Origin of the sequence: Christiangramia flava JLT2011, assembly GCF_001951155.1 — a bacterium.
GTDB classification, from domain to species: Bacteria; Bacteroidota; Bacteroidia; order Flavobacteriales; family Flavobacteriaceae; genus Christiangramia; species Christiangramia flava.
This window is the reverse complement of the sequence record NZ_CP016359.1, coordinates 3,561,522-3,676,864: the sequence shown is the minus strand read 5'-3', so window position 1 is coordinate 3,676,864 and position 115,343 is coordinate 3,561,522. Positions and strand designations below refer to the sequence as shown.

Sequence of the window (115,343 nt, the reverse complement as noted above, 5' to 3'; positions counted from 1 at the left end):
ACTCGAAAAACCAACCGTCATTGATCGACTTTCGGCTATCGATTATTCCAGATTTCGGGCGGCATTGGGAATGCTGATGCTGTTATTCCTGGTAAGCCTGTTCTTTTTTCAGAAAGTAGAATTCAATGAGGACCTGGCCGAATTGAATTATTCTACGGAAGAGATTCGGAATCGGGAAAAACAGGTACAACAACTGGCCGAAAGGGATGGAAAAACCATTTACCTGGTAAGTTATGCCGGCTCGGTAGATGAAGCGCTGACCTATAATAACCAATTATACCACCAGTTGCAATCGCTGAAACAGGAGCAGAAAATCACCAATTTCAGCAGTATTGGCGGTGTGGTACTTTCTACATCCGTTCAAAACGAGCGAATTAAGCACTGGTCTGATTTCTGGACCGATCCTAAAAAAGATACGCTACAGTCGCTTTTACTCAGCGAATCGGCTAAATATGGTTTCAAAGCCCAGAGTTTTGACCGGTTTTATGCCGAGTTAGCTTCTGATTTTGAGCCTATCGGGCTGCAGGAATACAAACAGGCAGGAACCTTATATCTCAGCGATTTTATTTCCGAAGGAAACAATTTTGCGACCGTGACCAGCACCGTAAACCTTCCGGAAGAAAATTCCGAAGATTTCATACAATTATTCCAGGATGACCCCAATATTTACCCGATAGACCGGAAGGCGATCAACCAGAATTTCCTGGGTAGCCTTAAGGATAATTTCAATTTACTGATCGGTTTTTCCGTACTGGCGGTGTTCCTGATCTTACTGGCTTTTTACCGCAATATCGAGATCAGTATCCTCACCTTACTGCCTATTGCCATAACCTGGGTTTGTGCGCTGGGAATAATGGGTATATTGGGCCTGCACTTCAATATTTTAAATATCATCATTTCCACGTTTATTTTTGGTTTGGGCCTCGATTACAGCATTTTTATGACCAACGCCTGCCTGAAAGAATATGAAACCGGCAAATTTGCGCTGCCAACCTATCAAACTTCCATTTTACTATCGGTCATCACCACCTTATTGGGAATGGGCGCGCTCATCTTTGCTCGTCATCCGGCTTTGCGTTCAGTGGCCAGTATTTCGATTATCGGGGTGTTGCTGGCCATGCTGATCTCCTTTGTGTTGCAGCGTTTCATTTTCAGGAAGTTATTGCTAAATGCTTCGGAAAAGGGCAAACCTGCCTTTGCATTTCTTCGTTTTTATCAAACCGATTCCAAAGCGGAAAAATTATATCGAAAAAATGCAGTTTTGAACAATTATCGGTACAAAACGGTTTATTCCGAAGCGAAAAAAGAATACCGTAACGACCGCGAAAAGTATCTGCGTATTAGTCAGAATCTGGAAGGGGAGCGGTCCCTGGCGATCATCAATGCCGGGATTGGCGTGTTGGCTTTATTCCTAAAAATGAAACAGGCTGATCGCGAGATCACTGCTTTGGAACAGGATACAGGTAAGTTACAGGTATGCAGGGAACTGCCTGCAAAAGGTACGATTCAGTTCACCAGTGACCTGGAGGAGCTTTCAGGAAAGCAGGCGTATATTCTGCAAGGCGATTTTGAACCCGAAGAATCCCTGAAACTATTGCTTCGGAAAAATGCTTCCAAAGTGATCTTCCTGGATTCTGAATTTCCCAACAGGTGGTTGCTGGATCTGAATTTTGAGATTTCCTACCGCCAGAACGGGATATTAATCTTCCGAAAAATAAGTTGATGAGCAGGCTGCTGAAAATAGTATTATTGGGGATGTTGTTCCAGTTTTCAAGCTGTGGCGTTAAAAAATCCCTTCAGCAACGTCCTGATATTACAGGGATCGAGGCGATCGATACCAACCGGGTAAAACACAATGATCATTTTTATACACTGGGGAAAAACAGCCTCTTTCAAAATGACTATGGTGTCTGGGAGTTGTATCTGGAAGGCGATGCTTTGGAAAGAGGAGTGGCGAATGGAAACCTGACGCGGGAACTGATTCACCACCAGGAAATCGCCTTTATGGATAAGCTGGAGGAAATGGTGCCATCTGAGTCCTATCGCGGTTTTCTGAAAAAGATCGTTTCCTATTTCAACCGCAAAATGTACCTGTATGTTCCGGAAGAATACCAACAGGAGATTTATGGTGTTTCGAGATATGGCCTTGCACGTTATGACGATTTTGCGCCGGGATATATACGAATGCTATATTTTCACGGCGCGCACGATATTGGGCATGCACTGCACGACCTCATGCTGGTGGGTTGCACTTCTTTTGCGGCCTGGGGTGATAAGACGGCTGATGGGAATTTGCTGGTGGGAAGAAATTTTGACTTTTATGCCGGGGATGAGTTTGGGAGTCAGAAAATAGTAGCTTTTATCAATCCCGATTCCGGTCACAAATTTATGATGTACACCTGGGGCGGTATGATTGGTGCTGTGAGCGGGATGAATGAAAAAGGCTTAAGCGTAACCATTAATGCCGGGAAATCAAAGATCCCATTTAAGGCGAAAGACCCGATCACGCTGGTTTCCCGGGAGATCCTGCAATATGCTTCCACTATCCGGGAGGCGATCGAGATTGCTAAAAAAAGGGAAGTTTTTGTGTCTGAATCGATCATGGTGAGCAGCGGTGACGAAAACAGGGCTGTTTTGATCGAAGTTTCTCCGAAGAACTTTGGCGTGTATGAAGTGCCAAATTCCGATGAACTTATTTGCAGCAACCATTTTCAGAGCGATGCGTACCAGGACGATAGAAGAAATCAGAAAACCATAGAAGAAAGTCATTCCAAATATCGTTATGATCGCATGAAACAACTGGTGGAACAGGATCAAAAACTGGATGTTCCGGGCGCTGTTGCCATTCTCAGGGATATGAAAGGAGTTGATGATGAAGCTCTTGGTTATGGAAATGAAAAAGCCGTGAACCAGTTGCTGGCCCATCACGGGATTGTTTTTCAGCCTAAAGATCGCAAAGTCTGGGTTTCTGCCAACCCATACCAGATGGGGGCTTTTGTGGCTTATGATCTGAAGGAGGTTTTTAAAAAGTTTGAAAATGGAAATGTTTCTCAAAGCCTGGTAAGTGCTGCGGAAACCCTTCCTAAAAGCCCATTTTTGGAAACCGAAGAATTTCAGGATTATGAACATTATCGAAAACTGGAGCAGCAGGTGAAAATACAGCTTGAAAATGAGGAAACTATTTCTGAAGGAACCGGTGAAAAACTAATTGCTCTAAATCCTGAATTTTGGGAAGCATATTTTCTGGCTGGCAAGATGGCTTACGAACAGAAAAATTTCAATCAGGCGCTGCAATATTTCGAGCAGGCCCGAACAAAGGTCGTGACGACCAAACCCGACCTGGAACAGTTGGATAAAATGATCAGGAAAACAAAACGCCGACTCTGATGCACTCTGAATATTTTCTGAAAAAACACGAGATAGAAGCTAAGCAGTGGGATTTGCTACTTGATCAATTGCAGTATGCCGCGAGTTACTCGCCTTTTTATAAAGATCTTTTCGAAAAGAATCAGTTGGATCTGAAGGCAGTCAAGGATTATTCTGATTTTCAGAAAATCCCGATAACCGGCAAAAAAGACCTGGAAACCGATAATGGTCAATTCCTGGCAGTTCTTTCGAAAGAGGTGATCGATCATGTCACGACTTCCGGAACTATTGGAAAACCGGTGAGTTTTTTCCTGAATGAAGCTGATCTGCAGCGACTGGCACAGAACGAATACCATTCTTTTTTAATGACGGGGATGACGGCAGACGATGTGGTGCAGATCACCACTACTCTGGATCGCCGATTTATGGCCGGAATGGCCTATTTCCTGGGTTTGCGCCAGCTGGGTGCCGGTATTGTTCGAACCGGTGCAGGATTACCACAGCTGCAATGGGATTCCATTGAAAGATTTCAGCCAACCTATCTTATCGCGGTACCTTCCTTTTTGTTGAAAATGATCGAATTTGCAGAACAAAACGGAATTGCTGTCAATCAAACTTCGATAAAAGCAGTCATCTGTATTGGGGAGCCGATTCGGTATAAAAATGGGGAGCTGAATGCGCTGGGATCCCGGATTACATCAGCATGGAATATCGAACTTTTCAGCACTTATGCCTCGACCGAGATGTCTACTGCTTTTACTGAATGCCAGCAACATCGAGGAGTTCATGAATTAAGTGATCTTATTTTTACCGAAATTCTGGATGATGATGGAAATCCGGTTGCCGCAGGGCAAATTGGGGAACTGGTTGTGACGCCCTTAAGAACCCGAACCATGCCGCTTATTCGCTATGCCACCGGAGATATGCTTACGTGGCATGACGACATTTGTACTTGTGGACGAAATACGAAACGCCTTGGGCCTGTGGTTGGGCGAAAGCAGCAGCGCCTGAAGTTCAAAGGAACCAGTCTTTTCCCGCAGCATATCCAGGAAAGTCTGAATAGTATTGAAAACCTGGATTTGTATCTCATCGAAGCCACCAGCGATGAATTTGGGAATGACATTGTAACAATTCTGATACCGGAAGATCAAAAAAATGAAGCGGATGATCTTAAAGAGCTTTTACAGGCGAGTTTATATGTAACGCCAAACATTCAGACGGTGGAAAGAAAGGAGCTGGAAAAACTAAAATCTCCGAAGAATGCTCGTAAGCCAATTAGTTTTTTAGATCGTCGTTCAGCTTTTCACAAAAGATAACCAGTTTCTGTTCCCCAGGCCCGGTAGTAAAAAACAAGTAAGTTTTTCCGCCTTCTTTTATTTTGAATTTTTTCCGAATATTTTCTACAGATTCCGGGAAATTACGTGTGGTAACGTTCGCCTTAATTCCCTTTAATTTTTTCTTCAGATCATTACTGTTAAAAGCCATTGAATCAATAATTTGAAATTTCCTGCCAGGGAAAGAAACAATATCTTCAGAAGTAAAAATATGAGAATTTGGGTGTAGTTTTTTGGTTTGGGTCTGATGAGCCAATTGCGCAAATAATCCGCTTTTCTGGATGGCAGCATTGGGTTCAAAAAGATAGGTTTGTGGCGCACTAAATTCCATTTCCCACACTTCAGAAGAGGAAGCTTCAAAACTCTGCACAGCCTTTTTTTCAAAATTGATCGTCTTGATCTTCGGCTTTCCAGAGAAGTTTTCGTGAAGGATCCAAAGCAGCTCTTTTACCTCATTTTCAACTGCTACGATATGAACTTCTGCCACCGAATCTAATTCTTTAATTCCTGCCGAAATATCCATCATCGGAGAGGATTTTATCAGGATATTGTTCGTTCTCTGGAAAAGCAACTTAAGGTTCGCCGGAATATCGGGTGTGCAATCTGAAAAGCGGAATACTTTCCCACCATGTTCATCCCTGCGGGCAGGATCAGTATAGATCCAGTCATAAGTTTCAGCGATTTCAGCCAAAAAATGCAGTCCGTTTTCAGTATGAACCTCTATGGGAGTTTGTAGCGTTTTAAAATTATGAGCGGCTAGTTGGGCCAGTTCGCTATTGATCTCACAATAATCGAATTGCTGGAATTGCTTGGAAAGGAAATAGCTGTCGATCCCCATCCCTCCGGTCATATCAATTGCATTTTGACCCGAAACCAGTTCTGCTTTGTACTTCGCCGTGACTTCGGAAGAAGTTTGTTCCAGGTTCAATTTTGGAGGATACAGGATTCCGCTGGTTTGAAATAATTCCGGAAATTTTTTACGCGCGATCTGTAATCCGTTAAGCTGTGTACCGAGTTCCTGTATAGAAATTTCCGGAAAAGGAGAACCTTTCAGTAGCAGCGATGGCAGGTCTTTCTGAAGATTCTTCCGAAGAAAATCTTCCACTTCATCTTTTAGAAGTGCCTGGTTCCACATATTACAGGTCTCGGGTAAGTCGTTTTACGATCTTGTATTCGCTCAGGGTTTCCTTTGCAACCACTTTTAAAGCCGTGTAAAAAGGAACGGCCACGACCATCCCGATAATTCCGAATAACAGCCCTGCTATCAAAATGATCAGAAAAATTTCCAGCGGGTGCGAACGAACGCTGGCACCAAAGATCATGGGCTGAGAAATGAAGTTATCGATCAGCTGGCAAATTCCGTAGCCCAGCATCACGTAGATGACACGCGGGAGAATGATCGTACTAAAATCGGCTCCCAGGTTGCTGGAAATCACGAAAAGTGCCATGAGAATTCCTGCAACCAGTGGCCCCAGGTAAGGGATCAGGTTTAAAAATGCGCAGATAAAAGCGATGGCTATAGGGTTATTGACTTCAAAAACCGAAAGCAAAATGGAGTAAAGGATGAATAGTACGATGATCTGCATCGTTAACCCTACAAAATATCGTGAAAGTAAAATCTTGATCTTGTTAAAAACGCGCTGGAACTTCTGTTCTTCCCCGCGATTGGCAAAAACCAGGATGCTGTGGAGCATTAATTTGCTGTCTTTCAAAAAGAAAAAAGAGATGAAAAGTACAGAAAATACGGCCACCAGTGTTGCCCCCAGAATACTAAAAACATTGTTCAGAAATTCCGGGATCAGGGAAAGATCGAAGCTCTGAACAAATTCGCTGCGTTCCAGGCCTTCAATAATATTGATCTCGGTTACGCCTAAATAACTATTTATCTGGTCGTTGAGATCGTTCAGGTCGCTTTTAAATGCCTCAATATCAATTTGCCCCAGGTTCCTGCTTTGCTCGATAATGATCGGCACAAAAACGTAGATCAGTCCGGCGAAAGCCGAAAGAACAAGTAGTAGCACGGAGATTACCGCGATGGTGTTCGGAAAATGCAGTCTTTGACGCAGAAAAATTACCGCCGGCCTGCCAATAAGTGCAATGACAGCCGCGATAATCACATATGCGATGACCGATTGTATTTCGTACAAAAAGAATAAAAGCAGGCAAATACCAATGATTATACCCAGTGCTTTAAGAATTCCGGTACTTATTTCCTCTGCTTTCACAGCGTAAATATATTATTTCTCATTTAAAACGGCGGTAGCTTTTATGATTTCATAAAGACCAATTCCTACAGAATTAGCGACATTCATACTACTGTTCTCGCCAAACATCTCGATGTGGTAGCTCACATCGCAGGCAGCCAGCACTTCAGGCGAAACCCCGGAACGCTCATTCCCGGCAATAAGAACAATTTTCGCATTCTTTGCTTCGGAAATTTGGTGTATCGGGCTGCTATTTTCAGTGATTTCCAGCGCGGCAATATGAAAACCGGAATTTCTGAAATGCTCGATTTCGGAAATAATGTCTTCAGAAAAACGATGTTCTACCGTCTTGAAAGTGTTCCGGGCCGTGCGTTTTAGCCTGTTACTGCCCAGATTGGGCGGCGAACCGGTAAAAATGATCTCGCTGATCCCAAATGCATCGGCCAGGCGAAAAATACTGCCAATGTTCGCGTCACCGGTTATATTGTCCAGCAACAGGATGACCGGAAATTTCCTGTTTTTAAACTGGGTTTCGGCATGAGCTAATTGTCGGTTCAATGTTCAAAAGCGTATTGGATGATATTGGCTCCCATTTTCAGGGCTTTAAGACGAGTTTCTTCCGGGTCGTGATGAACTTCCTCACTTTCCCAGCCGTCACCCAGGTCACTTTCAAAAGTAAAAAGCAGCACCAGGCGATCTTCTTCAAAGATACCGAAAGCCTGTGGTCTTAAACCGTCGTGTTCATGGATCTTCGGCAATCCGTTTGGAAAATCAAAAGTTTCGGAAAAAATTTCGTGGTTTGCGGGGATTTCTGTTAAGGTTTTCTCCGGAAATACTTTCGCGATCTCTTTGCGGATGTATTCGTTCATTCCGTAGTTGTCATCAATGTGCAAAAAACCACCGCTTAAAAGGTATTTCCGAAGATTTTCGGCTTCCTGATTACTGAAAATCACATTTCCGTGGCCGGTCATATGCAGGAAAGGATACTGGAAAATATCGGTACTACCAGGTTCTACGGTCGCTGGTTTTGTATTAATGGCCGTATGGATATTGGAATTGCAGAATTTGATCAGGTTGGGCAGAGAGGTGGGATTGGCATACCAGTCACCGCCGCCATTATATTTCAAAAGTGCGATCTCCTGCGCGTTTCCGTTCAGAAAAAAGAGAATAGGCAGGATGAAAATCAGCTTTTTCATGTGCTGAATTTACGAAGACTGGTTCACAAGTGCAACGGTATGACAGGCAACAATTGCGGCAGTTTCAGTTCGAAGGCGGCTGTCGCCCAGGCTCACCGGCAGCCAGTTATTTTCCAGGGCGGCAGCAATCTCTGCCGGGCTGAAATCTCCTTCCGGGCCTATAAGAATATGAATGTTTTCACCCTTTTTCAGTTCGTGTTGCAGTAATTTCCGTGGCTGATCGTCCTCGCAGTGTGCGATCAATTTCCGGCCTTCCGCCTGCTTTTTTATAAATTCTGAAAAATTGACGGGTTCGTTCAGAATTGGCATTCGTGAATGCAGCGATTGTTTCATCGCGCTCTGTAAGATCCTTTCGTAACGTTCCAGTTTGACCGTTTTTCTTTCCGAATTTTCACAAATGATAGGAGTGACTTCGTGAACGCCAATTTCCATGGCTTTTTCTAAAAACCATTCATAACGGTCGTTCATTTTTGTAGGGGCTACAATCATGTGCAAATGGTAGAGAGGGGCAGGTTGTTTTTCCGAAGAAATGATTCTGGCGATGCATTGTTTCATGTCATCCTGAATGATCTCAGCGATAAAAAGCAACCCTTTGCCGTTTGTGATGGTGAGCGTATCCCCAGTTTTTTTCCGAAGCACCCGCGTAATATGCTTGCTTTCGTCCCGCGGAAATATCAGTTCCTGGTCATTTTCAGAAATATGGGGATGGTAGAATAACTGCATTTAGATCTTGTATCTGGATTGTGCGGTAACCGAATAATCTGAAAAAATCTCCTGGAGAAATTTATGATAACCGGCAATCCCGATCATTGCGGCATTATCGGTCGTATATTCAAATTTCGGGATAAAGCATTTCCAGCCCCATTTCTTTTCGGCATCGACCAGCGCCTTCCTGATACCGCTGTTGGCTGAAACTCCGCCACCAATCGCCACTTGCGTAATCCCGGTCTCTTTAACCGCTTTTTTCAGTTTATCCATTAAAATACCGATAATCGTGTATTGAATAGAGGCACAGATATCTTTCAGGTTATTTTCAATGAAATCGGGATCATTTTTGGTCTCCCGTTGGATGAAATAGAGAACTGCGGTTTTAAATCCGCTAAAGCTGAAATCGAGTCCGCCTACTTTTGGCTTCGGAAATTTAAAGGCTTTTGGATTTCCTTCTTTTGAATATTTATCGATAAGCGGGCCACCCGGGTAAGGCAGTCCTAAAATTTTGGCACTTTTATCGAAGGCTTCTCCAACGGCATCATCAGTGGTTTCGCCAATCACTTCCATCTCAAAATAGTCAGAAACCTTTACAATTTGGGTGTGGCCACCGCTAATGGTCATGGCCAGGAATGGGAACTTTGGCTTGTCAAAACCTTCTTCATCAATGAAATGTGCCAGGATATGAGCCTGCATGTGATTAACCTCGATTAGGGGCACATGAAGTCCCATTGCGAGAGACTTGGCAAAAGACGTTCCCACGAGTAAAGAACCCATGAGGCCGGGACCGCGGGTAAAGGCGATTGCAGAAACATCTTTTTTATCGATATTTGCCTTCGCCAAAGCCTGATGGATCACCGGAACGATGTTCTGCTGGTGGGCTCTGGAAGCCAGTTCGGGAACCACACCGCCATATTGCCGGTGAACTTCCTGAGTTGCTACAATATTTGAAAGTATTTTTCCGTTGCAAAGTACAGCAGCAGCAGTATCATCGCAGGATGACTCAATGGCCAGGATATTTATTTTTTGATCGTTCATCAGGAATTCTTGGTCATAGAAATTGTAAATTAGGAGCAAAGTTAAAACATAAAAACGTATCAAAAAATTCTGGAAAATACTAACTAAAACCATCATCGCGCTGGTTTTGTTATTCATTATTTTACTGATCGTATTTTCCATACCTGCGGTCCAGACTTCTGTTGCTCGCAGGCTTACGCGTTCGCTTCAGGAGAAAAATGACGTGGTTCTGCGAATAGGGCGGGTTTCCATTGGATATTTTGGCGATGTGGAACTGAGCGAAATCTACATTGAAGATCATCATCAGGACACGCTGCTTACCGCAAGGGAAGTCAATACTTCCATCCTGAGCATTCCTAAATTACTGAATAATTCACCCAGTCTAGGAGATACCAGGATCGATGGTCTCCACATGAAAATGCGCCGTTATGCCAACGAAGATCGCGATAACCTGGGCATGTTCATTCAGAAACTCAAGAAGGAACCTACCGGTGACCCCGCACATTTTGAGCTGCATACCGGTAACGTGGAGATCATCAACAGCCATTACAGCTATTACGATGAAAACCTGGATAAGCAGGATGTACTGGATATTTCGAACCTGAACATTTTCGCTATTGAACTGGTGATCAATGATGAAAATATCGAGGTAGCGATTGAAAATCTTAGTGGTTACGAACATCGCGACATCCAGATCGAGAACCTGGCAACGCAGTTCCACTATGACCCTACGAGCATGCGATTGGAAAATATGAAGCTGAAAACGCCAAATTCTTTCATTGATGCTGATCTTTTCTTTAATTACGAAACCGGCGATTTTTCTGATTTTGAGAACCTGGTGCAGGTGGAAGCCGATTTTAGGGAAAGTACGATCTCCAGTACCGACTTGCTTTCTTTTTACGATGGCTTCGGAAAAGGTGAAAAAGTGAATTTCACCACCCGTTTAACAGGTACGCTGAATGATTTTCACCTGGAAAATTTCCGTATGAGCGGGATGGATCGGAGCTCGGTTGATGGGGATGTACAAATCAGGGGTTCTTTTTCCGATAATGGGGAGAACTTCAGCCTGGACGGTAATTTCAAAGAACTGAATACCAATTATTATGACCTGGTGAATTTGCTGCCTGGCCCTTTGAAAGGAAACCTTCCGGAGACCCTACGGGATTTTGGCAATTTGCAATTGACCGGCAGGACGCAGGTAACCAATTCTTCGCTGGTGGCAGATGTGGTGGTAAATACCCAACTGGGTTCTGCGGAAGGGGATTTTGCCCTGCGCAATTTCAATAGCCGCGTGAATTCAAGCTACAACGGGAAACTGATCTTTAAAAATTTCAATATTGGCCGACTGATCAAAAATGATAAACTGGGAAAAACGAGTTTCAACCTGGATTTTTCAGGGAAAGGTTTTGGCCGCGAAAACCTGAATTCTGAACTAAAAGGAAGTATTTCCAGGCTAACCTTCAATAATTACACGTACAAGAACATCCAGGTGATCGGGAATTTGAGGAATCCGGTGTTCAACGGGTATTTCATTTCGCGGGATGAAAATCTTCAGATGGAATTCAACGGTCTTGCAGATCTTTCCGAAGACATCAATAATTATGATTTTGAGGCATCCGTCCAGTATGCCGATTTGAATAAGCTGAATTTTGTGAGCCGTGACAGCGTTTCGGTCTTCAAGGGCGACGTGATTATGAATATGCGCGGCACCAGTGTTGATGATGCCGTGGGGCAGATCATGCTGCTGAATACGTCTTACAAAAACCAGAACGACCTGTATTATTTTGATGATTTAACCATCGCTTCGAGCTTTGACGAGGAAAGCGTAAGGACCATCAGGATCAATTCTCCAGATGTGATCAGCGGGCAGGTTACCGGGATCTTTAAAGTGAACGAAGTTGGTGCGCTTTTTCAAAATTCCATTGGAAGCATTTATACCAATTACCAGCCGCGAACGATCACAACGAACCAGTATATGGAGTTCGATTTTGATATTTATAACCAGATCGTGGAAGTTTTCTATCCCGATATTGAGCTGGCACCGAATACCTTTATCCGCGGAAGGGTGGAATCTGACGAGAAGGAATTTAAACTGACGTTTCGTTCGCCCAGAATCGATCTTTTCGACAATATGCTTGAAAATATCAATTTGCAGGTAGATAATACAAACCCGATCTATAACACGTATTTTGAGGCTGATAGCATTGCGACCGATTATTATAATTTTTCTGAATTCAGCTTTATCAACGTAACTCAACGGGATACACTGTTTATCCGTTCGGAGATCAGGGGAGGTCCCAAAAATGACGATATCTACAACCTGAACCTTTATCATACCATCAACGAAGACAATAAATCGGTGGTTGGGATCCAGAAATCTGATCTGAAATTCAAAGAAAAGGTCTGGTACCTGAACGAACCCGGAAATCGGGATAACAGGATCATCTTTGATAATAAATTCCGGGATTTTACGATCGATTCGCTGGTGATGAGCCATGAAAATGAAGAGATCAGGCTCAGTGGCTCTAAGCGGGATTCCACGTATAAGAATTTTAAAATGCAGTTCGATAATGTGGATATTGCCAAAATCACCCCGGAAATTGACAGTCTCGACCTAAAAGGAACCCTGGATGGTCACCTGGATTTGATACAGGAAAACGGCGCTTATTACCCGGTGAGCGATCTAACGATCGATTCGCTTAAGGTCAACGATAATTATTTGGGAGACCTGGACCTGAACGTCGAAGGGAATGAGAATCTTACGCGCTATTCGGTAAACGCGAGGCTTCACAACAAAGATGTCGAGTCGATGAGCGCTCTGGGATATATCAACGTACCGGGAGATGAACCGGTGATCGATCTGGAAGTGAATATGAACCGGCTGAATATGGCCATTTTTAGTCCGTTGGGTGGAGATGTATTGTCGAATATTCGAGGTTTTGCCTCGGGACGGGCCTTTGTTAACGGCAATTACCGGAATCCGGATTTTTCAGGAAGCCTGACGCTGAACCAGGCCGGGCTGCGGATTCCGTATTTGAACGTCGACCTGGATTTTATGAATGAGGCCCGCGTGAACCTTACCAAACAACAGTTCGAATTCAATAATATCACGATCGTTGATACAAAATACAATACCCGCGGAAAGTTGGACGGAAACATCAGGCACAAGAATTTCAAAGAATGGTTCCTGGATCTCTCTATTTCTTCAGACAGGATGCTGGTACTGGATACGGAAGCGGAGCGTGATGCGCTATACTACGGAACAGCTTTTATAGATGGAGAAGCAACGATCAAAGGCCCTACAGATCAATTAGAAATCGATGTAACGGCCGCTACCGAAAGGGGAACGGTCTTTAAAATTCCACTCAGCGATACCGAAGGTGTGGGCGATAATTCATTCATTCACTTTATTAGTCCGGAAGAAAAAGCCGCCAGGCTTGCCGGGGCTGAAATTGAAATTCCCGAGGTAAAAGGTATCGAATTGTTTTTTGACCTGGACATCACCAATGATGCAGAAGTCGAAGTAGTGGTAGACCAGACCAGCGGCAGTACCCTTCGAGGTCGTGGAGCGGGAAGTTTGCTTCTCGAAATCAACACCAACGGGAAATTCAATATGTGGGGAGATTTTATCGTCTATGAAGGAGTGTATAACTTCAAATATGCCGGGCTTGTTCAGAAGACTTTTAAAGTGGAATCTGGCGGAAGTATCAACTGGGATGGAAACCCCATGCAGGCACAGCTTGACGTCAGCGCGGTGTATTCCCTAAACGCCAATCCCGCGGTCTTACTGGAAAACCCATCGGTTAACCGCAAGATACCGGTAGACGTGGTAATCAATCTTCAGGGACAGGTGGAACAGCCGGATATTTCCTTTGATATCGATTTTCCAAATGCCAGTTCTACGGTTAAATCGGAATTGCAGTACCGTATTGATGACCGGCAGAGTAAGGAATTGCAGGCCTTGTTTCTCGTGACACAGGGAAGTTTCTACAGTGAATTCGGTCTCCGTGGTGCCGCGATCTACGGAACACTGGCCGAACGGGCTTCCAGTATCGTAAATGATATTTTTGCAGCTGATGACGGGAAGTTTCAGGTTGGAGTAAATTATGTCCAGGGTGACCGAACGCCAGATCAGCAAACGGTAGACCGGTTTGGACTCACGCTTTCCACACAGATCTCCGATCGCGTGATCATTAACGGGGAAGTTGGGGTACCCGTTGCGGGAGTGACTGAAACCGTGATCATTGGCGACCTCCAGATCGATTTTCTGCTGAATGATGACGGCTCTCTTCGTGCCAAAGTTTTCAATAGGGAAAGTAACATCCAGTTCATCGGGGAGAAAATTGGCTTTACTCAAGGTGTGGGCCTCAGCTATAATGTAGATTTTGATACCTTTAAAGAACTTATTCAGAAAATTGCCAATATCGAGCTTTCCCGAACCGAAGACCCCGTAGAAACCGATGAAAGTGCCAGGACTTTCGCTCCTTCCTATATCAATTTCCCGGAAGGAAACTGATTCGCAAAAAATTAATGTTTTCTTTACCTTTATCTTTCGGCTAAAATGGCAGCATATCATTTTAGTTCGTAGTTTTAAATGACCAATTGAAATTATATGGCTAAAAAAGTTAGAAAAATAGGCGTGATGACTTCAGGAGGGGATTCTCCGGGAATGAACGCAGCGATCAGGGCGGTCGTTCGAACCTGTGCTTATTATCATACAGATTGTGTAGGTTACTTCCGTGGTTACCAGGGAATGATCAACGGGGAATCTATGGATATGAATGCGCGAAGTGTTCGGAATATTGTGAATATGGGCGGCACGATCCTGCAATCTGCCCGTTCCAAGGAGTTTATGACAAAAGAAGGAAGGGCGAAAGCGGCGGAAAATCTTAGAGAAAATGAAGTAGATGCTATGATCCTGATTGGTGGGGACGGTACTTTTCGCGGCGGGAAAGCTTTTAGTGATGAGCACGGCATCCCTGTAATTGGCGTGCCAGGTACGATAGATAATGATATTTACGGGACTCATTATACCATTGGCTACGACACCGCGCTCAATACGGTGGTGGAAGCGATCGATAAGATCAGGGATACCGCAAGCTCGCACAATCGGTTGTTCTTTGTGGAAGTAATGGGCCGTGACGCTGGTTTTATTGCTTTGAACAGCGGAATTGGCGCCGGTGCTGAAGAAATTTTGATTCCTGAAGAAGACCTGGGGCTGGAAAGATTGCTGGATTCTCTGGAGCGCAGCCGGCGCGCTGGCAAAACTTCCAGTATCGTGGTGGTTTCCGAAGGTGATAAAATTGGGAAAAACGTGTTCGAACTAGCCGAATATGTGAAAAAGAATCTACCAGATTATGATGCCCGGGTGACCGTTCTTGGACATATACAGCGTGGTGGAAGACCTTCCTGTTTTGATCGTGTGCTGGCCAGCCGACTTTCTGTAAAAGCGGTGGAATTATTATTGGATGGGAAAAAAGACCTGATGGTGGGAATGGTGAATAACGAGATCGAATCCTGCAGCCTCGACCAGGCATTAAAAGGAAAACACACGATCAATAAAGACCTTCTCAGAATTTCTGAAATACTTTCAACTTAATGAAGACAATCGCAATAATTGCCCATGATGGGAAAAAGCCGGAAATGGTTCAATTCCTAAACGAAAACAGGGATATTTTACATGCCAAGAACATCCGGCTTATAGCCACAGGGACTACGGGGACTAAAACGGAAGCTGCGGGCTACGAGGTCGAGAAATTGCTTTCTGGCCCTTTGGGCGGTGATGCCCAGATAGCTGCAAGGATCGCGGAAGGCCAGGTGCAAATGGTCATTTTCTTTCGGGATCCCCTGGATAAGCATCCGCATGAGCCGGATATTTTTATGCTGATGCGGCTGTGCGATGTGCACAATGTACCACTGGCCACCAACCCGGCTACTGCCGAATTGCTGGTAAGAGGATTGTAAAACCTAGAATTTTACCGCGATCGCGCTGATCTCCACATTTACAAATTTCGGGAGATTGGCGACTTCCACGGTCTCTCTCGCCGGAGCATTTTCAGACTCGAAATAGCGGGAGTATACTTCGTTTATTTTTCCGAAGTTATTCATGTCACTTATGAAAATAGACGTTTTGACCACATGGTCCAGGCTGAGCCCGGCTTCGGTTAGAATAGCTTTCAGGTTTTCCAGAACCTGCAGCGTTTCGGTTTCCAAATCACCGGTTTTTAGTTCACCGCTTCCTGGATCTAGCGCGATCTGTCCTGAAATGTACAAAGTGTTTCCTGCGAAGATCGCCTGGTTGTATGGGCCGATTGGTGCAGGTGCCTGGTTGGTTTGAATGATCTTTTTCATAATCTTATAATGAGAAGTTTCGGTCTCTACGTTTTTCGTATTTGATATCGCTTAAGGCGCTGGATTTGATCCTGATCAGGAAATTCCATGATTTGTATGGCCCGAAAGGCGTCCAGCTGAAGTTCATGACCCAACTGTCCAGGTCACGGGAAAATCGCAACTGGGTAGGAGTGAAGCCGTTGTTCACGAGGTCATAACCGGAGCTGTAGCCAATTTGCCATTTTGGGGAAAGTTCCACATTTCCACTGAACATGATCGAATGAGAGGAAATATCGTTCTGCCTCCTGTTATTGGTATAATTCATTGAGTAAGCCAGCCTGATATCCCACGGAATTTCAAAATTATACCAGTCATTCTCCGCTTTGGCCTTTTTCTCTTCATTCCCTTCGAAGGGATCTTCATCGTTCATATCGTCGATGCTTTTTCCGAAGAGGTCATCAGGTCGACCACCATTTCTGAACGTTTCATTTTCCAGTTCATCGGTATTCTCCTGGCCGTCGCCTTTAAAGTCTTTACTGGAAAAGGAATACCCAAAATTCACACTTCCGTTGGTAAGCCTGAAAAGGCTTCCACCATTCTCGATATTTAGTTTGTCAATCTTTCGATTGTTATTATCCAGAGCATAGATATCCAGGTTTCCACCAAAATTGATATCCAGTTTGTTATCCAGGATCGGGATGGAACCACGCATGGATATTGGGGCCAATCTCAGGGAGTCGCCGGCCAGGTTGTAACTGGTGCTTACGCTGAAGTTATTCAGGAGTTTGATCTTCTTGGGTTCAGTCGCGGTACTGTCTTTATCGCGAACTTTCGCTTCAATGGTGTTGCTGATGCTCAGCCCTATGGAACTGGAAAAATTCTGACCCGGTGCTCCGTACAACGTTCCGTCGAACCTAGAATAATCCACCAGTTCGATCTGGTCTTCAGGATCTGTCGCACCCAGGTTTTGTCTCTCATACGTATCATAAAACTGGTCAAAACCGGGATTGATGCTGTAGCTTATCGAAGGCCTCATCGTGTGCCTGATCGCCTGGATTTTTTTATCTTTTCCGAAGTCTTTTTGCCCATAAACGGTTGTCCCGATACTGGCATTGAAATTATAGGTACGATAGGAATCGAAGCCATTCACGGTATCGATCACTTCATCGTCTAAAACCGGGTCATAAGACTTCCTGAAGGTACGGGAAACCCAGGTTTCTTCATAGCTCGTCCCGGTACTCACACTCAGGTATTTGAACAGCTTAAAGTTGGTGCTAACCGGTATGGAGTGTTGAGCGCCCAGTTTAGCATCCCTGAACATCTGCGGTTTGAAGAAAAGGGAATCATAGGTCTGGATCTGGTTTTCTGCCCGAACCTGGTACTGGAAATTGATATTTTCGAATAAGCCTTTTTTGGTTCCGCCTTTTGGAGCGAATGGGAAGATACGATCCATGCTGAGCTGCAGTGTGGGCAGGCTCATATTGATGCTCTGTGTTTGCGTATTCTGAGAATGCCTGGCCGCAAGACTCAAATTCACCTGTGGTTCTCCACTGAAAGTTTTACTATAGGAAACCGAGGAGCTGAGTGTGTTATTCAGGCGGTTACCAATATTAGACTGGTTGATGGATTCCCGGTAATATTCGCTGCTTCCCAGGTTTACAGAAGCTGAAAATCGGGAGCTTGGATTGGCCTTGGAATCCTGCGAATGCGACCACCTGATGTTGTAACTGGACTGTTCGCTGAAATCTGGGAAACCACGCTGACTATTATAGCGTTTTTCGTAACGAAAGCTTAAATTTCCTCGGAACTTATAGCGAAGGGCATAGTTGGAAGCCAGTTCAAAATTATAGGTCCCGTTGGTGTAATAACTTCCGGTAGTTAAAAGATCAGCGTAATCGCTGATCGCAAAATAATATCCTCCATTTTGCAGGTTGTAACCGTACTGGCTATCCCCAAAAGACGGAATGATAAAACCGGAGGTTTGCTCATCGGTCATAGGGAAATATCCGAAAGGCAGTCCCAATGGAGTCGGTACATCGGCGATATACATATTGACGAGTCCGGAAACAATCTTCTTGTCTGGGACGAATTTAATCTTTCTTGCATAGAAATAATATTCGGGATTATCTACGTCTTCAGAAGTGGTAAAACGCACATTCTTCATGAAATATACCGAATCGTTTTCTCTCTTGGTGACCTGTCCCTTTACATTGAATTCATTTTCCTGAGTTCGTGAATTATAGACCAGCGCCCTTTCCGTATCAAAATTGAAACGAAGTGAATCTGGTTCAATGGTTCGCTGGGCTTGTGTAAAGACAGGTTTTTGTGTGTAAACGCCTGTAGAATCCTTAATTCCGTAGGCGTAGACTTCGTTGGTGCGGTTGTCTATGACGATGAGTCCTGCCTGCATGGTCATATCGCCGTAGACCACTTTGGCTTCGTTATACAGGTACATCCGGTCTTCCACCGGGCTTAACCGCATGTAATCCTTCGCGGAATAAACTACCTTGGAGGTTAAAAATTGTGGTTTTCGAACAGAATCTACTTTGACACTATCCTGCTGCTGCAGTTCCCGGATGATCTCGTCTGAAGTTACCGCAGGGGCAACCGTATCCTGTTCAGCCTCTACAGGAATCGACTCATTTCCTGTTTCCTGAGCCTGTAAAACCAGGTTGAAGAACAGCATAAAAACTAAGCAAAAAAGAGTATTCGGGATATTTGTTTGCAATGCTTTAAGTGCTATTTTTGTCAGGGTTGGCTTGCTTTTTGTAAAGCCAAAAGTACATATATTTTTTTAGCCGACTTTTAAAGCGAAGCAAAAAATAAGTGCAAAATATTTACCCCACTAAAGCGTTAGCCTTTTATGAGAACGAACTTACTTAAACTTTTCGTATTTTCTTTCATCACAATACTTTTCAGCGGTGTTTCCCATGCTTCGGAAATGTCTCCAAACCTTGATCCCTTTGTAGTGGTGCTCGATGCCGGTCATGGAGGGAAAGACCCCGGGAATATGGGAAACGGTTATAAGGAAAAAGACATTGCCCTGAGCATTGTTTTAAAGATCGGGAAAGAACTTGAAAAATATCAGAATATTAAAGTGGTGTACACCCGTGACAGCGATGTGTTCATCCCCCTGGAAAAACGCGGAAAAATTGCCAACGATGCCCACGCAGACCTCTTTGTGTCTGTACATTGTAATTCTCATAGCTCACAGGCTCAGGGAACCGAAACTTTCGTGCTTGGACTGCACCGCAACCCCACGAATTTTGAAGTGGCCAAAAAGGAGAACTCGGTGATCTACCTGGAGGAAAACTACGAAGTGACCTATGAAGGCTTTGACCCGAATTCCCCGGAATCTTTTATAGGGTTAACGATCATGCAGGAAGAATACCTGGATCAAAGCATCCTGCTGGCAGACCTTATTCAGAAGCGTTTTACCAATGATCTCCATAAAGTCAATCGCGGTGTGAAGCAGGCCGGGCTCATCGTGTTGCACCAAACTTACATGCCAAGCGTTTTGGTGGAAACCGGTTTCCTTACCAATAACCAGGAAGGAGCTTATTTAAATAGTAGTTCCGGGCAACAAAAGATGGCAGGTTCCATTACCAAAGCGATTATCGATTACAGTCATGAGATCAATTTAAATGTTTTAAGCGATATTCAGCAGAGCCATCCGGTAGCTCAAACCGCTGATAATACCGCCCCAGATTCCCAAATTTATAAGGATATCACTTTTATGGTTCAACTGGCCGCAGGTTCTAAAAAGCTGGATACCAAGCCTTATAATTTTAAAGGATTACAGGGGGTAAGCCGTGAAAAAGAAGGTAAACTTTATAAATATTACTACGGAAAGACTTCAGATTACCTTCGAATCCAGGAATTGCATCGAGAAGCAGTTAAAAAAGGTTTTGCCACCAGTTACATCGTGGCATTTAAAAACAATGAAAAGATCTCAGTTAATGAGGCGTTAAAATCTAAGCTCAATTAGAATTGCATTTCTATTTTTATTTCTAAATTTGTGCTTATCCTTTAAAAAATTTGCTTTTGAAATATTCCAGAGAGGTTAAAACGGCCGTACTAGCTATTCTAGCAATAGTGATCCTCATATTCGGTTACAGTTTTCTCAAAGGTGAAAACCTCCTTGACGACAGTAGGACTTTTTATGCCGTATATGATGATGTGGAAGGTTTATCTCCCTCTTCGGAAGTGACCATTAATGGTCTTAAAGTAGGGCAGATCACGAATATCGACTTTTTAGACCAAACAGGTAAACTGGTTGTAACCTTTACTGTCAAGAACGATTTTCCATTTTCCAAAAACAGTACCGCTGAAATTTATGGTGGTAATATCATCGGCGGAAAGTCGCTTGCCATTATTCCAAAGTATGGTGAGCAGGCTGCAATGGCTGAATCTGGGGATACGCTTCCTGGAGGAAAAGAAGAAGGAATTATGGAACTGGTGAACGATAGACTCACTCCGCTTCAGAAGAAACTGGAAAATACCATTACGAGCGCCGATTCGATGTTGACTGCCATCACTGAAATACTGGATGATTCCACAAGAAATAATATTCGTGGTACTTTCAGAAACCTGGACGCGACCGTTTCCTCTTTCCGGGTTACCGCTACCGAGCTGGAAGGAATTGTTTCCGGGAATCATGATAAACTGGACAGAACTTTTACCAATCTGGATGAAATGTCCACAAAGTTCAACCAGTTTTCAGATACGCTTACGAGAATGAACATCAGCGAAATTACGACCAATCTCGAAAATGTGATCGCTGATTTTGAACAGATCTCCAACGATCTTAATAATGGAAAAGGTACTGCCGGCAAGCTGCTGAATGATGATGGAGTCTATAATAACCTGTACCGCGCGACCAAACAGCTCGAACAACTGCTACAAGACATTAAACTGAATCCTAAACGATACGTTCACTTTTCGGTATTCGGAAAAAAAACCGGAGATTACGAAGAACCTCAGGATTCTCTTAAATAACCGGCATGCACATCATTGCTCAGATTTTATTTGTTATCGCGCTGCTTGCGGGAGTAGGTTTCTTTGCCCGCAATATCAAAAGGCTAATTCGTAATATCAAACTCGGAAGGGAGATTGATCGAAATGACCGCGCCGGGGAACGCTTTGCGAAAATGGCAAGAATAGCCTTTGGTCAAAGTAAAATGGTTCGTAAGCCGGTGGCCGGATTTCTACATGTGGTGGTGTATCTGGGATTCATCATCATCAATATTGAAGTCCTGGAAATTGTTATAGATGGCGTTTTTGGAACACATCGAATTTTCTCTTTTATGGGAGGGTTCTATAACGTTTTGATTGCCGCTTTTGAAATCCTGGCTTTCCTAGTGTTGGTGGGGGTGATCATCTTCTGGATTCGCCGCAACCTGATGAATATTTATCGTTTTTTGAGCCGGGAACTGAAAGGCTGGCCCAAGAATGACGCGAATTATATCCTGTACTTCGAAATGGTGCTGATGTTGTTGTTCTTAACCATGAATGCAGCAGATCACCAATTGCAGCTCAATGGAGCCGAGCATTATGCTTTAGGGCACAGCATGCAAGCCGCTTTCCCGATTAGTAATTTCATTCTTCCCATTTTTGACGGAATGACGAACGCCTCTTTGGTTATTGTAGAAAGGACAGCCTGGTGGCTTCACATTTTAGGAATTCTCTTTTTTCTGAATTATCTGTATTACTCCAAGCATTTGCATATCCTATTGGCTTTTCCGAATGTATATTATTCCAAATTGCAGCCAAAAGGGGAATTTGATAACCTGGAAGCAGTTAAAAAAGAAGTGGCCTTGATGATGGATCCTGATGCCGATCCTTTTGCGGCACCCGCGGAAGATGCCGAAGAAGAACCGGAAAAATTCGGAGCATCAGATATCTTTGATCTCAATCAGGTTCAGTTATTAAATTCTTATACCTGTACCGAGTGTGGTAGGTGTACCGCGGAATGTCCTGCCAATCAAACCGGTAAAAAATTATCTCCTCGTAAGATCATGATGGATACCCGTGACAGGGTAGAAGAAGTAGGAGCGATCATCAATCAAAAAGGAAAATTTGAAGATGATGGCAAGCAATTGCTAGACGATTATATTCTGCGCGAAGAATTGTGGGCCTGTACGACCTGTAATGCCTGTGTGGAAGCCTGTCCTGTGGGGATAGATCCGCTTTCAATTATCCTGGATATGAGACGTTACCTGGTGATGGAACAAAGTGCAGCACCACAGGAACTGGCCATCGCGATGACCAATATCGAGAATAATGGCGCGCCCTGGCCTTATAACCAAATGGATCGCCTGAATTGGGCAGAAGAAAATAAATAAACTATTCAGCAAAAAACATAATTATGGCAGAAGCATTGAAAGTTCCAACTATGGCAGAATATATGGCAGCAGGAAAACAACCTGAGGTCTTGTTCTGGGTAGGATGCGCCGGAAGTTTTGATGACCGCGCGAAAAAGATCACGAAGGCTTTTGTGAAACTGCTCCAGAAGGCCGATGTAGATTTTGCCGTTTTAGGCACGGAAGAGAGCTGTACCGGTGATCCTGCTAAACGTGCCGGGAATGAATTTCTTTTCCAAATGCAGGCAGCAACGAACATAGAAGTGCTGAATGGTTACGAAATCAAAAAGATCGTGACGGCCTGTCCGCATTGCTTTAACACCATTAAGAATGAATATCCCGGTCTTGGCGGCAGTTACGAGGTTATGCACCATACGCAGTTTTTGAAATCGCTGCTGAATGAAGGCCGATTGAAAGTGGAAGGTGGAAAATTCAAAGGCAAAAAGATCACTTTCCATGATCCATGTTATCTGGGAAGAGCAAATAATGAATATGAGGCACCGCGCGATCTTCTTCGGAAACTGGAAGTGGAGCTCGTGGAAATGAAAAAATGCAAGCGCAACGGTCTTTGTTGCGGAGCCGGAGGCGCTCAGATGTTCAAAGAGCCAGAACCTGGAAATAAGGATGTGAACATCAAAAGAACCGAACAGGCCCTAGAAGTGAATCCTGAAATTATTGCCGCAGGATGCCCCTTCTGTAATACCATGATGACCGATGGTGTCAAGAATAAGGAAAAAGAAGGTGACATAGCCGTGATGGATGTAGCTGAAATGATCGCCAACGCAGAAGAACTCTAAATTTCCTAAGTTAAAACCCGGTACTAAATTTGAGTAGATTACTAAAACAATTAAGTTTGTAGTAACTCAATTTAAATTACCCATGTTAGTACCATTTAAAAGTTTACCCGATTCTTCACGGGTATGGATATATCAGGCAAATCGCTCATTTACAGATGAGGAATTACAGGAAATCAGAAGTAAATTAGACGCCTTTATTACCAAATGGACCGTTCACGGCTCTGAGCTTCAGGCTTCCTACGACATCAAATACAATCGTTTTATTACAATTGGCCTGGACCAGTCGGTCAATTCGGCGTCTGGTTGCTCGATCGATGCATCTGTGCAATTCATTCAGCAATTGGAAAAAGAATACGGAGTAGACTTATTGGATAAAATGAACGTTTCTTATAAACAGGGAGAGTTCATCGCCTATAAAAGCCTGGCCGATTTCCGAAAAATGGCCAAACAAAAGGCCGTTTCAGCCAATACTGTGGTCTTTAATAATCTTGTAAATAACAAAGCCGAATATCTTTCAGACTGGGAAGTTCCGGCATCAGAAAGCTGGCACAAACGTTTTATGAATTAATGAAGGTGAGAAAAGCCCCTAACTTTCTATTTTTTTTCGGTCTTCTTTTTAGTATTTCGCTTCAGGCCCAGGTCATGGATCCTTTGCAGACGAGCGATGCTACTGCCCAGCAAAAGTGGGTAGACAGTGTCTACAATTCGCTTTCCCTGGAAGAAAGGATCGGGCAGCTATATATGGCCAGTATCTGGTCGCAAAATGATCGGGAAGCTGATAGCGTTCGAAAATGGATCGATAAATACCATATTGGTGGACTCATTTTTTCCAAAGGAGGCCCCGTAAAACAGGCAAAACTTACCAACGAATTTCAGCAAAAAAGCAAAGTTCCTTTACTGGTAGGCATGGATGCTGAATGGGGATTGGCTATGAGACTGGACAGCACCTTTGCCATTCCGTGGAATATGACACTAGGCGCGGTGCAGGATGACCAGCTCGTCAGGCAGGCTGGAGCGGCTATTTCACGGCATGCTCGCAGACTTGGAGTGCATTTTAACTTTGCACCGGTGGTAGACATCAATACCAATCCTGATAATCCAATTATTGGCAATAGGTCTTTTGGGGAAACCCGGGAAATTGTAACTAAAAAAGCCCTGGCTTTTATGGTTGGAATGCACCAGGAAAAAGTGCTTAGCACAGCCAAGCATTTTCCGGGGCATGGTGATACGGAATCAGATTCTCATAAAACTTTGCCAAGCATTGGGTTTGACCGGGAACGAATCGATACGATCGAACTTTATCCTTATAAAAAGCTGATTTCAGCGGGATTGAGCAGCGTGATGGTCGCTCACCTCGATGTGCCGGCCCTGGAAGAACGGAGAGGCCTGCCAGCATCACTTTCCAAAGATATTATTACCGGAATTCTGAAAAAAAATATGGGTTTCCAGGGGCTGATATTTACTGATGCTCTTGGAATGAAAGGTGTTTCTCGCGACAATAAACCCGGCGAAGTAGACCTGAATGCTTTCCTGGCTGGAAATGATGTGCTGCTGATGAGCGAAGATATTGCCAAAAGTTCGGCAAACCTGGTGGAAGCCTACAATAATGGAATTATTACTGAAGACAGGCTGGCACTTTCCGTTAAAAAGATTCTTAGGGCGAAATTCAAGGTTGGTCTTCAGCATTTCAAGCCTATTGAAACCGAAAGCCTGGTGCATGACCTGAACATGCCTCGTGATTTTGCGTTGAACGAAAATCTTTTCCAAAGCGCGATCACTCTGGTGAAAAACAATAAAGCGATAGTTCCAATTAAAAAGATCACCAACAAAAAGATCGCCTATGTCAATTTAGGGAACGATGACGGCAGTGTTTTCCTGAATGAACTGAAGAAATACACCAAGGTGGATTGGGTGAAATCTGCCAGTCTTTCTGGATTATTAGAAAAACTGAAATCTTATGATGAAGTTGTGGTGGGCTTTCACAAACCGGATAACAGCCCGTGGGCTTCGTATAAATTCAGCAGTCAGGAATTGGTCTGGTTACATGAAATTGCCAGGGAAAACCGCGTAATCCTGTCAGTCTTCACCAAACCTTATGCGTTGCTGGATGTGAAGAGTTTTTCCAATATCGAAAGTATTATAGTAGGTTACCAGAATCACACGATGGCCCAGCAAAAAGTGGCACAGTTGATCTTTGGTGCTACGGAAGCAAAAGGAAAATTACCTGTTAGTATTCGCAATGAATTTCCAGTCGGGACAGGATTTCAGACTAAAACTGTTAATCGACTGGCCTATGGGATTCCTGAAAATGTGGGAATGAATTCAGAAAAACTTCAGGAAATAGATAGTATCATGAAAGTGGCCATCGATGAAAAGATGACCCCCGGCGCCCAGATCATTGTGGCCCGTCGAGGAAAAGTAATCTTTCAGAAAAATTACGGGTATCAAACCTATGAAAAAGACATTCCCGTTACAGATACTACGATCTACGACCTGGCATCGATGACCAAGATCCTGGCTACTTTACCAATCGTAATGCAACTGGATGAAGAAGGCGTTTTGAGCTTTGATACCACTATTGGTGAAATGTTTCCCGAGTATTCCAATTCCAACAAGAAAAATATCAGGTTGCAGGATATGTTGATGCATTATGCACGGCTTTCACCCTGGATACCTTTTTATATTTCGACTATTGACCGTAAAACAAACACGCTGCTGCCAGATTATTACCAGGAAAGCGCTTCGGCCGATTTTAATACGCAGGTGGCCATTAATATGTTCATCAGGAAAGATATAGGTGATACCATCGTCAAGACGATTATGGATAGTGATCTTCGGAAAAAGAGGGAATATTTGTACAGTGATCTCCCGTACTATTTACTGAAATATTACCTGGAACGTCATTTTCAGGCCAGCCTGCAAAGCCTTACACAACAGCGTCTCTACCAAAAACTCGGTGCGAACAATACAGGGTATTTACCTTTAACCAAATTTGATACACTTCAGATCGCTCCCACAGAAGATGATAAACTGTGGAGACACCAGTTGGTGCGTGGTTTTGTTCACGATCAGGGCGCTGCGATGCAGGGCGGAATTGGTGGTCATGCCGGTCTCTTCAGCAATGCCAATGATGTGGCCAAGATCATGCAGATGTACCTGGATGGGGGTGCTTATGGCGGCGAAAAATTGCTGAAGCCGGAAACGATCGAAAAATACAATACCTGTTATTATTGCGAGCAGCATGTAAGGCGTGGCGTGGGGTTCGACAAACCACAACTCGGAGAGGCTGGACCCACCTGTAATTGTGCATCAAAAAGCAGTTTTGGTCATTCCGGTTTTACCGGTACTTTTACCTGGGCCGATCCTGAGGAAGAAATAGTTTATGTATTTTTATCGAACCGGGTGTATCCCGATTCGAATAACCGTAAGCTCATTCGTGAAGATATTCGATCGAATATCCAGCAGGTGATCTACGATGCAATTGAAAATTAAAGCATGAAAATCGCAATAGTGTGCTATCCTACCTTTGGTGGTAGCGGTGTAGTGGCCACAGAACTGGGCCTGGCCCTTTCGAGAAGGGGGCATGAAGTCCATTTCATAACCTATAAACAACCGGTAAGGTTGGATCAGCTTTCTGAAAATATTCATTTCCACGAGGTGAACGTTCCGGAATATCCACTTTTTCATTACCAGCCATATGAGCTGGCATTGAGCAGTAAGCTGGTAAATGTGGTCAAGCGTTTCGGGATAGAAGTTTTGCACGTGCATTATGCCATTCCGCATGCGTATGCCGGTTATATGGCGAAGAAGATGCTGGAAGAAGAAGGAATCAGTTTGCCAATGGTGACCACGTTACACGGTACAGATATCACTTTGGTGGGAAATCATCCGTTTTATAAGCCCGCGGTGAGATTCAGTATTAATAAAAGCGATTTTGTAACGTCGGTTTCTGAAAACCTGAAACAGGACACCCTGCGATTCTTTAATATTGAAAAAGAGATCGAAGTAATTCCGAATTTTATCGATGTTTCGAAATACCAGGCTAAAGCTTTTACAGATTGCCAACGGGAGCTGATGGCTCATAATGACGAAAAGATCGTCACACACATCAGTAACTTCCGGAAGGTGAAACGCATCAAGGATGTTATTAAGATTTTTTACCGAATTCAGAAAAAGATCAAAGCCAGGCTCATGATGGTTGGTGAAGGACCAGAGCGTAAGAAAGCGGAAAAGACGGTAAAGGAATTGGGTATCCAGGATAAGGTGATTTTTCTGGGTGAAAGCAATGAAATTGATAAGATCCTTTGTTTTTCAGATCTGTTCCTGCTGCCATCTGAAACAGAAAGTTTTGGATTGGCTGCTCTTGAAGCAATGGTCAACTCTGTTCCCGTAATAAGCTCTAATTCAGGAGGTTTACCGGAAGTCAACAAACACGGTCAAAGCGGTTACTTATACGAGGTTGGCGATGTGAAGTCGATGGCTAACGGCGCCATCTCTATTTTGGAAAATAATGATACTCTTGCCCGTTTTAAGCAACAGGCCAGGATAGCTTCGGAAAGATTTGACATCCACCAGGTCGTTCCGATGTACGAGGAATTATATCAGAAAGCTTTAATACTAGCATAAAAAAAGGTGAAGTTTTAAACTTCACCTTTTTCATTTTTCTGATAAATTATTGTTCCTAGAACTGGTATCTAATACCCAGAGCGATATCCGGACTGAAGTCATTGTGATCTACATAATCAGAAAACCCGATTTCCGGTCTAAAGTCAAGTGATAACAACAATGGGAAGTCGAAATTGTATTCAATTCCCACATCGCCGGCGATCAAACCAAATGCACCATCCCGGTAATCATTGTCGTTATGACGGTTGTCGTCATAATTCCCAAGACCGGCACCGGCACCTAGGTACCAGTTAAAACCACCTTCAATGTTCCAAATCCACTGGTAAAGACCTACGAGTTTGATGGCATCGTAATGGCTGTCGTTTCTCCAGCCAAGGTCAAATTCCAAACGGTTGTTATCCATTCCAACAGCTCTTTGATACGAAACTTCAGCACCATATCCATTTCCGCCTCCAACTCTCAGACCTAAAGCATTGTCTGAAATTTCTTGGGCTGTTACACTGTTAAAAGTCGCAGCTCCAAAAATGAATGCTGCCATTAACGCTAGTTTTTTCATATTCGATTGAATTTTTTATTAAGCAAATTTAGACTGATTAACGTTCTCACAACGCAAGACCTAGCAAATCTATTGTTAATATTATTTAAAAAACTGTTAAGCGCAGTCCGTGAAAACTGCTAAATTTGGGTACATGAAGCAGAATTTTCAATCCCTGAAGAAGCAATTTAAAGGAGAATTCCATACCGATCTCCTTCGAAAATCTATTTACGCCACCGATGCTTCGGTATATCGGGAAATCCCCGAGGCCGTTTGTTACCCAAAAGACGATAGTGACCTACAGTCTCTGATCCTGTTCGCTTCGGAAAATGCAATTTCACTTATTCCCAGAACCGCGGGAACCTCGCTTGCAGGGCAATGTACCGGGAATGGAATCGTGGTAGATGTTTCCAGGTATTTTACAGATGTGATCAAAATTGACACCAACCAAAATCGGGTTAGAGTACAACCAGGTGTCATTCGGGATGATTTGAATCGAAAACTTCTGAAGCACGAGCTTTTTTTTGGACCCAATACCTCAACTTCCAACAGGTGCATGATTGGGGGGATGGTTGGGAATAATTCGAGCGGAACGACCTCTATTAAATATGGTACCACCCGTGATAAGGTCGTTTCAATCAAAGGATTTTTAAGCGACGGATCGTTGGTGGAATTTGGGGAAATAAGCCGGAAAGATTTTGAAGCTAAAATGGAACTGTCTTCACTGGAAGGGTCTGTTTACCGAAAGATCTATGAGATTTTAAACAACCCGGTGAACCGCGAGGAGATTCAGAAACAATTTCCTCCGCGCAGTTTACACCGCCGCAATACAGGATATGCGCTGGATGAGTTACTGTATAACGAAGTTTTTTCGGAAGAAGATTCGAGGTTCAATATGTGCAGGCTTATCGCCGGAAGCGAGGGGACTTTGCTATTTATGACTGAAATTGAACTGCAATTAGACCCGCTGCCGCCAAAATTTTCAGCCATGATCGCCTCTCACTATCCCAGCATTAATTCCTGTATGCTGGACGTGGTTCCTGCCATGGAGCACCCGCTGTACACTTGTGAGATGATGGATAAGGTGATCTTGGATTGCACCAAGCAGAACCTGAAATATCGCGAAAACAGGTTTTTTATACAGGCAGACCCGGAAGCGATTCTCATGCTGGAATTGCGCGCAGATTCAGAAGTGGAACTCCAGAATATGGTAAGCCGCTTGCAGGAGACCTTGAAAAAATCAGGATTATCTTATGCGGCTCCGGTGTTATATGCCGAGGAGATCGAAATGGCTCTGGATCTTCGGAAGGCGGGACTTGGATTGCTAGGAAATATTGTGGGTGATAAGAAAGCCGTGGCCTGTATCGAAGATACGGCTGTCGCGCTGCCAGTGCTGGCGAATTATATTGAAGAGTTCAGCGAGATCATGAAAAAATATGATCAGAAGGCGGTTTATTATGCACACGCCGGGGCGGGAGAATTGCATCTACGTCCAATTTTGAATCTCAAGAAGGCTGAGGAAGTACAGCTTTTCCGAAAGATCACGGAAGATGTAGCGCATCTGGTTAAAAAATATAACGGCTCTCTCAGCGGGGAGCATGGTGATGGGCGTTTGCGGGCTGAGTTCATTGAAAAGATGATCGGTTCGCATAATTACAGTCTTCTGAAGGATCTTAAATTCACGTTCGACCCCAAGAATATTTTCAACGCCGGAAAGATCGTTAATGCCGACGCGATGGATACCTTTTTGCGGTACACTCCGGATAGAAAAGAACCTGAGATCCAGACATTGATGGATTTTTCAGATTCTGAAGGGATCTTGAGGCTGGCGGAAAAATGTAACGGAAGTGGAGATTGCAGGAAATCAGTGGAAGCTGGTGGTACTATGTGCCCCAGTTATCGCGCAACCAAAGACGAAAAAGACACCACGCGGGCACGTGCCAATGCTTTACGGGAATTCCTGACTAACTCCGATAAACCGAATAAATTCGATCACCATGAACTCAAAGAGGTACTGGATCTGTGCATTAGTTGTAAAGGTTGTAAGAGCGAGTGCCCTTCTAACGTGGATATGGCCGCTCTCAAAGCTGAATTTCAGCACCAATATCATCAGACTCATAAGCCAAATCTCAGGGATAAGACCTTTGCGAATATTTCGGCATATAATGCAAAAGCGGCAAAAATTCCGAAGCTTTCCCGTTTTATTTTCAGCAATAAGCTCACATCTGGAGTAGCCAAAAAAGTTATGGGTGTTGCACCGGAAAGGGAATTACCAAAAGTGGGCAAACAAACGCTAGCGGCTTATTTTAAAAAACATCAGCAGGAATTAAAGGTTGGAAACCCTATTAAAACGGTGTATCTTTTTAATGATGAATTCACGAATTACCTCGATGTTTCCGTAGGAAAAGATGCGCTGCAGCTGCTTAAAAAACTGAATTACCAGGTGGAGATGATCGATCACCCGGAGAGCGGGCGCAGTTTTCTTTCAAAAGGTTTTTTGACAGAAGCTAAAAAACTGGCTAACCAGAACATCGAGATTTTTAAAGACCTGATTACTTCTGAAAGTCCGTTGATCGGGATCGAACCCTCTGCAATACTAAGTTTCAGGGATGAATATCTTCGATTGGCTGAAGACAGAACTGCAGCTGAAAAGCTGGCCAAAAACAGTTTCATTATCGAGGAATTTCTGAAAATGGAGATTTCAGCAGGAAATATTTTGGCTTCCCAGTTTACGGCTAAAAAAGCCCAGATTAAGATTCATGCGCACTGTCATCAGAAAGCACTTTCCAATAGTTCCAGGACCTTTGATATTTTGAACCTTCCGAAGAATTATAAGGTGACAATTATTCCTTCTGGCTGTTGCGGGATGGCCGGATCGTTCGGTTACGAGAAGGAACATTACGAGATTTCCATGCGTATTGGGGAAAATTCGCTATTTCCGGCTGTTCGAAAAGCGGAAAAAACCACGATCATCTCGGCTAACGGAACCAGTTGTCGCCATCAGATCTTTGACGGCACGGGAAGAAAGGCGCAGCACCCGGTAAGTATCCTTCGGAAAGCAATTCTATAAATATTCGTTAATTAATAAGCCTTGAACCCACTAGGCTTCTAATAATTAATACATTTAGAATTGAGAATCTGAAGCCTACCGAATGACCAAAGACGCGCATATTTCTGACCTGGAAAAAGAATTGCAGGAGACCAAAAAGCAGCTGGCGTTCTATAAAGACCGGTGTAAAAAGTCTGAATCAAATGAAAGAAGGCTTTTTCATGAAGTTTATCAATACAAGGAATTGATTCATTCTTCGACGGCTCTGATCACTCTTTTACTGGGACCAGATTTCGTTATTGATTTCGCCAACGATGCCATTCGGAAAGTTTGGGGAAAAGGAGACCAGGTGACGGGGAAGCCGCTTTTGGAAGTGTTGCCGGAGCTAAAGGGAAAAGAGATAGAAGATTACCTCAATTTTGTATACCAGACCGGTGAAACCTTTGAAGCTTTTGAAGAGCCGGTCGAGCACATCATTGACGGCGAGAAGGTGTTGTACTATTTCGATTTCACGTATCAGGCACAATATGATCTTAATGGAGAGCTCGTGGGAATTGGCGTTTTTGCCCAGGATGTGACAGAAAGAGCCATTCTGAACCAGAAGATCAAAAAGAATGAAAAGGAGTTTCGGGAACTTGTAAACCTCATGCCGCATAAGATCAGTGTAGCAAACAGTTTGGGCGAGACCATTTTTTATAACCAGGCCTGGCTGGATTATGTAGGCAAATCCATGAACCAATTTCTCGATACGAACTGGACGGAAGTGGTTCATCCTGATCATACCGCTGAAATTGAGCATATTTTCTCAGATTTTCTTCCGAAAGGTGAGGACTTCAAGATCGAACTGAAACTCAAAAGTAAAACCGGGGATTACCTGTGGCATCTTTGCCAGGTCACCGCGATCAAAGATGAACATGGTCAGGTGAATTCCTGGATCAGCAGTAGTACCGAAATTCAGCAACTGAAGGAAGAAGAGGAGAAGCAGGAAGCCTTTTTGAAACTGGTAAGCCATGAACTGAAAACACCTGTTACTTCAATCAAGGGTTATATTCAGCTTATTCAAAGTATGACCGGGAAGGAAAACGAGCAGAATAAGACGCTCAAACCTTACTTGAAAAGAGTGGAAGACCAGGTGGAAAGACTCATTCATCTTATTTCTGAGATGCTCGATCTTTCCAGGATCGAGCAAAATGAACTGGAACTCAATAAAACCGAATTCGATTTGAACCGTCTTGTGGAAGAAGCAGTTGAGGATATCTGCTACACCAATCAGGAAGTTCGCATCAATATTCACCACGAAGATGAATTCCAGGTTTTGGCAGATCGCAACAGGATCGAGCAGGTGATGCTTAATTTTCTAACCAATGCTATCAAATATTCCCCCGAAAATAAGCATATTGATATTCGTATTTTCAAGCGGGATAAAAATTCGGTAGGCGTTAAAATTAAAGACCATGGGCTTGGAATTTCCCGCAAAGACCGGCAGCATATCTTCCGACGATTTTTTCGGGTAGAAGGCAAAAACCAGGACACCTATTCAGGCTTTGGAATTGGCCTGTATCTTTCCAATGAAATCATTGAACGTCACAACGGCAAAATTTTTGTAAAAAGTAAGGTGGGAGAGGGTTCTGAATTTATTTTCACCCTACCTTTAAACCAAAATTAAATTATGGCAAGAATCCTGATCGTAGATGATGATCAAACTATCGGCTTAATGCTTAAAGATATTCTTGAATTCAACGGTCATGAGGTGAAGGTATCTCAGGAACCTCGACGCACCAAGGAGATTCTTGCGGAATATGATGCGGAACTGATCCTGCTGGATAAACTGATTTCAGGAGTGGATGGTACCGATGTGTGTGCCGATCTCAAAAGAGATGATCGATTTGAGCAAATTCCGGTTATTATGATGTCTGCGCTGCACAATGTGAACGATATTTGCAAAGAAGCCGGTGCCACCGAATTTCTGGCGAAACCCTTTGATATGAGCAGCCTTACCGATCTCATCGACCGGGTTTTGAGCACTAAGGCCTAATTTTGCTGAAAATGGTCATTGCAGATATAGCCGTATTGGGTTGGATAAGTTTTTTCTCCTTCTGATGATCGTAAATTCGCCATTTTCGCTTATCGTACTCCAGGGCAGTTAGGTTTTCCACCCAGTCGCCTGAGTTCAGGTAAAGACAGGTTTCATTCTTCACGATTTTTCGGATCATTTTTGGCTGATGTATGTGACCGCAAATCACGTATTTATATCCCTGTTCCACAGCTAGTTCAGTAGCTGTTTTTTCAAAATCTGAAATAAATTTCACCGCTTTTTTAACGCTGTTTTTGATGCGTTTGGATAAAGAATACTTTTTGTGGCCGGTTTGTACCAGGATCCAGTTTAGAAATCGATTGATCAGAATCAGCAAATCGTAGCCCCAACCGCCGAGTTTGGCGATCCATTTGGCATTGTGTACCGAAACGTCAAAAACATCTCCATGGAAAAACCAGGCTTTTTTTCCGTCGAGTTCCAGAATGAGCTTGTTAACAATCTGGAAATCGCCCATCACACTTCCGCTGAATTTCCTGAGCATCTCATCATGGTTTCCGGTAATATAAATGACCTGGGTGCCGCTGGTATGGAATTCGATGATCTTATGGATCACATCCAGGTGGGCCTTTGGAAAATAACTTTTCCGAAATTGCCAGATATCGATGATATCCCCATTCAGAATAAGTTTTTGGGGCTTGATGGAATTCAGATATTCCAGGAGTTCCCTGGCGTGGCAGCCGAATGTTCCAAGGTGAACATCTGATATGACAACTATTTCCGGTTTTCGTTTTTCGGGCAATGCAGAATGGTTTTTTCAAAATTCCCGAAAAAATTGTTCTTCAAGCTTAAAGCAGAATTATATCAAAATTATCAGAGTATTAAATTCTTCAGGCTATGTAAGGACAAGATTAAGTGATATTCCATTTTTAAATATTCTCTTAAAAAATTACATTTGTTCAAAATCCTTCAGATGCCCGGAAATTCCTTCGGAAAAATTTTCAGACTTACGACATTCGGCGAATCGCACGGAGTTGCGATTGGCGGAATCATTGACGGCTGTCCCGCCGGTATACCATTAGATTTAGAAATGATCCAGCAGGAACTGGACAGGCGCCGTCCAGGGCAGTCGGCTATCGTGACTCAGCGAAAAGAGCCCGATACGGTAGAGTTTCTTTCAGGAATTTTTGAAGGGAAGACTACGGGTACGCCTATTGGTTTTGAGATCAGGAACGCCAACCAGAAGTCTAAAGACTATTCGCATATCAAAGATACGTACAGGCCTTCGCATGCCGATTATACGTATGACGAAAAATATGGTGTACGGGACTACCGCGGCGGCGGAAGATCTTCTGCGAGGGAAACCGCATCCAGGGTCGTTGCCGGAAGTATTGCCAAACAGCTACTGAAGGATGTAAAGATCACTGCTTTTGTGACTTCAGTTGGAGATATGGCACTAAAAAAACCAATTTCTGAGCTGGACTTTTCAGAAATTGAAAAAAACCCGGTACGCTGTCCAGATGCTGAAATGGCTGCGAAAATGGAACAATTCATCAAAGAAATTCGTTCCGAAGGAGATACGGTTGGCGGAGTAGTGGAATGCGTGATCAGTAATGTTCCAAAAGGATTGGGCGAGCCGGTATTTGATAAACTTCATGCAGAGCTCGGAAAAGCGATGCTTTCGATTAACGCTGTAAAAGGTTTTGAATACGGAAGTGGGTTTGAAGGTACAACCATGAGAGGCAGCGAACATAACGACCAGTTTAACCCGGATGGAACCACCAAAACCAACCTTAGCGGTGGAATTCAGGGTGGTATATCCAATGGAATGGATATATATTTCAAGGTTGCTTTTAAACCGGTGGCCACTTTGATGCAAAAACAACAAACGATTAATAGCAGTGGGGAAGAAGTAGAGATGATGGGGAAAGGAAGACATGATCCCTGCGTGGTGCCGCGCGCCGTACCTATTGTGGAAGCCATGGCTGCATTGGTCCTGGCCGATTATTTTTTGCAGAACAAAACTTCTAAAATCTAAACATTCAGAAATCAGGATATGAAAAAATTAGCACTGCATTGGCAAATATTACTGGGCATGGTTGCCGGAGTTGTATTTGCATTGATTTTGACCAATTTTAGCTGGGGCCCTGAATTTGTGAGCGACTGGATCAAGCCTTTCGGGAACATTTTCATCAATGCCCTTAAATTGATCGCAGTGCCACTGATCCTGGCGTCACTCATCAAAGGGATTTCAGACCTTAAAGACATCTCGAAACTCTCAAAAATGGGATTTCGAACTATCGCAACTTATATAATAACCACGGTCATCGCAGTTTCAATTGGCTTGGTGCTGGTGAACGTGATTGGGCCAGGAAGAACCATCAGTCAGGATACCCGGGAAGACCTGATTGCCAGTTATGAAGGTGATGCCTCTGTGCGAATTACTGATGCGGAAAAACAAAAAGATGCCGGGCCGTTACAAGCCCTGGAAGACCTGGTACCGAGTAATATTTTTGGCGCTGCCAGCGATAATGGAAATATGCTTCAGGTTATTTTCTTCGCGATTTTCTTCGGAATTGGATTGATCTTAATTCCGGAACAAACAGCCAAACCGGTAAAAGACTTTTTTGATGGCTTCAACGAAGTGATCCTGAAATTGATCGATCTCATTATGCTTACCGCTCCTTATGGAGTATTTGCCCTCCTGGCTGCACTGGTTGTGGAATCACCCAGTACCGATCTTTTTGCTGCCCTGGCCATGTACGCTTTGACAGTTTTGATAGGCCTGGCATTGATGATAGGTGTTTACGTTCTCTTAGTATGGATATTTACAGGAAACAAGCCTTCATTTTTCATCAACGGAATTGCTCCGGCACAATTGCTGGCTTTTTCTACCAGTTCAAGTGCGGCTACGCTTCCTGTAACCATGGAGCGGGTAGAAGAGCATATGGGCGTTCATAAAGAAGTTACCAGTTTCGTTCTGCCAATCGGAGCTACTATCAATATGGATGGAACCAGCCTGTACCAGGCTGTGGCAGCAGTGTTTATCGCCCAGGCTTTTGGAATGGATCTGAGTCTTGGTACCCAAATGGGCATTATCGCGACGGCTACTTTAGCTTCCATAGGTTCAGCTGCAGTCCCGGGAGCGGGAATGGTCATGCTGGTGATCGTGTTGGCACAGGCAGGTATTCCTGAAGCCGGTCTAGCTTTGATCTTTGCGGTAGACAGGCCTTTGGATATGTGCCGTACCACTGTAAATGTGACGGGTGATGCAGCGGTTTCGCTGATGGTCGCCAAATCAGTTGATATGATGGGGCCACCAAACGTGAAGGAATGGGATGATGAATACCATCCAGAATCTGAAGATACTACCGAAACCAAATAATCAGTCCAGACTTAGTCCAGGAATTTGGATTGTAATTCTGGAGTAGGGATCATGCACTGATCTTTTTTTCCAAACCATCTGTACCTGTAATGTCCAATAAGGTTATAAACCGGGTCTCTCAGAAATTCCGGTAAGTGTATAAACAGGTATAAAAAGGAATAACCTCCGGATAGATGCTTGGCAATTTCCAGTGCTGCCGTGGATTTTCGATAATAAGCCACCCCCGGATCGATCAGGATTACGGACTCCAGCTTTTCAGGATCAAGACCACGTTCCATCAGAAGTTTTCGGCCGGTTTCACTCTGCAGAGAAGCAAACCGAAAAAGATCATTTTTATCATGCTTAATGATCAACTGAATAGCCGAATTACACAGGTTGCAAACACCGTCAAACAGGACAATTTTTTTATTTTCTGCTAACTGTTTCATTTCTTCTTTGCCGCCTGTACCAGTTCCAGTTGATCTACTGAAACAGAGGTTGTGAACATCCCGTAATTCACCAGAGCTTTACCTTTTTCGATAGTATCGATTGATCCCACAGCTTTCCCATCCTGCAATCGCACACGGTCGCCCACCTTGAGCTTCGCTTTGGGTTTATTCTGTTCCTGTTTTTTCAGGACCTGTTCTTTCTTTTTTTCTTCCTGTTTTTTCTCGCGAATCGGAGCTATCTCTTTCTGGGCAGCTTTCTGAATTTGTTGTTCTTTGGCTTTTTGAGCCTGTTGCTGCTTTTTAGATTCCTTCTTCCGCTTGGAATTCTCGATCTCCACGATCTTCAGCATTTCTCCAATAAGTTCTCGTTTTTTCTTATCGTTAAAATATTTCTTACTGAGATCATCGAGTTTTTGACCCAGGTAGATCAGGCGCTGGTTGGAATCGTACAATTCCTGATAGTCTTCCAGTTTCTGCTGGATCCTGGAGTTGATCTCTTCCAGTTTTCCCTGTTGAGCCGCTGTCTTCTGTTCCTTCTGTTTTAGAGAATCGGTTGTTTTGCGTAATTCGGAACGTTCTTTCTGAAGTTTGGCAATACTTCTGTCAAAACGTATCTTACCTCTTTCGACCTTCTTTTTGGAACGGTTGATAAGGCTATACGGGATTCCATTTTTTTGAGCGACTTCAAAAGTAAAACTACTACCGGCCTCTCCAACCTGCAATTTATAAACAGGCTCCAGCGTGCGACTGTCAAACATCATATTCGCGTTGCTCATATCTGGCAATTCATTGGCCAGCTTCTTGAGATTCGCGTAATGCGTTGTGAGGATTCCGTAGGAGCCTTTTTCATAAAAGTCCTCTAAAAAAGTTTCAGCCAGTGCACCGCCGAGCTCAGGATCACTTCCGGTTCCAAATTCATCGATTAGGAAAAGGGTTTTGTCATCACATTTCCGAAGGAAATAATTCATGTTTTTGAGTCGGTAACTGTAGGTGCTCAAATGATTTTCTATCGACTGGTTGTCGCCAATATCGGTGAGTATTTTTCTGAAAAGGCACACGCGGCTGTATTCGTGAACCGGAATAAGCATGCCGCTTTGCAGCATCACTTGCAATAATCCCACGGTTTTCAAAGTGATACTTTTTCCACCGGCATTAGGTCCTGAAATAACAATAATTCGGTTATCAGGACTCAGTTCTATAGACTGCGGAAAAGTTTTTTCACCTTTGCGTTTGTTATTCAGATAAAGAAGCGGATGGTATGCTTCCTGCAAATGCAATTCCCGATCTTTCGAGACCTTTGGAAGCACCCCGTTTATTTTCTCTGCAAATTTAGACTTTGCCGCGATCACATCAATATCACTCAGTAATTCCTGGTATTCTATAAGGTGTTCACGGTAGGGTCTCATGAACTCTGTAAGTTCCTTCAGAATTCGTTTAATTTCCTCTTTTTCCTCATACTCCAGGTTATTCAACTCCCGGGTGTATTGATAGGTTGTTTCAGGTTGAATATAGACGATGCTCCCGGTCTTGGAGTTTCCCATGATGCCACCTTTCACCTTGCGGCGATACATGGCTTTAACCGCCAGAACCCGAACATTTTCGACTACACTTTCCCGGATATCGTCTAAATAACCGTAAGAATTGTAAGTAGACAGAGCAGAAGCAAAACTGGAATTGATCTGCCCTTTTACAGAATTAATCGAGCGCCTCAGGTTTTGTAAGAGGGTAGAGGCATCATCTTTCATTTCCCCAAAACGGTCTATTACCGAGTTGATCTTTTCCGGGATATCCTGGTTGAATTCAACAGTTGAAACAGTTTCAGAAAGACTCGGGTAAATTTCTGCGTATTTCTGGAAATACTTCAGATGGGTGTTGACCGTTTCGGCAATAGAAGCGATCTTCCGAAAACCACCAATTTCAATGACTGCTCCCTCGATATTCAGCAATTTGATCTCCTGTGCTACGGAATCAAATCCGTGATTGGGAATTGGCTTTTCCTGGTGTTTGGAACCCACATATTCATTGGTCTGGTTCAGACCGAAAATGGTTTTTTGGTAAGTTGGATAAGGTGTGATTTCTAAAGCCTTTTCTTTTCCAAGCCCGGTCACGCAAAGTTCACTGATGTGTTGCCTGATTACCGGGAACTCCAGATCATCCAGACTTCTCGAACTAATTTTTATCATATCAATTTTTCCCTACTTTTGAGGACTCGCAAAGTTACTCAATTCTCATGAACGTAAGAATACACCCAAGCTGGAAAAAGGAACTGGAAATAGAATTTGAAAAGGATTACTTCAAGAATTTAACCTATTTCGTCAAAAATGAATATAGCGAGCATAAAATTTTTCCACCGGGTAAGGAGATTTTCGCTGCGTTTGACCATTCTGCATTTGAGGATACCCGCGTGGTGATCCTGGGCCAGGATCCTTACCATGGGCCAGGGCAGGCGAATGGCTTGTGCTTTTCGGTTCATGACGGAATTGCTTTCCCTCCTTCCCTGATAAACATTTTTAAAGAAATCGAAAATGACCTTGGAAAAGATCTTCCGAAAACCGGAAATCTGGAGCGGTGGGCAGACCAGGGTGTATTATTGTTAAATGCCACGCTTACCGTTCGTGCGCACCAGGCAGGTTCTCACCAGAATAAAGGTTGGGAAATATTTACTGACCGGGTTATTGAGATCATTTCCCAGGAGAAGGAAAATGTAGTTTTTATGCTTTGGGGCGGATATGCAAAGAAAAAAGCCAAATTGATCGATGCTTCCAAACACCTGATACTCACCAGCGGTCATCCTTCCCCCTTAAGTGCGAACCGGGGATACTGGTTTGGAAATTCTCATTTTAGCCAAGCAAATAAGTACTTGGAAAATCATGGCAAAAAGCCCATTAATTGGTAATAATATTTTAAAATATAAGGTTGTTACTATTGAAAAAAGCCGACTCTAAACAGTCGGCTTTTGTATCTAAAATTGGCAGTATTAGAATCTATATCCAAGATTAACCATGACCTGTCCAACTATGGTTGGGGAATTGTCATTCAGAAGGTTTCTTCCAATTCCTCCGCTAAAATCGGCTTTAAAACCTCCGGATGAAATTAGTTTGCCTCCAATACCGAAACCGAGAGCAAAGTCAGTAAAACTTTCATCCTCTTCCATAGAAATATCATTTTCGTAATCGTAGTTATAGTCATAGTTTTTTCCAGAGCTGATCATGGAAAAAGCATGAACGTAAAATCCTCTGGCATAATTGGAGCTAAAAAAATGTTTATACTTTCCAGTGATCGCGAAATCCCTCACAAAATCGTCATTAATCTCATCGCTCAACTGAAACCATAGTTCTGTACTCCAGCTAGAGTCTTCGTTGATATTTCGTTCATAACTAAGATCGAGTGCTCCTATGGCAATAAGTGATAGCGCGTTAATGCTTAATTCGTTCTTTCCTAAATTTTCATTTTGAAGTAAACCAGTTTCTTCATTCCGTATTCCATCTTCATCCTCCTGTTGGGATTGTGCATGGAAACAAAAAATGATGAGGAAAAGGGGTAATAGTAATTTTTTCACGATAGGCGTTTTTTGATTTGTAACCAAAAATAGAATTATTCCTGTGAAATACTATCGTTTAGGTCTAAAAAAAGTGAAGTAATTTATCTCTCGAAACCTTCTGATCTATCAGCCCGAGATTAAAGAGTTGATTTACAACATTTTCAGTTTCTTCATCTGAAATTTGTTGCTGGCTCCATCTTGTAAGATCCAGCCATTTCCTAATGTCTTCCAGCTTTTGCTGATGACGTTCAGCTAATAAAACATCAACTTTTGGCTTCAGCTTAAAATTAGCAGTTTCTGCATTCAATACTTTTAGCATTTTCTGAAGAGCATCTGGTTTTTCAGCAATAGCTTTTTCCGTAGCGGCAATCACAAAACAGGGCCAAGGAGTAGGGCAATCGGCAATCAATCGAAAGGTTTTGTTATCTACCAGCGGTTTGGTGGTGAAATGTTCCCACATGAAATACTGCGCTTCATCGTTTTTCAATGCTTTAATTGCACCATCTACATTATTGATCACTTCAAACTGCAGTTCATCAACATCCCAGTCGTGGTGCTGGGCGTTGACATAAGCCATTAGATGACTTCCGCTGCCAAACCTGCTGATAGCCGCTGTAGTGCCTTCAAGATCCTGAATATCGTGATATTTCGATTCACAGGCTACGTGGATACCCCAAATCAGCGGACTTCCAATATAATTCTGAATGATTTTGGAAGGATTTCCGGCTATAATATCCTTAATAATGCCTTCAGTTAGTATTACCGCCACATCAATTTCTTCATTTCTAAGCGATTTACACATGGCACCGGTTCCTTCGGGATACTCGCGCCATGCTACGTCCAGGCCGGCAGCTTCAAATTTACCTTCCTCGATACATAGATGCCAGGGCAAGTTGAAATGTTCCGGAACTCCGCCTACTCGTATTGTTGTCATGATGTATGTCTTTCTTTGAGATATTCGTATATCTGGTATTGTGAGCGAATCTCAGGTTCTCCCGAAGCTCTTTGAACGTATTCATTTTTTTCTTCGGAATCCTGAATTCGTGCTTTTACATTATCGTTCAGCTGAATTGTAAGAATATCCTTGAATTCCTGCCTGATCTCTTCATCCAGAATTGGGGAAATCACTTCAATTCTTCTGTTCAGGTTGCGATTCATCCAGTCCGCGCTTCCGTAGAACATGAGTTCTTCGCCACCATTTTCAAAAATATAGATGCGCCCGTGTTCCAGAAAACGATCTACGATACTCGTGATATAGATATTTTCGCTCAAGCCTTTGACACCGGGGATGAGACTGGTAAATCCTCGAATGAGCATCCTGATCTCGACACCGGCCTGGCTGGCTTTATATAAAAGATCGATCATTTCTTCATCCTCGAGACTGTTCATTTTTGCCACAATCCGTGCTTTCTTACCTTCCCGGGCGTTCTCGATCTCGTTGTAGATCATCCTGGAAAATTCCTGTCTGGTGCTGAAGGGGGAAATCAGTAAATTCTTCTCCCGCGGAATGATCAACTCTCCTTCCAGCACTTTAAAAAGCCGGTCCATTTCTTTAGTGATATCCTTGTTGGCCGTAAATATGGCATGATCACAATAGATCTTAGAGGTTTCCGCGTTGAAATTCCCGGTGCCGATATAAGAATACCTTTGAGTTTCCTCACCTTCTTCGCGGCAAACCAGCATGATCTTGGAATGTACCTTGACTTTCGGGTAGCTGTAGATCACATGAGCGCCTTTTTCCTCGAATTTTCTTCCCCAGGTAATATTATTTTCTTCATCGAACCTGGCTTTGGCCTCCACAAAAACGGTCACTTCTTTTCCATTTTCGAGAGCCTGCATCAGCGAGGATGTAAGCTGGGATTCATCAGCAACCCGATAAAGTGATATTTTGATATGCGTGACCTGTTCGTCATTCGCCGCCTGGTCCAGAAACTTTTCCAGATATGCAAAAGACATAAACGGAAAATGTATCGATTGATCTTTTTCAGCTATGGTTTTAAAATAATTGGTGCTTTTCTCGAAATTTTTATGTGGCAGGGGAGGTAATTCCTCGAAATGTAGTTTGGGATTATTGGTGGGATCTGGAAAAGACATGAAATCTTTAAAATTGTGGTATTTCCCCCCGGGCATCATATCTATTTTACCCAATCCCAGTAATTTCCTGATCTTCTTCTGAACTTCCTTCGGCATACTCGCATCGTATAACAGCCTGGTTGGTTGCCCGTCTGTACGTTGCTTTAGTGATTCGTAGATCTTTTCAGCCAGCACGCCGCTGTAGATATCATCTATATAGAGTTCGGCGTCGCGGGAGAGCTTAATTTCAAAAATCCCGGTGATCTCATCCTCAGAAAATAAATGATGCATCTCATGCCTGATGATTTCGTCCAGGTAGGTGATATGATGAATTTCTTCGGTGTCTTTGATCATTACAAACCTTCCGCAGTCATTTACCGGGATATTTACTACCGCAAGATGATCTTCATTTTGAAAGGTCACCAAAAAATACAGGATCGAGTTTTCCAGGAAAAGTTCATTTTCCTTCTGTAAATCCAGGCGGATAGGGCGTAACTTTTCCTGCACCTTATTCTGAAAAAATGAGGCTACAAATTCTTTCTGCTGCGTATTGTAATGTTCAGAATCGAGAATGTGAATACCATTTTCAGCCAGTTCCGGAACAATTTCGTCATGGTAAACCTTTCCGAAGCGGTCCTGTTGTTTTTTAACTTCTTCGATGATCTGTTTCGTGATCTTTGAAGGGCGAAGAGCCAGTTTCTTACGAATACTTTTTTTTACACGCTTCATTTGCCGAAGTTGCGACACTCGAACCCTGAAATACTCATCAAGATTGGAAGAAAAAATAGCCAGGAATTTCATCCGCTCAAATAACGGATTGAGATGATCTTCGGCTTCCTGAAGTACACGTTCGTTAAAACTTAGCCAGTTGAGATCCCTGTGCCTGAAACGCTCTTCATTTGGTTGCTGCATGGACGATAGGTTGTTTGATCAAAAATACAAAGTACCTCCTGCTTTGCTGATAATTAATTGTTAAATGAGGTTTAGGAAACGATTCGATCCAGGGTATATTCAATAAGGCCATCGGCAAGTGCAGAAGGATCTTTTGTGAATTCACCTGTGGCGCGGTTGGCCAGAACGGCGTTCATCGAAATGGCCTTGTGCCCCAACAATTTAGACATTCCGTAGATACCGGAAGTTTCCATTTCCAGGTTGGTGATGCGTCTACCTTCATAATTGAATTTAGCGATCTTCTCATTCATTTTTTCATCTGGAATCGGCAATCGCAATACGCGTCCCTGTGGTCCGTAAAAGCCAATGTTTGTCGCGGTAAACCCGGCAACGGTTTCTTCCGAATGCATTTTTTCAAAAAGTTCCGGACTGCCTTCCACTACATACGGAAAAGCTTTTTTGGAAGACCATCCTGTTTGTTTGACGAATTCTTCGGAAATCGCCTCCTTCAGGAACTGTTCACTTTGATAAAAATGAAGAAGTCCGTCAAAACCCATTACCAGTTCGCTTACCAGAAAAGCGTCTACCGGGATATCCTCCTGGATGGAACCGGTGGTCCCTATCCTGATAATGTCAAGACTAGTTAAATTCTCTTTTACTTTTCTTTTCTGAAAATCGATGTTGACCAGGGCATCCAGTTCCGTAAAGGCAATGTCGATATTGTCAGTTCCCATACCGGTAGACATCACGGTGATACGTTTGCCTTTGTAAATTCCCGTATGGATGTTGAATTCGCGTTTATGCTTTTGAACTTCAATTTTGCTAAAATGCCGGGTGATTTTCGGAACTCTCTCCGGGTCACCCACCGTTATAACCGTTTGTGCCAGATCCTCCGGCAGTAAATTCAAATGATATATAGACCCGTCAGCATTGAGGATCAATTCAGAAGCTTGTATACTCATTTTAAAGTTTTAGTAATCTGTGAGATTCAGAATCGTATAGAAAATCAAAAATCCGTGCGCCACCGTAGAACTCGTTATTCTGAAGGTCACGGTAAAAGTTCTTTTTACCTTCCAACGCCTGGTAACCATCCCTGGTTAGACGAATTTGATCTTCTGTTTGCTCATAGAAAATTTTTAATTTATCCAGAAGCCGTTGCATTTGCGAATCGCTGTATCCATAATATCCCTGGTACTGAAGCGCATAGCCTAAAAGGTGATTTTCATTTTTGATCTCATGAGAATCAATCAACCGAAGCACATTGCGTTCCAGGGTGTTGATCCCGGTCACACTATTGGGAAAACGTTCAATGTGAGCCCTGATACTGCTGGATAAATATTCAAAATTGGAATTTGTCTTGATCTTTGGCTTTAACTTCATGGGGTCATTGCCGCAATAAAGTTCCCAGATAAGGTTTGCAATCTCGAGATCGTCATCGCCCAGTTCGATACGCTGATCGTAGTGATTTTGAAGTTCCTTAAGGTTCAAATGGGAAAGTGGCTGTAATTCTTTCTCGCCTTTCAATTTCTTACTGCATACGAGCGACACCGGCTTTTTTGCTTTGTTCTCTGTAAGAAAGCTGATGGCCGCCAGCATATTGATATGGCAAAAAAGATCAAATTCAAACCACAGCACCACGTTATCATAATCCTCGAAATCCTTCAGTTTTTCGACTTCAGAAATAAAACGATCTTCATAATTCTCTGCGCTGATGCCGTAGGTGTCCTGCAGAAATTGTTTCCGGATTTTAAAAAAACTGGCGTTGATCTCTTTTTCCGTAGGACCTTCACACAACAATTCCCGCCAGATAATCGTCTTACCGGGAAGCTGAAGCTGCAACATCTGTTCTGCCAGGCTGTCGCCATTAACTATGTGAAGGGAGTTTTTCATATTTAAAAAAAGCGTGCGGGATTAACCACCCACACGCTTAATATTGTAACCTTCTTTTTTCAAAATTTGCATGATCTTTTCACGATCATCACCCTGAATGATAATTTCACCATCTTTGGTAGAACCTCCAACGCCACATTTTTTCTTCAGCATCTTTCCCAGGGCGGTAAGTTCCTCATCAGGACCTTGAAATCCTTTGATGATAGTTACGGTCTTGCCGCCACGTCCTTTATTACTAAAGTGAGCTTCCAGTTGCTGTTCGCCGGGGCTTAGATCTTCCTGATCGTCTTCAGGGAGGTACTCTTTCTCGTTAAAATCATCACTGGTGGAAAAAACGAAACCGCCAAGATCCTCCAGCCCCATTTTTTTCTTTGCCATATTTATTTTTTAGCAAGTCCTATTTCTACCAGGCGCTGGTGCAAAAATTCTCCAGCGGTGATGTCTTCATATTGTTTAGGGTGATCTTCATCAATACATTCCTCCAGGCAATCCAGGCGCATATCGCTGCGTGGGTGCATGAAGAAAGGAATGGAATATCGTGGTTTGTGCCATTCTTCTTTCGGCGGATTGATCACACGGTGAATGGTAGAGCGCAATTTATTGTTGGTGTGTCTTTCGAGCATATCACCAACGTTGATCACCAATTCATCTTCCTGCGGAATGGCATCGATCCATTCTCCATCTTTTCGAAGTACCTGCAACCCACCTGTAGAAGCTCCCATCAAAAGGGTGATCAGGTTGATATCACCATGTTCACCGGCACGAACGGCACCTTTAGGTTCCGTTTCAATAGGAGGGTAGTGAATTGGTCTTAAAATACTGTTTCCATTACTGGCCCAGTGATCGAAATAATGCTCTTCCAGCCCGATGTAAATAGCAAGGGCTCTTAAGACGTAAATACCGGTTTTTTCCAGCATTCTATAGGCTTCCATACCCACATGGTTGAAATCTTTCAATTCTTCAACCTGTACGTTCGGAGGATACTCTTCAATGAGATTGGCGTCTTCAGAAGGTTCCTGCCCAAAATGCCAGAATTCCTTTAGATCACCTTCTTTTTTACCTTTTGCATGTTCTTTTCCGAAGGAAATGTAACCTCGTTGACCCGCAAGGCCTTCGATCTCATACTTTTGCTTGATATCTACCGGAAGATCAAAGAAAGATTTGACTTCTTTATAAAGTTCTTCAACCAGTTCGTCGCTTAAGAAATGATTTTTCAGCGCCACGAAGCCAATTTCTTCGTAGGCCTTACCAATTTCATTAACGAATTTTTCTTTGCGTTTAGGGTCATCTGACAGAAAATCGGCCAGATCTACGCTGGGAATATTGTTCATTGCCATTTTAGCCGTTTTATTAGGTTTTTGGTCAACAAACAAAGGTAAGTAAAATATAGGTTTTAACGCTTTGTTTATATTTTTCTTAGCATATATAAAATTAATTACATTTGAAATACAAACCTTTTTCTATGCCTGAACACTTCACTCGAGACCTTGCTTTTGATTATAAAAAGTATGACTTTCCTAACCAGCAATTACTGGAACTTTTTCAAGCTTTGTTAAAGCCCAGAATGATCGAGGAAAAAATGCTGATTTTATTGCGGCAGGGTAAAATTTCCAAGTGGTTCAGCGGAATAGGTCAGGAAGCGATTTCGGTAGGAGTGACCATGGCGATGCAGGAAAAAGAATATATCCTCCCAATGCATAGGAACCTTGGTGTTTTTACGTCACGAAATATCCCTCTTTACCGGCTTTTTTCGCAATGGCAGGGAAAAGCTTCTGGGTTTACCAAGGGACGCGATCGTAGTTTTCATTTCGGGACACAGGAATATAAGATAGTTGGGATGATCTCTCACCTGGGGCCACAGCTTGGAGTGGCCGATGGTATTGCCCTGGCACACAAAATTCGGAATGAAAAGCAAGTTACGGCGGTATTTACCGGGGAAGGAGGAACCAGCGAGGGTGATTTCCATGAGGCTCTGAACATAGCTTCTGTATGGGATCTGCCGGTGATCTTTTGCATCGAAAATAATGGCTATGGGCTTTCTACGCCTACTACGGAACAATATCGCTGTGAACACCTGGCAGATCGAGCTGCCGGTTACGGAATGGAGAGCCACATAATCGATGGTAATAATATTTTGGAAGTTTACGCTAAAGTCTCGGAAATTGCCAGTAGTGTTAGAGAGAATCCCCGGCCGGTTTTACTCGAGTTTAAAACCTTCAGAAGGAGGGGGCACGAGGAAGCAAGCGGCACTAAATATGTTCCAGAAGACCTGATGCAAGCCTGGGAAAAAAAAGACCCTGTCACCAATTTCAGGGAATATCTTGTTTCTGAAAATATCTTAACTGAAAATCAGCTTCAGGAAATTACTGATGAAATTTCTTCGGAAATTGAGGCACATCTTCAACTGGCTTTTTCTGAAGCTCCGGTGGAAGCCAATTTAAAGAATGAACTTCAGGATGTGTACGAGACAGCGGAAGAAACTAAAAATTTTCCTTCAGAAGACACCCAGGAAATTCGATTTGTGGATGCCATCGCACAGTCCATAGATGAATCGATGCAACGACATCCAGACCTGGTTTTAATGGGCCAGGATATTGCAGAATACGGTGGTGTATTTAAAATCACTGAAGGAATGCTCGAGCGCTACGGTAAAGACCGAGTTCGAAATACCCCAATTTGTGAATCGGCAATTGTATCTACTGCGGTCGGCCTGGCCATAAATGGTATGAAAGCGATGGTGGAAATGCAGTTTGGTGATTTTGTAAGTTCAGGATTCAATCCTATTGTAAATTATCTTGCAAAATTAAAATATCGCTGGGATCAGTCGGCGAACGTCGTGATCAGGATGCCGTGTGGAGCGGGAGTAGAAGCCGGACCTTTTCACAGCCAGTCTAATGAAGCCTGGTTTACAAAGGTCCCGGGTCTGAAAGTTATATATCCGGCCTTTCCTTATGATGCCAAAGGTTTGCTGAACGCCGCGTTCAACGATCCCAACCCCGTACTTTTCTTCGAGCATAAGGCTTTATACCGAAGCATCCGCCAGGAAGTGCCTAAAGATTATTATACCCTGGAACTAGGGAAGGCTGCTGTCATACAGGAAGGAGAAAAAGTTTCGGTGGTTACGTACGGAGCTGGAGTTCACTGGGCTTTAGAAAGTCTTCAGGAAGAAAAAATAGAGGATATCGAGTTGATCGACCTTCGATGTTTACAACCCCTGGATGTGGATATGATCTGTGAGTCGGTTTCTAAAACCGGTAAAGTCCTTATCCTAACCGAAGATTCTTTGTTTGGCAGCCTGGCTTCGGAAATTTCAGCCATTATCACTGAAAATTGTTTTGAAAATTTAGACGCTCCGGTCTTACGGGTGGGCAGTCTTGAAACTCCCGTTCCTTTTGCGGCAGCCCTCGAAAAACAATATCTTCCGAAGCAGCGCTTTAAAGAAAAACTACAATATTTAATAGAATATTAGGAATAATCAAATTTGATCGAAGTTTCATTAAGAATCTTTAACAACGGCCTTGTTAAAGTAATAATAATCTTTTGCTGAAACTTAGGCGTAGCAGTAATTTAGAATTGACTAATCAATAAAACTTTAAATTATGATACGTTTGATCGTTATTTTTCTGATTATCGCCATCATCGCTGCAATCTTTGGTTTTGGTGGTGTAGCTGAAGGAGCTGCAGACATTGCTAAAATTATCTTCTACATCTTTTTGGTATTATTAGTGATCTCTCTTTTAAGCAGGTTATTCAGAAGATAATCAATAATTGAAAATATAATCCAATGTCTAAATGCAACCACATTTTACATTGGATTTTTGTTTTAAAACTAAACTACTATGAAAAAGTTTTTAATACTTTTTACCATGGCCGCTCTGGTATTTAGCTGCGGGCCAAGTAAAGTCGCTAAAGAAGCGCGCAAGACATTTGATGGAAGCTGGACCTTAAACAGCGTAACATATCCTAACAATCCCGGGGAATTCAATGTAACTCTTTTCAATACCGCTTCGGCATCTTGTTTTGAGAACAGCAACTGGGATTTCGTTTCTAACAATAACCGAGGAACCTATACGGTGAACGGTGTGGGTTGTGATGGGGGCAGTAATTATTTCATCTGGTCTATAGATGAAGAAAACACTCCTTCCGGAGTATATGATTTTCTATTGAAACCCACGAATGAAGACTACAAGTCTACCACCGGAAATCAGGGTTTTCGTCTAAATCTGAAAAGTCTTTCTGATACCAATATGGTTTGGGAACAAACGGTAAGCCTGGATGGTTCACCGTTCACTATCAGAATGAATTTCACCAAAAATTAATTTTAAATACTGAAAGCTATGAAAACCATTTTTAATAAAATGTTTGTGGTACTGGCCGCGTCTGCTATGTTAATGAGCTGTGATGCGGTACAGAATGCCAATAATAAACAAAAAGGAGCCGTAATTGGCGCAACGGGAGGAGCTGTTGTGGGCGGCGTTATCGGGAATAATACCGGTGACGGAAATTCTGCTCTTGGAGCCATTATAGGCGGAGTAGTGGGAGGAACTGCCGGAGCCATTATTGGAGATCGAATGGACAAGCAGGCCAAGAAGATCGAAGAAGAAATTCCTGGAGCTGAAGTTGAAAGAGTTGGAGAAGGTATCAATGTGACTTTTGATGAAAACAGTGGTGTTTATTTCGCGACTGATAAGTATAATATCAACGCAGATTCTCAGGCAACTTTGAACAAACTGATCGATATTTTTAAGGAATATCCTCAAACCAATGTATTGGTAGAAGGTCATACCGATAATACCGGTAGCGAAAGTTATAATCTTACACTTTCTAAGAACAGAGCTCAGGCAGTGACCAGTTATTTGGTTGATGGAGGAATTAGTTCCGGAAGATTTACCACTAAATGGTATGGAGAATCTCAGCCAAAATATGATAATAGTACCGTAGAGGGTCGTGCTAAAAACAGAAGAGTGGAATTAGCTATTGTGGCTAATGATGAACTGAAGGAGCAGGCCAAACAACAGGCAGAACAACAGGATAGCGATCAAAATTAAAATCGCTTGAATGCTCAAACTAAAAATCCCGGTTTTAACCGGGATTTTTTTTGATGAATACTGAAAATTATCATGAAGTAGCTTCCGTTAATTAACTCCTAAAAGCAGTTAAACATTCTCAAAGGAGATTGTTGATGCCTTGGTCATTTTGTATCTTCAAAAGAGAAATTAAAAATTCAAATTTTTATGAAGACAGTAGATAAAATGGAGGTGTTACATAGCCAGACTCCGGAATTCATTCAGCAGGGGGAAACTGGAAAATTTCTAAAACTGATTCCCGATACGTTTATTATCAAGGGGGACGAGGTAGATGGAACATTCAATCAGGCCTATGCCATCAGGCACCTGAACAGACGCGATATGCTTTTGATCGATACCGTGGAAGCGTTAACTAAATCTGCGGTTAAAAAGCTGGTCGAAGAAGGTTATAATATTAAAGGAATTCTTATCACCTGCGACGGAATATTGAAGACGGCTTACGCAGATCTTGCCACTATTTCTAAAGACGCTGGAGATGCTCCAATATACGCCCACCCAAGAAATAATTTTAAAGATTCTTTTAAGACAAAAGATCTGACCGCTAAAGACAAAAACCTGGATGCTTTCGGGATCAATATTTTCGACCTGCCTGGAAGCGAAGGAGCTTCAGTAGTTGTTTATTCTGACATTAATGACGGAATGCTCTTCCCAGGTGAGGATGCGGTTGGTTCCGCTTATGATTCAGAATTAAACACTTTCAGCAGACCGGAAAAGAAAAATGAAAATAATGATTATGGTCTAGCCGAAAGTTGGGCCGCATTCAATACACCATTTACCTATTTATTTCCGCGGAAAGGAAAACCGGGATTCAACCTGGAAGAAGGTCACCAGATTGATATCTTAAACAGTTTGGGAAAAAGTTAAACTAGCGTTCCATAAAAGGTATTGATGATAAAACCGTTCAAAAATGAGCGGTTTTTTTATTCCTGTTCTTTTCGCTTTTCAGCTTCCTCCTCATCTTCTTTTGAGAGTATGGGGTGATCTGTAACGCCCAGTCCAACGATCAGGATAACATTGGCGATCGTTCCGTAGAGCATCATGACCACCGCAATGAGACCTCCACCTAGAATGGAAGCCATACCGAGGCTGGAATAATAAATGATCTGGTACCAAGAAGGATCTACCTGTTGTGACTCACTAATAGGGAGGTTCAGCATTAGAAAAGTGATGACCGCAACGACAATTAAAACAGTATCGCTTTTGGCAATTATGAGCACATCTTTGTAATGTCTTTTAGTTAGGCTCGTTTTTGAGGCACGGCTAATACTGAGTAAGGTAAGCATGAGCGCCAGGATTGTCACCGCACCCAAGATCACGGTATTACACAGCATGTTTATTCCAGACATGGAATCTACCAGTAACTCCCGTGCTTTATAACCTGATAGCTTTCCGAGAATAAAAGTTCCCGTACCCATGACGATTGTGGAAACAACCCCGCCAACGATGGCTCTTTTTATAATCGCATTCATCAATAGGAAATTTAAATCATCTGTAGTTTGAAATTACACTTATCTCACCAAATTTAAATCTAAGATATTGTTAAATGGCCCGGCTGTTCCTCGGAAACATAGTAATTTAAAGGAAAAACTTGCCATATGTCAAAACTCAATGTCACTCAAAAATTAATCAAAGAACATCTTCTCGAAGGCGAAATGACTCCTGGAAAGGAAATCGGAATTAAGATTGACCAGGCGCTTCTTCAGGATGCTACGGGAACGCTGGTTCAGCTGGAACTGGAAGCTATGGGACTCAAAAAAGCCCAAACCGAAGTCGCTGTTCAGTATGTAGATCATAACCTGTTGCAAACCGATTATAAAAATGCTGATGATCATTTGTTCCTGCATTCTGCTGCGCAACGTTTCGGTTTATGGTACAGCAGGCCGGGAAATGGTGTTAGCCACCCGGTTCATATGCAGCGATTCGGAAAGCCTGGTAAAACCATGGTGGGATCAGATAGTCACACCCCGGCGGCGGGTTCCCTTGGAATGTTGGCCATTGGTACGGGCGGTCTGGATGTGGCTGCCGCTATCGCCGGACAGGCCTATTTTGTCAAAATGCCAAAAGTGATGGGAGTCAAACTCACCGGAAAACTTCCCGACTGGGTGAGTGCCAAAGATGTGATCCTGGAAATGTTGAGAAGATATGATGTTAAAGGAGGCGTTGGAAAAGTGATAGAATATTATGGTGAAGGTCTTCAGTATCTGAGCGCGATGGATCGTCATGTAATTGCCAATATGGGGGCGGAACTTGGCGCTACTACTACCGTTTTCCCAAGCGACCAGGAAACTAAAAGGTTTTTGAAATCACAGGGACGTGAAGAAGATTGGACCGAATTACTGGCAGATGAAGGCTGCGAATATGATCTTAATGATGAAATTGTGCTGGATGATCTTATCCCGCTTATTGCTTTGCCAACAAGTCCCGGGAATGTTGTCCCGGTTCGGGAGGTGGAAGGAAAAGACATCAGCCAGGTGGTAATAGGATCTTCGGCAAATCCGGGATTACGGGATTTCTGGATCGCCGGAGCCATAGTTGACGGAAAATCGGTGAATAATGACGTTTCTTTTGATATCAATCCTACTTCGCGACAGATGATCCAGAATATGATTGATAATAAGGCTTTTGCCAATCTCATCAAGGCCGGTGCACGTTTTCACCAGTCCGGCTGTATGGGTTGTATCGGTATGGGACAGGCTCCGGCTTCCGGAACCATCAGTTTAAGAACAATGCCACGGAATTTCCCAGACAGATCAGGAACAAAAGATGACCAAGTACATTTGTGCAGCCCGGAAACCGCGGCAGCTTCCGCATTGACCGGAAAAATTACCGATCCTCGTGACCTGGGAAAAATCTACGGAATGAGTTACCCCCAGTTCATCCATCCGGAAACTGAAATTATCAATACCGAAATGCTGGTGGCACCGCCCGAAGACGGAACCAACGTAGAATTGAAAAAAGGACCGAACATCAAATCTCTTCCACATATCGAACCAATGAAGGATCAATATGACGTTCCGGTTCTGCTGAAAATGGGCGACAATATATCTACTGATGAAATTCTAAAAGCGGGTGCAGAAGTCCTGCCTTTCAGAAGTAACCTCCCGGAAATCAGCAAATATTCTTATACCGTTATAGATGAAACATTTTATGACCGGGCGATGGAAGCCAAGGATCAATTTGGTGGTCATATTGTGGTAGCCAAAGATAATTACGCACAGGGTTCTAGTAGAGAACATGCTGCCTTAGCCCCGAAATACCTGGGACAGGCCGCTGTAATTGCCAATTCTTACGCGCGAATCGCCTGGCAGAACCTTGTAAACTTCGGAATTTTACCTTTGGAATTCATTGATATCGCTGATTATGATAAGATCGAACAGGGAGACGAGGTTAGTTTCAGAAATTTGCGGGAAGATGTGCAAAATCGAAAAGAAATTGAAGTAGTGGTGAAAAAGAAGAGTGGAGGAGAGGCCAGTTTTAAAACACGTCATAGCCTGAGTGATCGCCAGATCAATATTCTTTTAAAAGGAGGAATTATTAATGAATTTAAAGATAAGCTGGAAGAACAGGATCTTAAAGCTTAGCATTTAAATAATAGCATTAAAAAAGCCCTTCCGAAGAAGGGCTTTATTTTTTTTAATGTGATATCATTTTTGCTTTCTTTTTCTCGCATTGCCTTTCGAGATCCTTAACGGTTGCGGCAGCGGCAGCTTCAAACGAATCCTCATTAGATTCGGCAAAAATCTCCGGGCCGGGTACGCTCAGGCGAATCTCACAGATGTACCCATTCGGTTTTTGATTTTCATCTCTTTTAAAAAAGACATTGGCTCTAATGACCCAATTATATTTATTTTCTAATTTCTCTAATTTTTTCTGCGTGAACTCCTCTAAACGTTCACTTTTAGTAAGCTGTACAAATTCAAATATTGCTTCCATAGTTTGATTTAATTTTACTTAAAGGAACCGAATTTCTGATTTTAGCCCAAACCTCTTATGCCTTATTTGGCAATATTTTAGGACTATTTTTGCAATTGAAACGAATTACCTTAAAATAGCCTTTAAATCAGCCTAAAATCTGCTAAAGTCCCGTAATTATTGACTTTTCTGAAGTACCTTTAAAAGAAAAGCAGTTGAAGGTGATGGAAAGTTTTGATTTTCAGAAAAAGATGATGGCAAGGGCCTTACAACTTGCCAGGCAAGGAGGAGAAATGGATAATGGCGGGCCATTTGGTGCTGTCGTAACCCAGGGGGAAGAAATTATTGCTGAAGCGCGGAACGAGGTTCTTTGTAACGGTGATTGCACCCAGCATGCAGAACTACGGGCTATACAACGTGCCTGTACCAAGCTGAACAAAAATGACCTGAGTGGTTGTGTGCTTTTTACGAGCTGTGAGCCATGCATGATGTGCCTGGGTGCCGCATATTGGGCGAAATTCGATTATATTTATTTTGCTGCTTCAGCAGAAGATGCACGGGATTTCGGGTTTCTGTACAGTAATATGTATTATGCTTCAGATCCAGAAAAACGACGACTCAAATTTAAAATGATTCAAATTTGTAGAGAGGAAGCGGTAAGTATTTGGCAAAAACTGAAAAGAGAGGAGAAGCTCATTAGCTAAATACTTTTAAAATAGTTTAGTTCCAAATCCGAAGATTCCATTCTTCGGATTTTATAATTCTATATATGAATAAGAACAACGAAGAAGAAGAAAAAAAGAAAAAACAGGAAAAAGTAGACCAGGAAATTGATGGTTCTGACCAGCAGCAGGACGGAACCAAAACTAAAAGCCATGGGGAAATTCTAAAGCAGCAGATCATTGAAGGTTGTGAAACTTATGATCGCAGTTGGAGCAGTATTCTTCTAAGTTCGTTTACGGCAGGCCTGGAGATCGGCTTCAGTTTTTTAATGTTGGCCACTTTGCATCATTTCGCATCCGGTTATTTTGCCGAAGAGGTTGTATTTAAACTCATGGCTTTCGTGTACCCACTCGGTTTTATTTTGGTGATTATGGGGCAGTCTATTCTTTTTACAGAGCAAACTTCACTTTTAACGCTGCCAGTTCTGAGTAATAAAAGAAGCCTGGGAAGTTTATTCCGAATCTGGGGCCTGGTAATTCTAGGAAATCTGGTAGGCGGACTCTTAATTGCATTGACACTGGTATGGGTAGGTCCAAAATTGGCAATTTTCACCGAACTGGATATTGAAAAGATAGGGCTTCATATGGTAGAATATGAAGTTTTTACCATTTTGGTAAGCGCCATTCTCGCCGGCTGGTTAATGGGCCTGCTATCCTGGCTGGTTACATCTTCCAAGGAAACGGTAGGGGAAATTATCGTGATATATTTGATAACAGCGTTAATGGGGTTTACCGGGCTGCATCATAGTATCATTGGGAATATCGAAATATTTTCAGCTATGCTGGTATCGCCGGAAATTACTATTTTGGAATATATTCAAACGCTGGTGGTAATACTGGCGGGAAATGCGATTGGAGCGGTATTTTTTGTCGCGTTATTAAAGTACCGTGCTTTTGTATTTAATGTAAAAATGCCTTAAATTCTGAAAATGAAAAAGTTATCATTGAAACTGTCGGACATTTTTAAACTGCTAAGTTTTGGAGTTCTATTGAGCATTTTTTTGAATAGTTGCGGTTCTTCGGAAAAATTAAATGATCAGCAGGTTGCCGAATTGATTTCCAGTAAGGAATTTGAAATTGAAAATGACTGGGCGATGCCTATGCGCGCAGGAAATATCAATTTGATAGGCAATCCTAATTTCATTCGGTTTCAAACTGATTCAGTATCTATATTCTTGCCATATTTTGGCGTGAGGCAAACCGGTGGCGGCTATGGTAATGCCAATGGAATTGAATATGAAGGCCCGGTTAAGAATTTAAAAATTTCCGAAAACGTCAATTCGGCTTACGGGCAAATCCAGTTTGAAGGAAATAACGGTACGGAAAATTTAAAATTCAGCATATTAATATTTGAAAATGGTAAGACGAATACAAATGTTACCAGCAGCCAGCGGGATGCTATTAGTTACCGTGGAAGAATTAGTCATTTGCCAGAAACAGAATAAGAAAGGATTAAAAAAATCTATTTTACATAATATAAATTATAGTGCAAATGTATTTTTTTTAAATGAGGAAAGATATTCAGACTATTATTGACAAACTGCAATTACAGCCACATCCTGAAGGCGGTTACTTTCGCGAGATCTATAGAAGTCCTGAGATCATTCCGAAGAAAGCTCTCAAAAATAATTATTCTGGAGATCGCAATGTTTGTACAAGTATTTATTTTCTTTTGACTTCAGAAAGTTTTTCAGCATTTCATAAAATTTACCAGGATGAAATCTGGCATTTTTATCAAGGCTCAGGAATCAGTCTGCAAATCATTTCCGCATCTGGTGAACATTCAGAAATAATGATTGGAAATAATCTTCAGAAAAATGAGCATTTGCAATATGTTATTCCGGGAGGAAATTATTTTGCGGCCAGCGTCCAGGAACCAGATTCCTTTGCTTTGGTTGGTTGTACCGTAGCTCCAGGTTTTGATTTTGATGATTTTTACATACCTAAACGTGAAGAATTATTAAAAAAATTTCCCCGGCATGCCAATGTCATCCATCAATATACCAGGGAAAATTAAAGCTACCACTAAGCGTTCTAGTCCTTACGATTTTCAACTTTTATGATACTTCCGTCTTTACGAAATTCCACGTCCATGTTTTTTCCTTTTTGCTTGAATTCCACATCATAGAATTCACCTTCCTTCGCATTCATCACATGTTCCACTTCAGTGATTTCACGGTCAGCATATTTTTCTTCAATAATTTGTTTCACCACTTCTGGAAGTTCCTCTTTATCAATACTATTTTCTGTCTCGACCCAACTTCCATCAGCATTAAAATCGGCCCGGTATTTGATCCCGTCTTTTTTGAAATGAGCTTCCCAGTAATCGTGGTCATCCTGTTTCCAGTCGGGATCGTCTTCTCCCGGATATTTCTTTTGGAAATTTTCTTGAACCGCTAACGGAGCTCCATCTTTTTCACTTTTTTGGTCCTTTTTCTTTTCCTGGCAGCTCAGCAGGCTTACTGAAAAAATGGCCAGGATTAAAAAACTAAATCTTTTCATAATTATTGGTTTTATCCAAATTTACGATAGCTTTGAAGGGCAAATCGCTAAGATTCTGCTAAAAGTCACGGTGATAAAAAGTTATTTTATTCCTAAAATCTCCAAGATGATCCAACTTCAACAAACCAATTCTGAAAATGCCGATTTTCGCAAACTCGTTCAGGATTTAGATAAGTACCTGGCAGTTTGTGATGGCGATGAGCATGGTTTTTACGATCAGTTCAACAAACTGGACCAGTTAGACCATGTGATTGTGGCTTATGCGGAAAATGTTCCTGTGGGCTGTGGGGCTTTTAAGAAATTCGGAAGCGATTCCGTAGAGATCAAGCGGATGTATGTAAAACCGGAATATCGAAACCAGGGTTTGGCTTCTATGATTCTTCGGGAATTGGAGAATTGGGCTGAATCATTAGGTTTTGCTGAAGTTTATCTTGAAACCGGAAAGCGCCAGACTGAAGCGGTGGCATTTTATCAAAAATTAGCATATCAGGTTATTCCAAATTATCCGCCGTATGAAAATATGGAAAACAGCCTGTGTTTTCAGAAGAAATTTTAGGCCTCTTCCCCTTCCCTTTCATGCGCTTCCACATCTTTTTGCAAATCCAGTTTTCTGAAAGAGGGGAAAATACCGCCCATACCAAGAACTGTTAGTAAGGTCATACTTCCACCAAATACTACTGCAGGGACTGTTCCCATTAACCTGGCGGTAAGTCCGCTCTCGAAAGCTCCCAGTTCATTGGAAGATCCTACGAAAATAGAATTCACTGAAGAAACCCTGCCCCGCATATGATCGGGTGTTTTTAGTTGCAGAATGGTTTGCCTGATGACCATGGAAACCCCATCAGTAATACCGCTTAAGAATAGTGCGAAAACCGAGAGCCAGAAATATTCAGAAATTCCGAAGAGGATGATACTGAGACCAAAACCGAAAACGGCTAGAAGCAATTTCATCCCGGCTCGTTTATTCAGCGGGTAGTAGGCCGAAGTGAACATGATGATGACCGCACCCACTGCCGGAGCTGCCCGTAAAATGCCAAATCCCTGGGCTCCTACTTTCAGAATATCCTGTGCGAAAACCGGTAATAGCGCCACTGCTCCGCCAAAGAGCACGGCGACCATATCCAGGGCAATGGCACCAAAAATGACTTTTTTACGAAAGACAAAATAAATACCTTCTTTTAAACTTTTGAAAACTGGCTCCCCAATTTTTGGATTCAGAATCGGTTTTTTTGAAATGGCCGTTAGACACAATAACGCAATGATCACAAAACCGAAAATCAGCAGCATGGACCAGTGTACCCCAATCCAGTGAATACTGAAACCTGCCAGAGCCGGGCCTAATACAGATGCGAGCTGCCACACGGAACTGTTCCAGGTTGCCGCGTTGGGATAGATCTTTTTAGGAACGATGAGCCCGAATAACGAGAAGTTGACAGGCCCAAGAAATGCCCTTACGATACCGCCGATGAAAATGAGGAAGTATATGGCATAAAGGGTGAATTTGGTACTCAGTCCATCAGTTACCGTTGGCCAGGTTAACAGGAATAATCCAATGCTGATCACTGAAAATCCCAGTAAACACTTCAGTAATAAGCCTTTTTTTTCTTTTTGATCCACGATATGACCGGCAAAAAGCGCTAAGGAAACTGCGGGAATTACCTCCATAAGTCCAATAATCCCCAATGAAAACGGATCTTTCGTAAGATTATACACTTCCCATTCAATCACGATGAACTGCATGGTACGTGCGAAAACAAAAGCGAATCGCAACAGCAAAAACATTCGGAATTCACCGTAACGCAGCGCCGCATAAGGATCGGTTTTAGGCATGGGATATTGGGATAAACTTATTGACTTTCAAATGTAACCATTCAGCAGAATTCTGTTTTCTGAAAAAAGCAAAAAAAAAGCACAAACTCAAAGAGCTGTGCTTTTTAATATCACTAATGTAAACCTTAGATTTTGTTTCCGTGGATATCCAGCTCCACAACCGGTTTTCCAAGTTTTTTCACTTCTTCCAATTGCGTGGCCTTATCACCAACCACCACATAAATCATTTCATATTCTGAAAGATATTCATTGATCACCTCCTTAAAATCTTCTTCTTTCATCTCCATCAACTCTTCCTGCATATCTTCAATATAAGAAGGATCTTTGCCATATTTACTGATTTCTCTTAAAATGCCCAGCTTTGCACCGAGGCTTTCATAAGCGCGGGTGTTTTCTTTGAGCAGTTTGTTCTGGGTAAGTTTTACTTCTTCCGCCCCAAAATCGGCTGCGTAATTCTGAACCATTTCCTCAATAATTTCCAGAGAAGATAGCGTTGCATTGGCTCTTACGCTGGTACGGATATAAAATGGAGAAACTTCCAGGTTATCTGAAATGCCGGAATACGCACCGTAAGTATAGCCTTTTTCGATCCGCAGGGTTTGAAACAATTTCCCGCTGGAGCCGCCACCAAGAATTTCATTGGCAAAATTCAGTTTTGCCGCATCGCTGTCTTCTCCGGAAAGCACGAGCTTCCCAATGAGGATAACCGATTGCTTGGCATCTGGCACATCGATAAAATAGAGCTTCCCTCCTTCTCCTTCCGGCTGAATCTCATCATTGGCTATCTCAGGCGATGCATTTTTCCAACTGGCAGAAAAATCCTGGAGTGTTTGCTGAACTTCGGGTTTGGTAATTGACCCAACCACATGAAAACTCGCATTTTCTGGAGCTAATTGGGAATAATAGGCCTGTAAGTCCGCTATTGTAATAGCCTGAGCAGATTCCATAGTTCCCATTCCCGGCACGCCAAAACTGTTATCTTTTCCATAGAGCAGTCTATAAAAAACAGTCTGAGCGATCGCCTGCGGATTGGCTTCCATACCTTTCAGATTGGTTTGCAGCGCGCTTTTCAATCGGTCGAACTCCTTTTCATCCCATCGTGGTTCCAGCATGATCTCCTGAACCAGTTCCATGGTAGGTTCAAAATTTTTGGCCAGACAGGTTCCAGTAATATGAAGGTCTTCGTTGGAACTATACATATAAATACTAGCTCCCAAAAGACCTATTGCTTCCTCCAGTTCGGCCGGCGTTTTAGACGCGGTTCCCTGCATCATCAAATCGGTTAATAGGGACGCGACACCCGGTTTGTTTTCAGGATCCAGTAGCTGTCCTCCGGGAATACTAATGTCGAATTGGACCAGTGGTACTTCCCGATTCTCAATTCCATAGATTTCCATACCATTAGAGAGTTCGGCTGTCCACACCTCAGGAGATTGAAACAGTGGCAACTCCCCAAAATCAGGCTCGCTGCGGTCATATTTTGACTCTGTTTTCTGATAATCGGCTTCTTCACCCTGGCTAACTTCTTCGCTTGCAACATCGCTTTTTACTTCCTCAATCCATACTTCAGCTTCTTCGGAACCCGATACAGCCAGATCCACGTTTCCTTTTGGCACAAAACTGGTCATGACATAGGCTTTATCCTGAATGTATTTCTGGTAGACATTCATCACATCTGCTGCTGAAACTGCATTGGTCAATTCCGCAGTTTTACTGATGTAACCAGGATCATTGTTGAATTCATTATCCTGTACCAACTGGAATGCTTTATTCAGAATGGTGCTTACACCCTGGTATAACTGAGTTTCGAGTTCAGCCTTGATGCGTTTTAATTCCTGATGGTCAACGCCATTCTTTTCAAAATCTGAAAGACCTTTTTCGATTGCCAGCTTCACGCTATCCAGATCGGTATTTGCATTGGCTCGAACGCGGAAGATGAATTCACCGGCCAGCTCATTGCTGCTTTGATAAGTTCCCACATTGGGAGCCAATTTTGCCTCTTCTACCACGCTTTTGTACAAGGGTGATTTTTTGCTTCCACTCAACAGCTGTCCCAGAATTTGCAAGGCATACATGTCTTTGTTGTAATCTTCTACCGTTGGGAATACCATTCTTAGTTCCGGTAATTTGGCAAAATTATCTTCAAAATAGAGCGATTTTGTTTCTTGCAGTTGTACGGGTTTTGCTTCTATTGGAGCCACTTCAGGGCCGCCGGGGATTTCTCCAAACCATCTCTTCACTAGCTCCTTGGTCTTTTCCACATCGATATCCCCGGCAATGACTAGTGAGGCATTACTGGCTCCATAATATTGGTTATAAAATTCCTTGACATCTTCCAGGGTGGCCGATTGAAGATCTGGTAGTTGACCAATAACCGTCCAGTTGTAAGGATGGTCTTTCGGATAGAGATTTTTCCTGATTACTTCATCAGTATAACCGTAAGGAGAGTTATCCACGCGTTCCCGTTTTTCATTTTTCACGACCTGTTTTTCACGCTCTAGCGCTGCCTGCGTTACCGTGTTGATCATGTATCCAAATCGATCAGAGTCGATCCACAGGATCTTTTCAAAAGCATCTTTCGGGACTACTTCATAATATACGGTTCCATCGCTCCAGGTTCCACCATTTCGACTTCCACCCCACTCCGGGATCATCTTACGGTTAGCACCGCGAGGCACATTTTCCGAATCATTAAAGCTCATGTGCTCAAAGAAATGGGCAAAGCCGGTCTTACCAGGTTTTTCTCTATTGGAACCTACGTGCATCATGGTAGCTACTGCCACAATTGGGTCGCTATGATCCTCATGCAGAATCACTTCGAGACCGTTATCTAAAGTGAATTTTTCATAATCTATTTTAAAGTCGCTTGCAGTATTTGTTGCGTTTTGTGACTGACTGAATAGTATATTTCCGGCAACAACCGTTACCAGGAACAAAAGGTATTTGTTTCTCATAAATGTAAATTTTGTTGGATGATTTCTAAAAATAAACAATTCAGGTTAAAACCTGGGAAAGTTTATCTATTAAAGAAATCCAAAAGACCGTGGTCGTGTTTCTTCAGAATTGTACATTCACTAAAAATCTACCCATGGCAGCAGGAGGATCGAACATCGCTATTTACGGAGCGATCGCAGCAAATATTCTAATCGCAATCAGCAAATTCATAGCTTCATTTTTCACCGGAAGTTCAGCGATGCTGGCGGAAGGAATTCATTCGCTGGTTGATACGGGTAATGGTTTACTATTGTTACTCGGCATTAAAAAATCCAAACAGAAACCAGATAAACAACATCCATTTGGATACGGGAAGGAAGTATATTTCTGGAGTTTTGTGGTGAGTATCCTGATTTTTGCGCTCGGTGGTGGTTTTGCGATCTATGAAGGTGTACACGCCCTTCAGGATCCTCATACCATGGAAGATCCTACCTGGAATTATATCGTGCTGGTCGCTGCGATCTTATTCGAAGGAACTTCTTTAGTAATTGCTGTGCGGACCTTCAATAAATCGAGGAAGACGAAATCCAAGAACCTGATCAAAAATATCATCCGTAGTAAAGACGCCTCCACGTTTGCGGTAATTATTGAAGATACCGCTGCAGTCACTGGCCTATTTATCGCTCTTCTGGGGGTGTTCCTGGCTCAGGAACTGGATAACCCACTAATAGACGGTGGCGCTTCCATAGTTATCGGTGCGATTCTATTAACGGTGGCAACTTTTCTGGCCCATGAAAGCAAAGGCCTGTTACTGGGAGAAAGTGCCCAGCCGGAAGTGATCGAAGATGTGGATAGGATCATCAATTCTAACCCGCATATCTTGAATTCGAATATTCCGCAGACGATGCATTTTAGTCCGGATCAAATTTTACTTATTGTTGAAGTAGATATTACAGATGATTTGCAGCTGGTGGAAGCGGAAGAGATCATTGACAAGCTTCGGAAAGAGATCAAGGAAAAACATCCCAAAATTAGGGAAGTCTATATTCAAACAACCAATCATTTGGAACCGAAAATTGCATAAAAAAAGCCATCAAATGATGGCTTTAGTTCTGTATATCAGGTTATCGCTTAGTCGATTAGCTCAACATTAATAGCATTAATTCCTTTTCTACCTTGTTCTGTCTCGAATCTCACTCGGTCATTTTCACGAATATCGTCGATAAGACCACTTTGGTGTACAAAGATATCTTCCTGTGAATCGTCTGAATTAATAAAACCAAATCCTTTGGTATTATTGAAAAATTTTACTTTACCTTCTTGCATTATATTGCATATTAAATATTACTATGTTGCCATGCTCGTTTATAGATTGTATGGCTTCCAATCTTCAATGATAATTAAATAGAGAAGTAAACTTACTAGAAAGAATTCCGTTGGGAATTTAAAAAGTGGAGAAAACTAAAATATTTACGGTGCAAACCTAGCGCAAATATTTGGATAAGTTTGCATGATTATCAAAATCTTGTAAAAATATATTCTTTACTGGTTTACAGCTTTTTAACTCTTACAGCATTCAGGCCGCGCATTCCCTGTTCCAGTTCAAAAGAAACCTTATCATTTTCCATGATCTCTTCCTCGAGTCCGCTAACGTGAACAAAGTATTTTTCACCGGTAGTTTTACCAATGATGAATCCAAAACCTTTAGAATGATCGAAAAATGAGACTTTTCCTTCGGTGTCCAGAATAACTTCCTCCTCCTCGCGATCTTCTTTCTTGGGTACTGAAATTTCAATGTCTTCTGCCTGTACCTCCACTTTTTCCGATGAATCTGGTGGTGTATCAGTGAGATTACCATTGGCATCCACGTAGGCAATCATATCTTCGAAGGAACCGCCTTTATTGGAGTTTTCTTTGCGCTCCAGCCTTCTGGCTTCTTTTTCCTTCTTCTTTTTAAGCTTCTTTTTTTCTTTTTCGCGTTTGTTTTGAGTTTGTCCGGATCTTGCCATTCACAAATTTTATGTTACTATTCGCCTTGCAATTTCAATGCGTTGAACCACTAAACGAATACCAGAAAATGTAATGTGTAAGATTATCTTTTGAAGAATTTATTCAGCGAGAGCAATGGTTTTTCAACCTGCACCGAAATTTTTTCAAAGGTACGCGAAAAAAAGGGTTTTCAATAATTTATGCGGAAAATCTCTGGTTTCAAATCGTTAATTCTTTGATCAGGAGTCTTTTTCATTAAGATATTTAAAAACTGCGGAAAAATCCAGGTCGGCCATATTCTTATGTTTTGCCAGCCCATACACTTCTTTCGCGGCATTGGTAAGCGGGCTTGGCTGGCCATATTCGTATGCGGTTTCCGTAAATAAATGCAAATCTTTCTGAAGATGCTTCAGTGGGAAATTAGGCTCGTAGTTGTTTTCTTCGATCCGGCTTCTGAAAACATCAAGAATTGGCGCGGTAACGGGCGTTTTCAAAAGAATATCCATCCCGGTTTTTTTATCAATTCCCATGGCCATTCCCAAATTCAGACTTTCAGAAAAAGCCAGCATACTTTGTCCCAGAAGCTGGTTGATCATAATTTTCATGGCCGAACCTTTGCCGTGTGGTCCCACATGAATGGCATCTTTTCCCATTTTGTCCAGCAATGATTTCACCTCTTCCAGGTCTTGCTGCTCCCCTCCTACGAGAAATAACAATTGCGCATCGGCTGCTGCAGCTTTGGAACCGGAAACCGGCGCGTCCAGAAATCGGATATTCTTTTGAGTGGCCAGCTTGGCCATTTTCTCACTGAAGGATGGATTCACGGTGCTGGAATCTACCCAAATGGCATTTTCGGGTAAACCTTCTAGAAAACCATTATCGCCAGTTGCTAGTTCTTCCACTACCTGAGGGTTTTCAAGCATTGTAAAAAGAACCTGTACATCTTCGGCAGCCTCAGAAGGCGTATTAGCCCATTCTGCACCTTGTTTCAGTAAATGTTGTGCCTTGCTTTTAGTGCGGTTGTATACCTTCAGGTCATAACCGGCATTTTGAAGGTTGGCCGCCATCCGGCTACCCATAATTCCCAGGCCAATAAATCCAATTTTCATGCTTTCTGATTTGAAATCAAATTTACAAGGAAAGAAACAGTGAAACAATCTGTTGCTGATTTTAGCAAAAGTTTATGAAGGAACTTCAGGTAAACCGGAACTGCTGGATTATTTTCAAAAGAAAAATTGAAAATGAAAGCTGTAGGATTTAAAAAATCACTTCCCATAGAGGAAGAGAATTCGTTTATAGAATTTGAAACTGAGCAACCCAGACCAGAACCAAAAGATATCCTGGTACGCATTCAGGCTGTTTCCGTAAACCCGGTAGATTATAAAATTCGGCAAAGTGCCGCAAAAGAAGCACTGGATACCCCGAAGATCATTGGTTGGGATGCCGCCGGGATTGTAGAGGATGTTGGAGCTGAAGTCACCATGTTTCAGAAGGGTGACGAAGTTTGGTATAGCGGCGACCTAACCCGCCCGGGTTGTAATGCCGAATATCAGGTAGTTGATGAACGTCTAGTTTCCCTTAAACCTAAAAACCTGAACTGGCAGGAAGCCGCTGCAATGCCTCTAACCACTCTTACGGCCTGGGAATGTATTTTTGACCGAATGCACATTTCCAGGGATTCCGGTGAGGACAAGAATATTTTAATTATTGGCGGCGCCGGTGGGGTTGGATCTATCGCCATCCAGCTGTTGAAAAAACTGACCAAACTGGAGGTCATCGCTACTGCTTCCAGAAAAGAAACAGCCGACTGGTGCAAAGAAATTGGGGCCGACAAAGTTGTAAACCATTATGAGCTGGATAAGGAACTACCGGAAGAAAACAGTATTGATTATATCCTCAATTTCGCCGATACTTCCGGCCACTGGGAAAACATGGCCCGGCTTATCGCGCCAGAGGGAGCCATAAGCTGTGTCGTTAATACCACCAAAAAGGTTGATCTTAATTTACTCAAAAATAAAAGTGTTAGTTTTCATTGGGAATTGATGTTTACCAGGCCAAAGTTCCAAACTTCTTCTAGGATCAGGCAACATGAAATTCTGGATGAAACCAGAAAACTCTTTGAATCTGGACAATTGAAAACGACCCTGGAAAAACATTTTGAAGGTCTCAAAGCTGAAACTTTTAAAGAAGTGCATAAACTTCAGGAAAGTGGGGAATCGATCGGGAAAAATGTGATCGTATTTTAAGAGCAAGGCTTCCAAAAGGGAGCCTTAATCTTTTACAGGCACCATATAAACCGGAACCTTGGTTTTTTCCAAAACGTGGGAGGCGGTAGTTCCCATCAAAACCTTTTCCAGTACAGAGTGACTATGGGTTCCCATGACAATAAGGTCAGCCTGCCATTCTTCAGCATAGTCTAAGAGAGCCGAAGCCGTATTTCCTTCTGCCAGGTGTGTGGTGACCGCAGGATCATTCAGGTGGTCGGCCGCGGTTTTTAAAAAATCTTCAGCGACTTTTCGAAGCTGGGAACTGATCTCGATATCAACCTGCATTTCATTGTAGCCTTCATACCCCATGAACGCAGGATAATTCATGCCGTAATAATGAACTTCAGCCAAAACGTGAACAAGGCAAATTTGAGCGTCCATGGTTTTTGCCAGTTCATAACCTTGTTGCACCACAATTTCGGAATGTGGATTATAGTCAACGGCTATCAGTACTTTTTTCATGATTCCTGTTTTCTAAACTTACTTAAAGATAGTTAATAAATGGCATTTTCATCACGAATTCTGAAGCTAATTCAGCAATTATAGCGGTCTGAAATTTAGTGGGTTGAGCTGTTTTTTATACGATTTTTGCAGTATCTTTATAAGACAAACCAATAAAATCAACGCCGTATGAAAACTACTCGAGAAGCGGCACGTGAGGCCAGTCATGATGCGCTTGTTCATGACCTAAAGGAATTGCTTGAGCGCAATTATGATGCGGAAAAAGGCTATAAAAAAGCCATGGAACACACCTCCAACGATCATTTGAAAAGATTTCTGAAAAACCAGGCCGCCAGGAGAAATCATTTTGCTACTGAAATTGATAACAAACTACACGCGCTGAATGAACATCACATCAGCGATGGAGGCTCGGTCCTCGGAAATTTACACCGGTTCTGGCTCGAATTCAGAAGCTCATTAAGCAAACATGATGATGAATCACTTCTAGAAGAATGTATCAGGGGCGAAAAATCCAGTGTCCGCATTTATGAGAAAAAGCTGAAAGATCATACGTTTCCGACTGATATTAGGCTGATGCTGGAAAAGCAACTGGAAACCATTCGAAATGTGCTGAAAGAAGTAAAAATTTTAGAGGATCTGGAAGACTGATCCGTTTTAATTTTTAACCACAATTAACTGGGCTTTGGCACCGGTAAGGAGATTCCATTCCTTTTTTGCAAGCTGTTCCCCTTTTTCACTCAGTACTCGTAGTTCAGCAGTGTTAGGACCAGAGGTTCCCTGGTTCAAGGCTACAAACTCGATGCTGTTAAAACCATCCTGTAGATGGACTAGTACAGGCGTAAATCCGCCCTGTAAAGGCATATTTTCGTTTACCACCTGCCCGTTCACGATGATCTTCACGCGATCACCGTCTACGTATTCATGATCCCGACAGTAAACTTCTACGAATTTACCATTGGTGATCACGTTACCAAGATTTTGATCGTTGCGATATTCCTCTTTGGCAGCCTTGTCTTTAGACCATCGTTGCTTGACAGCATCTGCTTCTGTCATCAAATTATTTGGGTTCTCCCGAAGATCTATCGCCTTGGGTTTGTCTTTTAAAAACTGACTCTCGGTTTCGGTCTCTTCTCTTCTGAAAATGGGAAAACCGCTGGAGGTTTCTTCAGCTTTAATGACCTTACCAGAGTTGCTGGTAGTTGGAAGCTCCTGAGCCTGTAGAAAGCTCAAACCGGCCGCCGATATAAATAGGTATAGGAATAGTATTCTTCGCATGATTTACAATTTACGAGCAATTCATGAATATCAAAAATATCGCCAAAAATACTATTCCTGATTAAATTCCTTTTTATTCCTGCGGAAAATCAGGGTTTGCCATGACTTCCTCTATTTGCATGGTGTGCCTGGCGGTATGTCCTGCAAGGAATAGTACTAATTGGTGCGCATCTACAACGGCGAATGGAAATTCAAAAGTATGCGCATACATATCAGCTTCAGTATTTTCCAGGTAAGCCGTGATTTCCTCTCGTTGCATTTCAAAAGCTTCGATCGCCTCCTCCAATGATGCGTAGGCATTAGATGGTTCCAGATTTGCCGCCGCTTTAGCTTTTTGTTCACGATTGGTAATCATCCCAATTAAAGCTTCGTCATCCATACTCACCTCAGCTTCTTCGTCGCTTTCAGAATCTAAAGTTTGTTGCAGTAATTGGAACAATTCAGCTTCGGTTTTATTGATATGCTCCATACATTCCGCAATAGACCAGGTGTTCGCATCTGGTTTGAACTGAAATTGTGCCTGGCTAAGCCCTTCTACTGTTTCTTCGAGGTGACCAGAGGTTTCCTCAAGGTATTCCATTACGTCTTTCGGTGGGTTGTTGTCCAGTGAAAATACCGGTGCCAGCAACAAAGCTACAGTAATTAATAGATGTTTCATGTTTTTGTGAGTTTAGTGGATAGTTTTCTGTTTCGATCAAACTAACAAACATTTATCGAGCTGGTTGTTAGATGGTTGACCTTACTAAATATACTTTAAATTTTACAGATAATTTTATTGTTCTATTATCAAAATCATTTTCAGAAGCCTCAAAAAATAAGATTCTGTTGGAATATGCTTATTTTTAGGTTCCAAAACTGAATTCATGCAGGTACATCACCTTACTAAAACTGATTCTATTGCCGGGAAATTCGTGGCACAGCTACGAGATATTTCCATCCAGAACGATCGACTTCGCTTCCGTAGAAATATCGAAAGACTGGGAGAGATATTGGGTTATGAACTGAGTAAAACACTTTCTTTTTCAGAAAAACAAATCCAAACGCCATTAGGAAAATCCATACAATTTCTGCCAGATGACGAGATCGTGATTTGTTCCATTCTAAGAGCCGGCCTACCATTACACCAGGGTTTGCTGAATTATTTTGATGATGCCGAGAATTCTTTTATTTCAGCTTATCGTCACCATCCTAACAATGATGAACAATTTGAAATTCTGGTGGAATACCTGGCTTCACCCTCACTGGAAGGTAAAACATTGATCCTGGCAGATCCCATGCTGGCTACCGGCCGATCTTTCGTGAATGTATATAAGGCTCTGCAGAAAATGGGTACACCGGAAACCATTCATCTGGTATCCATCATAGGTTCAGAGGAAGGAATTGAGTACCTGGAAAAAGAACTACCCGAAAAAACACAACTCTGGATCGCTGCGGTAGACGGAAAGCTGGATAAGAACGGTTATATCGTTCCCGGTCTTGGCGATGCGGGTGATCTATGCTTCGGAAATAAATTGCAGCACTAGAAAGGATAACCAATCCCGAAATTCAGCACCGGTCTTCCAAAATCAAAGACCCATTCCGGGCCGTTTGGCAAATTGGGATCATGGAAAGGAAAGGCCAGGTCTACACGGATTACAAAATTCTGTATATCCACTCGAAGCCCTGCTCCACCACCAATTCCCAGTTCATTTATAAAATTAGAACTGAAAGCGCCTCTTGGCGGATCGGTTTCTGAAGTTCTGGAAGCCTTTGCAACCTTTGGTGTATTCCAGACGTTCCCGGCATCGATGAAAAAAGCACCATTCAGGTAGGTGATCAGCGGGAAACGATATTCGGCATTTGCTTCCAGCCTGATGTTTCCGCTTTGATCAAAATAGCCGACTGTGCTGGAAGCCGGATCATTGGCATCTGCTTGCTGCGGGTAATATGTTCCCGGCCCAAGTGACCTGATTCGGAAGGCGCGAACGCTATATGGACCACCGGAAAAATATTGCTTGCTGAAAGGCAACACTTCAGAATTACCATAAGGAATGCCAATTCCCGCGAATAATCTCGTGGCGATCACATGATTATTTGGCAATCTGAAATGGTAATGCCAATCCCCGTCAATTTTGGCGTATTGTGCATATTCCAGCCCAAACACTTCCTTATTTCCCGATGGAGCTTCTTTTCCCAACAAACTCACAGTATTTCCTGCGACGTCCAGATTGGAATTAAAAAAGAAGGCATGTTTTTTATTGGTATCGATCAATCCATTATAGATAAAACTGTACGTAAGCCCGGAAATAAATTCCTGGTCAAAACTGCTTCGGAGAAAGGGATTTTCTTCCAGAATTTTATCAAATTCCGGCGAAGTATTGGTCAAACTAACATAATTCAGGCTGATAGGTGTAAGCTCATGCGATACGTATTTATTAGCATTCCAGAACCAGCCAAAACTTGCTGAAACAGATCCTAATGTAAAAAGTTTACTCCGGTTCAGTAAATCACCCGCGAGGCTGATCTTCGTTCGCGGAATATCATATTTGAAAAAATTGTTATTGACCTCTATCGGAAAAATGAGCCTGGGTATGATCAGATCATTCTTTAGTCCAAGCTGTAAACTACTCAAGCGCTCTCCGGAAGAAACCTGGAACTCGTATCCCACATTTGCGGAAATATTGAGGCTTTCTCCGCCTTTAAATAAGTTTCGGTTGGCAAACGTTACCGCCAGATGCGGCCCGGTAAAACTGTTTGATTTTGTTACTGCCTGTAATTCTGCACGAATCGCACGTTTCTTAAGAGGGCTCAAATAGATATTTGCCTGAAGCAGGCCAATACTGTCAGTAGCCAGTGTATCGATCTCTTCGTATTCAATATTCACAAATTTGTAGGAACCTATGGAACCAAGTCGGCGACTGGTATTCCGGGAAATTTCAGGATCGTAATAATCGCCGGTTTCGATAAGAATATAAGGATCCAGTCTTTCCGGTTTGAAAAATATATTCTCCTGAAAATAATTCTTGTTCTTATATCTTTTGAAATTTCTGGTGATCGAATCTTCGTCGATATTATAATTCGCGTACACATTCACATTTGAAATCTCATAAGGGATAATAGATTTCGCCGGAACATTTTTCTTGAGTTTCAAATAAAGGTCAAAACGCTTCGTGTCATATTGGTTAGTATCTGCCTCGAACAGTAGAAAGCCCGGGTTAAAATTATAATAACCGCTTTGCTTGAGATCTGCATCAATTCGTTCCCTTTCTGCTTTGAGATCGGGCAGGTCAAACCGCATACCCTTTTCCAGGAGTGAATTATCCATTTTTCTTTTGATTTCCGTATAAACCAGCATCGTGTCCGTATCGAGCTGGTAAGTTTCCATTGTATATGGTTCCGGAACTCTTAGTTTAAAGGATGCCATTCCAGTTTTAGCCTTCGCATTTATGGCGGTATCTGAAGAAACCCTGCTGTAAAAGAATCCGCGGTTTTCGAGACGATTTAGTAATAGATCTTCGGTATTGGTCAAATCTACTTCAGAAATATAGACGGGTTCCTCTCCAAAATTTTTATTCAGGAATTTATTGATAAAACCGGGTTTTTCGCGGTTCGCTTTATAATAGAAATACACACCGGGATAGCCACCCAGGATCTTCGAATTGGGCTGCGGACGGAGTACATTTTCCAGTTCTGCTTTCAACTGAGGTTCATCCTTGATGGTGGTATCAGCTTCGATTTCAATATCCGCGCCCGTGTAGAGATATTCATCTTCAGGAATAAATTTTTTCACGCTGCAGGAATACAGCGCGATAAAGATGATACATATCCAAACGATCGAACTAATTCTCTTCATCCCGGGTAGCTTTATCATTATTGGAAGCAGCCTCGGCCTCCTGCTCTTTTTTATTTTCCTGTTGCTTGTTAGCCTCTTCCACCACGGCCTTCTCAAAAAGCTCCTTGAATTTGTTGAATTCTTTAGTGAAGATGAGTGATATTCCGCTTACGATAAGCTGCCCGTCTATCACATTTTCAAACTGATTTCTTCGGAAACCTTTGATTCTCCAAACTCCCTGTTCATCTAAAAGATACGCAATACTTACGGTCCCGATCAGTGGACTCGATTCCTGGCCGGGTGTATTGCCACCCTGAATGTCCACCTCACTCCCAACCTGCACCACCAGGCGATCTTCCATAAAGGCTTTTTGGGCATTAATATTCAGTTGTGTGCGGTCTTCCGGCGTTTCTCCCTGGTAATCAGTAAAACTGTCTACATCAAAATTGAGCTGCACACCACTATCCCCCAGAATTCGGCTGGAGAGCATGTTCAACTGGTCAGAAAGGGCATTATTCAGGTTGTCTCGAGCCACTGCAAGGGTTCCTCCCTCAGCACCACTGCTGGATGACGGAAAAAAGCGATTGAGGACCAGTAAAGAAAATACCTGTTTATTCAGTTCCGCTTCCTGGTTGTTCAATTGCTGGATCTGGCCGTAAATTTGCCCGCCGCCGGCTCCCTGTTCATCCTGTGGCATATCGAGGCTGAACGTGATCTTTGGTTCGGTAAGTTCGCCATCCACGTTCAGGTATACCAGGAACGGATAATCATTTTTAAAAGAACCCTGTTCCTGTGGGGCCATTCCGCTGATCCTGGTAGCCATTAAAGAAGATGCAGAGGTCTCTACCCGATAGATCGCCCGAACGTCCATTTTGGCATCAAAAGGATCACCAGACCACGAAACACGGCTGCCATCAGCTATATCGAATCGTCTTTTCACCAGATTATAAAGGCTCATTTCGTAGAAACCATCATTGATGTCATAAACCCCACTTAGCGACATTCGGCCGTTGGGATACATATTGTAAATAAGATCGCCTTCTCCCTGGACCTGGAACTTATCGCCAGTACTTTCATTCAGGATCACGCGGAAGACGGCATCCTCGTCAACCCTGACACGGGTATAAATATCGTAGCCTGAAACCACGTAAGACTCTTCCTCGGTTTGAGTGAGAATATCATCCGGGTTTTCTTTATTGACGAAAATGACTACCCCATCACGATCCTTGATCTGCATTTCAGTTTCAGGGATCACATACGTAAAATCAGTATTTTCATTAATGGTAAGATCGGCATTGACGATAGGCAGGTTGAGGTCTCCGGTGATCTTGGCATCCACATCAACGATTGCTTTTCCGTAGAAAAGGTCATTATCTTCTTCCGTTGAATTCAGCAGCTGAAAATTTTTGGCCTGCAGATCTAAATTGAAACCGGGATTCAACAGGCTTTCCGTTATAATTTCACCATTCAGCACAAAGGCATTGCCATTCGAATCCTGAATATTGAAATTGTCAAAATAGGCACCGTTCGTATCAATTCTTAGGGTTTCATTCGGAAGGTTGAATTCTGAATTGAGCATGGCCACATTAAAACTAGCCTGGTTGAATTGCAGGTTTCCAGAGTATTCCGGTTCTACCACTGTTCCCTTGAGTTTGATATTTCCTGAGAAACTACCACTTCCGTCCTTAACGGCTCCGAGTGTAAAACCTTTTAAGGCCTGCATCTGAAACTCATTAATATCCAGGTTCATATCCAGTTCAGCCGAAGGTTCTGCCGCCACGTATGCCCCGGTAAGGTCCAGGTCAACAGCACCGCCTTTCAGCATCATTTCGAAATCGTAATTATTGAACCCGGCAGAATTGCCTTTTAGGGACAAGGTGTTCAGGTCTACTTCCATCACGCGAAACTGATTGATTTGCATATCTGCCAGTAAACCGGTTTCACCAAATGGTTCTTCCAGTACCACTTCCCCATTCAGGTTTCCTTGGGCGAGCTGGTTTTCAGGATTCAAATAGTTGAGCAGAGCGGCCAGTTTGAAATTGTTGAAAGCCAGTTTCAGTGATTCTTTGTCACTCTCCGGAGCATTGTTGCTCACCATCATTTCCTGGCCATTCCTAAAAAGCCTGAAATCCTGGAAGTGCAGGTAACCGGTGTCGTAACTAATGAGGTTGTTATCTGCAATATTCCAGGGATTTTTGTTGAGTATGAGACGGTTTGGTTCTACGTGGAATTTGAGCGTGTCACCCTGAAAATTCAGTTCCGAATTCACGTGGGCCAGAGTGTCATTTTCATACATAGAGCTGAACTCAAGCTGTAATTTTCTGTTCACTACACCCCCGTCTAGTTGCGTTCTTTTAATCGCTAAAGGTCCGGCCGTGAGTGCCTTGAAACCAAAATCAAAATTCAGGTCAGTATTATCTGAAAGCATTTCCAGTTTCAGGGAATCGATCTGGCTGCCCATATATTTGACGGACGGCAGATCAACAAAGGCATCCAGTTCCCGGTCTTTTTCCCGAAAATCGACATCTATATTCACCGTATCCAGTTCTTCCAGGTTTGGAATAAAAACTTTGTTCAATATTGGGGCTTCGCTGATCCTGGCGTTCAGTTTCAGGTTTACCGGGTTGATGATCGAATCTTCCTGGTAATTTTCGGTAACATATCGCTTAAAATGCCTATTAATAGCCTGCGTAAAGGCAATTGGGCTGGCATTCGATTGCAGGTCAAGATTCAGGATTCGGTTTTTGATATTGACCGCTGTGGTATCTTCGGTCACGAAAGCATGTGATTCAAAACTTCCGAGGAGATAGGTTTTATTGTTATAAACCGCAACCCCATCAATAATATCAGCTTCTACTTCATACTGGCTGGCATTCCCCTCATACCAGCCTTCGAGGGTAAAGCCGGTTTTGATCGTTTGTTGTGTAATGCCCAAAGCGCCGAGATCAGCCCCGTCAAGATAGATCGTAAAGTCCATTCTTGGTGAAACCGAATCAAGACTGACCGTAGTCTGTGCCTCCATATCGAGGTTGGCATCCTGGTAGATCAGGTTCACAGGGCCTTTGCCATTTTCCAGTTTCCCGTTTATGTCGATGTTTTCAAACTGATAACCATTATAGGTGAACGAACTGATGCGGGAATTAAGATCAGCGTTGAGATTCTCTACGTTATTACCACTACCCGTTGCTTTGATCGTGATATCCATATTGCCCAGAGCCTCGTTTTGGAGCAGTTTGCCAAGAGCGATACTATCGCCCTGTATCGTGGCATCAAAAGCCAGTTTTTCTCCGGAAGTAAATGTTCCGTCAATTGCTACGGAACCTTCGGAAGTCACCAAATTACTCGTTGTGGAAATATCTGTGGTGTTTCCACGGAAACTTCCCTGCAAACGCATATTTTCCGGAAGGCTGATTCCCAGATCAGATTCCTTTACAAAATGGAGCAGATCGGTTCTGCGCGTTCTGAAATCTACTTTCGGAAAATTAAATGCCAGTCGGTCAGGATCGGTCGCATTCAAAAGGTTTCCCGAGCCGTTGATCCTTGTATTTCTCCAGTTAAGGTTTACCGGATTCACGGAAAGATTGTCCAGTTTTCCGTTGATGCGAATAGCACCGGAAACCGGGGCCGAAGCCACAGCTCTGAAATATTCATTATTTCGAAGATCGGGTTGAAAACGATAAATTTCACGAAGCTGTAAGCGAATATTGGAAAGATTGGCCTGCAGGGAAGCGGTCTCTGGTTTATTGATTAGGTCGTTGATATCGGCAAACTGGAGTTGTGCATTTCCGGCAAGTCGGTTAGAATTGATCGCTGCCGTGAGATCCTGGAGTTTCATTTCCGTATTGCTCAGAAGGGCCTCAAATTGTAATTCCTGAACGGCTAATCCAGAAGCTTCCCGAAGATGCAGTTTCTGAACGTTCAGCTGTGCCTGCCCCCTTTCATAAGCGATTTGGTTGGAACTGAAATCCAGGCTATCAATTACTATATAGTTCGGATTGAATTCCGCGGAAGCTGTGGCGTCATCTACCACATAGCCAAAATAATTGTTTTCGAGATTGGTTTCAGAAATGTCAATTTTCCAACCAGCCCATTCAAAATTGGTGTTTTCAGGAGTACTTTGTGTGGTGGCTGAAGGTGATTTCATCTCCAGATCGATCGCGGAATTTTTAAGATCGATACTGGAAATACCAATAATACTATCTTTCAAATTGAAGTCGGCATCAGCAACTGAAAAATCATTGATATTGATTCCTGCCTGGATCGTATCTCCTACCGAGGCGTATTGAGCCTTGACGCGTTGAAGTTTCAGGTTTTCGACTCCCAAAATTGGCAAGGGTGTTTCCTCTTCATTGGAACTGGGAACATTTCTGGTCTGGTAAAAAGCAACATTGGCATCACTCAATAGCACTTCTTTCAAGCGGAAATTCATCTGGTCCAGATCGGTTTCCAGAAAAGAGGCCTGTAATTGCTTGAAATTCGCCTTTGTGTCAATACCGGTCACTTCATCCCGATAGCTGAGATCGATATCCTGAAGGTTGAAGTCTCCCAGATCGATCTTCATGGGTGAAGCGGTAGTATCGGCGGGTGTACTGCTGGCGGTGGTATCGCTGGCTGCCATGGCTTCCAGTAAAAATTCATAATTGAACCCGGAAATGGAATCTTCCCGGTAAATCCTGGCCTTGGCATTTTTCCATTCCAAACTGTTCAGGCTAAAAGAATTGCCTTTGATGATTGGTAAAAACGGGATATCGGCATTCAAACTTTCGGAATAAATAAGCGTATCGCCTTTCTGATCTTCTACATAGAGGTTGTCTACCTGTATATCTCCATTGAATTGCACGAATATGCGATCCAATCGAATCTCAGTCCCTGTTTTTTTGGAAATGGAGTTAATGAATTTGTCTTTAATGATATTCTGTCCCCACGGGCTGCGAATGAAAAGGATGACCAGCAATAAGAAAATGAGAATTCCCAGGATGATCTTTCCCAGAATTTTCAGAATCTTAAAAACGGTCTTTTTAGTATTTGCCAATCGGAAAGGGGGTTAAATCTCAAAGTTATTGCATCGCGGCCATAAAGGGAAAACATAAAACTCTAATTTATTCTAAACTTCTGTTAAAACTTAGGCTTCCGAAGACGGTAACTTCAGAAAGAATTGGGAAATAGAAAAGGCCGATTTGTGGAAAATGTTAACGAAGTGTGGAGATATTTCCACACAAATTTTAACATTTCTCAGATCAGATTTTCATGCTTTGACCAAATTATCTTCCACGATTAAATTCTCAAAATAGTTTCTAGTCCTTGATATTCATTGGTTTATCTGGTGTTCCCAATGGTTTTGAAACTCCTGAATACCATTCTGTGATTCCTGGAATTTTTCAAGTGGCATTATTGTAGCTTTTCATAAACCGTCTAAATAACGACCTAAAAATTATTTTTATGAAAAAAGCAATAACTGTATCAGTTTTGGCAGCAACCATGCTGGCATCTTGTGTTTCTAAGAAAAAGTATGTAGCTCTGGAAAGTGAGCTTAATGATACTAAAAGTACGCTTCAGAAAACAAGAGTTGAAAAAGAAGAAATCGAAGGAAAATACGCTGCAATCGAAGCCCGTGTGGCCGATTACAATGCGAAAATCAATTCTCTTAGAGAAGAGAACGATGGTATGATGGAAATGAACGATCTTACTGTGATGTCTAAAAATCACAAGGATAAGATGAGAGCTACCATCGCCAAAATGGATCCTGAAAAGGTGAAAGATGCGAAAACCCTGGAAGATTCTATCAATCTTGCCGTGTCTTACAACCTGAAACAAAACATTACTGAAGGCGGTGATGACGAGGATATCGACATCAAAGTGGACGAAACAGTAGTGATGATCAACGTTTCTGACAAACTGTTATTTGGAAGCGGAAGTTACAGAGTGACTCAAAAGGCACAACCACTTTTGAAAAAACTTGCTGAAGTGATCAATAGTGAACCTGCGATGGAAGTGATGATCGAAGGTCATACTGATGACAGAACAATGGTAAAAGACTCTTATTTGAAAGATAACTGGGATCTGAGTGTACGTCGTGCCACTTCAATCGTAAGATTGCTACAGGATAAATATGATGTGGATCCTTCAAAATTGATCGCAGCAGGACGTAGCAGCTACCAGCCTCTAGTGGAAAATACTTCTAAAGAGAATATGGCTAAGAACAGAAGAACCAGAATCGTGATCATTCCAAATCTGGATAAGTTCTTTGCGATGATGGAATCTGAAGATAACGTGGCTACTGTAAGTCAGTAATTAAAAATTTATATAGAGATCTAGAGAATAATTGGTGAAATGATATTCTTTAGCGTAAAAAAGTGAAGCTTCGGCTTCACTTTTTTTTATATCAGTATCCAAATGATCCAGGATGCGCCAAGGCCTGCGAATGCTATGATCGTGGTCATGAGCGTCCAGCTTTGGAAGGTTTGTTTTTCTGACAGCCCCAAATATTTTCCAACAAGCCAGAACCCACTATCGTTTACATGGGAAAATCCAGTAGCTCCGGAAGCGATTGCAATGACGATCAAAGCAATTTCAGGAGCTGAGAGATTTGCCGAAGCCAAAACCGGCGCGGTAATGCCAGCCGAAGTGATCATGGCAACCGTAGCCGAACCCTGTAGAATCCGAACCAATGCGGCGATCACAAACCCAAAAATTAATGGGTTTAAGACGCTATTTTCCAACGCTGAAGCCATCATATCTCCTGCCCCGGTTTCAATCAACACCTGTTTAAAAGCGCCACCAGCGCCGGTAAGTAAAATAATAACGCCCGCCGCTTCAAAAGATTTGGTGCCTATTTTCTGCAAGAATTCTTTAGACATACCTCTTTTAACACCAATGAAATACCAGGCCAACAGATTTGCTACGATCAGCGCGGTAAACGGGTGCCCCAACAATACAATAACTTCAGATAAACCTGATTCTTCGGGGAGATCAAAAATCAATTCGCTGGTTAAAAGTGTATTCAGAACGATCAAAAAAATTGGAACCGCAATAATGGCCAATATTAAAGCAGGGCTTGGCGCATCTTCCAACGGACTTTCAGATTCTGAAAAATGAATCGGTTCGATCGTGATTTTGGAAGCGATGAACCGGGCAAATACCGGACCTCCAAGTATGGACGCAGGAACACCTGCCAGTATTCCGAAGATGATCACCCAACCAAGATCTGCTCCAAGTATTTCTGCCACCGCGATTGGTCCAGGTGTGGGTGGGATAAAGGCATGGGTGATCGCAAGACCGGCTAAAAGTGGAAGTGCATATAACAAGAGGGATTTTTTGGTAGTTCTGCTCAGGGCATACGTGATTGGCACTAGAATGATAAATGCCACGTCAAAGAAAACGGGAATGGCTACTAAAAAGCCTGTGAAAACCATGGCCCAGGAAGCGTTCTCCTGTCCGGTTTTTTTCAGCAGGTAATCAGCCAGGCGTTTGGCGCCCCCAGATTGTTCCAGGATTCCGCCAAAAAGTGCTCCAAGTCCCACCACCGTTGCCACAAAACCCAGCGTACTGCCCATCCCCTCTTTCATGGTTTCCAGGATAATGTTTACCGGCATTCCGGAAAGTAACCCCACCACGATGCAAACGACGAGTAAGGATAGAAACGCCTGGATCTTAAGGCGCAGGATTAGGAATAGAAGCAGTGCTATACCGGCAATGACTGCGGAAATGATATGGTAATCCATATTTAAGATTTTGACCAGTTGGTGTGGTGAAATTCGCCTCGTTTTCCATCTGTTCGCTCATACGTATGCGCACCAAAATAATCTCTTTGTGCCTGGATCATGTTGGCAGAAGTGGTTGCGGAGGTCAGATTCCAGAAATAATTCAGTGCCGCGGAAGCTACCGGGAGTGGGTTTTCTGCTTCAACGGACTTTCCAACTACGAATGCCAGGGAAGATTTGTTTGTTTCGATCATTTCGCGGAAAGCTTCTAGAGACAATACGTGTTGTCCTGCTGAATCTTTCAGAAGTTCTGATAATTGCTGCATAAGTCCCGATTTGATAATGCAGCCATTTGTCCAGATTCGGGCTATTTCTGAAAAGTTAAGCTGCCAGTTATATTCCGAAGAAGCGGCGCGTAGGAGCTCAAAGCCAGTTGCATGATTGATGAGCGAAGCCAGTTTATAAGCTTTGAACAATTCTTCTTCTGAAATTTCGAGAAAATGTTCCGTATGTTTAAAAATTTCAGCAAATGTTAAGCGCAATTCTTTTTCAGCAGAAATATTTCGGGCCATTACGGCCGTGGTTATCGTATCAAATGGTACTCCCAGGTTCAAAGCTGCAATACTGGACCAGCTTCCGGTACCTTTTTGTCCCGCGGCATCCAGAATTTTATCCAGTAAAAGCTCGTTCTTTTCTTGGAATCGCAGGATTTCCACTGAAATACTTAAAAGATAACTTTTCATGTCTTTATTCCAGTCAAGGAAGAGGTCAGCGATCTGTTCGGGCTGGTAATGCAGGCGAAAACGTAACAACTGGTAAAATTCGGCAATCAGTTGCATCTCTCCGTATTCAATACCATTGTGTAGCATTTTCACGAAATGGCCGGAAGCCCCTGGGCCGATATAAGTGCAACAGGGATTTTCCTGGTGATCTTTCGCAGCGATCGCTTCCAGGACATTTCCAACTCGATCATAGGCTTTTCGATCTCCACCCGGCATGATCGATGGCCCTTTCAGCGCGCCTTCTTCACCCCCGCTCACGCCGGTTCCTAAGAACAGGATTTCTTTTTCCTTTAATTTTTTGGCTCTGCGTTGAGTATCGGTATAATGAGAGTTTCCACCATCAATAATCAGATCGCCTTTGTCCAGATGTGGAATGAGTTGCTGGATCACACTATCAACCGCTTTCCCGGCATTGACCATGAGGAAGATATTTCTTGGTTTCGGAAGGGACTTTACAAAAACCTGCAGGTCGTCAAACCAGGGAATTTGATGATCTGGATGAGAATTGGCGAAATCCCGCGCCACTCCTTCTTCGCTTCCCTGAACTTCGCGGTTATAAACTGCGATCGGGATTTGTTTGGATGCCATGTTCAGAGCCAGGCTTTTACCCATAACACCAAGGCCGATCAATCCAATCTCTGGTAATTCTAATTTTTTCATGATTTTATGCATAGTTTTTTCCGCAGTATCATCCACTCGTATGTGCAGGCCGTATTTTGGTGGTTCCAAAGTCTCAAACTGGGAATTCAGGAGGGCTGCTTTAAAATAATGACCGCTTCGCTGCTCTAATCGGTGGGAAATTGTTTCAAAAGATTCATATAAATAGATCCAGGTAATGGAGACTCCACTTTGCTTCAAATGCTGGCGGTATTTTTCTTTTAAAGCCGAACAGGCCAACACCGCACCACCCGAATCTTCCCAGGACTGCATGGCATTTTTGATATTTTCGAGCCAGCTTTCCCGATCTTCATCGTTCAACGGAAAACCCTTACTCATTTTCTGAATATTCTTTTCTGAATGAAAATCATCCGCATCGTAAAATGGAGTTTGAAGATGCTTCGCAAGTGATTTTCCCAGAGTGGTTTTTCCCACTCCTGAAACACCCATCAAAATATATATAGACATGAAACCTGAAATTTTAGACTTTCTGAAATTAGCAATATTGTGCTAATTCTTTTCTCCTAAGAAGATTTATTTCGGTATTCAGGCACTGCTTATAAACGAAATCAACGATGATAAGTTTGCATTATTGGTCCTATTTTGCACCGTTTTATTTGTAGGAATACCATAATTAAAATCATTTAAAATGCTGTATTTCAATAACTTGTAATTTCAACATATCTTAACAATAAATTGTTAAAAACACCTTGTTTTTTAGAAGCTATATATTTCAGTAAAATTTATAAAATGCACTTTATCGAATAATTGTGTATTTTATAGATATATTTAAATTATTCTGCTATTTTTCAATTTGAAATTTTCCCAGTGCGCTATTACCTGTTTATCATATCACTCCTTTCTTTTCATATTACTGGGTTTTCTCAGTCATCAGCTACTGCAAGGTTTACAGCAAGTATACAGATTATTGAGCCAATCGAAATTAAAACGCTTTCTAATATGAACTTTGCCAGTATTGATGCGGGCAAGGGCGGAACTGTTACACTAAGCCCGGAAAATTTGCGTTCTGCTACTGGTGAGATCCAGTTAGAGGAATCTGCTGGACAGACCCCCGCGATATTTGAAATTAAAGGCCAGAGCCAATATTCCTACCAGGTTGCCCTTCCACAACAGGCCTATCTTATCGCACCGAATGCCGAACCTATTCTGATAAAGGATTTTGTGGCCTTGAACGATCATCAAACTTTTAATTCCAACGCGCAACTGATCAGGCTTGGCGCAAGCCTTGAAATCTCTGAAGGTCAGTCTCCAGGCCAATACCGGTCAGCCGCTCCCATAGAGATTACGGTTTCTTATAATTAAAGTAAGTTTTTTCTGATTAAGATATTTTAGAATCTGACAAGGATTTTATTTAAAATCTTTAACAGAATGACTGTGAAATTTGCCTCTTAACGATTTTTCAGTACGGGTGAACGAAAATATTTGGCGGTTAAGCGAAATTAAAGAAATCTTTAGCCTCCAAATCAAATCTACTATACATGAAAAAAATTACTTTATTGGCTGGTTTACTTTTTACCGCTATCGGATTTTCACAGTCTTCAGCTGAAGGAAGTGCTACAGTGAACGCTGAAATCGTAGAACCTATCAGTATCACCTCTTCTGGAACTTTAGATTTTGGGGAAATTGCCCAGGATGCTTCCGCGGGAGATGTAACCCTCACTGCAACAAACTCGGTTTCTTATACTAACAGCAATATGGAAGTGGCCGGGACTACCACCACTGTTCCAACTTTTTCCGTAAGTGTTCCTTCCGGTTTGACTTACGCCGTGAGCATTCCAGACGTGACGCTTACCAGTGGCACAAATAATATGACATTAACCGACTTTACAACAAGTTTACCTGCCAGTACAGGAGCTAGCGCTTCTTCCTTCACTGTGGGTGGAACTTTGAAGGTTGGAGCAACTCAGGCAACCGGATCTTACACGGGTGACGTAAAAGTAACCGTTAGTTACGAATAGTACATCTCGACTTTTTAGGGTATTTTACCTGAAAACGTATGATTCGAAAACTGATATTTCTAAACATTCTCTTTCTGTTACCATTTGCCGGTTTGATGGCACAAAATGCTTCATCGGCCAGGGTAAACAGTACAGCGACCATCGTAGAACCCATTGAGATCATCAAAAATGTAGACCTGCATTTTGGGAATGTGATTAGTGGGTATAGCGCCGGAACAGTAGTACTGGCGCCAGATGGAAGTCGCACCGCGGTTGGCGTGGAACTTTCCGCTGCTAATCCTGGGGAGGTAAGCGCCGCGGAAGCGATCGTTTACCATGGAGATTACAGTTATTCCATTACCTTTCCCGATAATTTCAGGTTGTTTAATGAGAATAATCCCAATCAGTTTTTAATGATCGATCAATTCCAGGTGTCGCCTGTCGCTCAGGAATCTGGTAGTGATATTCTGAAAATCGGGGCGACGCTGAACCTGCAGGCCAATCAGTTACCCGGTTTTTACACCAACGCTACAGGATTCAATATTACTGTGACCTACAACTAGTTAAAATTATTTGTTATGCGGAATTCCCCAAAATTTCTGCTTTTTCTTCTACTGTTTTCCTTTCTGAAAATCACTGCACAAGGTGACCTCATGGTGATGCCGAAACGCGTGATTTTCGACGGAAATGACCGTTCCAAAGAAGTGAATATCGCCAACACCGGTACTGATACCGCAACCTACGCCATTTCTTTTATTCAGTATAAAATGGCTGAAGACGGCAATTTCATTCAAATTGAAGAGCCGGAAGAAGGCCAGCGTTTTACCAGCGATTATTTAAGGTATTATCCTAGAAGAGTAAGTCTGGCTCCAAATGAAGCGCAAACCATCCGGTTACAGCTGTCTAAAACCGGAGAGATGACAGAAGGTGAATACCGTTCGCATCTTTATTTCAGGGCTGTAGAAAAGCAAACAGCACTTGCAAAAGAGGATCTTCAGAAGGAAGAAGACGGGATTTCCATAAATATCCGCACTGTTTTCGGGATCAGCATCCCGGTGATCGTACGCCGAGGCTCAACTGCTGCGGAAGTGGAATTGAAGAATCTCCAGCTGAAAGTCGAGGAATCACCACTTTTATCGCTCGATATTTTCCGAAGTGGCAATCAGTCGGTTTATGGAAATTTTACGGTCACCTATAAAGCAAAAGGCCAACCAGAGGTGGTAATCGGCAAAGTCAATGGAATTTCAGTTTACACGCCGAACGAAAAGCGGCATTTTATCTTCCCGTTACAGACGGTTGAAAATATTGATTTTACCAAAGGTTCGATTGAAGTGCACTATGAAGATCCAAAGGCGAAAGCTTCAGCTACAGCAACCCTGGAACTGAATTAACGGTTTATGAACAAGCCCGCTCCGAAGTTCCTAATCAGCCTATTTTTAGTCTTATTTTCTGTCGCCGCTTCGGCGCAGGGAACTTTCACGGTTTCAGATTACCAGGTTATTCCTGCCGGAACCGTCGCGGAGTACGACCAGGTGACCATTACCAATAGCGGTGAACTTCACGTGGAAGGGACACTTATCGTGAATGGCGATCTTTTGATGGGGAATCAGGCGGCTTTTTCTATGGGTGGTGATGCGGTGGTCATCGTTCGCAGAAATTTTGAAGGCGGTAATAAAGTGGATATTTCCATTTCCAGTTACCTGATCATTGGCGGGAATTTCACCAAGAACGGTGCTGCTGGACAGGAAACCATCAATATTGAAGACGGAAATATTTATATTCTCGGGGACGTCTCAGGCTGGAATTCTGTTACTCCCTGTGATAATTACGACGGAAATACCGAAACTGCCCAGGATCAATGCCAATATGGGGATGAAGAGGACCTGAGCAATAATTATGAAGACCTCCCTCCTACGATAGCAGATGAGCTGAATTGTTTTCAGGTGGAAAAACCAGCCGATATTACCGCCTGTGATGGTGCATCGGTTAGCTTTTCGGTGAGTGAGATCCCAGATGTAATTTACCAATGGCAATACAAAGCAGGTCCTGGCGCCACTTTTACAGATATTGCTGGTTCCGCTAACACTCTGGATCTTAACGTGGATGCTTCGATGAACGGATTTCAGTATCGCGTAAAAATCAAACCTGTAGATCCAGAAAGCACCTGTAAAATTTCCTTTTCTCCGCCAGCGGTGTTAAATATTCCGCAGCAATTGGTTTGGACAGGAAATGTGGATGCTGATTGGGATAATGCTGGAAACTGGCTCTGCGGAAATATTCCCGGCCCAGCAAATTCCGTGATCATTCCATCAAATCCTTCCAATCTACCGATCATTTATGCAGGCAGTATAGCTGAAGTCAATAACCTGACGCTTTCCGGTAATACCAGTAAACTCACAATTTCCTACGGGAATTTGCATTTATATGGCAAAATCCTGGGTGCTGGAAAGATCGACGCCGTTCACGGAAAAATACTGTTTTCCGGAAATACGGCTCAGACCATTCCGAATGCGATATTTGTAAACAATGCTGTAGAAAGTCTCGAACTGGACAATGGCAGCGGGCTCACCTCCAACTCCAGCCTGGAAATCATCAAAAGCCTGAAACTTTCCCAGGGAAACCTTACGCTCAATGAATCCCTGAAGTTGATCTCCAACGATACCATTACGGCGCTCATTGATGGTTCTGGCAGCGGAACCATTACTGGGGAGGTAACGATGCAGCGATTCCTGGAAAATACCATGGGTTACAAATACTTTAGTAGTCCGTTTACGAATTCCATTGTTGGCGATTTTTCAGCTTTTGTAGATCTTACTTCAGATTTTCCACATTTTTATGCGTATGATGAAAACCGTCGTGACGCCGATCAAAATGATCTGAGCGGCTGGACGCCTTATATAAATAGTGCTTCCGCTTTAAATGTTCTGGAAGCTTATGCTGTCAATTTTGGCGGGACCGCTGGAAATATCCTGGTGGAATTGACCGGAATTGTGAATAATGGAAGCCAGTCTATTAGCCTTCAAAATCATAACCGGAAATACACCAAAGGCTTTAACCTCGTGGGAAATCCTTATCCTTCCCCCATAGACTGGAGCAAAAGTGGCTGGACCAAAACAAATATCGATGATGCTGTCTATTTTTTCCAATCTTCCGGGGGGCAATATGCCGGCGCATATACCTCGTTCATAAACGGAATTTCCAGCGATGGCAGCTCTACGGCGATCATCCCGTCCATGCAGGGCTTTTTCGTGCATGTGAGCGATGATCCTTCAGGCAACTATCCTGTTTCAGGTACTTTGGGTATGGACAATTCAGTAAGAGTCAATGATTACGACCAGCAGTTTTATAAAACTCCCATTAATTCCAGGCCACTGATAAGACTTTCCGCAGGATTTAAAAATGGACAGAAAGATGCACTCGTACTATATGCTGAAAGTTTTGCTACGGAAAATTACGAGAATGACCTGGATGCTTTAAAAATGCTGAATACGAATGCGGAATTGCCAAATTTCTACAGTTTTTCTGAAGACCGGGAAATTTCCATCAACGCCATCGATTTTGAAGCCAAAAAGCAATCGATCATTCCGTTAGGTTTACAGGTGCAGAAAAATGGGCAAATTGAGATTCAACTTCAGGACCTTGAGAATTTTGATTCTGAAAAAAAGATCTTTTTATGCGATGAGCAATCAGGAAAAACCTGGAATTTGCTCAAAGAAAAAGCAGCACTGCATTTGCAAAAAGGGACCTATAATTATCGATTTTCACTGCTCCTTTCAACCGGAACTGCAGGAAATATGATTTCAACTGCTGAAATTTTCCATAGTCTGAATAACTCCGGCAATGCCAGCATACAGATGAACCTGGAAAAAAGCGAAATTGGTATGCTGTATATTTCCAATCTAAACGGGCAGCTATTGAAAGAATTCCGGGTGTCTGGTTTGGACAAGGTTCAACTTTCCGGTATTTTGAGCAGCGGGGTCTACCTTGCGACTTATATTTCACCAAATCGAAAGCTTACCAAAAAGATCATCCTGCCATGAAACAGCTTAAAAATCTTCTTTTGATCTTCGTTTTGCTCCTGATCAGTTTTTCAGGAAATGTGGTCAAAGCGCAAGAGTTACCGCCAATTCCGGTAGATGTTCAGGTAAGCACCGAGCAATTTCTCAATTTTGGAGCCTTCACGGTTGGTGATGCCGGCGGGACTGTAAACGTGGACCATACGGGTACGCGAACCTGGACGGGCGATGTGACACTCCTGAATCTGGGAGGACCGGTAACTCCAGCGCTGTTCGATGTGTACGTGAATCCCGGAACACTCGTCACGATCTCGCATCCGGCAAGTTTTGAATTACTGGGAGATAATGGGAATAAGATTTATCTGGAAGTAAATAGCTATAGTACGGGCCAGAATTTCATCAGCACTTCTGCGGCTGAAGTTCCCAATTCCATTTATATAGGCGGCACTTTACAGCTTGGCAACTCCCAGGCTAATCCGCCGGGAAAATATAGCGGAACCATTACTATCACCTTCAACCAGCAATAGGAAGTAAATGTTTAAAAAACATCTGCTTAGTATTTGTAAATCAAAAAGTTACCTTTTAATAGCTTTATTATTTTTGGGGTTTTCAGCCATGGCTCAGGACTTTCCAGTATATGATGAGTTTACGGTTGAAATGAACGTCCCACGAATGGGTGTGGTCGAAATTCCAATCGCCATCAAAGAGGAAACCGCTTATATTTCGGTGACTGAACTATTCGATATTTTTAGTCTGAAAAACGAGTTTGATTCGGAAGCTGGATCGGTCAGCGGGTTTATCATTAATCCCAATCAATCCTATCTCATCGACACGAAAAACAATATTCTGACATACCGTTCAGAAAATTATAATTTTTCAGCATCTGACTATATCCTGACGCCAACCGACCTTTATATACGTTCGGATCTCTTCGGAAAAATCTTCGGCCTGTACACCAATTTTAATTTTCGCGAGCTCAATATCAGTTTTAAAAGCGAATTGCAGTTGCCCGTTTTTACCAGGCTGAGACAAAACAGGCTTCGTGGCGGCATCAGCAGGCAAACGGTTTTTGAACCCGATACAGTCCTTCCGCGGAAAAATTCTTTATTAAAAGGCGGAATGCTGGATTGGGGCGTTATCTCTACCCAGCAAACCAATGGCGTAACAGATAATCGTGTGAATCTCGGTATTGGTGCGATGATCCTCGGCGGGGAAACTAATGTTCTCCTGAATTACTCCAACAGGGTGCCGTTTACCTCACGCAACCAGTTTTACCAGTGGCGCTATGTGAACAATGATAGTAAACTTTTCAAACAGGTAACCGCCGGAAAGATTTTTACAGGCGCGACCTCTTCCCTATTTGCACCGGTTGTGGGAGTGCAATTCAGCAACAGTCCACTGCTCAACCGCCGTTCGTATGGTACGTATGTTCTGAATGATTATACCGAGGCGAACTGGACAGTGGAATTATACGTCAATAATGTTTTAGTAAATTATACCAAAGCCGATGCTTCAGGTTTTTTCTCCTTTGAAGTCCCACTAATGTACGGAAACACCAGCGTGGCATTACAGTTTTACGGACCTTATGGCGAAGAACGACGGGAAGAGCGTATCATCAATATTCCATATAATTTCGTACCGGAAAAAAAACTGGAATACACGCTTAGCGCTGGAGTCGTGGAAGATCGCGATAACAGGAAATTTTCAAGGTTCCAGATGAATTACGGTTTATCTAGGAATGTGAGTCTGGGTGCAGGTGTCGAATATCTTTCAGAGGTAAGTAGTGGCGAAGTCATGCCGTTCGTGCAGTCTTCATTTAAACTCGCGCCAAACCTTTTGCTCACGACTTCTTATAATTTGGGTGTAAAAGGTGAAGGTCTTCTGAGCTATCGAACGGTCAGGGGGCAGCAGTTCGACCTGAATTATGTAAAATATCACGAAGACCAGACGGCTATAAATTATAACTATCTGGAAGAGCGGAAATTTTCGTTCTCCTCTCCTATTCGATTTCGTCATTTCTCGGCGTTTACCAGGTTTCGGGTCGATCAGCTCGTACTGCCAAATACCGAATTCACCACAGCTCAATGGTTGGTTTCGGGTGTACTTTTTGGCATCAGTACCAACGCCACGACATTCGCCATTTTCAATGACCGCCTGAATAAGCCAACTATCTACAGCAGTTTGTCGCAAACTTATCGCCTGCCGGCCAGGTTCCTGTTCACGCCACAGGTGCAGTATGACTTAAGCGATAATGCGCTGCGCAATTTGAATTTAGAGGTGGAACGGGTAATCTTTAGAAATGGCTTTCTGAATCTATCTTATGAAAACAATTTTATTCGGAATGTCTATAATTTCGAGATCGGACTTCGCTATAATTTAAATTTCGCCCAGACTTCGGCAACTGCCAGGATCGGAAATCGGTATTCCTCATTTATTCAATCTGCTCGCGGAAGTCTACGTTATGATGACAACCTTGGTAGATTGCATGCCAGTGACCGCAATGCAGTGGGGCGCGGTGGAATTAGCATCATACCTTTTTTAGATGCGAACGGTAACGGGCAAAAAGAGGAAAATGAAAGGCTGGTTTCTGGCCTGAAATTACTGGCAAATCCTGGAGTGGTGACCCGGGATAAGAACGATGAAGTGATCAGGATCGATGATTTGCAGTCCTATGTAAAAACGCTAATCAAACTGGACGCCACCAGCCTGGAAAATATTGCCTGGAAAATTGAAAATCCTTTTGTGGAACTCGAAATTCTGCCAAACCAGTACCGCGCCATCTATGTGCCGGTTAAGGTGTTAGGAGAAGTTTCGGGGATGGTTTACCTGAAAGAAAATGGAAATGCTAAAGGCCAGGGACGTATCAGGGTTCATATTTTTGATGCGGAAGGAAATCTGGTTCGATCCATTTTGACGGAAACTGACGGTTATTTTAATTACCTTGGGCTTGCTCCGGGCAATTATACAGCTGAAGTGGATTCGCTGCAACTCGAAAATCTCGGCCTGAAATCAAATACCGCCAGGATTCCATTTACCATCCAATACGAGGAATATGGAGCTGTCGTGGATTCCGTGGAATTCACTTTAACCAATCAGGAAGAATAATTGATTTCCAGAATTTTGAGTTTTCGTACTTCATTCCCAAGCTGAAAAGCTACTTCGTCTCCTACTTTCGCGCCTGTAATCGCCCTGGCCAGTGGAGCCACAAACGCGATCTTACTTTTTTTGACGTCGGCCTCATCTACTCCAACGATCTGGAATTTCTGATTTTTTCGCGTACTTAGTTGTTGCAGGCTCACGGTAGCGCCAAAACGAACTTCATCCTTCGGTTGATCTTCCGGTTTAAGTAGCCTCGCAGTTTGAAGACGCTCGGCCAACAGTTTCATTTTTCCATCGATCAGGCTTTGCGCACGGCGCTTTTCAGTATCATTTTCTGCAGTGACATTCGCACGTTCGGTCTCGAGCTGTTTCATTTCATCTTTCAGTTGCTGCAGCCCGACAGGTGTCACATAATTCGTTACGCCAGCTGGAATTGCCGCTCTTGGTGGGATAACTATTGGTTCTTCCTGGTCTTCTTCCTTTACAAATCCTCGACTCATGCTCGTTCTTTTTAGGTTAATCTATGAAATTAATCGGAAAATGGAAATTCTGGTACACATATCATAAATTTTTCAGAAAGCAGAATGGCATGTGAAACTTCCGAGTAATTTTATGCGATATCTTTTTTTCATGACCCCAGAGATTCTTATTCTTTTCGGAATTATCATCACGGTGATCATCCTGTTCGCTTTGGAAGTATTTCCGGTAGATAAGATTGCTTTTTTTATCATGATCAGCCTTTTACTGGCCAATTTTGTGAGTCCGGAAGAGGCAATTTCAGGGTTTTCCAGCCCCGCGACGATTACCGTTTTGGCGCTGATGATCATCGCAATAGGCCTGGAAACCAATGGCGTGATCGACTGGCTGGCTGGAGGACTCCGGAAACTGGAAAAACTACCCTTACTGCTAATGATCCCGGTTTTTATGCTGATAGCTGGCAGTATTTCGGCATTTATCAACACTACCGCCGTAGTGATCGTATTCGTGAAGATCATCAATGAACTTTCTTTAAAATTCGATATTCCGCAGTCCAAATTATTATTACCTGTTTCTTTCGCGGGGATCATTGGCGGAAGCTGCACGCTCATGGGAACTTCCACGAACCTGATCGTGAATTCCATCGCCATCAAACGCGGCGTAGAGCGGTTTTCGTTTTTTGAATTCAGCTGGCTCGGCCTGATTTTTTTAATAATAACCGTTGTTGTGGTGAGTTTGCTGAGCAGGTTTCTTCCGCGGAAAGGCCAGTCGGGAATCAACGAGGCCTACGACCTGGATGAGTTCATTACCAAGATCATCATCCCGGAAAACTCCGAACTTATCGGGCAGAATTTAGGAGATAGTTTTATGAAAGAAGGTGATATTGAGATTATCCGGCTGAAGCGCAGCGGGATCATCAACGATCACCCCGGAAAATACACGACACTTCAGGGCGGCGACCAGCTGCTGCTTCGGTGCGGTATCAAGCAGCTCATGAAGCTGAAGCAGTCTGAAGATTTCACGATCATTAAAAACCTGGAAAAAAACCAGCAGGAACCTGATACGGAAACAAAAGAGGAAGATATCCAGTTAATTGAAATTCTGATGTTGCCCAATTCGCCACTGATTGGTAAAAGCATCAGGACAGTTGGCTGGTATGATCTACACGGGGCACTTCCTCTGGCGATCAGGAAAAGGCGCAATCTTCGCAACCCGCACCGAAGGATATTTGATAAAAAACGAGACGAGATCGAACTGCGAGTGGGAGATCGTTTGCTGGTTGAAGTTTCAGACGATGCCCTGGCGCAACTTCAGAAAATGGATAATATCACGATTCTTCAGGAACACCAGGATGTGCATGCCAGTACTCGTTTTAAACGGAATTTATCACTGGGAATTCTATTACTGGTCATTGGTCTTTCTGCTTTTTCCATTTTCCCTATTCTGAAAAGCGCGCTGGTAGGCGTATTCCTGATGATCTTCTTCAAATGTATCGATCTTGGGAAAGTATATTCCCAGGTGAACTGGCAAATCATTTTCCTGCTGGCTGGCATGATTCCCCTTGGAGTGGCGATGAACAACACGGGAGCCGATACGTGGCTGGCCGAGCAGCTGCTGGAATTCTTTGGAGATAAGTCTAATTATATCGTGATTGGTTTTTTATTCCTGGTTACGATGTTCCTCAGTGGGTTCATTTCCAACAATGCTACAGCCATTATTATTGCTCCTATCGCAATCACGATCGCTTTGTCGCTGAAACTGGATCCAAAACCTTTTGTGCTGGCGGTACTTTTTGGGGCAAATTTCAGCTTTTTCACCCCTATCGGCTACCAGACCAACACCATCATCTACGGAATGGGAATTTACCGTTTCAAACATTTTTTAATGATTGGTGGCGCGCTGTCGCTCGTGCTCTGGATTGTGGCAACCTTTCTTTTATCTCGCGGATTATAGTATTTTAGCGGCATGCCGAAATTGCTTGTTATTGGTCATACTTTTCCCGAGCCTTCCTCAACAGCTGCCGGAACACGAATGCTGCAGTTGCTCGATTTTTTTTTAGCTGAAGGCTATGAGATCTTCTTCGGAAGTACTGCTGCAAGAACCGAAAGATCGGCCCGTCTTTCTGAAAAGGGTATTGGTTTACTGGAACTGAAGCTGAACGATTCCGAAATGGATGAAAAATTCCAAACGCTGGCCCCGGATGTGGTGTTATTCGATCGTTTTATGACCGAAGAACAATTTGGCTGGAAGATCGATGAAAATTGCCCTCGGGCCATGAAAATACTGGATACGGAAGATCTTCATTTTTTAAGGGCTGCACGCGATCAGGCATACAGAACAGCGCAACCTGAAGACAGTTTTTATTTTTCAGATATCGCCAAAAGGGAAATTTCAGCCATGTATCGCTGTGATCTGAACCTGATCATTTCCCGAAAAGAATGGGAAATCCTCGAGGAACATTTCTCCTTTCCCAAAGAACAGCTCTTTTATTTACCATTTTTAATCGAACCGGCTGAAAGTGCACAACCAGGTTTTACTGAAAAAAAAGATTTTATGTCTATCGGGAATTTTTTGCATAAGCCCAATCGAGACGCCGTAATCTATCTGAAAGGAAATCTTTGGAAACCGATTAGGCAAAAACTGCCAGAAGCAAATCTCTACATTTACGGCGCTTATCCCGATCGTAAAATTTTAGCCCTTCACGATCCTGAAAATGGTTTTCTGGTCCAAGGGCATGTGGAAGATGCTTTTTCCGTTTTTCGAAAACACAAGGTATTGCTGGCACCCCTGCGATTTGGTGCAGGCTTGAAGGGAAAATTCTTTGACGCGATGCAAACTGGAACGCCTTCGATCACATTTCCTGTGGGCGCAGAAGGTATTGCGGAAGCGGCGAGCTGGCCTGGGAAGATCTGCCAGGATACCGAAGGATTTGTGAAGGAATCAGTAGCCTTGTATCAGGATCAGACCAGCTGGGAACAATCGGTTTTAAAAGGGGAAAAAGTTTTAGAAAATTTCCGCACAGCGCTTTTCAGCAACCAGTTCCAAAGTAGGATACATGAAATTTCCGCAGCTATTGAAAAACATCGATCGGGTAATTTTACCGGGGAAATGATGAAATTTCATCTGATGCGCAGTACGCGTTTTCTTTCCAAATACATCGAGATCAAGAATAAAAAAACCGCCGGCTGAAATTTCAAACCGACGGTCTTTCACTACACAAAAAACAGTTTAACCAAATTCTCAATCTAAATTTCTGCCATCGCTACCTGTGGATTGACGAATAACTTTTCGTTCAGTTTCTGTAAAACTTCCACTTTATGTCGTGTATCTACAAGCAGCGATATATTGTTTTTGCTTCCTCCGTAAGAGATCATCCGTACAGGAACATCCTGCAGGATCTCGAACAAACGGGAAGTATTGCGATCTTCGATAAGCCCCTCGCCTACCACGCAAATGATGCTGTGATCGCTGTCCACGCTTATCTCGCCGTATTCGGTCAATTCGCGGGAGATTGCCTCCAGGTTATGCGTATCGTCAATAGTAAGGGAAATCGCGATCTCAGAAGTGGTGATCATATCGATCGCAGTCTCGTATTTATCAAATATCTCAAAAATCTTTTTCAGGAAACCATGAGCCATAAGCATCCGGTTACTCTTGATCTTAATAGCGGTAATGCCATCTTTCGCAGAGATCGCTTTTAGGCCTTTTTGAGCAACTTCTGCTGTGATGCAGGTTCCGGCGGCCTCTGGCGTAAAGGTATTTTTCAAAAATACCGGGATATCTTTTCCAATGACCGGTGAAATGGTTTGAGGATGCAGGATTTTAGCGCCAAAATAGGCAAGCTCGGCCGCTTCTTCGAAACTCAGTTCAGAAATGGCGTGGGTATTCTCCACAAAACGCGGATCGTTATTGTGAATCCCACTAATGTCAGTCCAGATCTGCACCTCTTCCGCATCCAACGCAGCCCCGATAATAGTAGCCGTGTAGTCGCTGCCGCCGCGCTTTAAAGTGCTTATAGCGCCGGTAGCATCCAACCGCACAAATCCCTGCGTAATAAAAAGATCCTGCGACTGATCCAGCTCCTGCTGAATCAGGTTTCCGACCTTTTGGGTATCTGGATTTTCCAGATTGGAAACCTGCATGAAAGTTTTGGCGTTCAGCAATTGATTGGGAAGTCCCGCGGCACTAAAATATCGGCTGACGATATAAGTGAGCATGGTTTCTCCAATAGTCGTGATCTTGGCTTCGGTTTCTGCGGAAAAAGCTTCAGTAGAAAATGACCGTAATTCTTCCAAATATGAAAGGATTTGATCTTTAGTTTCCTGCTGAAAAACACTTTCCGGAAGCAGCTCTTCGATCGCTTCAAAATGCTTTAGCTGAAGTTCAGAAATGATCGCGCTAATTTGCTCTTCATTTTTGGTTTTCGAAGCTTCAGCGAATTGTACCAGCATATTGGTTACCCCGCTCATAGCCGAAAGTACCAATAGCCTGTGTCCTTCAATACCATTCACGATCTTCAGTACGTTGCGAATGCTTGCCGCTGTACCTACTGATGTTCCTCCAAATTTTAAAACTTTCATCACTCGAAATTTCAGGTTGCATAATTAGGTTTTCCTTTGCCTGAACCAAAAATTACCTGCTATTTTATATACATTTGCACAAAATGTTTAATAATTAACAATGAAGACGATTACGACCTGCGTTCATGACATCATCAGGCACCAGCCGTTTCTGGATGATGCGATCGCACGTGATATTGTGAATTTCAGCGGACTCGCTGCTGATATTCAGCCGGAAGTTGAAAAAGAGATGCGGAAACCGGTTAAACTGGGAAGTATTATCATGGCCCTGCGTCGCTATGCCCCGCAACGCACCAAGATCAATATGAGAAGTCTTCGTGAAATGGGCGATATCGTGGTTCGGTCTGGCATTACCGAATACACATTCCTGAATTCCAAAACCATTATTGCCAATAAAGCCAGGCTTCTGGAAGAAGTTAAAGACCAAACCGGCGTTTATCTGAATATTTCAAGCAATTACCAGGAAAGTAATATTCTGGTCTCATCCACCCTGAAAGATGTGGTGGAAAAATTCTTCAGGAACGAGGTTCGGGTAACGGTAAAAGATGAACTTTCTTCCATCACCATCGCACTTCCGCAGAATAGTTCTCAAACGGTAGGTTTGTACTTTTACATTTTTAAGCTGCTGGCCTATGAAGGAATCCCGGTTTTTGAAATGATCTCCACTTCCAACTATTTCGCGCTGTTTTTGGAAAAGGAATACGTTAATAAAGCCTTTTTACTCATGAACGAAATCAAGCAGTAACCGCCGAATTAAAGTTTTCCCAAAGTCAGAAATCGGCTATGATTCTATTGTAATTTTAGAAAAATTAGTTCGATGAAAAATTTATTGAGAGCGATCCTGGCCGGATGGGGCGCCAAAAAACTTGGTGGAGGTTGCGGCTGCATTGGCGTGATCGTGGTATTTATTATACTATGGATACTGCTGGGCTATCTTGGCCTCGGCAGTTAATAATATTCTTTAGTAAGTGTAGACCATTCCATCGTTTTCAGCGTGTGAACGAGGATAGGATTGATCTTCTTCAGCAAATTGGAATTCTTCGGAAAGGCATAGCTGTAATAGTCTTTTTTCAGGCTTTGTTCCAGAACTTCAATTTTATCCTGAAGTTTTTGCCTTTCGATCTCGTATTTTAAAATAGGTTCATCGTAAACGAATAAGGCCGCCTCGTCTTTGAGAACCGCTTCAATTCCTTCCGCACCATTACTAACAAGATTTTTATCGATATTGTAGAGTTGCAGCAATTCATCTGAACTGGAACTGGAAACCGTCATTACATCAAACCTTCCGAGATCCTGGATGCCGTTGATTTCTTCGTTGATCGATTTTACGGTTAGCGAGGATGCGATCCCGGCCGTAAAACTGGAGATGATGATCACAGCCATGAACATCCAGATTAACCCTATAACGCGCCCTCCGGTTGTCCTTGGCGATTTATCTCCGTAACCCACGGTTGTCATTGTCACCGCGCTCCACCAGAACCCTTGCATAATGCCTTTTAAACCGGTTCCAAATTCCTCCTGATTCCGCTTTCTTTCAAAGATCCATACTAAAAACCCAAATATGAAGATCACCAGAAGCAGCAGGAGTACGATCGAAAAGAAATCCCAGCTGAAAAGGTTCGCTAGGTGTTTAAGGACCGCAGATTCCTTTTTTTTGGCAATGCTGGTGTGAGAAATGAAATAGGGTTGGGAAAAATCCATTCGTTTCATACGGCTATCAGTTACCGTAATTGGGTTGATGCTCAGGTCTACTTCGCCGGTTTCCACAGCATTCAGTAATTCCTTCAACCCGTCGTATTCCCGAAATTCGTAATCACTTCTGAGTTCATCATTCACCAGTTTCCACGATTTAACACTTAAACCGGAATAACCTCCGGGAGTCTTCATCACGAATGGCGGTGTTTCTGTAATGCCGATTACCAGTTTTTCTGAAGCTACCAGGCTGTCATTCTGAGAAAATGATAGAAATCCGCAAAACAGGCTGATGAAAAAGAGGAAATATTTGTGACGCATTTCAGAAGAATTTATGCCGAAAATAGGAGAATCTCGTAAAACCTGAAAATTAGCGGGTCGTGTCTTTCTGAAAAATATAGGCGATATTGATCTTTTTACGCCCAAATTCCCGGGCTTTAGAAACATTCTGGCCCATATAAATGTCGATCCGGTTTCTCCATCGATAGTGCATTTTGTCTTTAACCAGGAATATGCTGTCAAAACCTTCAATTTTGATCTGCGAATCATGATCCAGTCCCATTTTGAGGAGATCTCTGGAAACAGCAATTGCATTCATTCCGGGCCTAAGGGTATCACCCCAGGCGGTAATACGGGGATTATCTTCTGTTTGATAATGTACCGAATTGTATGCGGTGGCCGTCACACAAATCGTATCCCAGTCTACTTCATTTTCCTGAAGTTTCTGGCGTTCACCACAGGCAGTAACAAGAAAAAGCCCGGTAAGGACCAGCAAAAACCGGAACTTACCAGGCGTAATATAAAATAACAGGAATTGAGTCATTTAAGATTTCAGACTATACCCATCTCGATATTGTCTTTTCACAAATTGGTTCGCTTCTTCAAAGTTAGTAACTTTCATATTTTCAGCATCCCAAACCATTTTAATATCTCTTCCAGGGTATACAATGCGCTCCTCCCCTTTTTCATTTTTCACTTTTCGCTGTACATCGTAACCGCGAATAGCCAGGTTGGCGATCAGTAGAGACTCGGTTAACGGGCCTGCAATTTCAAAAGGCGAGCTTACCGTTTTATTACCGTAACCGGCGATCGCTGCTTCTACCCACTGTGCATAATGCCCGTTGGCACCTTCAGGAACACGCTCATATTTCTGCGGAACGCTAACTTCGCTGGTTTTAGTGGTTGGCAATAATTGCGGATTTTCACTGTAGGTTCCGCACATCATTTTTCCTTTGGTCCCGATCAGTAATGCGCCGTTCCCGCCATCACCAAATGTTTCTTCGGGTCCTAGTTCTTCAGGACGGGTTGGTTTGATACCTCCATCCATCCAGTGAAGACGAATATCCTTATTATCTTTACTGTCGAACGTCATCGTGACATGACTAGATGGCGGACAACTTTCCGGGAAGTAACCCTGCTGGAATTCGTCTACATATACCGTTCCTACGCTACATTCCACATCTTTCGGATATTTCAGGTCCAGAATATTGAATGGCGGCTCAATAAGGTGGCAACCCATATCTCCAAGCGCGCCAGTTCCGTAATCCCACCAGCCGCGCCAGTTGAAGGGTACCAGCCCGTCTACATAATCTTTATAAGGAGCTGTTCCCAGCCATAGATCCCAGTCGAGTTCGGCAGGAACTTCATTCTTACCTTTTGGCCATGGAATTCCCTGCGGCCACACTGGCCTGTTGGTCCAAACGTACACTTCTTCCACATCTCCAATTAAACCCGCTTCGTACCATTCCTTCATAAGTCGGGTCCCGTCATTTGAAGCTCCCTGGTTTCCCATTTGCGTTACAACTTTGTTTCTTTTAGCAGCTTCAGCCAGCATACGTGCCTCATAAATGTCGTGCGTCAGCGGCTTCTGAACATATACATGTTTCCCTCGTTCCATCGCAGCCATGGCCTGTACGGCATGGTTATGATCTGGAGTCGAAACGGAAACAGCATCAAAATTTTTATGTTCTTTATCCATCAGTTCGCGCCAGTCTTTATAATATTTGGCTTTTGGGAAGCGTTCCCTGGAAGTGGCGGCGCGCCTGTCATCTACATCACATAAAAAAGCAATTTCTGCCTTTCCGCTTTGATAAAAATTCCAGATATCGCTTTCTCCTTTTCCACCGGCACCAATACCGGCAATCACGAGTTTATCACTTGGAGCGGTGTAGCCCGGGCCACCAAGCACGTGTCGCGGAACGATCATAAAAGCGCCTGCAGCCAAAGCGGTAGATTTGAGGAAATCCCTTCTGGAATTGGGTTTCTTCTCTTCGATTTTCTTTTCTTTCATAAGGCAGAAATAAGTTAAATTTTAAATGAAATTAATAATATTGACTAGTAAAAGTTGTTTGATTGACAACTAATTTCCAATTAAATAATGGATTTGCAAAATATACAACTAAATCGTTAAAGTAGAAAGCAATTTGGATTACGGCAAGATACTTGTACATTTGCAGCTTAAATGGCTGAAAATGAATTTTAAAGCCAAAAAAGTAAACTGAAAAATATTTTTTATGAGTCAAGTAAAACAAAATGACACCGTTAAGGTTCATTACACAGGAAAATTAACAGATGGACAAGTTTTCGATAGTTCTGTTGAAAGAGGAGAACCAATCGAATTCACTCTGGGGCAGGGCCAGCTGATTCCTGGTTTTGAAAAAGGCCTTATCGACATGAAAGTGAACGAGAAAAAGACCATCAATATACCTAAAGAAGAAGCTTATGGAGAGCCAAAAGCTGAATTGATCCAGGAAGTAGAGAAATCTCAGCTTCCAGACGAATTGAAACCAGAAGTTGGAATGCCATTGGTTTCCAAAACTCCAGACGGTCGTGAGATCAATCTTACGGTTACGGAAGTAAAGGATGCAAGCATCGTAGTAGACGCAAACCATCCACTAGCCGGGAAAGACCTGGTTTTTGACCTGGAAGTGGTAGAGATCAAGTAATTTTCTCTCAAATTATTTTTAAGAGCCCGGTTTTGCCGGGCTTTTTCATTGGTTAAGGTTTTTATAAATCTTTCCTCCTCTCTGAGATGCTTCTTATCTTAGGTACAAATCATTTAATTATTATGAAAAGAAAAGGATCAGCCGTATGGAACGGTTCACTTAAAGAAGGATCAGGAACAGTAAGCCTGGAAAGCGGAATTTTAAAGGATACCACGTATTCTTTCAAGACCAGGTTCGAAGACGGGAAGAATGGTACAAACCCGGAAGAACTCATCGGTGCGGCGCACGCAGGTTGTTTCAGTATGCAGCTGTCTGCCAATCTAACAGAAGAAGGTTTTGCGCCAGATAAACTGGAAACTACTTCCGAAATTACTTTTGAAGATGGGAAAGTCACCAAATCTCACTTGGTGCTGAAAGCCGCTGTACCGGGAATCGATGAAGATAAATTTGATGAAATTGTACAGGATGCCAAGAACAACTGTCCGATCTCACAACTGCTAAATGCCGAAATTACTTTAAGCTACGATCTCAACTAGATTCGGGCTTCTACATAATCCAAACCTTCCACTCCGGAAGGTTTTTTTATTTCAGCAGCTTCTCCACAGCTCGATAAATACCCATTTTTAAATCAGTTTTAAAAGTATTGTCGTTTACCAGTTTCTGATTAACTTCCAGTTCTATTCCCGAATATTTTCCAGGGAATTTCTTCCGAAGATAGGTAGGCAATCCATCAGATTTTCCCAGGTATGGATAATTTCGGCGAATTCGCAGCTGCGGAAACAAAGCCTTCAGTTGCTGCCTCAATAGGTTCGCATATTCTTTTTCCGGAATCTTGGAAGGGTCATACAAAATTCCAATTTCGGCATTCCGCTCCTGCCCTTTCCACACGGGTGTGAAACTATGAACGGAAAGGTGGAGAATTTCCGATTTCGCAATATGATCTTCTATAAATTCTTCTACCCGGTTGCGATAGGATTCATAATAGGTGGAAATGAGTTGTTCCTTTTCTTCGGAAGACATCTTTCGTGAAAATTCGGAAAAAAGGGAAGCATGATGTAGCGATCGATTGGTTTCAATAAGCAATCGTCCAATTTCCTGATGGATGGAAAAATCGCTTAATGGTTCGAGATACCTGAAAAGATCATAAGCTCCCGGATCGTAACCACGGTGAGAATCGAGAATTTCAGAAGCAGCGGTAAAATAGGATTCGAATGGTTGCGGAATCGTGTTAAAGGCGTGTTCGCAGCTGAGCAAAAGTTTCATGGCCGGAACATGCGGTTATTTTGCAGGCAATCGCCCAGTTTCCTGTATGTTTTCAGGATATGCGCTTCAGAAAAATCATTTCGAAGTGACTTCAGGATGCGTGTAGAAAGCGAACCATTCTGTAAAATGAACTCGATATGTTTTTGCTGGTCTTCAGCAAGCTGATCCCGTACTTTTTCATATAAAGTTTTCCAGATGGTTTTTACATCGCTGGGTTTTTCCAGGTCAAAAATGGCCAGATAACGCTTGTTTTCGATCAGCGTATTCTCAGCATTTTTGATCACTTCATCAAAGATCGAGAAAAGTTCCTCTTCGGTCCAGGTTTTTTGGTCTTCCAGAGAAACCAGTTCTTCACTTACTAGCAGGCGTAATGCTGCGATGATCAGCGCTGCGATCGCAATATCTGCAGCCGGATTTTCCTGAATATCTATTACCCTGATCTCGATCGCATTTCGGTCAAAACGGGCAATCGCCCCACGGGAATTCAGAAAATGCTGGTCGAGCAAATTTTCAGTATCAAAGGGTTTTATGGCTTTATTGATAGGTTCAAATATGGTTTCGCGATATTCCTTTTTACTGAAAACCTGTTCAGGAATGACCTTGCCGGTCATCTGCGGAATTTCTTTCTGATTGGTTTTATAAAAGTTCATTCGCGAATCTTTATAACCAGTAAATTCTTTTTCAATTATTGGAGAACTTGCGGCCAAACCGGGAATGACTGGCAATAATATTCGAACTGCTGCATGCAGCTTCTCAAATTCTTCATCGTCAAAAAAGGGCAGGTTGATGTGCATGCTTTGGACGTTGCTCCAGCCGTGACCTTTACAGTCAAAAATGCGGTTGTACAACGCATATATCTTGCTATAATGATGCTTCCAGAGCTGTGTTTCCAGCAACGGATTCATCATGGGGTGGGCAGCCGATGGTAATAATTGGGCATTTAATTCTTCCAGAATCTGGTTGATCTCCTGAATATTTTGCAGAAAAAGTTCCGGAAGTTCTTTCAGGTTTGGAGTGGGCCCATTCGTTTTTAGTTCCACCACGTGTGCTACCAGTTCATTGCTCCACTCAATCTTACCGTTCGGAATATCTGAAGTGATCTCCCCGTTCTTCTTTAAAAAAAGTTCATCCACGATTGGCTTCACATGCAATTGATCGCGGCTTACCACCATGTATTCCAACTCAATCCCGAAAACTTCAAAAAGGCGATAACTCATAATTATTTATTTTCAAGTCGGTTTTTTAAGGCTGTCAAAATAGCGATATAGACCTGGTCGCCATAATAGGCATCTTCCACTCCCACATCGATATTCGGGTTGTCATTGATCTCGATCACCATCGCCTTACCTTCCACTTCCTTAATATCGATCCCGTATAATCCAGGCCCCATTAATTTTGCTGCTTTAATGGCATTTTTCAGGATAAGCGGAGGCACCTTCTCAATGGGCAGGCAATCTGCATTTCCATCCTGGTCTTCTTTGTCTTCCGCAGCCCAGTTATAGATCTGCCAGTGATCTTTCGCCATATAATACCGGCAGGCATAAAAGGCCTTACCATCCAGAACACCAATCCTCCAGTCATATTCTGAAGGAGAAAAACGCTGTGCGATCACCAGTTCGGAACTTTTCAGCATTTCATTGACCAGTTCATGGTATGCTTCGGCGGTTTCAGCCTTTTTCACTCCAAAGGAAAATGTTGAATCTGGCGACTTCAGCACGACCGGCAAACCGGTAGTTTCCAGCGCTTTTTCGCGATTGTGTTTGTGCACGATCACGGTTTCGGGAGTTGGAATTCCGGCATTCCGAAGCGCTTCTGCCATAAAAACCTTATTGCAGCATTTGAGGATCGCATCGGGATAATCAATGATTGCGAGCCCTTCCTGTTGGGCTTTTCGGGTAAAAGCATAAGCTTCATTATTCACTTCAGTGCTTTGCCTGATGAACAGGGCATCAAAAGCAGAAAGTCTCGAAAGGTCTTTAGGCCCCAGAATTTCGGTATAAAATCCCAGTTTTTCGGCAATCTCCGTAAACTTTTTAATCGCTTTAGGATTGCTTGGAGGGGCCAGATCTCCCGGCTGGACCAAAATGGCCAGGTCGTATTCAAAATTGTTCTGCCGTGGCGTGTCATAGCGTTTTTTTGCAAAATACTGTTCCGCGAAATAGTGCATGGACTCTTTATGCTCCTTCGGAATTTCAGATTCTGAAATTGCCCGGATACTTTTGATGTTCCACCGATTCGTATAATTAAAATGTACGCGCAAAAAAGGGATTTGAAAATGCCGAAAAAACATGGCGCTCAGATCACGGTATTTCACCGCAACGTTCTGCCCAAAATAAATGCTTAAAACGAACTCCTGGGACTTGATATTTTTGAGGGAGCGTTGTATCAAATCGTCGAACTCTTCAGAAACGATTCGCACCAGTTTGGAATCGCCAAGATCCACCAAATTCTTAACGGTGGGAATTGCCAGATGCCCGCGAGCTTCAGCCAGCAAACTCACGTAATACCCCTTGCTCTGATAGGAGTAATCTTTGCAAAGATTGAAGATCCTGGCCTTTTTTAGTTGGGAAAAAGCAGGATCTGTAAGATATTTCCGGGAAGAAACGATCTCGATATTTTCAAGATGCAGCTTCCAGGTTTCGGGTTGGTTAACCACTATAATTTTCTTCATGCAATTGCTGAAATGTCTTACCAAATGTATAGCAAATTTTGCCACGATAAACAGCAGAAATGGGCTTTCAATATTAATTAGTAAATTCAGGGCAAAATTTAACCTTTCCATTTATGAAGTCACGAATTACCGTTTGTTTCCTACTTTGCAGTCTGAGTTTTTTTGCTCAATCCGATCCGGAATTACTCGAAAAAGCCAGGGCGATTCATCAAAAGGTGATTACCATCGACACCCATAACGATATTGATGTTTCCAATTTTACGGAAGACCGGAACTATACGATGGACCTGGATACCCAGGTAAACCTTCCGAAGATGGAAAAAGGCGGAATGGATGTGACCTGGCTGATCGTTTATACTGGGCAGGAAGCGCTCACACAAAATGCGTACGACAAGGCTTATGAAAATGCCGATCAAAAATTTAAGGCCATTCATCGCCTTTGTGAAGAGATCGCTCCGGAAAAAATCGGGCTGGCGACAAATTCAAAAGAAGTTCGTAAGCTGGTATCAGAAGGCAAAAAAGTGGCGATGATCGGTGTGGAAAACGCCTATCCTATTGGAGAGGATCTTAGCCGTATCCAGGAATTTTATGATCGCGGTGCAAGATATATGTCTTTGGCGCACAATGGTCACAGCCAGTTCAGTGATTCGAATACGGGTGAGGTAGATGGCGTTTGGCTGCATCATGGCCTGAGTGAACTGGGAAAAAAGGCGATTCTGGAAATGAATCGTTGCGGGATCATGATCGACGTTTCTCATCCCAGTAAAGAGGCTATCAAGCAAATGTTCGAACTTTCCAAAGCACCGCTTATCGCTTCTCATTCTTCGGCACGCGCCCTTTGCGATCACAGCCGGAACCTGGACGATGAGTTGCTGGAACTATTTAAGGAAAAAGGCGGCGTGGTGCAGACGGTAGCTTTCACTTCTTATGTGAACAAAGAAAAACACTATGCTTTTAACGCGGCCAGAGATGAAATTTACCAGCGTAAAGCTGCTGAAATGGAGTTTGAGATCCTGCCCCGGGACAGCGTTCGTGGTTTGTCACAGGAAGATCGAAGCGCTTATTACCAACAATATGGAGCGATCAGGAAAGCTGCGGCGACGGAAGTAGCAAATTTGAAAAACACCATAAGCCCTGTGAATGTTTCAGATTTTGTGGATCATATAGATTATTTAGTGCAGAAAATAGGAATTGACCACGTAGGGATTAGTAGTGATTTTGATGGCGGCGGCGGAATTGATGGTTGGAATGACGCTTCAGAAAGTGAGAATATCACGATCGAACTTGTAAAAAGGGGATATTCCGAAGAGGATATTGCCAAATTATGGGGTGAAAATCTTTTACGGGTTATGGATGAAGTAGCCGCTGTTGCGGAAGAACTTCAGGCTAATTAATTGAAATTCACTTCCAGGATATTAGGGTCTCCCCCCTTTCCTTCATTGGCGATATAGATAATTCCCGCGGGAGTGAAACAAATTCCTTCCGGCTGAAAAAATTCAGCAGGATCGAGTTCGTGGATTTTTTTAACTTTTCCGTAGCGGTCAGTGATCACGAGTTTAGGTTTTTCCGCATCCAGAATATAAATATCACGGGTTTCCGGATGAAAAGCCACATCTGCCGGACGTAAAAATTCCCGACGGTCATCGGTCTTTAATCTTTTAAAGATTTCCTCGTTATAATCTACGGTAATTTCCAGGTCTTTATAGATCTCCTGTTTCACGGGATCATAAGTGTATAGCGCTTTATAGGTATCGTCGTTGCCTTCCAGATTATCGCCTTTTACGGCAATAAGCAGGAGATCATCGAAACCACCTGCAATTCCTTCAATATTATTTTTAGTCGTAAAAGGTGTGTCCAGTATGACCGTTTCAGGATCGGCATCCAAATCAGCATTCATTCTAAAGATCTTTCCGTCGCTTCGGGCGATGTAAAAATAATCGTTCAGGTACGTGAGGCCTTCGTAATCGCCAGGTTCGCCAAATTGTATTTTTTTGACGATCTCTTCTTTGTCCAGATCATAAACGAATAAAATCCCGTCTTCATCCTGAATACAGGCTACCTGGTAATCACCTAACCATACAATTCCTGAAATTTCGTCGAGAGCGTTGGGGATGTTCCATTTTTTTACGATTTCGTAGGTTTTGTTTTCGGAATCAAAATCGGGATGTTTTCGCTCATAAAGGGTGTAAATCCCGCCGGCGAGTACTAGCACAAAAATTACAATGGCAACTGCCCATCTGGTCATAACTGGCTATTTTGAATTAAAATTAAGGCTATACAGCGGTGTTGCAAAAAGATTAACAATTCTTTCATCCGGCTGAAAATCAGCTCTAAAAGTTAATATTTTGTTAATTTGGTACCTTTTATAGCATAGTACCGTAACAGAAAATTTTTTAGCTCGTCTATAAAGTACAATCAAATCATTCATCAATTAAAATTTATCAATCATGACATCATTATCAAACATCATTCAGAATTTCAGTTTTCACAGTGAAGCACGAAGTGTTCATCACAAATCATTTTTGAACACCCCTTCCACTTCGAGCAGATCCAGTTGGTACGGCAGAAGACGCTATTCGTAGAAAATCATTATCAATCAAAATTTAGCAGCATGTCAGCTTTTGAGAACATCATTCAGGATTTTGACACGATTCGGGAAAATGGCCTTACTCATCGAAGGCCATTTCTGAATCTGAAGAACGCTACTGGTAGATATACCAGGAACCTTGCTCATCACAGCATCATTTAATTACAATTCATCATCATGACCACTTTATCAAACATTATCAGGGATTTTGGTTTCGGGAGGGAAGCAAACCTCACACATCGCCGAAGCTTTATGAACTCCAAAACCGATTCTTCCAGAGATTGCTGGTACAATCGCAGACATTACGGATAAATTTCATCAATTTATTTCGCGGAACTCCTAAAAACCTAGCCGATAGCCTTTAAACTGTCGGCTTTTTTCATGAAAAATTTTAAAATAAACTTAAATCCAAAGGCCTTCCCTGAAAACATTCGTTTATTTGTCCAGATTTCATTTTAACAAATGTTCGAATACCTTAAGAAGCACCCCAAAACAAAATGGGCCGTGATCCTGGTCGGGACGCCCGTTCTATTATTTTTACTATTCTTCGGAAGCATCTATTTTGGACTGTGGGGAAAGATCCCTACGGAAAAGGACCTGGCAGATCTTCAACAAAATAAAGCCACGCAGGTTCTTGCCAGCAATGGAGAACTCATCGGGAAATTTTACATTTTCGACCGTCAACCCATTAATTTTGACCAGCTTCCCTCGCATCTTATTGATGCCCTGGTCGCTACGGAAGACGTTCGGTTCTATGAGCATGACGGGATCGATAATCGAAGTTTGCTGCGAGTCTTTTTTAAATCTATTTTACTGCAGGATGAATCTTCAGGCGGTGGAAGCACGATTACCCTTCAGCTTGCTAAAAACATCTACGGAAGAAAAGATTACGGTGCACTCGGAATTGTCGTGAATAAAATGCAGGAGGCGATTATCGCCAAACGTCTGGAAAATATCTATAATAAGAAAGAGATCATTCAGCTGTACTTCAATACGGTTCCTTTTAGTGATAACACCTACGGAATTGAAAGTGCCTCGCTGAAGTTTTTCAGTAAACACACAAAGGATCTGAGTCTGGAAGAAGCCGCGGTTTTGGTGGGAATGCTGAAGGCCAGTCACTATTTCAACCCCCGAATTTTTCCTGAACGCAGTAGGCTTCGCCGAGATGTGGTGCTAATGCAGATGGCTAAATATGGATACCTTACGGAGGACGAAGCCCAGCAGGCAAAAATGCTGCCCTTGGTTTTAGACTATAAGAATTATAATCCTAATAAAGGTATGGCCATGTACTTTCGCGAACAGGTTCGGAAACATGTTAGTGAAATTCTGGACACGCTGAAGAATAAGGATGGGGAAAAATACAATATCTATCGTGACGGTCTGGTAGTTCACACCACGCTTAATTACGATATGCAGCAGCTGGCAGAGGCTGCTGTGAAAGAACATATGCAGGAATTACAGGCTCAGCATGAAGCTTCCTACGGAAATTCTGCTCCATGGCTTGCTAATAAGCAGCTGCTTATGGAAACCGTGAAGAAAACTCCGCGATATCAGGCTTTACAACGAGATGGGCTGAGCGAGGAAGCAATCATCAAAGAACTGAGCAAAACGCAACCCACCGAATTGTTCGATTATTCGGGGACTGAAACGAAAAACGTAAGTACTATCGATAGTGTGGCGCATTACATGAAGTTTCTGAATGCCGGACTGCTGGCGCTGAATCCCGAAAATGGTGCTGTGGAAGCCTGGGTAGGCGGTGTGGATTTTCGCTATTTCAAATATGACCATGTTTCACAAAGTAAAAGGCAGGTTGGTTCTACTTTCAAACCTATTGTGTATGCTGCAGCCCTCGAAAATGGCATGGAACCCTGCACCTATTTTTCGGTGCGGGAAGTAACCTATGAAAACGGCTGGACGCCTTCGAATTCCTCTTCGGAAGGAGATGACCCATTTGTGAATTACAACCTGAAAACCGCACTTAGTCGTTCTATGAACACGATCGCAGTGAAGGTTTTGATGCAAACAGGGATTCCGAATGTGATCGAACAGGCTCGGAAAATGGGAATTGAATCAAAATTACCGGCGGTTCCTTCAATTGCTCTTGGTACTGCGGCCTTGAGCGTAGATGAAATGGCAGAGGCCTACACGAGTTTCGTTAATTCCGGTTATCATTCCAGGCCGTATTACATCACTAAGATCGAAGACGGAAATGGCAATATTCTGGCAGAATTTGAACCTGAAGTTTCGAAATCCAGGGCTTTTTCCGAAGAAACGCGTAAAACCATGATCAATTTCATGCAGGCCACAGTTGATGAAGGAACCGCTTCCAGGCTGCGCTATCGCTACGGATTGAATAACGACATTGCCGGAAAGACCGGAACGACGCAAGACAATAAGGACGGCTGGTTTGTGGGGATCACACCAAACCTGGTTTGCGTAAGTTGGGTAGGCGCCGATGACCAGCGGATTGGTTTTAGGAATACTGCCATTGGTCAGGGAGCCAATTCTGCCTTGCCAATTTTCGCATTACTGATGCAAAAAATGAATGCCAACAGCGAATTCAACGAGATTACCAGGGCCAGGTTTGCCCCCATTACCGGTGAACTCGCCCAGGCTTTAGACTGCGATGCTCAAAAACGCGATAACTTTTTCGAACGCTTATTTTCATCCAGAAAGAAAGATCAGGAAAAACAGCAGGATCGCGAACGACCTCAAAAAGAGAAAAAGAAGAAAGGCTTCTTCAAAAAACTATTCGGCGGAAAAAAGAATAATTAAAATTCTTTATTGATCTGCATTCTTAGTTTCCGGGAATAATCCTCTTCCAGCCAGTCGCGGTAATTCTTCGTGCTTTTACTGATGCAGTAGGAATATTGCTTGATCCTTGAGGAAATATCGTCTTTCAGCTCCTTAGCGAGGATGCGTGCATCAAAAACGTCTTCACTGTTCTCCACACACATTTTCACGTGCTGTTCCATAGACCACTCCAGGACCGTCTTCGATTTGAGTCCGCGTTTGATCACCTCGTCATAAGCCTCTTCCACGTTAAAGCTAACGACTTCAGAATTGGCAAATTTCTCTCGAATTTCCGGAGGCATCTCATACTGGAATTCGCGCTCGATCTCTTCATCACTCAATAGATTTTCAAAATAGAAATCAGGAGAACGGAAGATCTGTTTCCAGTCTACCGGGCTGCTCCAGTGGCCAAAACGAGCCATATTATTACCAAGATCAATAACGGTAAACTCATCTTTATTTTTCAAAATACGAGATCCACGCCCGATCATTTGGAAATACAGCGTAAGCGATTTGGTGGCCCTGTTAAGGATGATTGTTTCCACGGTAGGTTCATCAAAACCGGTGGTAAGAATACTTACCGAAGTCACAATAGCATCAGGTGTATGTTTAAACCATTTCAGGATCTCTTTCCGATCCTGCTTACTGGTAGTATTATCCAGGTGCCTGATGGGAAGTCCCGCATTCTTAAAGGTATGGTATACTTCTACGGAAGTGTTGATACCATTATTGAAGATCAGCGTCTTTTTCCCATTGGAACGTTCGTAATAGGCATTCAGGAGTTTCTCCTGCATGCTGTAATTGGAATAGAGCTCTTCCGAAGATTTTACGGTATAATCACCATTCATCCCGACCTTCAGATTGGTAAGTCCTACATTATAGCTGTAAATATTTGCACGCGCCAGGAAACCTTTATCAATAAGGGAATTGATAGAATCCCCCACGATAAGTTCGCGATAGTTGTCTTTCATGGGTAACTTGATGTTTGAACTCAACGGAGTCGCGGTAACGCCCATGATAAAACACTTCTCGAAGAACTTGAACAACTTTCGGAAAGAATTATAATGCGCCTCATCAATGATCACCAGTCCTATGTCTTCAATTTCCAGTTTTTCGTCGTTCAGGCGATTGTTCAGCGTTTCCACCATCGCTACAAAACACATGTACTCATCCTGGTCTGGCAATTCCTTCACCTTACTGTTGATGATCTTATTGCGCACACCAAAACCGGTAAGCATCTTGGAAGTTTGCTTACACAGCTCGATACGGTGAGTAAGAATCAGTACTTTTTTGTTGGTTCGCTGAATATATTCGCGGGTGATCTGGGAAAAGATCACCGTTTTTCCACCGCCTGTAGGCAGCTGGTACAGAAGGTTGTACTTTTCAGGGTGCTCCTCGATTACCCCGAATATTTTATTTATATCCTTTTTCTGATAATCATACAGTTGCTTGTCTACTTTCTTTTCTTCAATTCCGAATGTTTCTGACGCCATATATACCTTTATAAGTAAGCAATTTTGCAAAAATAAAGGATTTTTCAGGTTTACTCAAAATTAATGTTGCAAGATTCAGCCCTCGAAGTAAAACTTTATGATTAAATTTACAGGGCTTTGCTACCAGCTCTCTCCTTAACTTAACCGTAAAGCACTCCCCCGGAAATGCATACATCCTAAAACGGGCGGAAATTGAACACTTCAGAAGCTTTATATATTCGATACAAACCGGTGCTGGATTCCTGTGAATTTTTCAGAAATCTCGGGGAAGAGCACTGGAAAGAACTGCTTTTATCCTTCCGCGAAGAACTCTGGACCAAGAATACCTGCATACTGAACCGCAAAAAGTTCCTGTTTCATTTTTACATCATTTGCCGCGGAAGGGTTAAAATGTATCGCCTGGCCGAAAATAGCCTGAAAGAGCACACGCTGTTTTTGTTGAGCAAAGGGGATGTTTTTGATGTTTTTTGCCTGTTCGATGGCGATAAACACCGTGTGTACTACGAATGCCTGGATTCCACCAAAGTTCTGGCGATCAGGATGGACGAATTGCGCAGATGGATGCAGCAGCAACCGCAATTTTACCCCATGTTCCTGCAATATGCTGCCAAGATGATGCGAAAACTGGAAAAAACCGCTTCGGAACTTATTTTTACCGATCTTTCCACCAGGTTGCTTCAGCTTATCCTTTCCAATATCAATGAGAGGAATCATCAGTTGGAACTCATCGATAATCTGCCCAATAAAGAACTGGCCAGTATGGTTGGAAGTACCAGGGCTGTGGTCAATCGTTACCTGCAAACGCTGAAGAAAAAAGGCGCCATCCAGATCACCCGGAACCGGATCAAAATTATGAATATGGATTTGTTGTTGAAGGAATTAAAGATACACTCGGGCAATTCTTAAAATTGCGCTATCTGCTACCTGAGTAGTTTTCAAAATTAGCCTTACATGATAACTTCGGAAGGTATTTATTCACCAATTAATCTTAAGCCAAATGAAAAGGATTCTAATGTACAGTTTGATGATCGGGTGGGCGCTTGCCGCCTATTCGCAGCACGTGATTGAGCTGGAAGAAACCGAGTTGACCTTCGTTCCTTCCGCCAAGGTAATCTTCGAAGACTACGGAAATGGCAATCTTCGCATCTCTGAAGCGTATTCCAACCAGTTTGAAAATAACGCTATTCGTTTTCTAAAGGAAAATTTTGATATCCACGAATTCCTTCGGTTGAACAAAACCGAAAATTTCGATCAGGTCATGGTTCTATTTTCCAGTTCCAGAGGTTCCCTGAAAGCTCAATACGACAAAAATGGAGAGCTCGTCAAGACCTTTCAGAAGTTTCGCGATCTGCCTTTACCCAAAGCTGTGACCGAGCAGGTTCAGCATAACTACCGAAACTGGTCTGTCGTTCAGAACAAATACCTGGCAACCAGTCGCAAAGATGAGATCGTAAAGGAAAAATACGTGATCCATATCCAGAAAGGGTCAATGAAAGACCGCCTGGTCATCACGCCAAAATACGATTCAAGATTGGGCGATATTGGCCTTGCTCAAAACAAACCCTGATTGAATCGTGAAAGAGACTGTCCTACCTCAGAAAAATTCCACTTCCTTCCAAACGTTTCGCAGAATGGTTAGTTGAAAAGTACATCCTGCAATGTGAATGGTATTTTCGAGATTTCAGGCAGTCTCTTTCATTTTGGAGGTTTATTTTTTAAACAGGTCTGAAGACAGGTATCGATCCCCTCGATCACAAACAATGCTTACAATAAGACCGCTTTCCAGGCTGTTGGCCAGTTTTACGGCAGCAGCAGCAGCTCCACCACTACTCATTCCGGCGAAAATGCCTTCTTCTTCTGCCAGTCTCCTGGTCATTTTTACCGCTTCCTCCTCCGTGACTTCGATCACCTGGTCTACTTTTTCGGGTTTAAAGATCTTCGGAAGATATTCCTGTGGCCATTTCCTGATCCCCGGAATTCTAGCTCCATCTCCCGGCTGCACACCAACGATCTGCACTTCCGCAGATTGTTCCTTTAAAAAAGTACTGGTACCCATGATCGTCCCGGTAGTTCCCATGGATGAGACAAAATGAGTGATTTTCTGATTGGTATCTCTCCATATTTCGGGTCCGGTAGTTTTATAATGAGCCTGCCAGTTATCATCATTGGCAAACTGATTCAGCATAAAATAATTACCGGTTGCCATTTTCTCTTCCGCATAATCCCTGGAACCTTCAATACCAATCTCTGCATCGGTCAGGATCACTTTCGCCCCGTATGCTTCCATGGTTTGAACGCGTTCGATGGTAGAATTCTCGGGCATCACCAGCTCAATGTTCAGCCCAAAGATTCCCGCGATCATGGCCAATGCGATACCGGTGTTTCCGCTGGTCGCTTCAATAAGTTTGGTATTCTTATCAATATCTCCGCGTTCCAGGGCACTTTTGATCATGTTATAGGCTGCACGATCTTTCACGCTTCCACCAGGATTTTGACCTTCCAGCTTAAAATAAAGCTCCACTTTGGGATTATCGAGCAGTCTTTTGGCTTTTACCAACGGGGTATTTCCAACTAAATCGAGAACTGAATTATTCATTGACGGTATTTTTAATGCTTATTTGTGGCTGGTGTGAAACCATGGAATTGGCGGGAACAGATTTTGTTAACCACACATTCCCTCCAATAATGCTATTTTCTCCTATGACGGTCTCTCCTCCTAGAATGGTGGCATTCGCGTAAATGGTGACATTGCTTTTAATCGTAGGGTGCCGCTTGATGTTTTTGAGCGAGCTGTCCACATAAAGTGCGCCCAGTGTTACACCCTGGTAGATCTTCACGTTATCCTCGATGATGGCAGTTTCGCCTATTACCACACCCGTGGCGTGATCTATAAAGAACGAATTCCCAATTTTCGCTCCCGGGTTAATATCGGTTCCGGTAAGCCGGTGAGCACATTCGGTCATCAGTCGTGGTACGAGCGGCAATCCGAATTTATAGAATTCATGGCTGAGCCGGTACACCGCGATGGCAAAAAATCCGGGATACGAGAGGTATACTTCTTCTACTGAATTGGCTGCAGGATCATTTTCAGCGATCGCTCGGGCGTCATAATTCAGTTTTTCCAGGATTTCAGGCAACTTCTGAAGATAGTCTTTCCAGATGTCCTGGCAGGGAGAACCGGGTTCCCAGCAAACCAGTTTGGCCAGAACTTCAAAATCTTTGCCCAGTTCCATGATGTTATTGGCCACTTCTGTCTGGCGGTCAAATAACGTATAGAAAAGTTTCCGGGTAAAATCTTCGGTTTTTTCCTTGATGCTGAAATTGAGATTGGGAACGTTCTTCTGCCTCTCAATTTCCTTGATGATTCTTTCCATCTCCATAGCTGAATTCTTGAAAGATCAAATTTAGAGAATTCTAATTACAATCTCTTACGCAGAAAGGCTTGAGATTTTAACCAATACGCTAATTCTTCGTTAAAAAACAGCCAAGCCATATTCAAGAAACTGCCTGGTTGAAGTAAATTAGAGTAACAATAAATCTGATAAAAATGGCACAAGAGAAAAAATCGCCGAAGGAGCAGAAGAGCCAGCAACAGAAGCAGACTCCAAAGCAAAAACAACAGCCAGGAAAAACCAAGAAATAGGTTTTCCGGGTACATCACATTATGTTCAGGCCACCTCCAAAGGGTGGCTTTTTATTTTACAATTTTTAGGGCAATCTTAACGGGACTTTTAAACCGTTTCCTTCCAAATCGCCCTAATTTAGTGGTACTAACCAAATTTTATCGAAATGTCTAAAGATTCCTCTTCCGGAAATCTGGGCTGGCCTTCGGTCTGGGCCCTGGCCGCCGGCGGAATGGTTGGCGGCGGAATTTATACGGCACTCGGCGTGGTGGTATCGGTTTCAGGACAATGGGCCTGGCTAAGTTTTATCATTAGCGGTATTATCGCAGCTTCCAGTGCTTATTGCTATGTAGTTCTTGCCAATAAATTTGAAGAGAGCGGCGGTGCATTTACCTATTTGAGAGAAGTTGATAAAGAAGGGATTGCTGGGAGTCTATCCTGGTTGCTGCTGT

At 42.9% G+C, this 115,343-nt stretch carries 101 protein-coding genes (2 of these 101 cut by a window edge); 55 read left to right on the top strand and 46 right to left on the bottom strand.

Annotation, left to right across the window (positions count from 1 at the left end; translation table 11 throughout):
• The 3 genes in view from GRFL_RS16365 to flxY are tightly spaced (each overlapping or abutting the next) and all read left to right on the top strand, a layout consistent with a single transcriptional unit that may run on beyond the window.
• Nucleotides 1-1,723: the 3' portion of an MMPL family transporter gene (locus tag GRFL_RS16365; protein ID WP_083645623.1), read on the top strand. Its footprint begins 1,247 nt before the window's first position; only the last 1,723 of its 2,970 coding nucleotides appear in the window; its start codon lies off the left edge, out of view; the stop codon is at nucleotides 1,721-1,723.
• Nucleotides 1,723-3,387, top strand: coding sequence for a C45 family peptidase (locus GRFL_RS16360; RefSeq protein ID WP_083645622.1), 1,665 nt, complete (start codon nucleotides 1,723-1,725; stop codon nucleotides 3,385-3,387). The genes GRFL_RS16365 and GRFL_RS16360 overlap by 1 nt, the downstream gene beginning before the upstream one ends.
• On the top strand, nucleotides 3,387-4,682 hold the full coding sequence (gene flxY / locus GRFL_RS16355) for a flexirubin biosynthesis putative acyl-CoA ligase FlxY (protein ID WP_083645621.1): 1,296 nt from the start codon (nucleotides 3,387-3,389) through the stop codon (nucleotides 4,680-4,682). Before GRFL_RS16360 ends, flxY begins: the two co-directional genes overlap by 1 nt.
• On the opposite strand, the gene GRFL_RS16350 is transcribed toward flxY, so the two are convergent.
• The 6 genes from GRFL_RS16350 to tsaD are packed head-to-tail and all read right to left on the bottom strand — an operon-like array spanning nucleotide 4,642 to nucleotide 9,846.
• The gene (locus GRFL_RS16350; RefSeq protein ID WP_083645620.1) at nucleotides 4,642-5,835 is read right to left on the bottom strand and encodes a THUMP-like domain-containing protein; all 1,194 of its coding nucleotides are present in this window, start codon (nucleotides 5,833-5,835) and stop codon (nucleotides 4,642-4,644) included. The genes flxY and GRFL_RS16350 overlap by 41 nt on opposite strands.
• A gap of 1 nt (nucleotide 5,836) precedes the next feature.
• Entirely contained in the window at nucleotides 5,837-6,925 is a 1,089-nt protein-coding gene (locus GRFL_RS16345; RefSeq protein WP_083645619.1) for an AI-2E family transporter, read from the bottom strand.
• A gap of 12 nt (nucleotides 6,926-6,937) precedes the next feature.
• A complete protein-coding gene (locus GRFL_RS16340; protein WP_083645618.1) occupies nucleotides 6,938-7,462 on the bottom strand; it encodes a TrmH family RNA methyltransferase in 525 nt (174 codons plus the stop codon).
• Nucleotides 7,459-8,100 (bottom strand): DUF4159 domain-containing protein, encoded by a 642-nt coding sequence (locus GRFL_RS16335; RefSeq protein WP_083645617.1) that lies wholly within the window; start codon nucleotides 8,098-8,100, stop codon nucleotides 7,459-7,461. Before GRFL_RS16335 ends, GRFL_RS16340 begins: the two co-directional genes overlap by 4 nt.
• Before the next feature lie 9 nt (nucleotides 8,101-8,109).
• Entirely contained in the window at nucleotides 8,110-8,823 is a 714-nt protein-coding gene (locus tag GRFL_RS16330; protein WP_083645616.1) for a 16S rRNA (uracil(1498)-N(3))-methyltransferase, read from the bottom strand.
• Nucleotides 8,824-9,846 carry a tRNA (adenosine(37)-N6)-threonylcarbamoyltransferase complex transferase subunit TsaD gene (tsaD, locus tag GRFL_RS16325; protein WP_083646218.1) on the bottom strand — a complete coding sequence of 341 codons (1,023 nt, stop codon included), beginning with the start codon at nucleotides 9,844-9,846 and terminating at the stop codon, nucleotides 8,824-8,826. It lies immediately after the preceding gene.
• A 106-nt stretch (nucleotides 9,847-9,952) separates the two neighbouring features.
• Between tsaD and GRFL_RS16320 the strand changes: the two genes are divergently transcribed.
• From GRFL_RS16320 to GRFL_RS16310, 3 genes are all read left to right on the top strand, one after another.
• Nucleotides 9,953-14,341: a translocation/assembly module TamB domain-containing protein gene (locus GRFL_RS16320; protein WP_083645615.1), complete on the top strand. Its 4,389-nt coding sequence runs from the start codon at nucleotides 9,953-9,955 to the stop codon at nucleotides 14,339-14,341.
• Between the two features lie 96 nt (nucleotides 14,342-14,437).
• Complete coding sequence (gene pfkA, locus GRFL_RS16315) at nucleotides 14,438-15,424, top strand: 6-phosphofructokinase (protein ID WP_083645614.1); 987 nt, start codon at nucleotides 14,438-14,440, stop codon at nucleotides 15,422-15,424.
• A complete protein-coding gene (locus GRFL_RS16310) occupies nucleotides 15,424-15,789 on the top strand; it encodes a methylglyoxal synthase (protein ID WP_083645613.1) in 366 nt (121 codons plus the stop codon). The genes pfkA and GRFL_RS16310 overlap by 1 nt, the downstream gene beginning before the upstream one ends.
• A 3-nt stretch (nucleotides 15,790-15,792) precedes the next feature.
• On the opposite strand, the gene GRFL_RS16305 is transcribed toward GRFL_RS16310, so the two are convergent.
• Both GRFL_RS16305 and GRFL_RS16300 read right to left on the bottom strand, forming a co-directional pair.
• Nucleotides 15,793-16,176, bottom strand: coding sequence for a RidA family protein (locus GRFL_RS16305; RefSeq protein WP_083645612.1), 384 nt, complete (start codon nucleotides 16,174-16,176; stop codon nucleotides 15,793-15,795).
• A 4-nt stretch (nucleotides 16,177-16,180) separates the two neighbouring features.
• Entirely contained in the window at nucleotides 16,181-18,841 is a 2,661-nt protein-coding gene (locus tag GRFL_RS16300; protein ID WP_236995820.1) for a putative LPS assembly protein LptD, read from the bottom strand.
• 177 nt (nucleotides 18,842-19,018) lie between these two features.
• Between GRFL_RS16300 and GRFL_RS16295 the strand changes: the two genes are divergently transcribed.
• From GRFL_RS16295 to bshA, 7 genes are all read left to right on the top strand, one after another.
• Nucleotides 19,019-20,143 (top strand): N-acetylmuramoyl-L-alanine amidase family protein, encoded by a 1,125-nt coding sequence (locus tag GRFL_RS16295; protein ID WP_083645610.1) that lies wholly within the window; start codon nucleotides 19,019-19,021, stop codon nucleotides 20,141-20,143.
• Between the two features lie 56 nt (nucleotides 20,144-20,199).
• Nucleotides 20,200-21,153 carry an MlaD family protein gene (locus GRFL_RS16290; protein ID WP_169833979.1) on the top strand — a complete coding sequence of 318 codons (954 nt, stop codon included), beginning with the start codon at nucleotides 20,200-20,202 and terminating at the stop codon, nucleotides 21,151-21,153.
• Between the two features lie 5 nt (nucleotides 21,154-21,158).
• Nucleotides 21,159-22,499 carry a 4Fe-4S dicluster domain-containing protein gene (locus GRFL_RS16285; RefSeq protein WP_083645608.1) on the top strand — a complete coding sequence of 447 codons (1,341 nt, stop codon included), beginning with the start codon at nucleotides 21,159-21,161 and terminating at the stop codon, nucleotides 22,497-22,499.
• Between the two features lie 23 nt (nucleotides 22,500-22,522).
• On the top strand, nucleotides 22,523-23,314 hold the full coding sequence (locus tag GRFL_RS16280; RefSeq protein WP_083645607.1) for a (Fe-S)-binding protein: 792 nt from the start codon (nucleotides 22,523-22,525) through the stop codon (nucleotides 23,312-23,314).
• A gap of 82 nt (nucleotides 23,315-23,396) precedes the next feature.
• Nucleotides 23,397-23,882, top strand: coding sequence for an ABC transporter ATPase (locus GRFL_RS16275; protein WP_083645606.1), 486 nt, complete (start codon nucleotides 23,397-23,399; stop codon nucleotides 23,880-23,882).
• Nucleotides 23,882-26,806 carry a serine hydrolase domain-containing protein gene (locus GRFL_RS16270; protein WP_083645605.1) on the top strand — a complete coding sequence of 975 codons (2,925 nt, stop codon included), beginning with the start codon at nucleotides 23,882-23,884 and terminating at the stop codon, nucleotides 26,804-26,806. Before GRFL_RS16275 ends, GRFL_RS16270 begins: the two co-directional genes overlap by 1 nt.
• 3 nt (nucleotides 26,807-26,809) lie before the next feature.
• A complete protein-coding gene (gene bshA / locus GRFL_RS16265; RefSeq protein ID WP_083645604.1) occupies nucleotides 26,810-27,940 on the top strand; it encodes an N-acetyl-alpha-D-glucosaminyl L-malate synthase BshA in 1,131 nt (376 codons plus the stop codon).
• Between the two features lie 55 nt (nucleotides 27,941-27,995).
• On the opposite strand, the gene GRFL_RS16260 is transcribed toward bshA, so the two are convergent.
• On the bottom strand, nucleotides 27,996-28,496 hold the full coding sequence (locus tag GRFL_RS16260; protein WP_083645603.1) for a hypothetical protein: 501 nt from the start codon (nucleotides 28,494-28,496) through the stop codon (nucleotides 27,996-27,998).
• Between the two features lie 133 nt (nucleotides 28,497-28,629).
• Between GRFL_RS16260 and GRFL_RS16255 the strand changes: the two genes are divergently transcribed.
• The 3 genes from GRFL_RS16255 (at nucleotide 28,630) to GRFL_RS16245 (ending at nucleotide 33,559) form a co-directional block, all read left to right on the top strand.
• Complete coding sequence (locus GRFL_RS16255) at nucleotides 28,630-31,545, top strand: FAD-binding and (Fe-S)-binding domain-containing protein (protein ID WP_083645602.1); 2,916 nt, start codon at nucleotides 28,630-28,632, stop codon at nucleotides 31,543-31,545.
• Nucleotides 31,546-31,627: 82 nt separating this feature from the next.
• Nucleotides 31,628-33,190 (top strand): ATP-binding protein, encoded by a 1,563-nt coding sequence (locus GRFL_RS16250; protein ID WP_083645601.1) that lies wholly within the window; start codon nucleotides 31,628-31,630, stop codon nucleotides 33,188-33,190.
• A 3-nt stretch (nucleotides 33,191-33,193) separates the two neighbouring features.
• Entirely contained in the window at nucleotides 33,194-33,559 is a 366-nt protein-coding gene (locus tag GRFL_RS16245) for a response regulator (protein WP_083645600.1), read from the top strand.
• Here the strand turns inward: GRFL_RS16245 and GRFL_RS16240 are convergent.
• On the bottom strand, nucleotides 33,549-34,358 hold the full coding sequence (locus GRFL_RS16240) for a UDP-2,3-diacylglucosamine diphosphatase (protein ID WP_083645599.1): 810 nt from the start codon (nucleotides 34,356-34,358) through the stop codon (nucleotides 33,549-33,551). The genes GRFL_RS16245 and GRFL_RS16240 overlap by 11 nt on opposite strands.
• A gap of 171 nt (nucleotides 34,359-34,529) precedes the next feature.
• Here GRFL_RS16240 and aroC point away from each other — a divergent pair, with 171 nt between their 5' ends.
• Together aroC and GRFL_RS16230 are read left to right on the top strand one after the other, a co-directional pair.
• Nucleotides 34,530-35,594, top strand: coding sequence for a chorismate synthase (aroC, locus tag GRFL_RS16235; protein WP_083646216.1), 1,065 nt, complete (start codon nucleotides 34,530-34,532; stop codon nucleotides 35,592-35,594).
• A gap of 18 nt (nucleotides 35,595-35,612) precedes the next feature.
• Nucleotides 35,613-36,941 carry a dicarboxylate/amino acid:cation symporter gene (locus tag GRFL_RS16230; protein ID WP_083645598.1) on the top strand — a complete coding sequence of 443 codons (1,329 nt, stop codon included), beginning with the start codon at nucleotides 35,613-35,615 and terminating at the stop codon, nucleotides 36,939-36,941.
• Nucleotides 36,942-36,952: 11 nt separating this feature from the next.
• Here the strand turns inward: GRFL_RS16230 and GRFL_RS16225 are convergent, their stop codons facing one another.
• Nucleotides 36,953-37,369, bottom strand: a complete 417-nt coding sequence (locus GRFL_RS16225) for a thiol-disulfide oxidoreductase DCC family protein (protein WP_083645597.1) — start codon at nucleotides 37,367-37,369, stop codon at nucleotides 36,953-36,955.
• Nucleotides 37,366-39,552 (bottom strand): endonuclease MutS2, encoded by a 2,187-nt coding sequence (locus tag GRFL_RS16220; protein WP_083645596.1) that lies wholly within the window; start codon nucleotides 39,550-39,552, stop codon nucleotides 37,366-37,368. Before GRFL_RS16220 ends, GRFL_RS16225 begins: the two co-directional genes overlap by 4 nt.
• A gap of 47 nt (nucleotides 39,553-39,599) precedes the next feature.
• Here GRFL_RS16220 and GRFL_RS16215 point away from each other — a divergent pair, with 47 nt between their 5' ends.
• Nucleotides 39,600-40,265, top strand: a complete 666-nt coding sequence (locus GRFL_RS16215; RefSeq protein WP_083645595.1) for a uracil-DNA glycosylase — start codon at nucleotides 39,600-39,602, stop codon at nucleotides 40,263-40,265.
• 81 nt (nucleotides 40,266-40,346) lie between these two features.
• On the opposite strand, the gene GRFL_RS16210 is transcribed toward GRFL_RS16215, so the two are convergent.
• The 7 genes from GRFL_RS16210 to GRFL_RS16180 all read right to left on the bottom strand — a co-directional run bounded on the left by GRFL_RS16210 (nucleotide 40,347) and on the right by GRFL_RS16180 (nucleotide 47,095).
• Nucleotides 40,347-40,928 (bottom strand): hypothetical protein, encoded by a 582-nt coding sequence (locus GRFL_RS16210; RefSeq protein ID WP_139839204.1) that lies wholly within the window; start codon nucleotides 40,926-40,928, stop codon nucleotides 40,347-40,349.
• A 64-nt stretch (nucleotides 40,929-40,992) separates the two neighbouring features.
• Nucleotides 40,993-41,844, bottom strand: coding sequence for a substrate-binding domain-containing protein (locus tag GRFL_RS16205; protein ID WP_083645593.1), 852 nt, complete (start codon nucleotides 41,842-41,844; stop codon nucleotides 40,993-40,995).
• Nucleotides 41,841-43,895, bottom strand: coding sequence for a polyphosphate kinase 1 (ppk1, locus tag GRFL_RS16200; protein ID WP_083645592.1), 2,055 nt, complete (start codon nucleotides 43,893-43,895; stop codon nucleotides 41,841-41,843). Before ppk1 ends, GRFL_RS16205 begins: the two co-directional genes overlap by 4 nt.
• 71 nt (nucleotides 43,896-43,966) lie before the next feature.
• Entirely contained in the window at nucleotides 43,967-44,836 is an 870-nt protein-coding gene (locus GRFL_RS16195; RefSeq protein ID WP_083645591.1) for a nucleoside phosphorylase, read from the bottom strand.
• 1 nt (nucleotide 44,837) lies between these two features.
• On the bottom strand, nucleotides 44,838-45,764 hold the full coding sequence (locus GRFL_RS16190) for a DUF1835 domain-containing protein (protein WP_083645590.1): 927 nt from the start codon (nucleotides 45,762-45,764) through the stop codon (nucleotides 44,838-44,840).
• A gap of 21 nt (nucleotides 45,765-45,785) precedes the next feature.
• Nucleotides 45,786-46,142 (bottom strand): translation initiation factor, encoded by a 357-nt coding sequence (locus GRFL_RS16185; protein ID WP_083645589.1) that lies wholly within the window; start codon nucleotides 46,140-46,142, stop codon nucleotides 45,786-45,788.
• Between the two features lie 2 nt (nucleotides 46,143-46,144).
• Complete coding sequence (locus tag GRFL_RS16180; protein ID WP_083646214.1) at nucleotides 46,145-47,095, bottom strand: isopenicillin N synthase family dioxygenase; 951 nt, start codon at nucleotides 47,093-47,095, stop codon at nucleotides 46,145-46,147.
• Nucleotides 47,096-47,226: 131 nt separating this feature from the next.
• Between GRFL_RS16180 and GRFL_RS16175 the strand changes: the two genes are divergently transcribed.
• The 5 genes from GRFL_RS16175 (at nucleotide 47,227) to GRFL_RS16155 (ending at nucleotide 51,715) form a co-directional block, all read left to right on the top strand.
• The gene (locus GRFL_RS16175; protein ID WP_083645588.1) at nucleotides 47,227-49,233 is read left to right on the top strand and encodes an alpha-ketoacid dehydrogenase subunit alpha/beta; all 2,007 of its coding nucleotides are present in this window, start codon (nucleotides 47,227-47,229) and stop codon (nucleotides 49,231-49,233) included.
• A gap of 130 nt (nucleotides 49,234-49,363) precedes the next feature.
• The gene (locus GRFL_RS16170) at nucleotides 49,364-49,525 is read left to right on the top strand and encodes a DUF1328 family protein (protein WP_083645587.1); all 162 of its coding nucleotides are present in this window, start codon (nucleotides 49,364-49,366) and stop codon (nucleotides 49,523-49,525) included.
• A 78-nt stretch (nucleotides 49,526-49,603) separates the two neighbouring features.
• On the top strand, nucleotides 49,604-50,083 hold the full coding sequence (locus tag GRFL_RS16165; protein WP_083645586.1) for a lipocalin family protein: 480 nt from the start codon (nucleotides 49,604-49,606) through the stop codon (nucleotides 50,081-50,083).
• 18 nt (nucleotides 50,084-50,101) lie between these two features.
• A complete protein-coding gene (locus GRFL_RS16160; RefSeq protein ID WP_083645585.1) occupies nucleotides 50,102-50,812 on the top strand; it encodes a YiaD family glycine zipper/OmpA-like lipoprotein in 711 nt (236 codons plus the stop codon).
• Between the two features lie 186 nt (nucleotides 50,813-50,998).
• Nucleotides 50,999-51,715: a hypothetical protein gene (locus GRFL_RS16155; RefSeq protein ID WP_083645584.1), complete on the top strand. Its 717-nt coding sequence runs from the start codon at nucleotides 50,999-51,001 to the stop codon at nucleotides 51,713-51,715.
• A gap of 56 nt (nucleotides 51,716-51,771) precedes the next feature.
• On the opposite strand, the gene GRFL_RS16150 is transcribed toward GRFL_RS16155, so the two are convergent.
• The gene (locus tag GRFL_RS16150) at nucleotides 51,772-52,320 is read right to left on the bottom strand and encodes a hypothetical protein (RefSeq protein ID WP_083645583.1); all 549 of its coding nucleotides are present in this window, start codon (nucleotides 52,318-52,320) and stop codon (nucleotides 51,772-51,774) included.
• A gap of 126 nt (nucleotides 52,321-52,446) precedes the next feature.
• Between GRFL_RS16150 and GRFL_RS16145 the strand changes: the two genes are divergently transcribed.
• Nucleotides 52,447-54,432, top strand: a complete 1,986-nt coding sequence (locus GRFL_RS16145) for an aconitate hydratase (protein ID WP_083645582.1) — start codon at nucleotides 52,447-52,449, stop codon at nucleotides 54,430-54,432.
• Nucleotides 54,433-54,484: 52 nt separating this feature from the next.
• Here the strand turns inward: GRFL_RS16145 and GRFL_RS16140 are convergent, their stop codons facing one another.
• Nucleotides 54,485-54,784, bottom strand: coding sequence for an HPF/RaiA family ribosome-associated protein (locus GRFL_RS16140; protein ID WP_083645581.1), 300 nt, complete (start codon nucleotides 54,782-54,784; stop codon nucleotides 54,485-54,487).
• A 203-nt stretch (nucleotides 54,785-54,987) separates the two neighbouring features.
• On the opposite strand from GRFL_RS16140, the gene GRFL_RS16135 reads away from it, so the two are divergent.
• From GRFL_RS16135 to GRFL_RS16120, 4 genes are all read left to right on the top strand, one after another.
• Nucleotides 54,988-55,467: a nucleoside deaminase gene (locus tag GRFL_RS16135; protein ID WP_083645580.1), complete on the top strand. Its 480-nt coding sequence runs from the start codon at nucleotides 54,988-54,990 to the stop codon at nucleotides 55,465-55,467.
• Between the two features lie 65 nt (nucleotides 55,468-55,532).
• Complete coding sequence (locus GRFL_RS16130) at nucleotides 55,533-56,405, top strand: formate/nitrite transporter family protein (RefSeq protein ID WP_083645579.1); 873 nt, start codon at nucleotides 55,533-55,535, stop codon at nucleotides 56,403-56,405.
• A 9-nt stretch (nucleotides 56,406-56,414) separates the two neighbouring features.
• A complete protein-coding gene (locus GRFL_RS16125; RefSeq protein WP_083645578.1) occupies nucleotides 56,415-56,930 on the top strand; it encodes a DUF4251 domain-containing protein in 516 nt (171 codons plus the stop codon).
• A 62-nt stretch (nucleotides 56,931-56,992) separates the two neighbouring features.
• Complete coding sequence (locus tag GRFL_RS16120; protein WP_083645577.1) at nucleotides 56,993-57,502, top strand: cupin domain-containing protein; 510 nt, start codon at nucleotides 56,993-56,995, stop codon at nucleotides 57,500-57,502.
• 17 nt (nucleotides 57,503-57,519) lie between these two features.
• Here GRFL_RS16120 and GRFL_RS16115 read toward each other — a convergent pair whose 3' ends face one another.
• Nucleotides 57,520-57,987 carry a PepSY-like domain-containing protein gene (locus GRFL_RS16115; protein ID WP_083645576.1) on the bottom strand — a complete coding sequence of 156 codons (468 nt, stop codon included), beginning with the start codon at nucleotides 57,985-57,987 and terminating at the stop codon, nucleotides 57,520-57,522.
• Nucleotides 57,988-58,093: 106 nt separating this feature from the next.
• Between GRFL_RS16115 and GRFL_RS16110 the strand changes: the two genes are divergently transcribed.
• Complete coding sequence (locus GRFL_RS16110; protein ID WP_083646212.1) at nucleotides 58,094-58,543, top strand: GNAT family N-acetyltransferase; 450 nt, start codon at nucleotides 58,094-58,096, stop codon at nucleotides 58,541-58,543.
• Here the strand turns inward: GRFL_RS16110 and GRFL_RS16105 are convergent.
• Both GRFL_RS16105 and GRFL_RS16100 read right to left on the bottom strand, forming a co-directional pair.
• A complete protein-coding gene (locus GRFL_RS16105) occupies nucleotides 58,540-59,817 on the bottom strand; it encodes an MFS transporter (protein WP_083645575.1) in 1,278 nt (425 codons plus the stop codon). The genes GRFL_RS16110 and GRFL_RS16105 overlap by 4 nt on opposite strands.
• A gap of 125 nt (nucleotides 59,818-59,942) precedes the next feature.
• On the bottom strand, nucleotides 59,943-62,771 hold the full coding sequence (locus GRFL_RS16100) for a M16 family metallopeptidase (RefSeq protein WP_083645574.1): 2,829 nt from the start codon (nucleotides 62,769-62,771) through the stop codon (nucleotides 59,943-59,945).
• 134 nt (nucleotides 62,772-62,905) lie between these two features.
• On the opposite strand from GRFL_RS16100, the gene GRFL_RS16095 reads away from it, so the two are divergent.
• Entirely contained in the window at nucleotides 62,906-63,835 is a 930-nt protein-coding gene (locus GRFL_RS16095; protein ID WP_083645573.1) for a cation diffusion facilitator family transporter, read from the top strand.
• Between the two features lie 47 nt (nucleotides 63,836-63,882).
• On the opposite strand, the gene GRFL_RS16090 is transcribed toward GRFL_RS16095, so the two are convergent.
• The 3 genes from GRFL_RS16090 to GRFL_RS16080 form a co-directional block, all read right to left on the bottom strand.
• Nucleotides 63,883-64,077, bottom strand: a complete 195-nt coding sequence (locus tag GRFL_RS16090; protein WP_083645572.1) for a cold-shock protein — start codon at nucleotides 64,075-64,077, stop codon at nucleotides 63,883-63,885.
• A gap of 224 nt (nucleotides 64,078-64,301) precedes the next feature.
• Nucleotides 64,302-64,760 (bottom strand): cold-shock protein, encoded by a 459-nt coding sequence (locus GRFL_RS16085; protein WP_083645571.1) that lies wholly within the window; start codon nucleotides 64,758-64,760, stop codon nucleotides 64,302-64,304.
• A 219-nt stretch (nucleotides 64,761-64,979) separates the two neighbouring features.
• A complete protein-coding gene (locus GRFL_RS16080) occupies nucleotides 64,980-65,849 on the bottom strand; it encodes an NAD(P)-dependent oxidoreductase (protein WP_083645570.1) in 870 nt (289 codons plus the stop codon).
• A 132-nt stretch (nucleotides 65,850-65,981) separates the two neighbouring features.
• Between GRFL_RS16080 and GRFL_RS16075 the strand changes: the two genes are divergently transcribed.
• On the top strand, nucleotides 65,982-66,986 hold the full coding sequence (locus tag GRFL_RS16075; RefSeq protein WP_083645569.1) for a zinc-binding alcohol dehydrogenase family protein: 1,005 nt from the start codon (nucleotides 65,982-65,984) through the stop codon (nucleotides 66,984-66,986).
• Nucleotides 66,987-67,010: 24 nt separating this feature from the next.
• Here the strand turns inward: GRFL_RS16075 and GRFL_RS16070 are convergent, their stop codons facing one another.
• Nucleotides 67,011-67,469 carry a universal stress protein gene (locus GRFL_RS16070; protein ID WP_083645568.1) on the bottom strand — a complete coding sequence of 153 codons (459 nt, stop codon included), beginning with the start codon at nucleotides 67,467-67,469 and terminating at the stop codon, nucleotides 67,011-67,013.
• A gap of 168 nt (nucleotides 67,470-67,637) precedes the next feature.
• Here GRFL_RS16070 and GRFL_RS16065 point away from each other — a divergent pair, with 168 nt between their 5' ends.
• On the top strand, nucleotides 67,638-68,117 hold the full coding sequence (locus GRFL_RS16065) for a ferritin-like domain-containing protein (protein ID WP_083645567.1): 480 nt from the start codon (nucleotides 67,638-67,640) through the stop codon (nucleotides 68,115-68,117).
• Nucleotides 68,118-68,123: 6 nt separating this feature from the next.
• Here GRFL_RS16065 and GRFL_RS16060 read toward each other — a convergent pair whose 3' ends face one another.
• Nucleotides 68,124-68,744, bottom strand: coding sequence for a hypothetical protein (locus tag GRFL_RS16060; protein ID WP_083645566.1), 621 nt, complete (start codon nucleotides 68,742-68,744; stop codon nucleotides 68,124-68,126).
• A 73-nt stretch (nucleotides 68,745-68,817) separates the two neighbouring features.
• Nucleotides 68,818-69,402 carry a DinB family protein gene (locus tag GRFL_RS16055; protein WP_083645565.1) on the bottom strand — a complete coding sequence of 195 codons (585 nt, stop codon included), beginning with the start codon at nucleotides 69,400-69,402 and terminating at the stop codon, nucleotides 68,818-68,820.
• Between the two features lie 205 nt (nucleotides 69,403-69,607).
• Here GRFL_RS16055 and upp point away from each other — a divergent pair, with 205 nt between their 5' ends.
• Nucleotides 69,608-70,267 (top strand): uracil phosphoribosyltransferase, encoded by a 660-nt coding sequence (gene upp, locus GRFL_RS16050; RefSeq protein ID WP_083645564.1) that lies wholly within the window; start codon nucleotides 69,608-69,610, stop codon nucleotides 70,265-70,267.
• On the opposite strand, the gene tamL is transcribed toward upp, so the two are convergent.
• Both tamL and GRFL_RS16040 read right to left on the bottom strand, forming a co-directional pair.
• Entirely contained in the window at nucleotides 70,264-72,576 is a 2,313-nt protein-coding gene (tamL, locus tag GRFL_RS16045) for a translocation and assembly module lipoprotein TamL (RefSeq protein ID WP_083645563.1), read from the bottom strand. The two genes, upp and tamL, sit on opposite strands and share 4 nt — an antisense overlap.
• Nucleotides 72,563-77,587, bottom strand: a complete 5,025-nt coding sequence (locus GRFL_RS16040) for a translocation/assembly module TamB domain-containing protein (protein ID WP_083645562.1) — start codon at nucleotides 77,585-77,587, stop codon at nucleotides 72,563-72,565. The genes tamL and GRFL_RS16040 overlap by 14 nt, the downstream gene beginning before the upstream one ends.
• Nucleotides 77,588-77,994: 407 nt before the next feature.
• On the opposite strand from GRFL_RS16040, the gene GRFL_RS16035 reads away from it, so the two are divergent.
• Nucleotides 77,995-78,846, top strand: a complete 852-nt coding sequence (locus GRFL_RS16035) for an OmpA/MotB family protein (RefSeq protein WP_083645561.1) — start codon at nucleotides 77,995-77,997, stop codon at nucleotides 78,844-78,846.
• Between the two features lie 86 nt (nucleotides 78,847-78,932).
• Here the strand turns inward: GRFL_RS16035 and GRFL_RS16030 are convergent, their stop codons facing one another.
• Both GRFL_RS16030 and gndA read right to left on the bottom strand, forming a co-directional pair.
• Nucleotides 78,933-80,276, bottom strand: coding sequence for a GntP family permease (locus GRFL_RS16030; protein WP_083645560.1), 1,344 nt, complete (start codon nucleotides 80,274-80,276; stop codon nucleotides 78,933-78,935).
• 2 nt (nucleotides 80,277-80,278) lie between these two features.
• Entirely contained in the window at nucleotides 80,279-82,162 is a 1,884-nt protein-coding gene (gene gndA, locus GRFL_RS16025) for an NADP-dependent phosphogluconate dehydrogenase (RefSeq protein ID WP_083645559.1), read from the bottom strand.
• A 360-nt stretch (nucleotides 82,163-82,522) separates the two neighbouring features.
• Here gndA and GRFL_RS16020 point away from each other — a divergent pair, with 360 nt between their 5' ends.
• From GRFL_RS16020 to GRFL_RS15990, 7 genes are all read left to right on the top strand, one after another.
• The gene (locus GRFL_RS16020; RefSeq protein WP_086047657.1) at nucleotides 82,523-83,017 is read left to right on the top strand and encodes a DUF4402 domain-containing protein; all 495 of its coding nucleotides are present in this window, start codon (nucleotides 82,523-82,525) and stop codon (nucleotides 83,015-83,017) included.
• A 176-nt stretch (nucleotides 83,018-83,193) separates the two neighbouring features.
• The gene (locus GRFL_RS16015) at nucleotides 83,194-83,673 is read left to right on the top strand and encodes a DUF4402 domain-containing protein (protein ID WP_083645557.1); all 480 of its coding nucleotides are present in this window, start codon (nucleotides 83,194-83,196) and stop codon (nucleotides 83,671-83,673) included.
• Nucleotides 83,674-83,711: 38 nt separating this feature from the next.
• Nucleotides 83,712-84,215, top strand: a complete 504-nt coding sequence (locus GRFL_RS16010) for a DUF4402 domain-containing protein (protein ID WP_083645556.1) — start codon at nucleotides 83,712-83,714, stop codon at nucleotides 84,213-84,215.
• Between the two features lie 15 nt (nucleotides 84,216-84,230).
• A complete protein-coding gene (locus GRFL_RS16005; RefSeq protein ID WP_083645555.1) occupies nucleotides 84,231-85,043 on the top strand; it encodes a fimbrial biogenesis chaperone in 813 nt (270 codons plus the stop codon).
• A gap of 6 nt (nucleotides 85,044-85,049) precedes the next feature.
• On the top strand, nucleotides 85,050-87,692 hold the full coding sequence (locus GRFL_RS16000) for a T9SS type A sorting domain-containing protein (RefSeq protein ID WP_083645554.1): 2,643 nt from the start codon (nucleotides 85,050-85,052) through the stop codon (nucleotides 87,690-87,692).
• Complete coding sequence (locus GRFL_RS15995) at nucleotides 87,689-88,195, top strand: DUF4402 domain-containing protein (RefSeq protein WP_083645553.1); 507 nt, start codon at nucleotides 87,689-87,691, stop codon at nucleotides 88,193-88,195. The genes GRFL_RS16000 and GRFL_RS15995 overlap by 4 nt, the downstream gene beginning before the upstream one ends.
• Before the next feature lie 88 nt (nucleotides 88,196-88,283).
• Nucleotides 88,284-90,773 (top strand): carboxypeptidase-like regulatory domain-containing protein, encoded by a 2,490-nt coding sequence (locus GRFL_RS15990; protein WP_236995819.1) that lies wholly within the window; start codon nucleotides 88,284-88,286, stop codon nucleotides 90,771-90,773.
• Here the strand turns inward: GRFL_RS15990 and GRFL_RS15985 are convergent.
• The gene (locus GRFL_RS15985) at nucleotides 90,761-91,267 is read right to left on the bottom strand and encodes a GreA/GreB family elongation factor (RefSeq protein WP_083645551.1); all 507 of its coding nucleotides are present in this window, start codon (nucleotides 91,265-91,267) and stop codon (nucleotides 90,761-90,763) included. The two genes, GRFL_RS15990 and GRFL_RS15985, sit on opposite strands and share 13 nt — an antisense overlap.
• Nucleotides 91,268-91,397: 130 nt before the next feature.
• Here GRFL_RS15985 and GRFL_RS15980 point away from each other — a divergent pair, with 130 nt between their 5' ends.
• Together GRFL_RS15980 and GRFL_RS15975 are read left to right on the top strand one after the other, a co-directional pair.
• Nucleotides 91,398-93,197, top strand: a complete 1,800-nt coding sequence (locus GRFL_RS15980) for an SLC13 family permease (protein ID WP_083645550.1) — start codon at nucleotides 91,398-91,400, stop codon at nucleotides 93,195-93,197.
• A gap of 12 nt (nucleotides 93,198-93,209) precedes the next feature.
• Nucleotides 93,210-94,433: a glycosyltransferase gene (locus GRFL_RS15975; RefSeq protein WP_083645549.1), complete on the top strand. Its 1,224-nt coding sequence runs from the start codon at nucleotides 93,210-93,212 to the stop codon at nucleotides 94,431-94,433.
• 56 nt (nucleotides 94,434-94,489) lie between these two features.
• Here the strand turns inward: GRFL_RS15975 and GRFL_RS15970 are convergent, their stop codons facing one another.
• Complete coding sequence (locus GRFL_RS15970; protein WP_083645548.1) at nucleotides 94,490-95,824, bottom strand: aspartate kinase; 1,335 nt, start codon at nucleotides 95,822-95,824, stop codon at nucleotides 94,490-94,492.
• 100 nt (nucleotides 95,825-95,924) lie between these two features.
• Between GRFL_RS15970 and GRFL_RS15965 the strand changes: the two genes are divergently transcribed.
• A complete protein-coding gene (locus tag GRFL_RS15965; RefSeq protein ID WP_083645547.1) occupies nucleotides 95,925-96,569 on the top strand; it encodes a hypothetical protein in 645 nt (214 codons plus the stop codon).
• Nucleotides 96,570-96,641: 72 nt separating this feature from the next.
• Complete coding sequence (locus GRFL_RS18320; RefSeq protein WP_257787367.1) at nucleotides 96,642-96,776, top strand: hypothetical protein; 135 nt, start codon at nucleotides 96,642-96,644, stop codon at nucleotides 96,774-96,776.
• Here GRFL_RS18320 and GRFL_RS15960 read toward each other — a convergent pair.
• Genes GRFL_RS15960 through GRFL_RS15950 form a run of 3 tightly spaced genes read right to left on the bottom strand, consistent with a single transcriptional unit; the run spans nucleotide 96,773 to nucleotide 99,806 of the window.
• Nucleotides 96,773-97,837, bottom strand: coding sequence for a transporter substrate-binding domain-containing protein (locus tag GRFL_RS15960; RefSeq protein WP_083645546.1), 1,065 nt, complete (start codon nucleotides 97,835-97,837; stop codon nucleotides 96,773-96,775). The two genes, GRFL_RS18320 and GRFL_RS15960, sit on opposite strands and share 4 nt — an antisense overlap.
• Nucleotides 97,838-97,886: 49 nt before the next feature.
• Nucleotides 97,887-98,339 (bottom strand): 3D domain-containing protein, encoded by a 453-nt coding sequence (locus tag GRFL_RS15955; RefSeq protein ID WP_236995818.1) that lies wholly within the window; start codon nucleotides 98,337-98,339, stop codon nucleotides 97,887-97,889.
• Nucleotides 98,340-99,806, bottom strand: coding sequence for a Gfo/Idh/MocA family protein (locus GRFL_RS15950; RefSeq protein WP_083645544.1), 1,467 nt, complete (start codon nucleotides 99,804-99,806; stop codon nucleotides 98,340-98,342).
• Between the two features lie 223 nt (nucleotides 99,807-100,029).
• On the opposite strand from GRFL_RS15950, the gene GRFL_RS15940 reads away from it, so the two are divergent.
• Together GRFL_RS15940 and GRFL_RS15935 are read left to right on the top strand one after the other, a co-directional pair.
• On the top strand, nucleotides 100,030-100,461 hold the full coding sequence (locus GRFL_RS15940; RefSeq protein ID WP_083645542.1) for an FKBP-type peptidyl-prolyl cis-trans isomerase: 432 nt from the start codon (nucleotides 100,030-100,032) through the stop codon (nucleotides 100,459-100,461).
• A 122-nt stretch (nucleotides 100,462-100,583) separates the two neighbouring features.
• Nucleotides 100,584-100,997, top strand: coding sequence for an OsmC family protein (locus tag GRFL_RS15935; RefSeq protein ID WP_083645541.1), 414 nt, complete (start codon nucleotides 100,584-100,586; stop codon nucleotides 100,995-100,997).
• A gap of 46 nt (nucleotides 100,998-101,043) precedes the next feature.
• Here GRFL_RS15935 and GRFL_RS15930 read toward each other — a convergent pair whose 3' ends face one another.
• The 3 genes from GRFL_RS15930 to GRFL_RS15920 are packed head-to-tail and all read right to left on the bottom strand — an operon-like array spanning nucleotide 101,044 to nucleotide 104,395.
• A complete protein-coding gene (locus tag GRFL_RS15930) occupies nucleotides 101,044-101,724 on the bottom strand; it encodes an N-formylglutamate amidohydrolase (protein ID WP_083645540.1) in 681 nt (226 codons plus the stop codon).
• On the bottom strand, nucleotides 101,721-102,941 hold the full coding sequence (locus GRFL_RS15925; RefSeq protein ID WP_083645539.1) for a glutamate-cysteine ligase family protein: 1,221 nt from the start codon (nucleotides 102,939-102,941) through the stop codon (nucleotides 101,721-101,723). Before GRFL_RS15925 ends, GRFL_RS15930 begins: the two co-directional genes overlap by 4 nt.
• Before the next feature lie 2 nt (nucleotides 102,942-102,943).
• Nucleotides 102,944-104,395 (bottom strand): RimK family protein, encoded by a 1,452-nt coding sequence (locus GRFL_RS15920; protein ID WP_083646210.1) that lies wholly within the window; start codon nucleotides 104,393-104,395, stop codon nucleotides 102,944-102,946.
• 113 nt (nucleotides 104,396-104,508) lie between these two features.
• Between GRFL_RS15920 and GRFL_RS15915 the strand changes: the two genes are divergently transcribed.
• Complete coding sequence (locus GRFL_RS15915; RefSeq protein WP_083645538.1) at nucleotides 104,509-105,789, top strand: dipeptidase; 1,281 nt, start codon at nucleotides 104,509-104,511, stop codon at nucleotides 105,787-105,789.
• Here GRFL_RS15915 and GRFL_RS15910 read toward each other — a convergent pair.
• Entirely contained in the window at nucleotides 105,786-106,640 is an 855-nt protein-coding gene (locus GRFL_RS15910) for a hypothetical protein (RefSeq protein WP_083645537.1), read from the bottom strand. The genes GRFL_RS15915 and GRFL_RS15910 overlap by 4 nt on opposite strands.
• A 366-nt stretch (nucleotides 106,641-107,006) precedes the next feature.
• Here GRFL_RS15910 and GRFL_RS18055 point away from each other — a divergent pair, with 366 nt between their 5' ends.
• The 3 genes from GRFL_RS18055 to GRFL_RS15905 all read left to right on the top strand — a co-directional run bounded on the left by GRFL_RS18055 (nucleotide 107,007) and on the right by GRFL_RS15905 (nucleotide 109,757).
• The gene (locus GRFL_RS18055) at nucleotides 107,007-107,144 is read left to right on the top strand and encodes a hypothetical protein (protein WP_157493007.1); all 138 of its coding nucleotides are present in this window, start codon (nucleotides 107,007-107,009) and stop codon (nucleotides 107,142-107,144) included.
• 15 nt (nucleotides 107,145-107,159) lie between these two features.
• Nucleotides 107,160-107,294 (top strand): hypothetical protein, encoded by a 135-nt coding sequence (locus tag GRFL_RS18315; RefSeq protein WP_257787366.1) that lies wholly within the window; start codon nucleotides 107,160-107,162, stop codon nucleotides 107,292-107,294.
• A gap of 150 nt (nucleotides 107,295-107,444) precedes the next feature.
• Nucleotides 107,445-109,757, top strand: coding sequence for a penicillin-binding protein 1A (locus tag GRFL_RS15905; protein WP_083645536.1), 2,313 nt, complete (start codon nucleotides 107,445-107,447; stop codon nucleotides 109,755-109,757).
• Here the strand turns inward: GRFL_RS15905 and GRFL_RS15900 are convergent.
• Nucleotides 109,754-111,268, bottom strand: a complete 1,515-nt coding sequence (locus tag GRFL_RS15900; RefSeq protein ID WP_083645535.1) for a DEAD/DEAH box helicase — start codon at nucleotides 111,266-111,268, stop codon at nucleotides 109,754-109,756. The genes GRFL_RS15905 and GRFL_RS15900 overlap by 4 nt on opposite strands.
• 192 nt (nucleotides 111,269-111,460) lie before the next feature.
• Here GRFL_RS15900 and GRFL_RS15895 point away from each other — a divergent pair, with 192 nt between their 5' ends.
• Complete coding sequence (locus GRFL_RS15895) at nucleotides 111,461-112,174, top strand: Crp/Fnr family transcriptional regulator (RefSeq protein ID WP_083645534.1); 714 nt, start codon at nucleotides 111,461-111,463, stop codon at nucleotides 112,172-112,174.
• A gap of 91 nt (nucleotides 112,175-112,265) precedes the next feature.
• Complete coding sequence (locus tag GRFL_RS15890) at nucleotides 112,266-112,835, top strand: hypothetical protein (protein WP_083645533.1); 570 nt, start codon at nucleotides 112,266-112,268, stop codon at nucleotides 112,833-112,835.
• 141 nt (nucleotides 112,836-112,976) lie between these two features.
• Here the strand turns inward: GRFL_RS15890 and cysM are convergent, their stop codons facing one another.
• Nucleotides 112,977-113,864 carry a cysteine synthase CysM gene (gene cysM, locus GRFL_RS15885; RefSeq protein WP_083645532.1) on the bottom strand — a complete coding sequence of 296 codons (888 nt, stop codon included), beginning with the start codon at nucleotides 113,862-113,864 and terminating at the stop codon, nucleotides 112,977-112,979.
• A complete protein-coding gene (gene epsC / locus GRFL_RS15880; RefSeq protein WP_083645531.1) occupies nucleotides 113,857-114,648 on the bottom strand; it encodes a serine O-acetyltransferase EpsC in 792 nt (263 codons plus the stop codon). Before epsC ends, cysM begins: the two co-directional genes overlap by 8 nt.
• Before the next feature lie 409 nt (nucleotides 114,649-115,057).
• Here epsC and GRFL_RS15875 point away from each other — a divergent pair, with 409 nt between their 5' ends.
• Nucleotides 115,058-115,343, top strand: the start of a protein-coding gene (locus tag GRFL_RS15875) for an APC family permease (protein WP_083645530.1). The gene runs 1,028 nt beyond the window's last position; 286 of the gene's 1,314 nt are visible here — the first part of the coding sequence; the start codon lies at nucleotides 115,058-115,060; its stop codon lies off the right edge, out of view.

Bases quoted from the DNA above. Each gene is read 5' to 3' on its own strand.
- GRFL_RS15975 (WP_083645549.1), top strand. From the start codon at position 93,210: ATGCCGAAATTGCTTGTTATTGGTCATACTTTTCCCGAGCCTTCCTCA.
- GRFL_RS16115 (WP_083645576.1), bottom strand. From the start codon at position 57,987: ATGAAAAGATTTAGTTTTTTAATCCTGGCCATTTTTTCAGTAAGCCTG.
- pfkA (WP_083645614.1), top strand. From the start codon at position 14,438: ATGGCTAAAAAAGTTAGAAAAATAGGCGTGATGACTTCAGGAGGGGAT.
- GRFL_RS15970 (WP_083645548.1), bottom strand. From the start codon at position 95,824: ATGAAAGTTTTAAAATTTGGAGGAACATCAGTAGGTACAGCGGCAAGC.
- GRFL_RS16100 (WP_083645574.1), bottom strand. From the start codon at position 62,771: ATGAGAAACAAATACCTTTTGTTCCTGGTAACGGTTGTTGCCGGAAAT.
- GRFL_RS15900 (WP_083645535.1), bottom strand. From the start codon at position 111,268: ATGGCGTCAGAAACATTCGGAATTGAAGAAAAGAAAGTAGACAAGCAA.
- GRFL_RS16130 (WP_083645579.1), top strand. From the start codon at position 55,533: ATGAATAAGAACAACGAAGAAGAAGAAAAAAAGAAAAAACAGGAAAAA.
- GRFL_RS15990 (WP_236995819.1), top strand. From the start codon at position 88,284: ATGGCTCAGGACTTTCCAGTATATGATGAGTTTACGGTTGAAATGAAC.
- GRFL_RS16120 (WP_083645577.1), top strand. From the start codon at position 56,993: ATGAGGAAAGATATTCAGACTATTATTGACAAACTGCAATTACAGCCA.
- tsaD (WP_083646218.1), bottom strand. From the start codon at position 9,846: ATGAACGATCAAAAAATAAATATCCTGGCCATTGAGTCATCCTGCGAT.
- ppk1 (WP_083645592.1), bottom strand. From the start codon at position 43,895: ATGCAGCAACCAAATGAAGAGCGTTTCAGGCACAGGGATCTCAACTGG.
- GRFL_RS16180 (WP_083646214.1), bottom strand. From the start codon at position 47,095: ATGAACAATATTCCCAGCGTAGATCTGGCCGATTTTCTGTCAGATGAC.
- GRFL_RS15910 (WP_083645537.1), bottom strand. From the start codon at position 106,640: ATGACCAGATGGGCAGTTGCCATTGTAATTTTTGTGCTAGTACTCGCC.
- GRFL_RS15890 (WP_083645533.1), top strand. From the start codon at position 112,266: ATGAAAAGGATTCTAATGTACAGTTTGATGATCGGGTGGGCGCTTGCC.
- GRFL_RS16185 (WP_083645589.1), bottom strand. From the start codon at position 46,142: ATGGCAAAGAAAAAAATGGGGCTGGAGGATCTTGGCGGTTTCGTTTTT.
- GRFL_RS16085 (WP_083645571.1), bottom strand. From the start codon at position 64,760: ATGGCAAGATCCGGACAAACTCAAAACAAACGCGAAAAAGAAAAAAAG.
- GRFL_RS16175 (WP_083645588.1), top strand. From the start codon at position 47,227: ATGCCTGAACACTTCACTCGAGACCTTGCTTTTGATTATAAAAAGTAT.
- GRFL_RS16060 (WP_083645566.1), bottom strand. From the start codon at position 68,744: ATGCGAAGAATACTATTCCTATACCTATTTATATCGGCGGCCGGTTTG.
- epsC (WP_083645531.1), bottom strand. From the start codon at position 114,648: ATGGAGATGGAAAGAATCATCAAGGAAATTGAGAGGCAGAAGAACGTT.
- GRFL_RS15955 (WP_236995818.1), bottom strand. From the start codon at position 98,339: ATGACTCAATTCCTGTTATTTTATATTACGCCTGGTAAGTTCCGGTTT.
- GRFL_RS16070 (WP_083645568.1), bottom strand. From the start codon at position 67,469: ATGAAAAAAGTACTGATAGCCGTTGACTATAATCCACATTCCGAAATT.
- GRFL_RS16000 (WP_083645554.1), top strand. From the start codon at position 85,050: ATGAACAAGCCCGCTCCGAAGTTCCTAATCAGCCTATTTTTAGTCTTA.
- GRFL_RS18320 (WP_257787367.1), top strand. From the start codon at position 96,642: ATGAAAAATTTATTGAGAGCGATCCTGGCCGGATGGGGCGCCAAAAAA.
- GRFL_RS16170 (WP_083645587.1), top strand. From the start codon at position 49,364: ATGATACGTTTGATCGTTATTTTTCTGATTATCGCCATCATCGCTGCA.
- GRFL_RS16095 (WP_083645573.1), top strand. From the start codon at position 62,906: ATGGCAGCAGGAGGATCGAACATCGCTATTTACGGAGCGATCGCAGCA.
- GRFL_RS16075 (WP_083645569.1), top strand. From the start codon at position 65,982: ATGAAAGCTGTAGGATTTAAAAAATCACTTCCCATAGAGGAAGAGAAT.
- cysM (WP_083645532.1), bottom strand. From the start codon at position 113,864: ATGAATAATTCAGTTCTCGATTTAGTTGGAAATACCCCGTTGGTAAAA.
- GRFL_RS16270 (WP_083645605.1), top strand. From the start codon at position 23,882: ATGAAGGTGAGAAAAGCCCCTAACTTTCTATTTTTTTTCGGTCTTCTT.
- GRFL_RS15995 (WP_083645553.1), top strand. From the start codon at position 87,689: ATGAAACAGCTTAAAAATCTTCTTTTGATCTTCGTTTTGCTCCTGATC.
- GRFL_RS15920 (WP_083646210.1), bottom strand. From the start codon at position 104,395: ATGAAGAAAATTATAGTGGTTAACCAACCCGAAACCTGGAAGCTGCAT.
- GRFL_RS16280 (WP_083645607.1), top strand. From the start codon at position 22,523: ATGGCAGAAGCATTGAAAGTTCCAACTATGGCAGAATATATGGCAGCA.
- GRFL_RS16310 (WP_083645613.1), top strand. From the start codon at position 15,424: ATGAAGACAATCGCAATAATTGCCCATGATGGGAAAAAGCCGGAAATG.
- GRFL_RS16110 (WP_083646212.1), top strand. From the start codon at position 58,094: ATGATCCAACTTCAACAAACCAATTCTGAAAATGCCGATTTTCGCAAA.
- GRFL_RS15950 (WP_083645544.1), bottom strand. From the start codon at position 99,806: ATGAAAGAAAAGAAAATCGAAGAGAAGAAACCCAATTCCAGAAGGGAT.
- GRFL_RS16285 (WP_083645608.1), top strand. From the start codon at position 21,159: ATGCACATCATTGCTCAGATTTTATTTGTTATCGCGCTGCTTGCGGGA.
- aroC (WP_083646216.1), top strand. From the start codon at position 34,530: ATGCCCGGAAATTCCTTCGGAAAAATTTTCAGACTTACGACATTCGGC.
- GRFL_RS16225 (WP_083645597.1), bottom strand. From the start codon at position 37,369: ATGAAACAGTTAGCAGAAAATAAAAAAATTGTCCTGTTTGACGGTGTT.
- GRFL_RS16250 (WP_083645601.1), top strand. From the start codon at position 31,628: ATGACCAAAGACGCGCATATTTCTGACCTGGAAAAAGAATTGCAGGAG.
- GRFL_RS16260 (WP_083645603.1), bottom strand. From the start codon at position 28,496: ATGAAAAAACTAGCGTTAATGGCAGCATTCATTTTTGGAGCTGCGACT.
- GRFL_RS15925 (WP_083645539.1), bottom strand. From the start codon at position 102,941: ATGAGTTATCGCCTTTTTGAAGTTTTCGGGATTGAGTTGGAATACATG.
- GRFL_RS15940 (WP_083645542.1), top strand. From the start codon at position 100,030: ATGAGTCAAGTAAAACAAAATGACACCGTTAAGGTTCATTACACAGGA.
- GRFL_RS16090 (WP_083645572.1), bottom strand. From the start codon at position 64,077: ATGCAAGAAGGTAAAGTAAAATTTTTCAATAATACCAAAGGATTTGGT.
- GRFL_RS16030 (WP_083645560.1), bottom strand. From the start codon at position 80,276: ATGGATTACCATATCATTTCCGCAGTCATTGCCGGTATAGCACTGCTT.
- tamL (WP_083645563.1), bottom strand. From the start codon at position 72,576: ATGAAGAGAATTAGTTCGATCGTTTGGATATGTATCATCTTTATCGCG.
- GRFL_RS15915 (WP_083645538.1), top strand. From the start codon at position 104,509: ATGAAGTCACGAATTACCGTTTGTTTCCTACTTTGCAGTCTGAGTTTT.
- GRFL_RS16035 (WP_083645561.1), top strand. From the start codon at position 77,995: ATGAAAAAAGCAATAACTGTATCAGTTTTGGCAGCAACCATGCTGGCA.
- GRFL_RS15905 (WP_083645536.1), top strand. From the start codon at position 107,445: ATGTTCGAATACCTTAAGAAGCACCCCAAAACAAAATGGGCCGTGATC.
- GRFL_RS16160 (WP_083645585.1), top strand. From the start codon at position 50,102: ATGAAAACCATTTTTAATAAAATGTTTGTGGTACTGGCCGCGTCTGCT.
- flxY (WP_083645621.1), top strand. From the start codon at position 3,387: ATGCACTCTGAATATTTTCTGAAAAAACACGAGATAGAAGCTAAGCAG.
- GRFL_RS18315 (WP_257787366.1), top strand. From the start codon at position 107,160: ATGACCACTTTATCAAACATTATCAGGGATTTTGGTTTCGGGAGGGAA.
- GRFL_RS16230 (WP_083645598.1), top strand. From the start codon at position 35,613: ATGAAAAAATTAGCACTGCATTGGCAAATATTACTGGGCATGGTTGCC.
- GRFL_RS18055 (WP_157493007.1), top strand. From the start codon at position 107,007: ATGTCAGCTTTTGAGAACATCATTCAGGATTTTGACACGATTCGGGAA.
- GRFL_RS16125 (WP_083645578.1), top strand. From the start codon at position 56,415: ATGAAAAAGTTATCATTGAAACTGTCGGACATTTTTAAACTGCTAAGT.
- GRFL_RS16360 (WP_083645622.1), top strand. From the start codon at position 1,723: ATGAGCAGGCTGCTGAAAATAGTATTATTGGGGATGTTGTTCCAGTTT.
- GRFL_RS16105 (WP_083645575.1), bottom strand. From the start codon at position 59,817: ATGCCTAAAACCGATCCTTATGCGGCGCTGCGTTACGGTGAATTCCGA.
- GRFL_RS16140 (WP_083645581.1), bottom strand. From the start codon at position 54,784: ATGGAAGCAATATTTGAATTTGTACAGCTTACTAAAAGTGAACGTTTA.
- GRFL_RS16145 (WP_083645582.1), top strand. From the start codon at position 52,447: ATGTCAAAACTCAATGTCACTCAAAAATTAATCAAAGAACATCTTCTC.
- upp (WP_083645564.1), top strand. From the start codon at position 69,608: ATGCAGGTACATCACCTTACTAAAACTGATTCTATTGCCGGGAAATTC.
- GRFL_RS15965 (WP_083645547.1), top strand. From the start codon at position 95,925: ATGAAGACGATTACGACCTGCGTTCATGACATCATCAGGCACCAGCCG.
- GRFL_RS16220 (WP_083645596.1), bottom strand. From the start codon at position 39,552: ATGATAAAAATTAGTTCGAGAAGTCTGGATGATCTGGAGTTCCCGGTA.
- GRFL_RS15985 (WP_083645551.1), bottom strand. From the start codon at position 91,267: ATGAGTCGAGGATTTGTAAAGGAAGAAGACCAGGAAGAACCAATAGTT.
- GRFL_RS16255 (WP_083645602.1), top strand. From the start codon at position 28,630: ATGAAGCAGAATTTTCAATCCCTGAAGAAGCAATTTAAAGGAGAATTC.
- GRFL_RS16205 (WP_083645593.1), bottom strand. From the start codon at position 41,844: ATGACAACAATACGAGTAGGCGGAGTTCCGGAACATTTCAACTTGCCC.
- GRFL_RS16190 (WP_083645590.1), bottom strand. From the start codon at position 45,764: ATGAAAAACTCCCTTCACATAGTTAATGGCGACAGCCTGGCAGAACAG.
- GRFL_RS16295 (WP_083645610.1), top strand. From the start codon at position 19,019: ATGAGAACGAACTTACTTAAACTTTTCGTATTTTCTTTCATCACAATA.
- GRFL_RS16195 (WP_083645591.1), bottom strand. From the start codon at position 44,836: ATGAGTATACAAGCTTCTGAATTGATCCTCAATGCTGACGGGTCTATA.
- GRFL_RS16055 (WP_083645565.1), bottom strand. From the start codon at position 69,402: ATGAAACATCTATTAATTACTGTAGCTTTGTTGCTGGCACCGGTATTT.
- GRFL_RS16015 (WP_083645557.1), top strand. From the start codon at position 83,194: ATGAAAAAAATTACTTTATTGGCTGGTTTACTTTTTACCGCTATCGGA.
- GRFL_RS16350 (WP_083645620.1), bottom strand. From the start codon at position 5,835: ATGTGGAACCAGGCACTTCTAAAAGATGAAGTGGAAGATTTTCTTCGG.
- GRFL_RS16155 (WP_083645584.1), top strand. From the start codon at position 50,999: ATGAAGACAGTAGATAAAATGGAGGTGTTACATAGCCAGACTCCGGAA.
- GRFL_RS16215 (WP_083645595.1), top strand. From the start codon at position 39,600: ATGAACGTAAGAATACACCCAAGCTGGAAAAAGGAACTGGAAATAGAA.
- GRFL_RS16065 (WP_083645567.1), top strand. From the start codon at position 67,638: ATGAAAACTACTCGAGAAGCGGCACGTGAGGCCAGTCATGATGCGCTT.
- GRFL_RS16005 (WP_083645555.1), top strand. From the start codon at position 84,231: ATGCGGAATTCCCCAAAATTTCTGCTTTTTCTTCTACTGTTTTCCTTT.
- GRFL_RS15930 (WP_083645540.1), bottom strand. From the start codon at position 101,724: ATGAAACTTTTGCTCAGCTGCGAACACGCCTTTAACACGATTCCGCAA.
- GRFL_RS16300 (WP_236995820.1), bottom strand. From the start codon at position 18,841: ATGCTGTTCTTCAACCTGGTTTTACAGGCTCAGGAAACAGGAAATGAG.
- GRFL_RS15980 (WP_083645550.1), top strand. From the start codon at position 91,398: ATGACCCCAGAGATTCTTATTCTTTTCGGAATTATCATCACGGTGATC.
- bshA (WP_083645604.1), top strand. From the start codon at position 26,810: ATGAAAATCGCAATAGTGTGCTATCCTACCTTTGGTGGTAGCGGTGTA.
- GRFL_RS16080 (WP_083645570.1), bottom strand. From the start codon at position 65,849: ATGAAAATTGGATTTATTGGCCTGGGAATTATGGGTAGCCGGATGGCG.
- GRFL_RS16010 (WP_083645556.1), top strand. From the start codon at position 83,712: ATGATTCGAAAACTGATATTTCTAAACATTCTCTTTCTGTTACCATTT.
- GRFL_RS15960 (WP_083645546.1), bottom strand. From the start codon at position 97,837: ATGCGTCACAAATATTTCCTCTTTTTCATCAGCCTGTTTTGCGGATTT.
- GRFL_RS15935 (WP_083645541.1), top strand. From the start codon at position 100,584: ATGAAAAGAAAAGGATCAGCCGTATGGAACGGTTCACTTAAAGAAGGA.
- GRFL_RS16330 (WP_083645616.1), bottom strand. From the start codon at position 8,823: ATGCAGTTATTCTACCATCCCCATATTTCTGAAAATGACCAGGAACTG.
- GRFL_RS16305 (WP_083645612.1), bottom strand. From the start codon at position 16,176: ATGAAAAAGATCATTCAAACCAACCAGGCACCTGCACCAATCGGCCCA.
- GRFL_RS16275 (WP_083645606.1), top strand. From the start codon at position 23,397: ATGTTAGTACCATTTAAAAGTTTACCCGATTCTTCACGGGTATGGATA.
- gndA (WP_083645559.1), bottom strand. From the start codon at position 82,162: ATGTCTATATATATTTTGATGGGTGTTTCAGGAGTGGGAAAAACCACT.
- GRFL_RS16245 (WP_083645600.1), top strand. From the start codon at position 33,194: ATGGCAAGAATCCTGATCGTAGATGATGATCAAACTATCGGCTTAATG.
- GRFL_RS16135 (WP_083645580.1), top strand. From the start codon at position 54,988: ATGGAAAGTTTTGATTTTCAGAAAAAGATGATGGCAAGGGCCTTACAA.
- GRFL_RS16335 (WP_083645617.1), bottom strand. From the start codon at position 8,100: ATGAAAAAGCTGATTTTCATCCTGCCTATTCTCTTTTTTCTGAACGGA.
- GRFL_RS16150 (WP_083645583.1), bottom strand. From the start codon at position 52,320: ATGAATGCGATTATAAAAAGAGCCATCGTTGGCGGGGTTGTTTCCACA.
- GRFL_RS16165 (WP_083645586.1), top strand. From the start codon at position 49,604: ATGAAAAAGTTTTTAATACTTTTTACCATGGCCGCTCTGGTATTTAGC.